At 69.6% G+C, this 112272-nt stretch carries 105 protein-coding genes and 4 pseudogenes (1 of these 109 only partly in view); 45 read left to right on the top strand and 64 right to left on the bottom strand.

Going from position 1 to position 112272, the window contains the following annotated elements; genetic code table 11:
* The 3 genes in view from AB0L53_RS41700 to AB0L53_RS41690 are tightly spaced (each overlapping or abutting the next) and all read right to left on the bottom strand, a layout consistent with a single transcriptional unit that may run on beyond the window.
* Positions 1–1011, bottom strand: the 5' portion of a protein-coding gene (locus tag AB0L53_RS41700) for a S8 family serine peptidase (RefSeq protein WP_364006730.1). It extends 951 nt beyond the left edge of the window; 1011 of the gene's 1962 nt are visible here — the first part of the coding sequence; the start codon lies at positions 1009–1011; its stop codon lies beyond the left edge, outside the window.
* Positions 1008–2948, bottom strand: a complete 1941-nt coding sequence (locus AB0L53_RS41695; protein ID WP_364006727.1) for a S8 family serine peptidase — start codon at positions 2946–2948, stop codon at positions 1008–1010. The genes AB0L53_RS41700 and AB0L53_RS41695 overlap by 4 nt, the downstream gene beginning before the upstream one ends.
* Positions 2945–5014, bottom strand: coding sequence for a S8 family serine peptidase (locus AB0L53_RS41690; protein WP_364006724.1), 2070 nt, complete (start codon positions 5012–5014; stop codon positions 2945–2947). The genes AB0L53_RS41695 and AB0L53_RS41690 overlap by 4 nt, the downstream gene beginning before the upstream one ends.
* Positions 5015–5670: 656 nt before the next feature.
* Between AB0L53_RS41690 and AB0L53_RS41685 the strand changes: the two are divergent.
* Positions 5671–5733 (top strand): annotated as a pseudogene (locus AB0L53_RS41685) (hypothetical protein); the annotation flags it as partial.
* Positions 5734–5931: 198 nt separating this feature from the next.
* On the opposite strand, the gene AB0L53_RS41680 reads toward AB0L53_RS41685, so the two are convergent.
* Together AB0L53_RS41680 and AB0L53_RS41675 are read right to left on the bottom strand one after the other, a co-directional pair.
* The gene (locus AB0L53_RS41680; protein ID WP_364006721.1) at positions 5932–7089 is read right to left on the bottom strand and encodes an SGNH/GDSL hydrolase family protein; all 1158 of its coding nucleotides are present in this window, start codon (positions 7087–7089) and stop codon (positions 5932–5934) included.
* A gap of 288 nt (positions 7090–7377) precedes the next feature.
* Positions 7378–7587 (bottom strand): hypothetical protein, encoded by a 210-nt coding sequence (locus AB0L53_RS41675; RefSeq protein ID WP_364006719.1) that lies wholly within the window; start codon positions 7585–7587, stop codon positions 7378–7380.
* Positions 7588–7831: 244 nt separating this feature from the next.
* On the opposite strand from AB0L53_RS41675, the gene AB0L53_RS41670 reads away from it, so the two are divergent.
* Together AB0L53_RS41670 and AB0L53_RS41665 are read left to right on the top strand one after the other, a co-directional pair.
* A complete protein-coding gene (locus AB0L53_RS41670) occupies positions 7832–7963 on the top strand; it encodes a hypothetical protein (RefSeq protein WP_364006717.1) in 132 nt (43 codons plus the stop codon).
* A 349-nt stretch (positions 7964–8312) separates the two neighbouring features.
* Positions 8313–10097, top strand: a complete 1785-nt coding sequence (locus tag AB0L53_RS41665) for a tannase/feruloyl esterase family alpha/beta hydrolase (RefSeq protein ID WP_364006714.1) — start codon at positions 8313–8315, stop codon at positions 10095–10097.
* A gap of 139 nt (positions 10098–10236) precedes the next feature.
* On the opposite strand, the gene AB0L53_RS41660 is transcribed toward AB0L53_RS41665, so the two are convergent.
* Entirely contained in the window at positions 10237–11196 is a 960-nt protein-coding gene (locus tag AB0L53_RS41660) for a zinc-binding dehydrogenase (protein WP_364006711.1), read from the bottom strand.
* Positions 11193–11441 carry a hypothetical protein gene (locus AB0L53_RS41655; RefSeq protein WP_364006708.1) on the bottom strand — a complete coding sequence of 83 codons (249 nt, stop codon included), beginning with the start codon at positions 11439–11441 and terminating at the stop codon, positions 11193–11195. The genes AB0L53_RS41660 and AB0L53_RS41655 overlap by 4 nt, the downstream gene beginning before the upstream one ends.
* An 81-nt stretch (positions 11442–11522) precedes the next feature.
* Between AB0L53_RS41655 and AB0L53_RS41650 the strand changes: the two genes are divergently transcribed.
* The 4 genes from AB0L53_RS41650 to AB0L53_RS41635 all read left to right on the top strand — a co-directional run bounded on the left by AB0L53_RS41650 (position 11523) and on the right by AB0L53_RS41635 (position 14287).
* The gene (locus AB0L53_RS41650) at positions 11523–12155 is read left to right on the top strand and encodes a TetR/AcrR family transcriptional regulator C-terminal domain-containing protein (protein ID WP_364006705.1); all 633 of its coding nucleotides are present in this window, start codon (positions 11523–11525) and stop codon (positions 12153–12155) included.
* 225 nt (positions 12156–12380) lie between these two features.
* A complete protein-coding gene (locus AB0L53_RS41645) occupies positions 12381–13178 on the top strand; it encodes a thymidylate synthase (RefSeq protein WP_364006702.1) in 798 nt (265 codons plus the stop codon).
* Positions 13175–13636, top strand: coding sequence for a dihydrofolate reductase (locus AB0L53_RS41640; protein ID WP_364006699.1), 462 nt, complete (start codon positions 13175–13177; stop codon positions 13634–13636). The genes AB0L53_RS41645 and AB0L53_RS41640 overlap by 4 nt, the downstream gene beginning before the upstream one ends.
* A 201-nt stretch (positions 13637–13837) precedes the next feature.
* Entirely contained in the window at positions 13838–14287 is a 450-nt protein-coding gene (locus AB0L53_RS41635; RefSeq protein WP_364006696.1) for a hypothetical protein, read from the top strand.
* Between the two features lie 34 nt (positions 14288–14321).
* Here the strand turns inward: AB0L53_RS41635 and AB0L53_RS41630 are convergent, their stop codons facing one another.
* A complete protein-coding gene (locus AB0L53_RS41630) occupies positions 14322–15266 on the bottom strand; it encodes an NADP-dependent oxidoreductase (protein WP_364006693.1) in 945 nt (314 codons plus the stop codon).
* Positions 15267–15369: 103 nt separating this feature from the next.
* Here AB0L53_RS41630 and AB0L53_RS41625 point away from each other — a divergent pair, with 103 nt between their 5' ends.
* On the top strand, positions 15370–15903 hold the full coding sequence (locus AB0L53_RS41625) for a MarR family transcriptional regulator (protein ID WP_364006690.1): 534 nt from the start codon (positions 15370–15372) through the stop codon (positions 15901–15903).
* A 42-nt stretch (positions 15904–15945) separates the two neighbouring features.
* Here the strand turns inward: AB0L53_RS41625 and AB0L53_RS41620 are convergent, their stop codons facing one another.
* A complete protein-coding gene (locus AB0L53_RS41620) occupies positions 15946–16086 on the bottom strand; it encodes a hypothetical protein (RefSeq protein ID WP_364006874.1) in 141 nt (46 codons plus the stop codon).
* A gap of 565 nt (positions 16087–16651) precedes the next feature.
* Between AB0L53_RS41620 and AB0L53_RS41615 the strand changes: the two genes are divergently transcribed.
* Positions 16652–17518, top strand: coding sequence for an NmrA/HSCARG family protein (locus AB0L53_RS41615; RefSeq protein ID WP_364006687.1), 867 nt, complete (start codon positions 16652–16654; stop codon positions 17516–17518).
* A 9-nt stretch (positions 17519–17527) separates the two neighbouring features.
* On the opposite strand, the gene AB0L53_RS41610 is transcribed toward AB0L53_RS41615, so the two are convergent.
* Complete coding sequence (locus AB0L53_RS41610; RefSeq protein WP_364006684.1) at positions 17528–18100, bottom strand: helix-turn-helix domain-containing protein; 573 nt, start codon at positions 18098–18100, stop codon at positions 17528–17530.
* A gap of 32 nt (positions 18101–18132) precedes the next feature.
* A complete protein-coding gene (locus AB0L53_RS41605) occupies positions 18133–19080 on the bottom strand; it encodes an NAD(P)-dependent alcohol dehydrogenase (RefSeq protein ID WP_364006681.1) in 948 nt (315 codons plus the stop codon).
* Positions 19081–19270: 190 nt separating this feature from the next.
* Between AB0L53_RS41605 and AB0L53_RS41600 the strand changes: the two genes are divergently transcribed.
* A complete protein-coding gene (locus AB0L53_RS41600) occupies positions 19271–19873 on the top strand; it encodes a helix-turn-helix domain-containing protein (RefSeq protein ID WP_364006679.1) in 603 nt (200 codons plus the stop codon).
* A 110-nt stretch (positions 19874–19983) separates the two neighbouring features.
* Here AB0L53_RS41600 and AB0L53_RS41595 read toward each other — a convergent pair whose 3' ends face one another.
* Positions 19984–20943: a LysR family transcriptional regulator gene (locus AB0L53_RS41595; protein WP_364006676.1), complete on the bottom strand. Its 960-nt coding sequence runs from the start codon at positions 20941–20943 to the stop codon at positions 19984–19986.
* Positions 20944–21053: 110 nt separating this feature from the next.
* Here AB0L53_RS41595 and AB0L53_RS41590 point away from each other — a divergent pair, with 110 nt between their 5' ends.
* The 7 genes from AB0L53_RS41590 to AB0L53_RS41560 all read left to right on the top strand — a co-directional run bounded on the left by AB0L53_RS41590 (position 21054) and on the right by AB0L53_RS41560 (position 25885).
* Positions 21054–21677 carry a LysE family translocator gene (locus AB0L53_RS41590; RefSeq protein WP_364006673.1) on the top strand — a complete coding sequence of 208 codons (624 nt, stop codon included), beginning with the start codon at positions 21054–21056 and terminating at the stop codon, positions 21675–21677.
* Positions 21678–21817: 140 nt separating this feature from the next.
* Positions 21818–22204, top strand: a complete 387-nt coding sequence (locus AB0L53_RS41585) for a hypothetical protein (protein WP_364006671.1) — start codon at positions 21818–21820, stop codon at positions 22202–22204.
* 9 nt (positions 22205–22213) lie between these two features.
* Positions 22214–23503, top strand: coding sequence for a hypothetical protein (locus AB0L53_RS41580; protein ID WP_364006668.1), 1290 nt, complete (start codon positions 22214–22216; stop codon positions 23501–23503).
* Positions 23401–23625: a LuxR C-terminal-related transcriptional regulator gene (locus tag AB0L53_RS41575; protein WP_364006665.1), complete on the top strand. Its 225-nt coding sequence runs from the start codon at positions 23401–23403 to the stop codon at positions 23623–23625. Before AB0L53_RS41580 ends, AB0L53_RS41575 begins: the two co-directional genes overlap by 103 nt.
* 126 nt (positions 23626–23751) lie before the next feature.
* Positions 23752–24210, top strand: coding sequence for a DUF6294 family protein (locus tag AB0L53_RS41570; protein ID WP_364006662.1), 459 nt, complete (start codon positions 23752–23754; stop codon positions 24208–24210).
* Positions 24211–24238: 28 nt separating this feature from the next.
* Positions 24239–24547: a hypothetical protein gene (locus AB0L53_RS41565; RefSeq protein WP_364006659.1), complete on the top strand. Its 309-nt coding sequence runs from the start codon at positions 24239–24241 to the stop codon at positions 24545–24547.
* A 45-nt stretch (positions 24548–24592) separates the two neighbouring features.
* On the top strand, positions 24593–25885 hold the full coding sequence (locus AB0L53_RS41560) for a cytochrome P450 (RefSeq protein ID WP_364006656.1): 1293 nt from the start codon (positions 24593–24595) through the stop codon (positions 25883–25885).
* A gap of 1034 nt (positions 25886–26919) precedes the next feature.
* Here AB0L53_RS41560 and AB0L53_RS41555 read toward each other — a convergent pair.
* The 3 genes and pseudogenes from AB0L53_RS41555 to AB0L53_RS41545 all read right to left on the bottom strand — a co-directional run bounded on the left by AB0L53_RS41555 (position 26920) and on the right by AB0L53_RS41545 (position 29208).
* Positions 26920–27900 (bottom strand): aldo/keto reductase, encoded by a 981-nt coding sequence (locus AB0L53_RS41555; protein WP_364006653.1) that lies wholly within the window; start codon positions 27898–27900, stop codon positions 26920–26922.
* 157 nt (positions 27901–28057) lie between these two features.
* A pseudogene (locus AB0L53_RS41550) lies at positions 28058–28288 on the bottom strand (nitroreductase/quinone reductase family protein); the annotation flags it as partial.
* 74 nt (positions 28289–28362) lie between these two features.
* Positions 28363–29208, bottom strand: coding sequence for an SDR family oxidoreductase (locus AB0L53_RS41545; RefSeq protein WP_364006650.1), 846 nt, complete (start codon positions 29206–29208; stop codon positions 28363–28365).
* Positions 29209–29446: 238 nt separating this feature from the next.
* Here AB0L53_RS41545 and AB0L53_RS41540 point away from each other — a divergent pair, with 238 nt between their 5' ends.
* A complete protein-coding gene (locus tag AB0L53_RS41540) occupies positions 29447–30397 on the top strand; it encodes a helix-turn-helix transcriptional regulator (RefSeq protein ID WP_364006647.1) in 951 nt (316 codons plus the stop codon).
* 116 nt (positions 30398–30513) lie between these two features.
* On the opposite strand, the gene AB0L53_RS41535 is transcribed toward AB0L53_RS41540, so the two are convergent.
* The 9 genes and pseudogenes from AB0L53_RS41535 to AB0L53_RS41495 all read right to left on the bottom strand — a co-directional run bounded on the left by AB0L53_RS41535 (position 30514) and on the right by AB0L53_RS41495 (position 35009).
* Positions 30514–30786, bottom strand: coding sequence for a helix-turn-helix domain-containing protein (locus AB0L53_RS41535; protein ID WP_364006644.1), 273 nt, complete (start codon positions 30784–30786; stop codon positions 30514–30516).
* Between the two features lie 36 nt (positions 30787–30822).
* A pseudogene (locus AB0L53_RS41530) lies at positions 30823–31140 on the bottom strand (recombinase family protein).
* A gap of 247 nt (positions 31141–31387) precedes the next feature.
* Positions 31388–31942, bottom strand: a complete 555-nt coding sequence (locus AB0L53_RS41525; protein ID WP_364006641.1) for a Tn3 family transposase — start codon at positions 31940–31942, stop codon at positions 31388–31390.
* A complete protein-coding gene (locus AB0L53_RS41520) occupies positions 31939–32076 on the bottom strand; it encodes a hypothetical protein (protein ID WP_364006638.1) in 138 nt (45 codons plus the stop codon). The genes AB0L53_RS41525 and AB0L53_RS41520 overlap by 4 nt, the downstream gene beginning before the upstream one ends.
* 189 nt (positions 32077–32265) lie before the next feature.
* Positions 32266–32958: a TetR/AcrR family transcriptional regulator gene (locus tag AB0L53_RS41515; RefSeq protein WP_358342372.1), complete on the bottom strand. Its 693-nt coding sequence runs from the start codon at positions 32956–32958 to the stop codon at positions 32266–32268.
* A gap of 40 nt (positions 32959–32998) precedes the next feature.
* Positions 32999–33754, bottom strand: a complete 756-nt coding sequence (locus tag AB0L53_RS41510; protein WP_358342374.1) for an SDR family oxidoreductase — start codon at positions 33752–33754, stop codon at positions 32999–33001.
* A gap of 72 nt (positions 33755–33826) precedes the next feature.
* The gene (locus tag AB0L53_RS41505; RefSeq protein WP_364006868.1) at positions 33827–33943 is read right to left on the bottom strand and encodes a hypothetical protein; all 117 of its coding nucleotides are present in this window, start codon (positions 33941–33943) and stop codon (positions 33827–33829) included.
* 305 nt (positions 33944–34248) lie between these two features.
* Positions 34249–34617: an MmcQ/YjbR family DNA-binding protein gene (locus tag AB0L53_RS41500; protein WP_358342375.1), complete on the bottom strand. Its 369-nt coding sequence runs from the start codon at positions 34615–34617 to the stop codon at positions 34249–34251.
* Positions 34614–35009, bottom strand: a complete 396-nt coding sequence (locus tag AB0L53_RS41495) for an MmcQ/YjbR family DNA-binding protein (protein WP_358342377.1) — start codon at positions 35007–35009, stop codon at positions 34614–34616. The genes AB0L53_RS41500 and AB0L53_RS41495 overlap by 4 nt, the downstream gene beginning before the upstream one ends.
* 234 nt (positions 35010–35243) lie before the next feature.
* On the opposite strand from AB0L53_RS41495, the gene AB0L53_RS41490 reads away from it, so the two are divergent.
* The gene (locus tag AB0L53_RS41490) at positions 35244–36074 is read left to right on the top strand and encodes an AraC family transcriptional regulator (RefSeq protein WP_364006633.1); all 831 of its coding nucleotides are present in this window, start codon (positions 35244–35246) and stop codon (positions 36072–36074) included.
* 54 nt (positions 36075–36128) lie between these two features.
* On the opposite strand, the gene AB0L53_RS41485 is transcribed toward AB0L53_RS41490, so the two are convergent.
* From AB0L53_RS41485 to AB0L53_RS41450, 8 genes are all read right to left on the bottom strand, one after another.
* Positions 36129–36695 (bottom strand): aldo/keto reductase, encoded by a 567-nt coding sequence (locus AB0L53_RS41485; RefSeq protein ID WP_364006630.1) that lies wholly within the window; start codon positions 36693–36695, stop codon positions 36129–36131.
* A 134-nt stretch (positions 36696–36829) separates the two neighbouring features.
* Positions 36830–37108, bottom strand: coding sequence for a hypothetical protein (locus AB0L53_RS41480; RefSeq protein ID WP_364006627.1), 279 nt, complete (start codon positions 37106–37108; stop codon positions 36830–36832).
* Positions 37109–37193: 85 nt separating this feature from the next.
* Positions 37194–37736 (bottom strand): S26 family signal peptidase, encoded by a 543-nt coding sequence (locus AB0L53_RS41475; protein ID WP_364006624.1) that lies wholly within the window; start codon positions 37734–37736, stop codon positions 37194–37196.
* Positions 37733–39577 (bottom strand): ABC transporter ATP-binding protein, encoded by a 1845-nt coding sequence (locus tag AB0L53_RS41470; RefSeq protein WP_364006621.1) that lies wholly within the window; start codon positions 39575–39577, stop codon positions 37733–37735. Before AB0L53_RS41470 ends, AB0L53_RS41475 begins: the two co-directional genes overlap by 4 nt.
* The gene (locus AB0L53_RS41465) at positions 39574–40086 is read right to left on the bottom strand and encodes a hypothetical protein (RefSeq protein ID WP_364006618.1); all 513 of its coding nucleotides are present in this window, start codon (positions 40084–40086) and stop codon (positions 39574–39576) included. Before AB0L53_RS41465 ends, AB0L53_RS41470 begins: the two co-directional genes overlap by 4 nt.
* 98 nt (positions 40087–40184) lie before the next feature.
* Entirely contained in the window at positions 40185–40343 is a 159-nt protein-coding gene (locus tag AB0L53_RS41460; protein ID WP_364006615.1) for a hypothetical protein, read from the bottom strand.
* A 294-nt stretch (positions 40344–40637) separates the two neighbouring features.
* The gene (locus AB0L53_RS41455) at positions 40638–43862 is read right to left on the bottom strand and encodes a BTAD domain-containing putative transcriptional regulator (RefSeq protein ID WP_364006612.1); all 3225 of its coding nucleotides are present in this window, start codon (positions 43860–43862) and stop codon (positions 40638–40640) included.
* Positions 43863–44116: 254 nt separating this feature from the next.
* Complete coding sequence (locus AB0L53_RS41450; protein WP_364006609.1) at positions 44117–46972, bottom strand: AAA family ATPase; 2856 nt, start codon at positions 46970–46972, stop codon at positions 44117–44119.
* A 115-nt stretch (positions 46973–47087) separates the two neighbouring features.
* Between AB0L53_RS41450 and AB0L53_RS41445 the strand changes: the two genes are divergently transcribed.
* The 7 genes from AB0L53_RS41445 (at position 47088) to AB0L53_RS41415 (ending at position 58119) form a co-directional block, all read left to right on the top strand.
* Complete coding sequence (locus tag AB0L53_RS41445) at positions 47088–47276, top strand: hypothetical protein (protein ID WP_364006606.1); 189 nt, start codon at positions 47088–47090, stop codon at positions 47274–47276.
* A gap of 79 nt (positions 47277–47355) precedes the next feature.
* A complete protein-coding gene (locus tag AB0L53_RS41440) occupies positions 47356–50865 on the top strand; it encodes a hypothetical protein (RefSeq protein ID WP_364006603.1) in 3510 nt (1169 codons plus the stop codon).
* Positions 50862–53063: a hypothetical protein gene (locus AB0L53_RS41435; RefSeq protein ID WP_364006600.1), complete on the top strand. Its 2202-nt coding sequence runs from the start codon at positions 50862–50864 to the stop codon at positions 53061–53063. The genes AB0L53_RS41440 and AB0L53_RS41435 overlap by 4 nt, the downstream gene beginning before the upstream one ends.
* Positions 53060–54286 (top strand): ferritin-like protein, encoded by a 1227-nt coding sequence (locus AB0L53_RS41430; RefSeq protein WP_364006597.1) that lies wholly within the window; start codon positions 53060–53062, stop codon positions 54284–54286. Before AB0L53_RS41435 ends, AB0L53_RS41430 begins: the two co-directional genes overlap by 4 nt.
* Before the next feature lie 17 nt (positions 54287–54303).
* The gene (locus AB0L53_RS41425; RefSeq protein ID WP_364006594.1) at positions 54304–56037 is read left to right on the top strand and encodes a LodA/GoxA family CTQ-dependent oxidase; all 1734 of its coding nucleotides are present in this window, start codon (positions 54304–54306) and stop codon (positions 56035–56037) included.
* On the top strand, positions 56034–57314 hold the full coding sequence (locus AB0L53_RS41420) for an FAD-dependent monooxygenase (RefSeq protein ID WP_364006591.1): 1281 nt from the start codon (positions 56034–56036) through the stop codon (positions 57312–57314). Before AB0L53_RS41425 ends, AB0L53_RS41420 begins: the two co-directional genes overlap by 4 nt.
* 94 nt (positions 57315–57408) lie before the next feature.
* Positions 57409–58119 (top strand): hypothetical protein, encoded by a 711-nt coding sequence (locus AB0L53_RS41415; protein WP_364006588.1) that lies wholly within the window; start codon positions 57409–57411, stop codon positions 58117–58119.
* Positions 58120–58366: 247 nt separating this feature from the next.
* Here the strand turns inward: AB0L53_RS41415 and AB0L53_RS41410 are convergent, their stop codons facing one another.
* The gene (locus AB0L53_RS41410) at positions 58367–59305 is read right to left on the bottom strand and encodes a winged helix-turn-helix domain-containing protein (RefSeq protein WP_364006585.1); all 939 of its coding nucleotides are present in this window, start codon (positions 59303–59305) and stop codon (positions 58367–58369) included.
* Between the two features lie 252 nt (positions 59306–59557).
* On the opposite strand from AB0L53_RS41410, the gene AB0L53_RS41405 reads away from it, so the two are divergent.
* Positions 59558–60553 (top strand): winged helix-turn-helix domain-containing protein, encoded by a 996-nt coding sequence (locus AB0L53_RS41405; protein WP_364006582.1) that lies wholly within the window; start codon positions 59558–59560, stop codon positions 60551–60553.
* Between the two features lie 122 nt (positions 60554–60675).
* Here the strand turns inward: AB0L53_RS41405 and AB0L53_RS41400 are convergent, their stop codons facing one another.
* The 5 genes from AB0L53_RS41400 to AB0L53_RS41380 form a co-directional block, all read right to left on the bottom strand.
* On the bottom strand, positions 60676–61044 hold the full coding sequence (locus AB0L53_RS41400) for a helix-turn-helix domain-containing protein (protein WP_364006866.1): 369 nt from the start codon (positions 61042–61044) through the stop codon (positions 60676–60678).
* A 6-nt stretch (positions 61045–61050) separates the two neighbouring features.
* Complete coding sequence (locus AB0L53_RS41395) at positions 61051–61512, bottom strand: hypothetical protein (RefSeq protein WP_364006579.1); 462 nt, start codon at positions 61510–61512, stop codon at positions 61051–61053.
* Between the two features lie 422 nt (positions 61513–61934).
* Positions 61935–63359, bottom strand: a complete 1425-nt coding sequence (rox, locus tag AB0L53_RS41390; protein WP_364006863.1) for a rifampin monooxygenase — start codon at positions 63357–63359, stop codon at positions 61935–61937.
* A 290-nt stretch (positions 63360–63649) separates the two neighbouring features.
* Positions 63650–64030, bottom strand: coding sequence for a hypothetical protein (locus AB0L53_RS41385; RefSeq protein WP_364006576.1), 381 nt, complete (start codon positions 64028–64030; stop codon positions 63650–63652).
* 153 nt (positions 64031–64183) lie between these two features.
* On the bottom strand, positions 64184–64717 hold the full coding sequence (locus AB0L53_RS41380; protein ID WP_364006573.1) for an FAD-dependent monooxygenase: 534 nt from the start codon (positions 64715–64717) through the stop codon (positions 64184–64186).
* 110 nt (positions 64718–64827) lie between these two features.
* On the opposite strand from AB0L53_RS41380, the gene AB0L53_RS41375 reads away from it, so the two are divergent.
* The 3 genes from AB0L53_RS41375 (at position 64828) to AB0L53_RS41365 (ending at position 67855) form a co-directional block, all read left to right on the top strand.
* Positions 64828–65043: a hypothetical protein gene (locus AB0L53_RS41375; RefSeq protein WP_364006570.1), complete on the top strand. Its 216-nt coding sequence runs from the start codon at positions 64828–64830 to the stop codon at positions 65041–65043.
* On the top strand, positions 65040–66314 hold the full coding sequence (locus AB0L53_RS41370; protein WP_364006567.1) for an alkyl sulfatase dimerization domain-containing protein: 1275 nt from the start codon (positions 65040–65042) through the stop codon (positions 66312–66314). The genes AB0L53_RS41375 and AB0L53_RS41370 overlap by 4 nt, the downstream gene beginning before the upstream one ends.
* A gap of 644 nt (positions 66315–66958) precedes the next feature.
* Positions 66959–67855 (top strand): FadR/GntR family transcriptional regulator, encoded by an 897-nt coding sequence (locus AB0L53_RS41365; protein WP_364006564.1) that lies wholly within the window; start codon positions 66959–66961, stop codon positions 67853–67855.
* Here the strand turns inward: AB0L53_RS41365 and AB0L53_RS41360 are convergent.
* The 8 genes and pseudogenes from AB0L53_RS41360 to AB0L53_RS41325 all read right to left on the bottom strand — a co-directional run bounded on the left by AB0L53_RS41360 (position 67789) and on the right by AB0L53_RS41325 (position 76510).
* Positions 67789–68313 (bottom strand): hypothetical protein, encoded by a 525-nt coding sequence (locus tag AB0L53_RS41360; protein ID WP_364006561.1) that lies wholly within the window; start codon positions 68311–68313, stop codon positions 67789–67791. The genes AB0L53_RS41365 and AB0L53_RS41360 overlap by 67 nt on opposite strands.
* 516 nt (positions 68314–68829) lie before the next feature.
* Positions 68830–70005: pseudogene (locus tag AB0L53_RS41355) on the bottom strand (4-hydroxybenzoate 3-monooxygenase).
* Between the two features lie 133 nt (positions 70006–70138).
* Positions 70139–70609 (bottom strand): AraC family transcriptional regulator, encoded by a 471-nt coding sequence (locus tag AB0L53_RS41350; protein ID WP_364006558.1) that lies wholly within the window; start codon positions 70607–70609, stop codon positions 70139–70141.
* A 359-nt stretch (positions 70610–70968) separates the two neighbouring features.
* Positions 70969–72057 (bottom strand): mandelate racemase/muconate lactonizing enzyme family protein, encoded by a 1089-nt coding sequence (locus tag AB0L53_RS41345; RefSeq protein ID WP_364006555.1) that lies wholly within the window; start codon positions 72055–72057, stop codon positions 70969–70971.
* 14 nt (positions 72058–72071) lie between these two features.
* Positions 72072–72962: a carbohydrate ABC transporter permease gene (locus tag AB0L53_RS41340; RefSeq protein WP_364006553.1), complete on the bottom strand. Its 891-nt coding sequence runs from the start codon at positions 72960–72962 to the stop codon at positions 72072–72074.
* Entirely contained in the window at positions 72959–73882 is a 924-nt protein-coding gene (locus AB0L53_RS41335; protein ID WP_364006550.1) for a sugar ABC transporter permease, read from the bottom strand. The genes AB0L53_RS41340 and AB0L53_RS41335 overlap by 4 nt, the downstream gene beginning before the upstream one ends.
* Entirely contained in the window at positions 73882–75234 is a 1353-nt protein-coding gene (locus tag AB0L53_RS41330) for an extracellular solute-binding protein (RefSeq protein ID WP_364006547.1), read from the bottom strand. The genes AB0L53_RS41335 and AB0L53_RS41330 overlap by 1 nt, the downstream gene beginning before the upstream one ends.
* Positions 75221–76510 (bottom strand): alpha-L-fucosidase, encoded by a 1290-nt coding sequence (locus tag AB0L53_RS41325; RefSeq protein ID WP_364006544.1) that lies wholly within the window; start codon positions 76508–76510, stop codon positions 75221–75223. Before AB0L53_RS41325 ends, AB0L53_RS41330 begins: the two co-directional genes overlap by 14 nt.
* 120 nt (positions 76511–76630) lie before the next feature.
* Between AB0L53_RS41325 and AB0L53_RS41320 the strand changes: the two genes are divergently transcribed.
* Positions 76631–77332: a GntR family transcriptional regulator gene (locus tag AB0L53_RS41320; RefSeq protein WP_364006541.1), complete on the top strand. Its 702-nt coding sequence runs from the start codon at positions 76631–76633 to the stop codon at positions 77330–77332.
* 36 nt (positions 77333–77368) lie between these two features.
* The gene (locus AB0L53_RS41315) at positions 77369–80080 is read left to right on the top strand and encodes an AAA family ATPase (protein ID WP_364006539.1); all 2712 of its coding nucleotides are present in this window, start codon (positions 77369–77371) and stop codon (positions 80078–80080) included.
* 64 nt (positions 80081–80144) lie between these two features.
* On the opposite strand, the gene AB0L53_RS41310 is transcribed toward AB0L53_RS41315, so the two are convergent.
* The gene (locus tag AB0L53_RS41310; protein ID WP_364006536.1) at positions 80145–81095 is read right to left on the bottom strand and encodes an AraC family transcriptional regulator; all 951 of its coding nucleotides are present in this window, start codon (positions 81093–81095) and stop codon (positions 80145–80147) included.
* 114 nt (positions 81096–81209) lie between these two features.
* On the opposite strand from AB0L53_RS41310, the gene AB0L53_RS41305 reads away from it, so the two are divergent.
* Entirely contained in the window at positions 81210–81851 is a 642-nt protein-coding gene (locus AB0L53_RS41305; protein ID WP_364006533.1) for a TetR/AcrR family transcriptional regulator, read from the top strand.
* On the opposite strand, the gene AB0L53_RS41300 is transcribed toward AB0L53_RS41305, so the two are convergent.
* Positions 81837–82553, bottom strand: coding sequence for a DUF2306 domain-containing protein (locus AB0L53_RS41300; protein ID WP_364006530.1), 717 nt, complete (start codon positions 82551–82553; stop codon positions 81837–81839). The two genes, AB0L53_RS41305 and AB0L53_RS41300, sit on opposite strands and share 15 nt — an antisense overlap.
* A 340-nt stretch (positions 82554–82893) precedes the next feature.
* Here AB0L53_RS41300 and AB0L53_RS41295 point away from each other — a divergent pair, with 340 nt between their 5' ends.
* Entirely contained in the window at positions 82894–83271 is a 378-nt protein-coding gene (locus AB0L53_RS41295; protein ID WP_364006527.1) for a Dabb family protein, read from the top strand.
* Positions 83272–83396: 125 nt separating this feature from the next.
* The gene (locus AB0L53_RS41290) at positions 83397–85436 is read left to right on the top strand and encodes an AAA family ATPase (RefSeq protein WP_364006524.1); all 2040 of its coding nucleotides are present in this window, start codon (positions 83397–83399) and stop codon (positions 85434–85436) included.
* Here AB0L53_RS41290 and AB0L53_RS41285 read toward each other — a convergent pair.
* From AB0L53_RS41285 to AB0L53_RS41275, 3 genes are read right to left on the bottom strand one after another with little or no spacing between them, the layout of a single operon-like run.
* Positions 85433–86128, bottom strand: coding sequence for an aspartate/glutamate racemase family protein (locus AB0L53_RS41285; RefSeq protein WP_364006521.1), 696 nt, complete (start codon positions 86126–86128; stop codon positions 85433–85435). The genes AB0L53_RS41290 and AB0L53_RS41285 overlap by 4 nt on opposite strands.
* A 23-nt stretch (positions 86129–86151) precedes the next feature.
* Complete coding sequence (gene murF / locus AB0L53_RS41280) at positions 86152–87540, bottom strand: UDP-N-acetylmuramoyl-tripeptide--D-alanyl-D-alanine ligase (RefSeq protein ID WP_364006518.1); 1389 nt, start codon at positions 87538–87540, stop codon at positions 86152–86154.
* Positions 87537–88499 carry a D-alanine--D-alanine ligase family protein gene (locus tag AB0L53_RS41275; RefSeq protein ID WP_364006515.1) on the bottom strand — a complete coding sequence of 321 codons (963 nt, stop codon included), beginning with the start codon at positions 88497–88499 and terminating at the stop codon, positions 87537–87539. Before AB0L53_RS41275 ends, murF begins: the two co-directional genes overlap by 4 nt.
* Before the next feature lie 308 nt (positions 88500–88807).
* Here AB0L53_RS41275 and AB0L53_RS41270 point away from each other — a divergent pair, with 308 nt between their 5' ends.
* The gene (locus tag AB0L53_RS41270) at positions 88808–89545 is read left to right on the top strand and encodes a VOC family protein (RefSeq protein ID WP_364006512.1); all 738 of its coding nucleotides are present in this window, start codon (positions 88808–88810) and stop codon (positions 89543–89545) included.
* Between the two features lie 23 nt (positions 89546–89568).
* On the opposite strand, the gene AB0L53_RS41265 is transcribed toward AB0L53_RS41270, so the two are convergent.
* On the bottom strand, positions 89569–90162 hold the full coding sequence (locus AB0L53_RS41265) for a putative glycolipid-binding domain-containing protein (RefSeq protein ID WP_364006509.1): 594 nt from the start codon (positions 90160–90162) through the stop codon (positions 89569–89571).
* Between the two features lie 140 nt (positions 90163–90302).
* Between AB0L53_RS41265 and AB0L53_RS41260 the strand changes: the two genes are divergently transcribed.
* Positions 90303–90800 (top strand): hypothetical protein, encoded by a 498-nt coding sequence (locus AB0L53_RS41260; RefSeq protein ID WP_364006506.1) that lies wholly within the window; start codon positions 90303–90305, stop codon positions 90798–90800.
* A 19-nt stretch (positions 90801–90819) separates the two neighbouring features.
* On the opposite strand, the gene AB0L53_RS41255 is transcribed toward AB0L53_RS41260, so the two are convergent.
* Positions 90820–94911 (bottom strand): glycosyl hydrolase 115 family protein, encoded by a 4092-nt coding sequence (locus AB0L53_RS41255; RefSeq protein ID WP_364006503.1) that lies wholly within the window; start codon positions 94909–94911, stop codon positions 90820–90822.
* Between the two features lie 117 nt (positions 94912–95028).
* Between AB0L53_RS41255 and AB0L53_RS41250 the strand changes: the two genes are divergently transcribed.
* The 4 genes from AB0L53_RS41250 (at position 95029) to AB0L53_RS41235 (ending at position 100618) form a co-directional block, all read left to right on the top strand.
* The gene (locus AB0L53_RS41250) at positions 95029–96027 is read left to right on the top strand and encodes a LacI family DNA-binding transcriptional regulator (RefSeq protein WP_364006500.1); all 999 of its coding nucleotides are present in this window, start codon (positions 95029–95031) and stop codon (positions 96025–96027) included.
* A 7-nt stretch (positions 96028–96034) separates the two neighbouring features.
* Positions 96035–99301, top strand: coding sequence for a glycoside hydrolase family 97 catalytic domain-containing protein (locus AB0L53_RS41245; RefSeq protein ID WP_364006497.1), 3267 nt, complete (start codon positions 96035–96037; stop codon positions 99299–99301).
* 134 nt (positions 99302–99435) lie between these two features.
* Positions 99436–100290, top strand: coding sequence for a metalloregulator ArsR/SmtB family transcription factor (locus AB0L53_RS41240; protein WP_364006494.1), 855 nt, complete (start codon positions 99436–99438; stop codon positions 100288–100290).
* 19 nt (positions 100291–100309) lie between these two features.
* Positions 100310–100618 (top strand): dihydrofolate reductase family protein, encoded by a 309-nt coding sequence (locus AB0L53_RS41235; RefSeq protein ID WP_364006491.1) that lies wholly within the window; start codon positions 100310–100312, stop codon positions 100616–100618.
* Positions 100619–100693: 75 nt separating this feature from the next.
* Here AB0L53_RS41235 and AB0L53_RS41230 read toward each other — a convergent pair whose 3' ends face one another.
* The 6 genes from AB0L53_RS41230 to AB0L53_RS41205 form a co-directional block, all read right to left on the bottom strand.
* Positions 100694–101011 carry a glyoxalase/bleomycin resistance/dioxygenase family protein gene (locus AB0L53_RS41230; RefSeq protein ID WP_364006488.1) on the bottom strand — a complete coding sequence of 106 codons (318 nt, stop codon included), beginning with the start codon at positions 101009–101011 and terminating at the stop codon, positions 100694–100696.
* 46 nt (positions 101012–101057) lie between these two features.
* Entirely contained in the window at positions 101058–101351 is a 294-nt protein-coding gene (locus tag AB0L53_RS41225; RefSeq protein WP_364006485.1) for a hypothetical protein, read from the bottom strand.
* Positions 101352–101391: 40 nt separating this feature from the next.
* Positions 101392–101886: an SRPBCC family protein gene (locus AB0L53_RS41220; protein ID WP_364006482.1), complete on the bottom strand. Its 495-nt coding sequence runs from the start codon at positions 101884–101886 to the stop codon at positions 101392–101394.
* A 183-nt stretch (positions 101887–102069) separates the two neighbouring features.
* Positions 102070–103446: a hypothetical protein gene (locus AB0L53_RS41215; RefSeq protein ID WP_364006479.1), complete on the bottom strand. Its 1377-nt coding sequence runs from the start codon at positions 103444–103446 to the stop codon at positions 102070–102072.
* 123 nt (positions 103447–103569) lie between these two features.
* A complete protein-coding gene (locus AB0L53_RS41210) occupies positions 103570–104403 on the bottom strand; it encodes a hypothetical protein (protein ID WP_364006476.1) in 834 nt (277 codons plus the stop codon).
* A complete protein-coding gene (locus tag AB0L53_RS41205) occupies positions 104403–104957 on the bottom strand; it encodes a sigma-70 family RNA polymerase sigma factor (RefSeq protein WP_364006473.1) in 555 nt (184 codons plus the stop codon). The genes AB0L53_RS41210 and AB0L53_RS41205 overlap by 1 nt, the downstream gene beginning before the upstream one ends.
* 216 nt (positions 104958–105173) lie before the next feature.
* Between AB0L53_RS41205 and AB0L53_RS41200 the strand changes: the two genes are divergently transcribed.
* On the top strand, positions 105174–105872 hold the full coding sequence (locus tag AB0L53_RS41200) for an SDR family oxidoreductase (protein WP_364006470.1): 699 nt from the start codon (positions 105174–105176) through the stop codon (positions 105870–105872).
* A 79-nt stretch (positions 105873–105951) separates the two neighbouring features.
* Here AB0L53_RS41200 and AB0L53_RS41195 read toward each other — a convergent pair whose 3' ends face one another.
* On the bottom strand, positions 105952–106587 hold the full coding sequence (locus tag AB0L53_RS41195) for a hypothetical protein (RefSeq protein WP_364006467.1): 636 nt from the start codon (positions 106585–106587) through the stop codon (positions 105952–105954).
* 121 nt (positions 106588–106708) lie between these two features.
* Here AB0L53_RS41195 and AB0L53_RS41190 point away from each other — a divergent pair, with 121 nt between their 5' ends.
* From AB0L53_RS41190 to AB0L53_RS41180, 3 genes are all read left to right on the top strand, one after another.
* Complete coding sequence (locus tag AB0L53_RS41190) at positions 106709–107824, top strand: sensor histidine kinase (RefSeq protein WP_364006464.1); 1116 nt, start codon at positions 106709–106711, stop codon at positions 107822–107824.
* 4 nt (positions 107825–107828) lie between these two features.
* Positions 107829–108491, top strand: a complete 663-nt coding sequence (locus AB0L53_RS41185; RefSeq protein ID WP_364006461.1) for a response regulator transcription factor — start codon at positions 107829–107831, stop codon at positions 108489–108491.
* 104 nt (positions 108492–108595) lie between these two features.
* Positions 108596–110086: a nitrilase-related carbon-nitrogen hydrolase gene (locus AB0L53_RS41180; RefSeq protein ID WP_364006458.1), complete on the top strand. Its 1491-nt coding sequence runs from the start codon at positions 108596–108598 to the stop codon at positions 110084–110086.
* Here the strand turns inward: AB0L53_RS41180 and AB0L53_RS41175 are convergent.
* The 4 genes from AB0L53_RS41175 to AB0L53_RS41160 all read right to left on the bottom strand — a co-directional run bounded on the left by AB0L53_RS41175 (position 110083) and on the right by AB0L53_RS41160 (position 112104).
* Entirely contained in the window at positions 110083–110214 is a 132-nt protein-coding gene (locus tag AB0L53_RS41175) for a hypothetical protein (protein ID WP_364006455.1), read from the bottom strand. The genes AB0L53_RS41180 and AB0L53_RS41175 overlap by 4 nt on opposite strands.
* 29 nt (positions 110215–110243) lie before the next feature.
* Positions 110244–110882: an ATP-binding protein gene (locus AB0L53_RS41170; RefSeq protein ID WP_364006452.1), complete on the bottom strand. Its 639-nt coding sequence runs from the start codon at positions 110880–110882 to the stop codon at positions 110244–110246.
* 76 nt (positions 110883–110958) lie between these two features.
* Entirely contained in the window at positions 110959–111474 is a 516-nt protein-coding gene (locus AB0L53_RS41165) for a flavodoxin domain-containing protein (RefSeq protein ID WP_364006449.1), read from the bottom strand.
* Positions 111475–111690: 216 nt separating this feature from the next.
* Positions 111691–112104, bottom strand: a complete 414-nt coding sequence (locus AB0L53_RS41160) for an Hsp20/alpha crystallin family protein (protein WP_364006446.1) — start codon at positions 112102–112104, stop codon at positions 111691–111693.
* Positions 112105–112272 lie beyond the last annotated feature (168 nt).

The raw sequence follows: 112272 nt of genomic DNA, 5'->3' as shown, positions 1-112272 counted from the left end.
GGCGGCGACGTCGTAGCGGATATTGGTGCTCCAGCTGATGTTGTGGACGGTCGCCCCAGCGCCCCTCCCGTCCTCCAGCAGCTCCTGCAGGCTGCGCGGGCGGCGGTTCCCGTCCGGCGACGTCTTGTCCGGCGGGGCGAGGATCAGGTTGGCGTCGTGGCCGACGATCTTCGCGGCCCAGGCGCCGCCTCTGTCCTGGTGGTTGCCGGAGTTGCCCAGTTCGTTACCGGCCGCTATGCCGGCGACCTTCATGAAGTGGCCTTGGGGCGTGGCCCCTCTCGGGTTGAACAGCTCGCGGATCTTGCGATGGCCGGGGCCGGGCCTGTTCGGGGCCGCGTCGGCGAAGAAGCGGTGGTTGAGGTCTAGCGTGCCCCGCTCGATGACCTGGATCACCTGGTCCTCGCCGTGCAGGTCGTGCGCCCAGATCGTGCCGCGGGCCGGGTCGCCGGACTGGGTCGTCTGGGCGGACGGCACGTCCGCGTCGACGATCACCGGCACCGGTTCGATCCAGGTGACGTCCTCCAGCGCCGCGACCTGGGCGACCTTGGCCGCGTCGTCCAGCGTGAGCCGCAGGCGCAGCCGCCCGCCGAACGCCCGGCCGTCGACCGTGGCGATGTCGTGCGCGCCGATCGTCGTCAGCGCGGCCGTGACGGCGTCGGCGTCGGCGTCGTCGAACAGCACCGCCACCAGGTCGAGCGGCCCGGTCGCCGGGATGTCCGGGGAGAGCTTGGACGCCTGTGGCAGCGGGGCCACGGCCCGGACCAGGAAGTCCGCGCGCACCCGGTCGGCCGTCGCCGCGTCGAGCCGTTCCAGGTAGGCCAGATTCGGGATGAACCGGTCCAGCCGCAGCCCGTACGCCGCCTTGAGCCGGGCGATGTCCGGCCCGCTCAGCAACGCCGCGAACTGCACGACCGTCGCCTTCGGCCCGGCCGCCGCGGCCGGCTCCACCTGCGTGGGATCGAACGGATCCGGCCCCACCAGCAGCCGGAAGTCCTGTCGCTCACGCCTCATCGCACACCCCCCGTGATCACCAGCGCGAAGCCCTGCGGCGCCCGCGTGAGCACGGGGCGGAGCCGGATCGTCCAGGGGCCGGGAGCGGGGTTGTTCACGACGACCATCTGGACGTTGTTGGCGATGTCGGGCGGCGCTTTCGGGGGCGCCGCCAGCTTCCGCGAGACCCTGTTGGGCACGTCGAAGTCGTTGCCCATGTAGAAGCCCCCGGCGGGGTCCTCCACCTCGAACCGGATGGGGTCCGGGGTGAACGGCGCCACCTCGGTCATCGCCTTGCTCGTCCAGACGAGGGTGATCTTCAGCTGCTCGCCCGCGTTGTCGACGGTGAAGCCGTACGAGCGGGTCGCGGACGTCGCCATGGAGGCGGCGCTCCTGACGTCGTGCACGATCAGCTTGCGCGTGCCGTTCTCGAAGAACAGGGCCCGGTCGAGCTGGATGAGCCCCCAGCCCTCGATGTCGCTCGGGTAGCCGGGGTGGCCGGTCATGTCGACGGTCGCGTTCAGCAGCACCGCCTTGATCAGCGCGCCTGACGGCTCCTTGACGATCTTGTCCTGCTCGGGCTTGCCATTCGGGTAGAAGCCCTGCGTGAAGTACTGGCGTACGAGGGCGGCCGCGGCCGCGGCGTTCGGCGTCGCGAAACTGGTGCCGCACGTCTGGACGGCGGTGTCGCAGTACAGGCCCGTGGACGGCGTGGGCGGCAGGACCGAGGTCCTGATGCCGCAGCCGACGGCCATCACCTCCGGCTTGCGGCGGCTGTCGAGCGACGGCCCGTCCACGCCGCTGCCCCGCGTCATGTGACCGGGGTGGGCCCTGGCCGCCGCGACGCAGATCGCGTTGAGCGCGATGCCGGGCGGCATGTTCCTCGAGTTCGGCCGCGTGTTCGTCGCGGCGGCGACCACCACCTGCTCCTCACGGGCGAAGCAGAACGCGTCCACGTCCCGGGCGGTGCCCTCATAGCGCAAGGTGAGGGTGTTGACCCAGCTGATGTTGTGCACGGTCGCGCCGACGCCTCGCCCGTCCTCCAGGAACTGGTGGACGCTGCGGTGATTCGGGCCCAGGTCCTGCAGCGCGGTGCTGTCGTTGCCGACGATCTTCGCGGCCCAGGCGCCGCCGCGGTCCTGGTGCTGGCCGGAGTTGCCCAACTCGTCGCCGGCGGCGATGCCCGCGACCTTCATGAAGTGGCTGTCGAGCGCGGTGTTCGCCTTTTTGAACAGCGCGCGCACCTTGCGATGGCCCGGGCCTGGCGTGTTCGGGGCGGCGTCGGCGAAGAAGCAGTGGTTGAGGTCGAGCGTGCCCCCTTCGATGATCTGGATCACCTGGTCCTCGCCGTGCAGGTGCCGATCCCACACGGTGCCCCGGGCCGGGTCGCCGGACTGGGTCACCTGGGCGGACGGCACGTCCTGGTTCTCGACCGCGGGCGCCGGTTCGAGCCACGTGACGTCCTCCAGCGCCGCGACCTGGGCGACCTTGGTCACGTCGGCGAGCCCGAAGACCAGGCGCAGCCTGCCGCCGAACTCGCGGGCGTCGCTCGCCGCGACGTCGTGCGCGCCGATCGCCGTCAGGCTCGCCGTGACGGCGGCGGCGTCCGAGTCGTCGAACAACACCGCCGTCAGAGCGAGCGGCCCGGTCACCGGGATGTCGGGCGAGAGCTTGGACGCCTGCGGGAACGGGGTCACAGCCCGGATGAGGAAATCCGCGCGCACCCGGTCGGCCGTCGCCGCGTCCAGCCGTTCGAGATAGGCCAGATTCGGGACGAACCGGTCCAGCCGCAGGCCGTACGCCGCCTTGAGCCGGGCGATGTCCGGCCCGCTCAGCGACGCCGCGACCTGCACGACCGTCGCCTGCGGCCCGGCCGCCGCGCTCTCCTGTACGAGCTCCACGGGATCGAACGGCTCCGGCCCCACCATCAGCCGGAAGTCGGGGCGCCGGCCCGTCACAGCGCGTCCACGACGACGTCACCGGAGACCACGAGCGCGTAGCGCTGTTTCTCCTGGTGGCCGGACTGGCGCAGCCGGATCCTCCAGGTCCCTGGAGTGGGCTGATTCACGATGACCATCTGAACGTTGTTGATCGCGTCCGGCGGGCTGGCCGGGGCCGTCGCCAGCTTCCGCGAGACCCCGTTGACCCCGTCTAGGTCGTTGCCCATGTAGAAGTTGCCTTGGGAGTCCTCCACCTCGAACCTGATGGCGTCCACCCGGGGATGCGGCAGGTTCTGCTCGGACGGCGGCCGGTTGACCCACACCAGGGTGATCTTCAGCGGCTCCGTGTCGCCGTTGACGAAGAACTGGGACGTACGCGTCTCGCCCATCCGCAGGCCGGCGCTCTTCGGGACATCCTTGACGATCAGCCCGCGGCGGCTGGAGTCCTTGAAGAACAGCGTCCGGTCGAGCTGGATGATCCCCCAGCCCGTGATGTCGTTCGGGTAGCCGGGATGATCGGTCATGCGGACGGTCGAGTTGAGCAGCACCGCCTTGATCAGCGCTCCTGACGGCTCCTTGATGACCCTGTCCTTCCGTGGTTCGCCGGCCGGGTAGAAGCCCCTCTGGAAGTACTGGCGCACCAGCGTGGCCGCGGCCGACGTGTTCGCCGTCGCGGCGCTGCAGCCGCACGCGATCGCTTGCACGTCGCAGAACGGGCCTTTGGGAGGGGGCGTAGGGATCACCGAGGTGGTGATGCCACAGCCGACCGCCATGAGGTCCGGCTTGCGGCGGCCGTCGGGCGTCGGCCCGTCCACCCCGTTGCCCCGCGACATGTGGTCGGGGAAGGCTTTCGTAGCCGCGACGCAGAGCGTGTTGAACGCGATCCCGGGCGGCAGGTTCTCCGTCCCCTGCTCCACGTTCTGGCCGGCCGCGACCAGCAGCTGGTCCTCGTGCTCGAAGCTGAACTTGTCCGCGTCCTGGGCGAGCACGTCGTAGGCCGCCGTCTTGCCGATTCCCCAGCTCAGGTTGTGGATGCTCGCGCCTTCTTTTCTCGACGCGTTCAGCAGGGTCTCGAGGCTGAAGACCGCGAAACCCGTATTGATCTTCTCTCGCTTCAGGTCCCCGAGGCTGCGGGTGACAAGCTTGGCGGCCCACGCGCCGCCACGGTTGGGGTGATTGCCGGAGAAGCCGAGCTGGTCACCGGCGATGATGCCGGCCATCTGCATGAAGTGCGGGCCGACGACGCCTTCGTTGAACGCCCGGACCACCTTGCGATGGTTCGGACCGGGCTTGTTCGGCGGGTTGTCGGCGAAGAAGCAGTGGTCCAGGTCGACGCCGCCCTGGTCGATCATCCCGATCACCTGGTCCTCGCCGTGCAGGTTGTGGATCCAGACCGGGCCGCTGGACGGGTCGCCCGACTGGAGCACCCGTGCCGACCCGGCGTCCATGAGGGTGAACTCGGGCTCGGGCTCGATCCAGATGACGTCGTCGATCGCCGCGGCCTGGGCGACCCTCGACGGGTCGTCGAGCGTGAGGTGCAACCGCAGCCGTCCGCCGCTCTCCCGGTCATCGGCCGTCGCCATGTCACGCGCGCCGAGCGCGGTCAGACTCGCCGTGACGGCGACGGGGTCCGAGTCCTCGAACAGCACCATCGTCAGGTCGAGCGGCCCCGTGGCGGGGATCGTGGGCGACAGCTTCGACGCCTGCGGGAACGGGATGACCGCCCTGACCAGGAAGTCCGCGCGTACCCGGTCGGCGGTCGCGGTGTCCAGGCGTTCCAGGTAGGCCAGGTTCGGGATGAACTTGTCCAGGCGCAGGCCGTACGACGCCTTGAGACGGGCGATGTCGGGCTCGCTCAGCAACGCCGCGAACTGCACGACCGTCGCCCGCGCCGCGCCCACCGCAGCGGGCCGCTCGCGGTGGGACGACTCGCGGTGGGACGACTCACTGGGGGGCGGCTCTTGGCGGGCGGGTTCTTGACGGGACAGTTCCTGGTGGGACGGTTCCACTGCCGCAGGGTCGAACGGCTCCGGCGCCACCATCAGCCGGAAGTCCCGCACCCCCGAGACGGGCTCCCCCGTCATCGCTCATCCCGCTCTCCGGCCGCGGACTCGATCCACGAGCCTCGGCCGGACCGGTCTTGGACACGGTCGATCACTGCATCCTCCTTGGAGTGGACGAGCCGGCGCCGACCACGCACCCCGGCGGTCGGCATGAACCCCCAGCGGCTCCGCGATGGCATGTCCCCGAGGCAGAGCCGCCTTACCTAGAAAGGCGTTCCACCGCGTTCCATCGCGTTCGTGGGAGCGCGGCGAGACCAAGCCGCCGGCCGGCGCGGCGCGATGGCCGGACTACGGGCCGGTCGGCAACTCTGCGGCGGACCGGGGCCAGCCGCAGGTTGAGGTTCCTCCCGAGGTGAGGACACCCCTGACAATGGATCTTGTTCTCTAGAGGGGAGCTTCCGGGTGGCACAACCGTCGAAGTTCGGCGATGAGTTCAAGCGAGATGCGGTGAGGCTGGTCCGTACGACGAGTTGGAGTCGAGAAGGAGATCCTGCGTAAGGCCGCCGCCTATTTTGCGAAGGAGATGGATCGTTGATCAGCCGTTTCAGGTTCATCTCCGTCCACGCCGGCTACGGCATCGCGCGGCTGTGCAGGGTGTGAACGTCGGCCGCAGCGCCTTGTACGCCTGGCGCACGCGGGAACCCGCCCGCCAGGTCAGGGCGGCCGAGGTCGCGCGGATGGTGGAGAAGATCCGCTCGTTTCACGCCGACTCCGATGGGACCAGCGGCTCACCCCGGATCACCGCTGACCTGCGCGACGATGGGGAGATCGTCAACCACAAGCGGGTCGCCATGCCGTGCCCGGTGCAGGCAGGGGTCGTGGGCACGGGGAAGAACATGGTGCCGTCGGCGCGGTGTGCGCCGACGGCGAGCACGCCGGGCAGGATCGCCGGCGCGATGCTGCTCATGGCCGTCGTCGTTGCCGGCCGGAGCTGCTGGTTACCTCGATCCCGATGTCAGGCCTGCGCCATCGAATGCCGCATGCATCTGGTTGGCTTGGTTGTTCGCGCCGCGGACGTTGGGGTGGATGAGCGTGCACGCCTCACCCTTGGGGGTGCCGGGCGGGAGTTCATCGCGGAGAGCGCACTGGTATTCGGCCGGGTCGGCGGGCTTGGTCTCGCCCTGCGGGATCACCAGGTTGTCGAACACCCCGTACATCCACTGGTCGGTGCCCGTGGCGCACACTCCGTGGCCCTGGCTGGACTGGTAGGTGTCGACGTAGGTGGCCCACTGCGGGTTGTCTTGCGCCTGCTCCCCTATCACGTCGTTGAGCCGCTGCTCCACGCCGATGAGGAAGTCTCCGTCCACGCCGAGGCGGATGGTGCCCAGCCGCTTGAAGTTCCCCCAGTAGCAGTTGAGCTGGTTGAACGGCCTGGACACGACCGTGGGGTAGCCCAGCAGGAACACCCTCGCGTGCGGAGCACGCTGGTGGATCTGCGCCATCATGCTGGTGTACTCATGGGTCAGGGTGGCGAACTTGTCCGCCAGCCAGTGCCTGCCTTCGCCGTTCTCGTAGTAGCCGCTGCACCCTGGGCCCGGGCTCGGCGAATCTCCCGGCTCCACCCCCATTTCCAGGCATTTGGCCAGGATGGTGGCGAATCCGAGGGTGTTGCCGCCGATCCCGACGGTGACGATGTCCTCGTCGCCGTTGAGCGCGTCGATCTGCGCGGGCTTGGCCGGCCATGCGCAGGCGCCACGGTTGAACGGCGGACCCAGGAGCATGTCACAGGTCTGCGGGTGCAGGACGCCCTTGCCTATCTCGGCGGCACCGCAGGTGACGTCGGTGAGGCGGACCGAGTTGGAGGTCCCGGCGTTCAGCCGCTGCGCCAGCTGTTGTTCCCAGCTGTGATTGGACCGGCCGCAGCCGTCGCTGGGATCCCATCGGGGTATGAGGGCGCCGGCGCTGTAGGAGTCGCCGAGCGCGGTCCACTTCAGTGAGGCGCGGGACTGGTGCTGAGCCGTCGCGGCCGGACCGGCGGAGTTCAGGATCGTGTGCTGGGCTGTGGCCGGGGCGGCCTGGGCGGCGGGGCCGGTCAGCAGGGTCGCGGCGATGCCGCTGACGAGGGTGACGTTCAGGGCGATGGGTGGTAGGCGCATGCCTCTCCTTCGTCGGTCACATGTGGCATTTGCTTGGCCCGGAGCGGCGAGGGGGCATGAGGTCTCTGCCAGGTGGCTGTGCTTCCTGTGGTGGTTCTTCTCGATCTCCGACCGGCGCATACTGAAAGTAATTTTACGATTACACAGAGTAATATAGCGAGAGAGTGAGAGTCCTCTGTCTTCCGCCAGAGAATTTCTATTACCTGTCACACCTGATGCGCGCGGGCCGCGTCCGCCCAGCTCGGCGCTCGCCCCAGCCGGGCCGACTCGGTAGCGTTATCTGTCACATCAGCTCCGCGGGAGGTCCGTCATGCCGGTCGTCGCCTTCCCCGGCACACCCTCCAGCCACCCCGGTAGCGACGGGCCACCGGACAAGCCACCGTCGCCGGCGCCGTCGAGACGTTCCTCGACTCGCTCGGCGCCGCCACCACCCGCACCGGCTACGCCCGCACCGTGGCCGACCCGCACCACCCGGTCGCCGATCTGGACTGCGACCACTACGCCGCGGTGATGGCCACCTGGCAGAGCGCGGCCCCAGCCACCTGGAACCGGCACCTGTCCGCGCTGATCTCCTTCACCACCTGGGCCCAGCGCCACGACCTCCTCGCCACCAACCCCGCCCGCCGCCTGAGCCGGCGAAACGGCCGCCCGAGCCGAAGAGGTCCTCTCCTTCAACGTCGAAGACCTCGACACCGAGTTCCGCCGCGCCCGCCTCACCTCCAAGGACGGCGTCATCGAATACGTGCACTGGGCCAGCGCCACCGCCCGCCTGCTGCCCCGCCTGCTGAACGGCCGCACCGCCGGACCGGTATTCCTGGCCTCCGCCCGCATCACCGCCGAACACGACCCCGCAGCCCGGCGACGCCAACGCTGAAAGCTAGGCGCCTACCGCCAAGGTCACCGAGGTCCTGGCACCCCCGCCGTACTCACTGATCAACACAGTGGCGGCTGGCCGGAGCCGTAGGAATTTCGGGGCATCACGGATCGCTAACAGGCGAAGAATCCGCAGATCGCTACCGCTAATTTCGGCACTCAGCCTCCTCGAAGGCCGAGATCACGATTGCGGTTCTTGATCGTTTCCGAGCGGTGACGGTGGCTGGCTTGATTATCTCTTCGGCATGATCAACCGCGCGCGGATGATGCGGGTCGACAGACCTCGACCTGGAGCGGGCCCGAAAGCCATTGCCGCCGATCCCCGCCTTCCGTCACGATCAAGTATGGCGATGACGCAAGAACTGCTCGCTTGTGTACGGGGTCGGACGCCGGGCCGCGCCGGCCGCACCGCTGGAGTCCGGGCGCTACCGGTTGTACTCGCCGTCCTCACCGTCCTCGTGATGGCCGGCGGTGGCCAGGCCGCGGCCCGTACGGCCGTGGCCGGGGTGCCCGCCGAGGCGCGCGGTTCGTCCTCCGGCCCTCCCGTGGTGCTGCCGAGGATCGACTGTGCGGCCCTCGCCGGGCAGGACCTGTCGGGCACGCCCGGCGCACCGGCGGTCATCGGGTCCGCGACCGCGATGACCTCGCCGGACGGCTGGGCGGCCTGCGAAGTCAAGGGAACCGCGGCGCCGCAGATCCAGTTCGACGTGCTCCTCCCCACCGAGACGTGGCGGCAGCGGTATCTGCAGACCGGGTGCGGGGCGTTCTGCGGGAGCGTCGACATCTACGCCGACGCGACGGACGGGTGCGTGCCGCTGACCCGCGGCGACTTCGCCATAGCCACCGGCAACGGGGGGCACGTCGGCGTCTCCGGCTTCGACGGCACGTTCGGTGCCGATCCGCAGCTCCGGGTCGACTTCGGCTACCGGTCCGACCACGTCGTCGCGCTCGTCGCCAAGCGGCTCATCGCGCTCTACTACGGACAAGGCCCGCGCTACTCCTACTTCGACGGCTGCTCGCAGGGCGGCCACGAGGGGATGACCGAGGCGCAGCGCTACCCGCGTGACTTCGACGGCATCATCGCCGGCGCCCCGGCGTCGTTGCTCACGTCGCTCATCGTGTGGTCCGCGGGCTGGCACGCCACAGCCAACACCGACGCGCGGGGCCGGCCCATCATGACCGCCGCCAAGCTTCCCGCGCTGCACGCCGCCGTCATGCGCGAGTGCGACGCACGGGACGGCCTGGCCGACGGCCAGATCGACGACCCGCGTGCCTGCGCGTTCGATCCGCGGAGCCTGCGCTGCGCGACAGGAACCGACAGCGCGGACTGCCTCACCGACGCGCAGATCGGTGCCGTACGCAAGCTGTACGACGGGCCACGCGACGAGCGGGGCCGGCGGATGTACCCGGGGGGCGAGCCCGTGGGCTCGGAAGCGAACTGGGCCCGCTGGGTCACCCCGACCGCCACCGGCGACCCGGCCGTGGCCGAGGGCAACGCGACGAACGCGTTGAAGTACCTCGCCTACCCGTCTGCCCGGCCGTCGGCGACACTGCGCGACCTGCACTACGACTCGGCGACGTTCCGCGATATCTACCGGCAGGCCGGCGTCTACGACGCGAGCGACCCCGACCTGACAGCCTTCCGCGCCGCGGGCGGGAAGCTCCTCCTCTGGCACGGCTGGGCAGACCAGGCAATCTCGCCGTACGGGACGATCGCCTACTACCACGCCCTCACCGAGCGCATGGGCGGGACGGACGCCACGCAGCAGTTCGCCCGCCTGTTCATGCTGCCGGGCGTCGCCCACTGCGGTGACGGTCAGGGGCCGGACGCGATCGACGCGCTCACCCCCACCCTCGCCTGGGTCGAGAACGGCGTCGCACCCGACCGGCTCGTCGCCACGAAGCGCCAGGACGACACCGTCGTACGGACCCGGCCGGTCTATCCCTATCCGACCGTCGCACGCTACGACGGGAGCGGCAGCGTCGACGACGCGGCGAACTTCGCACCGACTCCGCCGCCCACGCGCTACGAGGACGACATCCCCTGGCTCGGGTCGTTCCGCTCCGGCTACGAGCAGACCTGCGGCTGGCACGACGGCCGCTGGTCCTGCACCCTGGCGCAACGGCCGAGCTAGCTGGGCGGCTTGGCGTCCTACTCCAGAACCGCGGCCAGGGCCAATTGGTCCCGTCACCGCCCCGCTCGCGCTCCACCGTGCCGCATTACCGCAAAGCAGCGCCCTCACGACCGAGGGCGCCAGACTGGCCGCGCGCAAATCATGGCATCACGACGAGTCGCCTGCCTTTGAGGTCGGTTCGCTGCCAAGCGGTCGCGATGTCGCTCAGCGGGACCTTCTCCACGTCGAAGGTGAGCTCGCCGGACCGCGTCCACGTCACGACCTGCTGGTACGCCTCGTCCATGGTCTGCGGGTCGAGGCCCTTGGCCGCGCCGTAGATCTCCACGCCGGAGGTGCGCAGGCTCGACCCGGCGAGGGCGAGCTCGGTGCCGACCGACTCGCCGATCTGGACCACCCGGGTCGGCTTGCCGAACGCGAACGACCGCGGCACCAGCGCGCGCAGCAGGATCTCGCTGGGCCTACCCCACAGGTAGTCCATGACGACGTCGTAGCCGTCCCCCCTGGCGTCGAGGTACGCCTGCGCCAGCGCCTCGTCGGAGACCGCGGTGTTGATCACCGTGTCGGCCCCGATGGCCTGTACCTCGCGCAACCGGTCGTCGTCGCGGCCGGTGGCCACGATCCGGCCGGCGCCCAGCAGCCGGGCCACCTTGACCGCGAGCCGCCCGGCGACCCCGGTGGCGCCCTGCACCAGCACCGTCTCCCCGGGAACGAACCCCGCGGCCGTCTTCATCGACATCGCGGTGACGGCCGAGGCCATCACCGCGACCACGGCCGGGTCGATGCCGTCGGGGATCGGCATGTAGGAGCCCTGGGGCACCACGGCCTTCTCGGCGAGCGCGCCGTAGGGCAGGCGGATGTTGCCGAACCCGACGAGCGTGCCGTCCGGGAGGGCGCCGATGCCGTCGAAGGCAGGGATCACCGGAAGCCGGCCGATGTACTTCTCGCTGGCGTAGTGCGTACCGGCCGCGATCGCCTTGTCGACGTTCTCGACGGCGACCGCTTTGACATCGATGATCACCTCGCCGTCGTCGGCCACCGGATCGGGGAAGTCCTCATAGCGCGGGATGCCGCCGACCTCGTGGAGCACCGCTGCCTTCATCCCAGCTCCTGCCCGAACAAGCGAGCGATCCGCATCTGCCACGCCACCAGGACACGAGGCGGCCGGGCCGAGGAGTGGTTGAACCCGTGGTGGTGCGAACGGTGGTGCGTGAGCGAGTGCCGCCACCCGTGGCCGTGGCGGGCCTGGCCCTGGCGCCCGGCCCGCCGCTCGGTGTGCGCGGGAATCCCCGGAATGCGATGGGTCGCCCAGTGCAGCAGGTCGCGGAGCGAGTGCTGGTGTCTCATCGTTGCCTCCTCAGGCGCGCGAGTCTCTATCACTGATAGAGGATTCTATCAGTGATAGACTCCGGAAGGGAGGTGCCGGAATTGGCTTTGGACAAGCAGCGGATCGTCACCGAGGCCGTCGCGCTACTGGACGCAGAGGGTCTCGACGGCGTGACCACGCGCAAACTGGCCGCCCGGCTCGGCGTACAGTCGCCGACCCTTTACTGGCACATCCCGAACAAGGCGGCGCTGGTCACCGCGATGGCCGAGGCGATTCTTGAGCAGCAGTTCCCCGAGCCGGCGTCGCCCGCGCCGGAGGAGCGCTGGCCGGACTGGCTGATCGGCCTGGCCGTCCGGCTGCGCCGCGCGCTGCTGGCCCACCCGGACGGAGCCCGGATCATCGCGGCCTCCCAGCTGTCCCTCAAGATGGCCGCCATCTCCGAACTGGCAATGAGCACACTGGTCGGGCGGGGCATTCCCCTGAGGCAGGCTCGCCTGATCGTATTGACGGTGTTGCGCTTCACCGTCGGCTACGTCCTGGAGGAACAGGCCGGCCGCCCTGACGCGGACGCCCTGGACGGCTTCGACATGGCCGCGTACGCCACGGCGTACCCCACCGTGATGGCCGGCGTGACAGAGTACTTCCAGGCTGGCCACAGCGTCGACGATCTGTTCCGCGACTGTCTGGAACAGATCATCCATGGTCCTGCGGCGCGGTCCGGCCCCACGTCCTGACCGGTCAGCCCTGGCACAAGCGCCCCGAGTCGCCCAACACAGCAAGGGCCCTCGCATATGAAACACCCGACCGGTACCTCTGGGACGACCAGTCACGCCAACCCGATCCACCCGCGCTTCGAAGCGTACTTTTCATTCGCGTTGTGCTCGCGGACCCCGCGGTCGCGGCATCGCCATCGGGCGCTGATAGACGGCCCGTAGGAACCGCGCTTCTAGACTTGCCGCATGTCGGATACGCAGTATGAAGACCTGCTCCGCCACGTGCTCGACACGGGCGCCCGCAAGGAGGACCGCACCGGGACGGGCACGCGGTCGATCTTCGGCCACCAGTTGCGCTACCGGCTGTCGGACGGCTTCCCGCTGATCACCACGAAGAAGGTCCATTTCCGCTCGATCGCGTACGAATTGCTGTGGTTCCTGCGCGGCGACGCGAACGTCACATGGCTGCGGGAGAACGGCGTCACGATCTGGGACGAGTGGGCGGCGCCGGACGGTGATCTCGGCCCGGTCTACGGCGTGCAGTGGCGGTCATGGCCGACCCCGGACGGCGGGCACATCGACCAGATCAGCGAAGTGCTGCGCACGCTCCGCGAGAACCCCGACTCTCGGCGGATCATCGTGTCCGCGTGGAACGTCGCCGACATCCAGCGGATGGCGCTGCCGCCATGCCACGCGTTCTTCCAGTTCTACGTCTCCGACGGCGAACTGTCCTGCCAGCTGTACCAGCGCAGCGCGGACCTGTTCCTCGGCGTGCCGTTCAACATCGCCAGCTACGCACTGCTGACGCACATGATCGCCGAGCAGGTGGGCCTCGGCGTCGGTGACTTCGTCTGGACCGGAGGCGACTGCCACATCTACGACAACCACCAGGACCAGGTCCACACCCAACTCGCACGCCACGCGCGGCCATTCCCGACCTTGAGTCTGAAGCCGGCCGACAGCCTGTTCGACTACACCTATGCGCACTTCACGCTACACGGCTATGATCCGCACCCCGGCATCAAGGCGCCGGTGGCGGTGTGATCGGGCTCATCTGGGCGCAGTCGGCCAACGGCGTGATCGGCCGCGACGGCACGCTGCCCTGGCACCTGCCGGAAGACCTGAAGCACTTCCGCTCCCTGACCGCGGGCGCGAGCGTGCTCATGGGCCGCCGCACCTGGGAGTCGCTGCCGCCGCGCTTCCGGCCGCTGCCGAACAGACGCAATCTTGTGCTGTCACGTACGCCACAGGAAGGCGTGGAGACCTTCCCCAACCTGCAGCAGGCGCTCGCCACGGCGGCCGGGGACGTGTGGGTGATCGGCGGCGCGACCGTGTACCGGGCGGCGCTGCCGTTCGCAGACCGGATCGTGGTCACCGAGATTCGCGAGTTCTTCGCAGGAGACACGTACGCGCCGGACACGGGGCGCTCGCCGGACTCCGTCGGGCCATGGCAGGAATCGTCGACCGGACTGCACTATCGGTTCGTGACCCGGGACTGCTGAACGACCGGGTCCACACCGAAGCCGCTCACAGCGACCCGACCTTCGGCCTGCTGGAACTCCCGAACATCTCCTCCGAGTCGGGAGGTGGGGATTGGCACTTCGTCGAAGCGGCCTGGGTGAAGAAGCTCACGGACGAGGACCTGACTAGCGCGCCCGGATAAGTTCCCCTTATCCGGGCAAAAACTCCTAAGGTCCTGGGGCATGACCCTTGTTCAACATCACCTGGAAAGTGTTCGAGGCGCCGCCCAGGCGGGAGACTACGAGGCCGCGCGCGAATACGGCAGGCTCCTGAGTCTTCTCCCGGCCGAGATGGAGGAGTCCGATGATGAGTGGCCGTGCGTGTGGTGGTTTCGTGTCGCGCTGGAAGGGCGTCCTGAGGATCACGAGGCTGCTGTCTTGCTGGCCGCCCGCCTTACTGGTGACGCCGATGCCCTCGCCTACGCCTATGGGCTCGACGACGAGGAGGATTTCGACGAGGAGGGCGCGGACGACGAGGGCAACCTGGCCAGGAGGAACTGCGAACGGATGCGAAAGAGGCGCAGCGGCTCTACGAGCAGGTGTTGCGAGCGGACCCCGCGCATCCGGGCGCTCACAGCGGGTTGGCCGCTTTCGAGGGCATGCCCTTTCCGGCGGCTTCGGGATCCAGGATGAGGGACAGGTTCCCTTCCAGTGAGGGATGAGAAGGTCAGGCTGTCGGCGCAAGGACGACGACCTTGCCGGACACGGCACCGGCGGCGACTTCCGCATGGAAGGCCGGGAGGTCCTTGAGCTGGATACGGCGGCTGATGTCGATATGAAGTTCGCCTCGGTCGATCGCCGCCACGAGGCCGGCGAGTTGCTTGGCGTCGCTCCGGACGAAGACGTTGAGCCCGCGCACATGGCGCGTTTCGTCGCTCGGCGCCTGCATCCACACCGTGGTGTTGACGACGGCCCCGCCGGACCGCACGAGAGCGGCCTGGTCGGCGAACTGCGAGGGCTCGATCGGTGCGAGGTTGAGCAAGAGGTCGACCGGCTGGGTCACCGCATCCACCACGTCGGTCGCGGTGTGGTCGAGGACCTCGTCGGCACCGGCGGCCCGGACCCTGTCCGCGCTGCGCGGGCTCGCCGTGGCGATGACGTACGCGCCGATGTTCTTTGCCAACTGCACCGCGTAGGCACCGACAGCGCCTCCGGCGCCGGTGATGAGCACGCGTTGCCCTGCGGTGAGCTCGCCGAGTTCGAACAGCGCCTGCCATGCGGTCAGGCCCACCAGTGGCAGGGCCGCCGCGTCAGCCAGCGGCACGCTCGAAGGCGCGGCCGTCAGGACCTCGGCGGGCGCGGTGACGTACTCAGCGGCTGCGCCATCGCCGATCATTGGGAGGAATCCGACGACCTCGTCACCGACCGCCACCGCATCGACGCCGTCACCGAGCGCGTCGACCGTTCCGGCGACGTCGATGCCAGGCGTGTGCGGGAGCGTCACCGGGAACGGGCCCTGGAGACCACCGCTGCGGATACCGGCGTCGACCGGGTTGAACGACGTCGCCGCGACCCGGATGCGAACCTCACCAGCGCTGGGGACGGGCCGCGCCACGTCCTCGTAGCGCAGGACATCAGCATCGCCGTACTCGTGGAATCGCACTGCCTTCATGACGAACTTCCTTCTTCGCGGGAATCATTATGCTTCGAATTCGAAGCACTTCAGTGAAATGAAGCTAGCACTGCTTCGAACTCGAAGCAAGTACGATTGCGGCATGACCGAAGACGCGTCCCCTCCGCCGCTCGATTCCGCCGAACTCGGCGCGTACTTCGCGCTGATCGAGGTGAGCAGCCTCCTGCGCCACACGGTGGAGCAGCAGCTGCGCGAGGCCGGCGACCTCAGCTACGTCCAGTTCCAGCTCCTGGCCAGACTCGGGGACATGGCAGACGGCAGCCAGCGCATGACCGAACTGGCAGACGGGGTCGTGTACAGCCGCAGCGGCCTGACCTACCAAGTGAGCCTGCTGGAGAAGGCCGGACTCGTCGCCCGCAGCCCGTCCGCGCAGGACGACCGGGGCGTGACGGTGACCATCACCGAGGTGGGACGGGACGTGCTCGCCAGGGTGTTCCCCGGTCACATCGACGTCCTGCGGCAACTCTTCCTCGAACCGCTCGCGCGCGCGGACATCGACAGCCTCGCTCGTGTCCTGACCGTCGTCCGCGATCACATGCGCTCCATCCCGCCTCGATCGGCGAAGCCGCGCCAGAAGAGCGCCGCACGCCAGAGCCTCACTGGCGGCGGAGCCTGATCGCGCCCCGGCCCCATCGCTGGGTCAACGAGCGCCGCGGGATCATCCGAGCAGGCGCGAGCGGCGGATTCGCATCGCGTCGAGCAGCGGAGCCGCCGCGACGGGCCCGGCCGGATCGGCGATCGCGAGGTGAACCGCGACCCTCCCGTGCAGTTCCTCCGGGAACGGGGGCAGAGGCGGCACGTGGAGCACCGCGATGCTGGAGGAAACGCCGCTACCGACTGTCGCGATGGTGCTCGACCATGCTGCGACGAGTTTCGGTAGCGCCTCGGCATGCCACAGCAGTGCTCCGGCATGGAGGTCCGCCGCTGGGACGAGGCCGAACTCCAGCGTGTGAGCGATCCCGACTCGGCGGCGGCGTTCACCGCAGACCAGGTCGCGCCGGCCCCGACCACGGCGACGCGCGACTCGGGGTCGATCGACACGTCGGTGAGCCTCGAGGTGTCGAGGAGGACCGCCCCCTTGTCCACCGGCGCGCCCGGCTCCGTGACCGGTCGCCTGCGGCACGATCTCGAGTGGCGTGCCCGACGACTGCGCGAGCGCAGTCACCTCATCGAGCGTGGGCGCGATGTCCTCCGGACGGGAGACGACTGCGACCCGCGCGGGTCGCTGCTTGATGGAGGAGTTGTGGGGTCGGGTGGCGGCGGCGTAACCGCCTGAGTCCGCGTCAACGAGCATGCGCTCATCGTACGGGAATAGCGGAGGTTTTCCTCCGCTTTAGCTGTCATCTACTCAGATTGGATGACTCATGACTCAGCTTCAGCAGCCCATCGCCGTGATCGGTGCGACCGGACAGCAGGGCGGCAGCGTGGTGGGCGCTCTGCTCGCGCAGAAGCAAGCGGTTCGCGCCCTGGTTCGCGACACCGAAGCCGCGGGCGCACATGCTCTCCGAGCCCGCGGCGTGGAGGTCGTCGCCGCCGACCAGGAGGACAGCGAATCGCTCCAGCGAGCACTCACCGAGGTCGCGGCACTGTTCTTCATGACGACGTTCGAGGGAGCGGACGGCACGGAGGGCGAGGCGCGCCGCGGTGTGGCCGTCGCGGATGCCGCAGCACGCGCGGGCGTGCCGCACGTCGTGTACTCGTCGGTCGGCGGGGCGGAGCGAGCGACAGGGATCCCGCACTTCGAGAGCAAGCACCGGGTCGAACGGCGGCTCAGCGAGGTCGTAGCGACGAAGTTCGTCCGCCCGACGTTCTTCATGGAAAACCTGGCGCCGCAGCTCACCGACGGCGGGAGTGGGGAGCTGGTGCTTCGCCTGCCGGTCGCGGGTGACGTTCCGCTCCAGATGATCGCTGTTCGCGACATCGGCGCCGCCGCCGCGCGTCTCTTGATCGCCCCTGATGTCATCGATGGTGATGCGGTCGAACTCGCCGGCGATGAGCTCACCATGGCTCAGGTGGCCGACCGGGTCGCATCCGAGCTCGGCCGGCCGACGCGGTACGAAGGGCTGCCGATCGATGTGCTCCGTGATGACGAGGACATGCGAGCGATGTTCCAGTGGTTCACCACCATCCCCGCCTACCAGGCCGACTTCGACCTCACGCGCCACCTCGTCCCCGACGCGCGCGACTTCGCGGCATGGGTATCCGACCAGGGTTCCGCGCGGCGGAACTGACGCGTCGAACTAACCGCGATCGGGTGCGATGCCGCGCAGGAACACCGCGCGCAGCTCGGCGGCCGCCTCGGCCCAGCCGGGCACGTTCGACATCGGCTGCGCGAGCATCGCCCCGAAACGCACCACAGTCCCCGCATTCACATCCATGCGGACCGAACCGTCCTGATGGCCGCGCTCAAGGATGGCGCCCATGGTCTGCTGCATGCGCGCGCGCAGCGTCGCGGACTCAGTGCCCTCGGTCATGGGTGCTCCGTGGAGCGGAAGCACCAGTTCGTCGCGATGAGCGAAGGTTTGATGGAGGAAGCGGCTGATCGAGTCATGACCGGTATCGCCGGACGTCAGCGCGTCCTCGGCCTCGGCCAGGATCAGACGATAGGCGCGGACCGCCATCGCCTCAAGCAGCGCCTCCCGGTTCGGGTAGCGACGGTAGAGCGTCCCGATCCCGACTCCCGCCTCAGCGGCGATCTGCTCCAGCGGAACGAACTTACCCTCGGCCAGTCCCGCACGCACAGCTGCGGCGATCAGCCGCTCAGTGTTCTCCGCCGCATCCTTCCGGAGCTTGCGCGGCCGCGTGGAGGTCATGAACAACACATCCTACGTGAGTGTTCGCCCCCTCACCTGATCTGGATGACGTGTTTGCCGCGGACGCCACCGGCTTCCAGGGCCCGGTGGGCATCGGCGAGCCGGTCGAGAGGGTGGACGGTGTCCACGACGGGGACGATGTCGCCGTGCTCCGCGTAACGGGTGATCTGGGCCAGCAGCTCGGTGCCGGGGTTGCCGCTGAACACGCGGATGCGTCTGCTCCCGTGGATGGTCGAGGCGAGGATGGAGGCGAGGCCGGCGAGAGGCCTGTTGAAGTCGAGGGTGATGGCGACCATGCGCCCGCCGGGTGCCAGCAGGCGGCGGAAGCGGGACTGCTGCGTGCCGGCGGTGTCGACGATGACGTCGAAACGGCCCAGCTCAGACAGGCGAGTCGTGCGGTAGTCGAGTGCTTCGTCGGCGCCCAGGCCGCGGACGAAGTCGAGGTTTTTCGCGCCCGCGAGAGCGACGACGTGGGCACCGAAGAGCTTGCCGATCTGCACCACGACGCTGCCCACGCCTCCGCTGCCCCCGCGCACCAGGAGTCGCTCACCGGGTTTGATGGCGGCCTTCTCGCGCAGGGCGGTGACCGCCGTGGCCCCGCCGGCGAGCAGTGAGATGGCCTGCACCGGGGTGAGGTTCTCCGGAGCGGGGGCGATCTGGCGGGGGCGCACGGCGACGTGCTCCGCCATGCTGCCCGTCTTGCGCCCCAGCAGCCCCCACACCCGATCCCCTTCACGTACTCCGGTGACCGACGAACCGACTTCGGCTACCTCCCCGGCGAAGTCGATCCCGCTCGTCTTGGGGAAAGTGCGGCCAGTTACCAGGCGCGTTCTCCCGGCCCGGTCGAGCAGCTCGCCGCCGTTGACGCTGGCGGCGTGCACCCGCACCAGCACCTCCTCGGGCGCGGGGGTCGGCGTCGGCCGCTTGCCCACGTAGAGGACCTCCGGGGGGCCGTATCGGTCGAAGAGGGCTGCGCGCATGTCGCTCATGATCTTGTCCTGTGTCGCATTTCGGAGCTGCGGAGGCGCTGTATGCGCCCGCTGGTACGCTCACGCTAAACCCGTAAGTGGATGATATCGTCCATTTAGCTTGAAGTGAGAGACATTGCCTGCTCAGCCATCTCACAAGCCGTCCGGGCACGTCGGCGATGTGCCCGGCGATGCAGACCCTGTGGGCCTGCGCGCCGATGCCTGGCGCAACCGGGCACGCATCCTCGAAGCTGCGCGCGAGGTGTTCGCGGCCCAGGGCATTGACGCCCCTATGAGCGCCGTCGTCCGCCGCGCCGGCGTAGGCGTGGCCACCCTCTACCGCCGCTTCCCCACCCGCACTGCGCTTGCCGCCGCCGCCTTCGCCGAGCAACTCGCCCTGTGCGCGGCAGCCTTCGAGGAGGCCCTCGCCGACCCTGATCCCGGGCACGGCCTGTACACACTCCTGGAGAAGGTGTGCGCCACACAGGTGACCGACCGCGGCTTCGCCTCCGTATTCCGGGATCAGTTCCCCGACGCCCTTGATCACGATCACGAACGCGACTGTGCCGAAGAGGCTCTGGCGCGGCTGGTCCAGCGTGCCCGCGAGACCGGACAGCTGCGCGACGACTTCGACCCCGCCGATATCACCCTCCTGCTCCTGGCAAACAGCGGCCTCGCCGGACAACCGAGAGAAGCCGCCCTCGCGGCCTCCCGGCGCCTGCTGGCCTATCTCTTCCAGGCTTTCCAGGTACAGCGCCCTGGCTCTCTCCCGCCTCCCGCGGCGATAGGCCCTGCGCTCGCGTAGCTACGGCCGGGTGAAGCGCCGACGCCGAGCCAGCTGCCGGCGTCGATGGTCGGTCGGAGCGGGGCCGGCCGCTCCGGACCAGGCGGTGTCGATTCAGAACCGGGGGCTTTTCAGGCTCCGTGCGGTGAGTTCGATGAGAGGGGAGCCTCCCAGGTGGCGGTGATGTCGCGGGCGACATCACGTAGGAGGTCGATGAGCATGTCTGCGAGTGGTGTGAGGCCGGCGTCGGTTTTGGTCACGGCGTAGAGCTGGCGGTAGGGCCTGGGGTGGGCCAGTTCGCGATGGGTGGTGCCAGGCGCATGGGTCAGGGCCAGGCGCGAGACCAGGGCCACGGCGATGCCTGTGCCGACGAGGGCCTGGGCGACGTCGTAGGACTCGGTCTCGAACCGCACGGTGGGAGTGAAGCCGGCCTGGCGGGCAGCGTCGTGGAACTGTTCGCGGGCGGCATGGCCGGCCAGGATGGAAACCCACGATTCGTCGCGCAGTTGTTCCAGGTGAAGTTCGGTGTCCGCAGGCTGCCCGGTGGCCAGTGGGTGGTCATCGGGGAGAACCACGACCATCGGGTCCAACAGCAGCGAGTGGGCCCGTAGGTGTGGGGGCGGCGTGAGCGGTGTGCCCCAGGACGCGACGATGGCGAGGTCCAGGCGCCCCGCGCTGATCTCGTCCGCTCCGCGTCCGGACACCACGTCCACGACCGAGACGTCGGCGTCCGGATGGCGGTGCCGCAGGGCCGTCAGGGCGGGTGGCAGCAGGTGCAGGGCAGCCGCCTGGAACGTGCCGATCCGCAGACGGAGCGAGAGGTGGCCAAGCAGTGCGGCCAGTTGCGCCTCGGCCTTGTCCGATGCCTCCTCCACGGTTCGACCGTGGGAGGCGAGCAGCGCACCGGCCGCGGTGAGCGTTGCTCCGCGAGGACCACGGATGACCAGGGGCACCTGCCAGTCGCGCTCGGCCTTGGCCACCTGCTGGGTGACCGCCGCGGGCGTGAGTTGGAGCGCGTGAGCCGCCGCCGTCAAGGAGCCGTGCCGCTCGATCAACGCGAGAAGCCGCAGCTGCCCCGGATCCACCAGCATTCACTAATCCTAACGCTGCACCCTTCTCTTTTAACTTCTCTTAGGAGTACGGGAGAGGAAGACTCGTGGGACACCCATCGGCCGCAATCCCCGGAAGGGGTTCTTTCCCCATGCCCACGCATGTGCCCGTTTTCATCGCCACCACCTTGCTGCTGGCGATGCTGCCAGGCGCGAGTCAAGCCCTGATGATCCGGCAGGTTCTGGAAGGCGGGCAACGCACGGTCCGAGGCACCCTCGCGGGTAACGCCACCGGCTTCCTGCTGTGGTCCACGGCCGCCGCGGCCGGGCTGTCCGCCGTCCTGCTGGCCAGCCCCACCGCGTACGCGATGCTTCGGATCGCGGGCGGCATCGTGCTGATGATCCTCGGGGTGAACACGCTACGGACCGCGCTCACCACCGTTTCCACTCCCCCGGTCTTCGAGGGCGGGCGCCGCACCGGCTTCGCGGGCGGATATCTCACCGGCCTGATCACCAACCTCGGCAACCCCAAGGCGGGCGTGTTCGCCGTCTCGGTGCTGCCCCAGTTCGTGACCGCGAATGGCCCGGTGTTCCTGTCGACCGTCGCCCTGGGAGCCCTGTGGGCGCTCGTCAGTGCCTCCTGGTACATGTTGCTCACCTGGGCCGTCAGCCGAGGGCGCGCCCTGGTATCGCAGCCGACCGTCCTGCGGGGACTCAGCGTGACCACCGGCGTCGTCCTGCTGGGGCTGGGCGCCGCGGTGGCGGCGGGTATCTGAGGGCAGGGCCGGTACTTCTTCCAGTGCCCGACCGCCCGACTCGACTTGTGACCCACCGGTCGGCGGGCCGCCATTGGCTCAGTTCGGTCTCGTCCGGCGGGCCGGTGGTTTCGCGGCCGGTTGTCGGTGAGGATGGGGGTTTGTCCGCGCGGCTGTCCTGGTGGGCTTCGGTGCGACGGTCGCGCAGGGTTCCGGACGGGGTCGCGATCGTCCTGGTGGTGCTGGGCGTCGTCGCGACCGCCGTCTCGCTGGACGCGCCGTCCGACGGCAGCATCGTGCGGCTGGGCTGGTCGACGTGGCGTCTCGACGGCGTCGTGGTGGACGTGCCGGCCGCGCACTCGGGGCCTGGGCTGCGGACCGGGGACCTGGTGATCGCCGTCGCGGGCAGGCGCCTGGCCGACGGGCTCGGCGTTGTCTCTCGTCCCGGCCTGGGCGCGAGCGTCCCGTACGGCGTGGCCGGCGAGGACGCGGTCGTGGCGGTGCGCGTCGATCGGCCCGATCCGTACCCGCTGCTCGTGCAGGGCTGAAGCAATCTCGTGTTCGTCCTGGCGCTGGCGGGGCTGGCGGCCGCCCTGTACCTGCGGCGGCCCGAGGCGCCCGCGACGGCCCCGCTGCTCGTGCTCGCTGCCGGGCTGCTGGGCAGCACGCTCACCGTCGCCGTCGGACTGCCCGTACTCGCGCTGGCCACCGGCGGCCCTCAGCTCTGGCTGTTCCACATCAACGCGATCGTGTCGTACTCCATCGGCTGGGGAGCGTTCCTGGCCTTCGTGCTCGCGTTCACGGCTCGCCAGCCTCTGTCGCCCCGTACCCGGAAGACGATCGCCGTCGCGTACGCCGCGCCCCTGGCCGCGATGGTCGCGTGGAGCGGGGTCGCGGCGCTGATGGCGCCTGACGCGCTGCGGTGGCTCGGCCTGCTGCACAGCGGTCAGACGGCGGTGGTGGCGCTGGTACTGGCGGCCGGGACGGTCTGGGGCGCGATCAGCTATCGCGGCAACCCGGATCCGCTGATGCGCGGGCGGACGCGCTGGATGCTGGGCGGCGGCGCGGCCGCGGCCGTACTCCGCATCGCGGGCTGGCACCTGCCGGAACTGATCACCGGAACGCAGCCGCTGCCGTGGGGCGCGCTCGGCCTGTCGGGACTGCCGTTCGTGGCCGGGATCGGGGTCGCGCTGCGCCGCCACCGCCTGTTCAACGTCGAGAGGCTGGCCAACCGCTCGCTGGTGTACGCCACCATGGTCGCGATCCTGGTCGCCGGGTACGCGGCCGTGGTCGCGCTCCTGGTCAGCGTGCTGCGGCTGTCGGGCACCGTGGCCGCCGCGCTCGCCGCGGCCAGTGCGGCGCTCGCGCTGGCACCGCTGCGCAACGCGGCGCAGAGCACCGTCAACCGGGTGATGTACGGCGACCGCCACGACCCGGAGGGCGCGCTGACCCGCCTCAGGACACGGCTGCAGGCGGTGCTGCTGCCCGCCGAGATGCTACCGGCGATCGTGGAGACCGTGGCCCGGTCGTTACGCGTGCCGTACGTCGCGATCGACCTGGTGGACGGCGCGGGCGAGCGCCACCCGGCGGCCTGGCCGCCCTGCGGGCCGGCGCCCACGGCTACGCGCTCAAGGGCGCCGGCCCTGAGGAGATCACGGCCACGGTCCGCGCGGTCGCCCGCGGCGAGGCCGTCTTCGGCGCCGGTGTGGCGACGCGGCTGCTCGCGCACTTCTCCAAGGCCGTCGTGGCCTCCCCGTTCCCGCAGCTCACCGAGCGGGAACATGAGGTGCTCGGGCTGGTCGCGCGGGGCCTGGACAACACGGCGATCGCGCGGCGCCTCGGCGTGAGCGGCAAGACCGTGCGCAACCACGTCTCCAACGTACTGACCAAGTTGCAGCTGGCCGACCGGCCCGCGGCGATCGTACGGGCCCGCGAGGCGGGACTCGGCGGAGCACCCGAATCCTCCTGAAGGCCTCTTTCGCCCGGGAACAACCTCCCGGATCGACCGGGACCCGGGACCCATGACGACGGGACACGGTACCGCGCACCCTGAGGGTGACTGATCGACGAGCCACCTTCAGGAAAGGACGACCCCATGCGCGGTACCCGAAGGACGCTGGGCGCCATATCGACCGCTGCGGCCCTGCTCGCGGGGCTGACCTTCGCCACCACCGGAACCGCCCACGCGCAGGGCACCACCGCCCTGGCCACCAAGACCTTCTACTTCGGAACGATGCGGGCGGGCGACTGCACGATGTTCTCGGGTGCCCGATGGACCTTGACCTCCACCGGCAAGGCCTCCTTCGACGGCACGGTCACCAGCAGTGATGACGGCGACGCCTGGCTGATGTGGGCGAAGATCAAGGACGAGAACGGCGCCGTGCTCGGCTGGCTGCGACACACCCGCTCCAACCCCACGAACCTGACGAAGTTCGTCATGAACATGCCCAGCCACACCGAGCCGTACCGGTGGCAGATCAAGGACACCGAGGCGGAGTTCGACCCCGGCCTGTTCCCGCTCATCAAGCACATGTCGCTGAGCAAGCACTGCTGAGCCCGCACCGCCGGCCCTGACGACGAACATGAGAGCGCGGGCGCTCGGCGGGCTGGGGCTGCTGGCCTCGGCGATGCTCTGCCTCGCCGCGACCCTGACCGCATCCGCCGAGGTGATGTGGGGGGCCGGCGCATGGGCCGGGGTGGGCCAGCAGAACGCCAACCAGAACGCGGCCAGGGCGGCCCAGTGGGCGCGCCGATCCACTCAGGACTCGGCGCGGCTGGCGCGCCGCTCCGGCCGGTCGAGCTTCGTCGGCAACGTGATCGCGCTGCTGATCGTCATCGCCGTCCTCGTCGTCGCCGCGCCGTTCGTGCTGGAGATCATCGCCCGCGTCTAGCACCGCGGCCTCGCGCCGCCCCACCCGCGCTCCCCCGAGGTTGGTATGACCGAGACCGGAATCCCAGGCCCTCGCGGACAGTGGCTGGTCGGCCAACTCCCCGCCTACGAGCGCGACCGCATGTCCTGGCTGCGTACCAACCAGGCGGACTACGGCGACATCATCCGCCTGGCTCCCCACGCCGTCGTCGTCCTCGACCCTGATGCCGCCCAGCAGATCTTCACGCAGACCAACGACACGTACATGCTCGACAACGCGATCGTGGTCAGCCGCCGGGCGCGAGCCGCGCAGGAGGCCCGCCTGCCTGTGTTGATGCGCCGCCGCCGACTGGCCAGCCGCGCGATGGTCAACCATCTCACGCCGGAGCGCATCGACCGCCAGGTGGCCGAGCTGAGCGACCAGCTCCGCGCCCACGCGGGCCGCTCCACCGACCTGTTCACCACCACCACCGCGATCTGCGGCACGGCCACGGCCTGGTTCTGCTTCGGCGGCGGCACTCGAGACTCCCGCGTCACCGAGATCGCGGACGCCTCCCTCGCGGCCTTCTACGGAATTCTGAAGATCCTGGAGATCGGCGAGGTCCGCGTCCGCTGGCTCCCACGCCCGGCCGCCAAGAAGGCCATCCAGGCCAACGAGGCCCTGCGCGCCCTGATCAAGGAGGAGATCGCCGGCCGCCGCGCCGCCACCCCGCCGCCCCACTCGCGCGACCTGCTCGACGAGCTGCTCCGCATCAGCGACAACGACACCGACGTCGCGGCGGCGGTGCGCCTGGTGGTCTTCACCGCGCCCGGCGTCCCCGGCGCCGCCTCCTCCTGGCTCACCCTCCGGCTGGCCGAGCACCCGGAACTCGCAGCGGAGATCGCCGACGAGGCGGCCGGGCCCCTCTCGATCGGCCAGGCCGTCGGCGCGCGCGCACTCCCGCTCGCCGACGGCTTCCTGCGCGAGGTGCTGCGCCTCCATCCGCCCCAGTGGATGCTCAGCCGTACGGCGTTGCGACCCACGCGGCTGGGGCCGTACGCCCTGGACACCGGCCAGCAGGTGATGGTCTGCACCTACCTCATCCATCGCGATCCCCGCTGGTGGGACGACCCGGAGGCGTTCTCACCGCAACGCTGGCACCAGACGCCCAAACGCGGCCGCTACCTCCCGTTCGGCGCGGGCCCGCGCGGCTGTCCCGGCTCCCCGCTGGCCAAGATCCAGCTCATGGCGCTGACGTCGCTGCTGGCGCGCGACTACCGTCTCCAGGTACGACACGGCGCCCCGGAGTTCGGCGGGCTGCTCAAGCCGGCGGGCGCGCTGACCCTCATGGAACCGGCTGAAGATCGGTCGCTTGGCTGAGCCGCCATGGACACGTGGCCGATCCCCCACGCCCCCGCCGGCCACTGCCTGTACGCATTGCGCCGCGATTCCCGCCAAATATTATCTAATTTATGAGCTGAATCGGCGCGCGAATGCCGTCGTCTACGAACTGTCAATTTTCCGCCAAGCCGCGGTCCGGCATACTTATCGACGTTAACGGGATGCGCCGAAATCCTCAGCGTCCTGCCCCCAAGGCATGGAGGTCTTTATGCCGCTCCACTCGATGAAACAAGCCGCCGGGCGGGTCCTGACCGCTCTGGCGATGACCGCTGGACTGTCCGGACTTCTCGCCGCCGGACCAGCCACGTCAGCGACGGCGGACTCGCAGTCGACTCTCTCCAACGGGGTAATCCCTCACTGTGTGCGTTGAGAAAGGGCACTATGACATCAGGTCCGCCACAATCAACGGCATAAACCAGAACCGCGATTATGTCTCCTCGCCCGACCTCTACCTCGACGGTGACAGGCGCGAACAGCGCTGCCGAAAGCTGAACGACTGGTGGTGGGGAGGTTATGTCGTTGTGCACTTCAGGGCCGACAGCGGGGCTTATTTGGGCGCCCGCGCGTGCGACGTGCCGTAGGACAAACCCTTCCCTGTTCACACTTGCTATTTCGATTAACCTCGGGCTTTCACCGGTAGGCGGCCAGGGCGGTCGCGTTGGGGGGCGACCGCCTGGCCGATGTCGTGGCGCTGCGGGACTCGCCGGAGGGGTGCTCCAGCCCAGAGCGGCAGGCATGCCGCTCTGGCCAGTCGTTCGTGAAGTGCGTGCTTTGGTCAGATTCCGTCGATCAGCCGTACGGCAAGGTCCGGCCTGAACGTTCCGGCGGGCACGTTCGGCGCGATGCCGCAGTTGCCGTCCGAGCCACCGGGACCTTGACCCAGAGCAGCATCTCGGCGCCGCCGCCGGTCTGCGTGGTGGCGCCGAGCTTGCGGCCCGACGGGTTGCATCATTCGCCGTTGGAGCCGTTGCCGTTGCGGCTGGTGTCGATCACGAACTTGGCGGCGCCGACGGTCACCGATCGATGCTGGCCATGTTCGCCTCGTCATGGCGCTCGCCCTCGGCCGGCGTGAGGTTGTTCAAACGGTCGAGCTGAGCGGCGCTGAGTTCGATGCCGTCGGCGGCGGTGTTTTCCTCGACGCGCGAGACCCGCCGGGTTCCGGGGATCGGGGCGATGTCGTCGCCGCGGGTCAGCAGCCACGCCAGCGCGGTCTGTGCCGGGGTGGCTCCGATCTCGGCGCCGATGGCCTGCACTTCGTCGACGATGCGCAGGTTGCGCTGGAAGTTCTCGCCGGTGAACCGCGGGTTGGTCTTGCGCCAGTCGTCATCGGTGAAGTCCTCGACGGTGCGGATCTGCCCGGTCAGCAGGCCGTGGCCGAGCGGGGAGTAGGGCACGAACCCGATGCCGAGCTCGCGCAGCAGGGGGAGGATCTCGGCCTCGACGTCGCGGGTCCACAGAGAGTATTCCGTCTGGAGCGCGGCCACCGGATGCACGGCGTGTGCCCGGCGGATCGTCTCGGGGCTGGCCTCGGAGAGTCCGATGTGGCGCACCTTGCCTTCGGCGACCAGCTCGGCCAGCGCGCCGATGGTCTCCTCAATGGGCGTGTTCGGGTCGACGCGGTGCTGGAAGTAGAGGTCGATGTGATCGGTGCCGAGCCGCTTGAGCGAGCCTTCGACCGCGACCTTCACGTTGTCGGCGCTGCTGTCGATCACGCCGGGGCCACCGCCGGAGTGGGAGACCAGGCCGAACTTCGTCGCCACAACAACGTCGTCGCGTCGGCCTTTGATGGCTTTGCCGACGATTTCCTCGCTGTGGAAGGGGCCGTAGATCTCGGCGGTGTCGATGTGGGTCACCCCCAGTTCCAGCGCCCGGTGGATGGTGCGGATCGACTCGGCGTCATCGAGCCCTCCGCCCGTGGTGTAGGTCCCGGCCATGGTCATGGCTCCCAGGCCGATGCGGGAGACATCAAGCCCGCCCAGTGATACGTGCTTCATCAGGTACTCCTTGTCGTAGCGGTAATCAGGCCCGGTCGGTGGTCATGGCCTGTGCGCGCCATGACCAGTGCGGTGTCCGCCCGCTAAAGGGCCGTGCTTCGGTGGCCCGCGCCGCTGGCGCCGGTGGGGGATTTCGAACTGGCCGCTGTCAGCTGGGTCAGTGCTCCTCGGCCGTCGGCTCCAAAACGAAGACCGGGATCTGGCGGTCGGTGTTCTTCTGGTATTCGGCATAGTCCGGGAACGCGTCGACGGCTCGAGCCCACCACTATGTGGGGGCTCCTCCCGCGGAGGCGACCACGGCGTAGGAGCCGTCGTGCTCCACCCGCATGAGCGGGGACTTGCGGATCTTGCCGCTTTTGGCGCCCAGGTTGGTCAGGATGACGACAGGTGGCATGTTGCCTACCTCCATGCTGTCGAAGATGCACCCGGTTTCCGCCTCGGCCGGGGTGTGGGGCGTGTTGCTCAGGCCTGGGTATCGTCGTAGGCCAGGCTGCCGCCCAGCTCGCGGGAGGCCTCGGCCTGGGCGAGGAGTTCCTTCGCTTTGGCCTGGGCGGCCTCGATGGCGTCCGCGCCGGCGACGAAGCGCTGCAGGGGCTTGTCTTGGTTGGCGATGGTGAGCAGGGCGCGGGCGAGTTTGGCGGGGTCGCCGGGCTGCCGGCCGTTCATGCTCCTCATGCCCTCGATCCTCGGGGCGGTGCGCGGGGTGTAGTCGTCGATGGACAGCTCGGGCCAGGTGGTGGAGCCGTCCCCGAGGAGTTCGGTGCGGAAGTAGCCGGGTTCCACGACCGTGGTATGGATGTTGTACGGCTCGACGTCGTAGCGAAGGGACTCCATCCAGCCCTCTTCTGCGAACTTCGAGGCGGCGTAGGCGGCGGTGAATTCCATGCCGACCAGGCCGGCGGTCGAGGTGATGGTGACGACGTGGCCGGCGCGCTGCCGGCGCATGAGCGGCAGGACGGCGCGGGTGACGTTCATGGGTCCGAAGAGGTTGGTCTCGAACTGCTGGCGCATCTGCGCGGGCGAGATCTCCTCGAAGTAGCCGGTGAAGAGGTTCCCGGCGTTGTTGACCAGGACGTCGATGCGGCCGAATCGGTCGACGGCGGCGTGCGCGGCGGCCTGCGCGTCCTCGAGGCTGGTGACGTCCAGCTTGGTGACCAGCAGGTTGTCCTGCGGCCCGCCCAGGGTCTTCTCGACCTCTTCGGGGCGGCGGCCGGTGGCGACGACCTGGTGGCCCGCGGCGAGGGCCTCGCGGGCGATGTCCGTGCCGAGACCGCGTCCGGCACCCGTGACAAAAATAACCTTGCTCATGAGATTTCCTTTCAGGCGCCCTGATCGGGCACCTGGGTGATTTCGATGATCACAGCGGCCGACGGCGCCGCAGAAGGCTGGAAACCAGCGGCACAAGCGCCGTATTCGGCCCATTCCCACCGCCGCGGGGCGGCGCACTACCAACAAAACCCGTTGTCACGGGAGTGTGGGAGTCCTTGATGAGGGGGTCACTGAGAGGGACCCCCGGGCAGAATGATGCGCTCGTAGAGTGGAGCACATGGCGAGCAGAAACAACCCTTATGGCACTAATCGCGACTTTCGTGGTGATTTCCGGGCGGAGATCCGGGAATTCCTGGGCACGCGACGGGCCAAGGTCACCCCCGAGCAGGCCGGACTGCCCGTGTACGGCGGAGAGCGCCGGCGGGTCACCGGGTTGCGCCGCGAGGAAGTGGCCCTGCTCGCGGGCATCTCCAGCGAGTACTACACCCGGCTGGAACGCGGCGACGCCACCGGTGTCTCCGAGACCATCATCGAGGGCATCGCCCAAGCGCTACAGCTCGACGAGGCCGAACGAATCCACCTGCTCGACCTCCTGCGCGGTGCCGGCACGACCCGCCCACCACGCCGCCGCCCGGTCCAGCAACGCGTCCGCCCCCCGGTGCAGCGCGTCCTGGACTCCATGACCGGCACACCCGCGTTCATCCTCAACGGACGCGGGGACATCCTGGCCACTAACCTTCTCGGGCGCGCCCTGTTCTCCCCGGTCTACGCCGACCCGGTACGGCCGCCCAACAACGCCAGGTTCGTCTTCCTCGACCCGCAGGCGACTGAGTTCTTCCGCGACTGGGACAAGGTCGCCAACGACACCGTCGCCATGCTCCGCGCCGAAGCTGGCCGCGACCTGTACGACAGGCGACTCACAGACCTGATCGGCGAGCTGTCCACCCGCAGCGAGCATTTCCGTCGCCGCTGGGCAGCCCACAACGTCCGGATCCACACCACTGGCGTGAAGCTCCTCCACCACCCGGTCGTCGGCGACCTCGACCTGCCGTTCGAGACCTTCCCTCTGGGCGCCGAGCCCAGCCAGTTCCTCCTCACCTACACCGCCGAACCCGCCTCACCCACCCAGGACGCCCTGCATCTCCTGGCCAGCTGGGCCGCAACCCACGACTCCATCGACAAGCACGCCCCGACCAACGACCCCGAATCGGCCGAGACAACCGACTGATCGCCGACACTGCGCACCGCACTCCGCACCTGGCGCCGGCCGACCTCGTGGACCTTGCCGATGTCGAGGTGCCCAAGGCGACCATGACCTCACGGGCGGCCAGGTGCGCTCAATCATCACCCACCAGGGGCTTCCAGCTCGACCCGTGCAAGCGGGATCTCGATGGCCTTTGGACCGTCGGGCCTGAGCTCGGGCAGATACTTGTAGATCGTGGAGCGGCTGACGCCGAGTAGCCGAGCGATCGAGGAGACGGTTGCGTCGGGCTGGGTGAGCATGGCGCGGGCGTGCCCGACCTGCTCAGGCGTCATCGCTGGCGGCCGTCCGAGACCCTGCCTGCGGGCCTTCGCGGCGGCCAGGCCCTCGTTTGGTGCCCTCGATGATAAGCTCACGGATGAACTCCGCCAGGGCGGCGAACACGTGGAAGATCAGGCCGGCCGCCCCGGGGTGGTGGTGTCGAGGGCCTCTTTGAGGGACCGGAACCCGACGCCGCGCTTGCGCAGGCCGGCGACGATCGCGATCAGGTCCTGAAGGGACCGGCCGAGCCGGTCCAGGGACGGGACGACCAGGATGTCGCCGGGACGCAGGTAGTCCAATGCCTTCCAGAGTTACTCACGCTCCACGTTCTTGCCGGACTTCTTGTCGGCAAAAATCCGGATACAGCCGGCCGCGGTGAGGGCCAGGGCCTGCCGGTCCAGAAGCTGGTCCTTGGTCGAGACCCGGGCGTACCCGATCAACGCACCCATGAGAACGTCCGGTTCGGCGGCGAACAGGTCTTCGGCGACCTGGCGGTGGTCCCGGACGCCGAGTGGATCTTCCGGAAGGGGCGCCACAACGAGAAGTGCAGGTAAAAGGGTCCTGCCGAAGTTGGTGAACACTCCGACTTCTCAACACGTTTTCCGACAGATTTCGGGATGCTCGGCGATTTAAGCAGAGGCCTTCGGGCCAGTGTTGAGAATCGATCGATTCTCAACATGATCAACAAGGTGCCCGTCATGCGCCGCCGAGAGAGCCAAGAGCACCGATGCTCAACCTGGCGCTCAGATCGAGGCGCACCCCGCCGTAGGGGCGGATGTGCAGCCAGAACAGTGGGGTCAGGCCGCGCTGGTCGACCGGGGTGAGCAGGGCGGTCCACTCGGGGTCGGCGAGGACGTCTTGAAGCATGAGGACATTCACCATGACGAGCGAGGCCTGCAAGATCCTAAGACACAGGGCCGTCATCTCTACCTCGTCGCGCCGGTTGGTGGAGATCTCGCCGCCGCGGCCGTAGCAGATTACCGAGTCGGCGCGGTTCCACGCCTCGACCACGTTCAGCCCTTCCTCGATCTCCCGCTGCAGGTCGCGGTCATATAAGTAGCGGGCGACGAACGTGGTGCGCGCCGCCCGGCCGATCTCCAGCATCGCCTGGTAGGCCGGGTGCGGGGCGGTGTGGGTGAAGCGCGACAAGATGGCCTCGGTGGAGGCGGTGCGGGTGCGGATCGCGGTGGCGTACTTGACGACCTCGTCATAGTTCTTGGCGATGATGTCCCCGCGGATCGACCTGGTCATCGCCGGCGCCAGGTTCGCGTACCGGCCAGATCTCCGTAGTCGGCCTGGTGGAGCTTGACCCGGTTGATCTGCTTGATGCGCGGCAGCAGGTCCACGTTCAGCAACCGGGTGATGCCGAAGCCAGGTTCGATCATGATGCGCGTGTGGGCCGGCGCCTACTACCGACGTGCGCGCACGCCAGCAGTACCGGGAGGCCACGGTCCCAGCTCAGCTGTCGGCCGCTGTCGGTTGCTGAAGGACCGGTCGCGCTCGCCCGTATTCGTTGTCGGTCCCGGTAGGGCGACGTATCGGGGTCCTGGCAGCGTGAACTGGTAGTCCGGGGTTCAGGATCCGGTGCGATAGCGGGTGAGCATGAGGGCGACGGCTTCGTCCACGATCGTGGTGTCGGTGGGGTCGGGCGGGACGAAGTCGGTCCGTACGAGTTGAGGCCACAGGAGCTGGCCGCAGATCATGCCGAGGAACTGTTCGGCCACTGCGGATGCCGGCTGTGTCTGTCCGTCGGCCGAACGGAAGTCGAGTGTGCCGGCCTGTGCTTCGGCGTCCAGGTAGTCGCGGAGCCGGTCGAAGAAGGGTCCGCGGTCGATGGCGAAGCCGGTGCCGACGATGTCGGCGAGTTCCGGCATCTGGGGAAGTTCGGTGATGATGAGGCGGCACAGCGCCGCTGTGCCGGGCCGCGAGACCAAGCAAGCGTAGTCGCGGCCGATGTGGTCCAGACCGTACCGGGGATCACCGGGCGGGGGCGGTTCGGCGTACTGCACGTCCAGCTGCCACTGTTCGGAGGTGACGGCCGCGAACAGCGCAGCCTTGGAGGGGTACCGCTTGAAGAGGGTGCCGGTGGAGACGCGGGCCTCCCTGGCGATCTGGGCCAGGGAGGTCTTGTCGTATCCCCGGGCGAGGAAGAGGTCGCGGGCGGCGCGGATGATGCGCGCGCGGTTCTCCGCTTTGATCTGCGCGTGATACCCGGCCTGGCACGTATCGCCACCGGTTTCCGCTCGGTCACGGTCCGCCACCGACATACCCACGCCCCTCGCCCGTCTCCCAGCCGCATCCTCGCTGTCAGAGGACGGTCTGGCCGCCGTCCAGGATAAGGTCCTGGCCCACAGCGAAGGCGGAGACATCGGAGGCCAGGTACACGACGGCTTCCGCGACCTCCTCGGGCATACCCATGCGACCCAGCGGGATGCCGGAGCTGATCGCCTCCAGAACCGCCGTCTGCTGCGCGGGGTCCTCGATCCCGAGCTTGGAGTACAGCGGGGTGTCCACCGGGCCGGGACTGACCGCGTTGAACCGGATGCCGTGCGACCTGAGCAGGTCCGCGTTCCACGACCGCATCAGGGAGCCGACAGCCGCCTTCGTCGCGGCGTAGGCGTTCGACTGACCATAGCCGCCGTGCGCGCTGCTGGACGCGTTGAGGATGACCGAGGACGGGTTGGCCAGCACGGGCACCAGGGCCTGTGTGAGAAAGAAGACGCTCTTGACGTTGATGTCGAAGAGCCGGTCGAAACTGTCCTCCGTGTGGTCCTCGAACGGCCGCCAGTCCGAGACGCCGGCGTTCAGGAACGCCACGTCCAGTTCCCCGAAATGCTCACGCACCCGCTCCGCCAGGCCGCGCTGCGCATCGAGATCGCGCGCATCGGCCTGCACCACCGGCACCTTGTCCCCGAGGATCTGCCGCGCCTTGTCGATGCTGGCCGGGGTGACGCCTGTGACCAGCACGTCGGCCCCCTCCGCGATAAAACGCTGCGCGGTCTCCAGACCGATCCCACTCGTGCCGCCGGTGATGAGGGCGCGCTTGCCCGCAAGACGATTCATGTTCATTGTTCCTTGCCGAGTCGTAAGGTAAGTCGATGGACTCACCACCTGAAGGTAACTCCCTCACCATCCTTAAGGCAAGTCGATCAACTTACCATCGGTGGCCTGGAGCGGTTCGGCCACGCCGGAGAAGGTGGCCGACACCGGCTCGAAGGCCATGTCGCTGCCGTCCGCGAGGAGCCGGGCGATGGTGGTCTTCCCGACGCCGGGCGGCCCCGCAGGATGGTGGAGCTGAGCCGCTGCTGGGCGACCATGGGGGCCCAGCAGCGGCGTCCGCGGCCAGGAGGTGGTCCTGCCCGGCGACGTCTTCCAGCTTTGCGGGGCGCAGGCGGTCGGCGACTGGCCGGGAGGGCTCCTCGTCGAAGAGCGGCAGGATCACTGCGGTCGGTTCCATCGGTCTCTCGGGTCGCAGGCGGGCGTGTGCGGACGGGGCGTGCCCTTGCACGGGACGCTGACGAGCGAGGGCTCGCCGTTCGCGGGGAAGCTCGCGGCGCTCATCGGGCACTGGGGCGGTCGCGTCGCGGCAGCCGCCCGGCGACCAGGTCGTAGGAATCCTCGATCGCGTCGGTGATCAGCCGCTCGGTGATGCCGGGTCCCGGCCCCAGTGAGATCCAGTGGCGTTTGTCGAGATAGCGGCCCGGTGTGATCGAGGCGTAGCCGCGTTCTTGCGCGCGGGCGTGTTCGGGTTCGCACTTGACCGTGATGATCTGTTCGTCCGGGTCGTCGGTGACGATCAGGAACACCTTGCCCGCGACCTTGTACACGTCGAGTCCCGGGGTGAAGGGGTATCCGTGGCTGACGTCGGGGAGGGCCAGGGCCGCCTGACGGGCGGTGTCCTGGAGCCGGTCACCGGCCGCGTTCACCGGGCCGCCCGTGCGCCGATGCCGTAGGTGTGCGGGTCGACGGGCTGCTCGGCCTTGGGCAGGTGGGCGACGACGAGCCGGTAGGAGTCGGTGACGAGCTCCCTGACGAGCTCATTGTCGACGCCTTCTCCGCTCTCCAGGGTGATCCAGTGCTTCTTGTTCATGTGGTAGCCGGGGGTGATGTGGCTGTACTGCTCCCGCAGGGCGTGGGCCTCGCCGGGGTCCGCCTTGAGGATCACGACGGGCCGCCCCGGGACTTCGGTCATCAGCATGAACACCTTGCCGCGTACCTTGTAGACCTCCCAGGCGGGGCCGAAGGGGTGCTCCAGCTGGGCTCCGGGGAGTTCCTCCGCGCAGTCGGCGGCGGTCTTGTGCAGGGCCGATCCGTTCATGGGTGGTGAGCCTTCTCAGGTGGTGACGGACTGTGGCATCGAAGGAGGCGGAGGGCGCGCCGCGCGGGCGCGGTGGCACGTCCCATCCTTCCGCCGAAGCCGACCGGAAGGGCGGTAGGCTGCGGACACGTGATGGTCGACAAGCGACACTCCGGGCCGAGCGGGCAGGCCGGACCAGCCGCGGTTCCGCTGTACGGTTTCCAGCCCCCGGTCGGTACTCCCTACGGCCTTGAGGTGAGTACCATCGAGGACTTCTTCGCCCAGCACGACGACTGGCCGTGGAACCCGCCCCGTCCGGGCCGTGCCACCTTCCACTACCTCATCGCGATCACCGAGGGTGAGCTGCGGCACGACGTCGACCACGTCACGCGGACCGTCGCCCCCGGCCAGTGGCTGTGGGTGCGTCCCGGGCACGCGCAGCGCTGGCATCCGCCCGGCGCGGCCCGCGGCCCGTTCATCCTGTTCGAACCGGACGTGCTGCGGCCCGACCTCGCCCGTCTCCTGGCCCCGCTCACCGCGCACGAGGCCCCTGCCGTGCTCAGCCCGCACCCCGACGACGCCGCCTGGCTCCAGCAGACGGCACTCCAGCTCCTGGACGAACATCGCGCACTGGGGCGGCGCCCCCTCGACATCCACCACGCCCTGCGGCGCAGCCTGCTCGAGTCGCTGCTGCTGCGCCTGGCCAACTCCCCGGGCATCGCCCCCATCGGCACGGCCACGGCCGGCACCGGCCGCGCCCACAGGTACGGGCGCTTCCTGGACGCCTTGGAGCTGCACTTTCGCGAGCTGCACCAAGCCGCGGACTACGCCGAGTTGCTCGGCTGCTCGGTCCGCACCCTCAGCCGCGCCGCCCGGGACGTCACCGGCAAGGGAGTACGCGAGCTCATCGACGAGCGGCGCCTCCTGGAAGCCCGGCGCCTGCTGGGAGCTGCCCGGTGGGATGCCCGGGCCGTGGCCGTCCACCTCGGCTTCACCGATCCCGCGAACTTCGGCCGCTTCTTCCGCGACCGCACCGGCCTCACCCCGGCCGCCTTCGCGGCCCGCGCAGTGAGGACCGACGCGTGACGGAAACGCGGCGGAGGCCCCTTGCCCGTCGGGAGGCGATGACTCCCGGCGCGGTCAGTCTGTGGTGAAGCTGGACAGCATCGCAGCGGGGTAGCGGCTGCCTGCCGAGCCGTGAGGAAGGATCTCAGTGATGCGGGCCAGATCGGCGGCCGAGAGCTGGACGTCGACGGCGCCGGCGTTCTCCTCAAGGCGCTTGGTGCTGCGGGTGCCGGGAATGGGCGCGATGTCCTCGCCCTGGGCGAGCAACCAGGCCAGCGCGAGCTGGGCGGTAGTGATGCCCCTGGTGTCGGCCAGATTCTTGAGCTGTTCGATGGCGTGCACGTTGTACGTGTAGTTCTCGCCCTGCCAACGCTCGTCCCAGCTGCGCATGTCGTCCGCGGCGTACTCGCTCGCGGGCTTGACCTGGCCGGCGAGGAAGCCGCGGCCGAGCGGGGAGTAGGGCACCAGGCCGATGCCGAGTTCCCGCAGAACGGGAGGGATCTTCTCCTCCACCTCCCGCTCGAAGAGCGAGTACTCGTACTGGAGCACGGAGACCGGGGTGACGGCGTGGGCGCGGCGAATGTACTGGGGGCCGACGTTGCTCAGGCCGAAGTACTTCACCTTGCCCTCGGCGATCGACATCGCCCGACTCTCCCCCTTGGGCTTTGAGCATTTCAACATGCTCGGCCGCTACAGTTTCTCCTTGCCCGACCTGGTCCGCGACGGACAGCTGAGGCCGCTGCGCACACCCCCGCCTGCCGAGTAGCCCCTCGCGTTCAGCGCGCCGGATGCTCCCGAACCGGAAAGCCCTCGGCGAGCATCCGGCGCACCTGCTCATGCGAGATCCCGGCACTCGTGCCGATCTTGCGCAGGCCCCATCCCTCACCCCGCGCGTCCGCCATCGCCGCGATCAATGCCGCGCCGGTCACCTGCTCCAGCATCGCGCGCAGCTCCGACAGCCGCCGCAGCCGCAGCGCGGGCGCGAGATCAACGATCTCCCAGCAAAAACGATCGATATCAGCACGCAGGAACGCCACACCCTCAGAATCCGCCATCGGGCAAGCCTGCCCTGGTCAGGCCCATGGCGTCAAAACATGTGACACTAAGCCCGGTTGGCCGTTCCGCTCCTACTGGCAGGCCTTACTCGAGCGGCGCCACTCGGCTCGGGTTCGCGCCGGTGCTCCGAGGCTGTGCCAGGCGGCGCACCATCACACCGACGAACTCCTCGCCTCGCACGAAGCCGAAGTCCCGGGAGTCCCAGCTGGTGTCCGGATTGTCGCCCCGCACGATCAGGGCATGCCGCGGCACGATGGTCTCGGGTGCGTCGCGAAAGGCCGGAAAGCCCTGTCTCGGTACGGGATCTCCGGCAACCGCGACCGCCCGTTTCACAAGCAACCGCCAACCGGGATGATCCGGCTTCTCCGGCAACTCCTCCTCGCCACCCGGTTCGAGACCCGGTGGCAGCCCGTCGATGGGCGGTGGATCGTCGATCCGGATGACCACGATCTGACCCGCGTGGACCCGCCTCGTCCTGCGGACGAGCAGCATGTCCCCGGAACGCAGGGTGGGTTCCATGCTCGGCCCGTCAACGGTGGCCACCAGGTAGCGTCGGCGGATCCACCACAGCCAGGCTCCCAGCGCCAGCACGCCGCCTGCCAAAGAGAACAACCCGCTCCCCGTCATCGAGCCTCCTGGTATCCCGCCGCCTGGAGCCGAAACAGGCGAGCGTAGTGACCGTCCGCGGACAGCAGCGCCTCGTGCGGTCCCCACTCGGCGATCCGCCCATCGTGGAGTACGGCGATGAGGTCGGCATCGCGAACGGCACTGAGCCGGTGGGAGATCAGCAGGCTCGTACGGCCCTGCCGGTACTCCCGAATACGGGTGTGGACCTCGTGCTCGGCCTCCGGGTCGAGGCCGGAGCTGGGCTCGTCGAGGATCATCAGATCCCTGCCATCGCGGACAAGAGCCCTGGCCAGCGCCAAGCGCTGCCACTGCCCGCCCGAAAGCACCACCCCCGTTTCCGGATCGCCCTTGTCCGCCTCGGAGAAGAACATGCGCGTGAGCAGCGTGTCGTAGCCGCGCGGCAGCCCCGAGAGTGTCTCGTGCACTCCCGCGCGAACGGCCGCGTCTCTGATTCGGGCCGGCTCGTCCAGGGCGGGCAGGTCGCCGAGCCCGATGTTCTCGGCGGCGGACATGTCGAAGTTCATGTGGTCCTGGAACACGGCGCTGATCCGCTCGCGGAGCGCGGGAGGCGGGATGTCCCGCAGATCCACGCCGTCCCACAGGATCTGGCCGCGCGTCGGATCGTACATCCTGCACACGAGCTTGATGAGGGTGCTCTTGCCCGCGCCGTTCAACCCGACGAGGGCGACCGAACGGCCGTGGGGAATCGTCAGATCGACGCCGCGCAGCACCCACGGGTGATCGTCGTCGTAGCGAAACCAGACATCTCGCAGCTCCAGGCCCCGGCGCAGCACGGGAGCCGTTCCCTGCGTCACGCTCGGCAGATCAGGCTCGGCCCTGATCACCGCGAGGTAATGAGAGAAGGTGAGGAGCTGCTGGTGGAAGGACGCGATCGAGGAGACCAGCGTGTCCAGCGCGGCCTGCACACCGCCGACGGCCGCGACGAACATGGCGACGTCGCCGACGCTGAGCGAGCCCTGACGGGCGGCCATGATCGCCCACCACAGCCCGGCGCCCGCGACGGCCGCGCTCAGTACGGTCAGCCCGCCCTGAGTGAGCAGTTCCCGGCGGTCCATCTGGCTCTCCGCGGCGTCGGCCTCGCGCCGCTCGCTCATCATCCGTGCGCGAAGGAAGGCGCCGATGCCGAACAGCCGGATCTCCACGGCGGCCTGCACGCCGGTGAGCAGCCGGCTGTAGAAGAACTCGCGGCGGTGTATCTGCTCCGTCTCCCACTGCATGGCGGCCCGCCTGCGTGACAGGAGCAGTTCGGCGACCAGCGCCGGGATGGCGGCCAGCAGCACCAGCGCGGTCATGACGGGACTGAGGATCAGCAGGGACCCCACGAACCCGATGAGGGACAAGGCGCCGTGCAGGCTTCCGCACAATCCGCTGACGAGATCGGCCGTGCTCCCGGCGCCCTCCTGCGCCAGCCGCAGCCGGTCGAGGAACACCGGATCCTCGAAACGCCTTAGACCGACTTGCCGCTCGGCCGCCTCGAAGAGCCGGTCGGTCGCGGCGGCTCCCGCGCGGCGGCCGGTCTGAGCGCGCAGGTAGCGCCCGATTCCCGGAAGCGCGGCGGCCGACAGACCCGCGGCCGCGAGCCCGAGCGCGAGCCCCGCGACCGCGCCGTCGGAGGTGGCCAGCCGGTCGATGACCGATTTGGTGAGCCATGCGGTGGCGATCGGGGCCGCCGCCCCGGCGAGCGTCACGACGGCATAGCCGGCCACCCCTGCTGAGGCTGACCGCCAGGCCAGCGACACGGCCTCCACCGCTGCCGAGACCAGGTCCCGCAGTCCGGCCCGGCTGCGCGCGCCCGGCACGTCGGCCTGGCCGCCGCTCATGCCGGCGACGCGACAGGCAGGTCCTCCAGGCGGCCGCCCGCGGCGACGACGCGGTGATCGGAGCCGAGAAGATAGACCGCCGGCGTCCATGTGTTCTGGAACGCGCCGGCCACCGGGCCGTCGAAGTCCTCCTCGAGCACCCGGGCCACCGGCGTGAGTGCTGCCACCATGTCGGCCTCGTCCCCGGCGACCGCCGCCAGCACGTTCTGCCGTCCCAGGGCGCGGGCGTGCGCCACGAACTGGGGGATGAGCTTGTGGCAGGGTTCGCATCCGGCGGAGAAGAACCCGACCAGTCCGGCGACCGAGTCGTGGGACACCGGCTCGCCGTCGACGGTGACGGCGGCGAACTCGCCGATGGGTGAGCCGGGACCCAGCGCGATGGGGGGTCCGGCATGCTGGACGTTTCCCTCGCCCAGCTGTCGTATGCGGCGGACAAGGCTCAGGGTGAGCAGCAGGTTCAACACGCACAGCACGCCGATGAGCACGACAGCGGCGGTCAGGTAGGGCATCAGGGGTTCCTCACGAAGAGATCGACGATGTCGTCGAAGGAGGCGATCGGTGAGCGGGCGGCGGCCGGCCGCCGCCCGCGGACGCTATGCCGACCGCGTCAGCAGGTGCCGACCTTGATCGTCTGGCACCCCTGGTCGAGGCAGCAAGCACGGAGGTACTTGACCCCGTTCTTGCAGTAGTAGGTGTTGGTGCAGGCGGCTTCCACGCTCACCTTGTGGGCGAGGCGTGCAAGCAGACGATCTACGAGACCCATCATGATGTCGTCTCCTCTCCGGCCTTGCGGCCGAAACGATGATGATCACGATGATCTGGACTTCCGAATTACGGCGCAACGGTCGAAATTAAATTCCCGCCCGCCGATAAAGGGGGCCAGGTTACTGATATTTCGGATGGAAAGCAGTGTTCTATGTATGGACCGGAAAGGGGGTTCCATGCGGATCGGGAGCATGATCGGGGCAACCTTCCACGGCGATGGACGGGACCTTGCGCTGCCGATAATGACCAGGTCAAGCCCCTGCGAGGGCTTCGCGTGGCGTACGCGAGTTCCTCTTCAGAGGGCCTCGGGCGCTTGACCCAGCAGTGCCGCGGACGTCGACCGCTCCGGTGCGCCGATGGCCGTGAACAACGCATGGGCCTGTCCCCAATGGCGATGAGACTCCTCGCGCGCCGTGCCTTTCACGGCATGGCCGAGCGTCATCAGGGCGCGTGCGTACTCCAGCCGCTGCCCGGATCGCCGCGCGTGTTCCAGGGCTTGCTCGCACGCCTGCACGCACTGCTCGACCTCGCCCGCCGCCAGGTTGATGGCGGCGAGCAGGCCGTGCAGCCGTGGCAGATTCAAAAGATTGGACGTGAGCGACAGCTTCAGCGACCGCTCCGCCTCCTCCCGCGCGGCCGCGTACCTGCCTTGGCGGCAATGGAACTCCGCGCGGCCGAGCAACACCTCGTCCAGGTCGATGCCCGTGTGCTCGGCGAGGTCCAGCGCGGCATCGAGGCGGGCCAGCGCGCTGTCGGCCCTGCCGAGCTCCACCTCCGCCGCCGCCATGCCGGTCAGCGAGGCGATCTGGCACCGGCGGTTCCCGACTTCTTCGGCGATGGCCAGACTCCGGCCGAAGACGTCGATCGCCCGCTCGTAGTGGCCGGCCTCACGGTGCACCGAGCCGAACGTCTCGTACGTCACCGCCTCGGCGTACCGCAATCCGTCGGCCTGGGCCAGAGCCAGCGCTTCCTCCAGGGACTCCAGCGCCTCAGGGAAGCGGGCCTGCCTCCCGCGCACGAGGGCCTGATTGACCAGCGTCAGCGTCTGGAGATGCCGATCGCCGGCCTGCCTGGCCAGAGGCAGGCAGGCCCGCAGGCATTCCTCCGCACGGTCCAGCCGGGCGAGTCTGAGGTAGGCCGAGGCCAGGTTGTTCAGCCCGCGTGTCTCGCCGCGCACCGACCCGAGCACGTGATGGATCTCCACCGACCGCCGATACCGCGCGATGGCCTGGTGCGGCTCTCCCTGCTGTTTGAGCACCACGCCGCAGCCTTGCAGCGCCCTGGCCTCGCCCAGCGGCCAGCCCGCCCGGCGCGACAACGCCAGCGCGCGCTCGTAGTGATCCATGGCATTGTTGAGGTCGGCCATGCGCCATCGGGCCAGTCCGAGCGAGTAATGCATCGCGGCCTGCCCTCCAAGGTGCTGCTCCTCCTCGGCGGCGGCCAGCGCCATCCGCGCCAGACGCAGCCACTCCCCCTGGGTCCGCCGGTGATGCAGGATGTCGGTCAGGGCCTCGACCAGCAGCCACGCGTACGGCCGTGGCCCGTGCGCGGCCGCGTACGACACGGCTGCCGCCAGGTTGTCCCACTCGATGTCGAGCCAGTCGAGGGCGTCCGCGGCGGCGTCGAAGGCCGTCGGAACGACATCCGGCTGAGCCTCGTCATAGGCGAGCTCCGCGGCTGCGAAACCGGCCACCGCGGTGGCGCCGACGACCGTGCGCAGGTAGTAGTCGAGCAGCCGCTGGACGGCGGCCCACCGCTCGCTCGCGGAGTCCTCGGCGAGGCTGCGCTGCGCGGCGTACTCCAGCACCAGGTCATGAGCGGCGAAACGGTGCGGCCCCGTTTCCTTGATCAGGTGAATCCGCGCCACCGTAGCGAGAAGATCCTCCGCGCGGTCCTGGCCGGTCCCCGTCAGGGCGGCTGCCGCCGCGGGTGAGATGCCGCCGCCCCGTGCCAGGCTGAGCAGGCGGAACATTCGCTGCGCCGCCGGCGGCAGCGCCTTGTGCGACAGGTCGAGAGCCGCCTGTACAGCCACGCTCTCATCGCCCTCCACACGCAACCTCACCAGCCGCCCCCGGTCCGCGAGCTGATGGACGTAATGGCCGATCAGCCGGTGCCCATGGTCGCCGATCCAGGACACGGCTATGGACAGGGCCAGTGGCAGCCGGCCACAGAGCGCCACGAGCTCTTCGGCGGCCTCCGGCTCCCGGAGCAGGCGGTCCTCTCCGATGCCTTGGGCGAGCAGTTGGCGCGCCTCCCCGCGCTGCAGCACGTCCAGTGTGAGGCGCTCGATCCCGTCCACGGCCACCAGGCCGCCCAGCCGGTTGCGGCTCGTGATGACGGCCCGGCATCCAGGATCCCCGGGCAGCAACGCGCGTACCTGCTCCGGGTCGGCCACATCGTCCAGGACCACCAGCACGCGCCGTCCCGCCAGGAGCGAGCGGTAGAGCGCGATCTGAGCGTCCAGCTCGACCGGTATGTCCTTCGCCGCCGCGCCGAGCCCCTGCAAGAGCAGCTGCAGCGCCTCGGGTAAGGACATCGGCTCGCGCTGGTCGAAGCCCCGCATGTCGAGGAACAACTGCCCGTCGGGGAAGAGATCGCTCGAGCGATGTGCCCACCGGATCGCCAGCGCGCTCTTCCCCACCCCCGCGGGGCCGACCACGAGCGTCACCCGGCCGGCGTCCATGCGCTGGAACTCCGAAGAGCGGCCCACGAAACGGCTGGTGACGTGCGGGAGCTGGCGCGGCACGGGCGCCGACCTGGCCGTCTCGGCCGCCGGCGCCTCCTCCAGCAGGCTCTGGTGAAGCCGCTGCAGCTCTCCGCTCGGTTCCACCCCGACCTCGCCCACGAGCCTCGCCCGGAAGTCCCGGTAGAGCGCCAGAGCGTCGGGGAGCCGTCCGTCGTCGCGCAGTGCCCGCATGAACAGCGCGTGGGGCCGCTCCCGAAGCGGCTGTTCGGTGAGAAGCCGCGTCAGCCCGGGGATGGCCGCCCGGCTCCGCCCCATCCCGAGCAGCGCCGCGGCGTGGCCCTCGGCCGCCTCGCACCTGAGCTCCTCAAGCCGGAAGCGCTCCGCATGAGCGACAGGGTCGGTCAGATCGGCGAAGGGGCCGCCACGCCACAGCGCGAGAGCCCGGTCGTACAGATCCAGCGCGGCCTGGTGCCGGTCGTCCCCGGCGGCGTGCCGCGCGCTGTCCACCAGGCAGGCGAACTCCTCGGCGTCCACCGCGGCCGCTCCGGCGGCGATCATGTATCCCGGGCTGCGGGTGAGAACGACATCCCGTCCATGGGGACCGAGCGCCCGCCGGAGCTCGGCGATCAGCGCGCGCAGCCGCGCCGGGGCGGAGGGCGGCAGATCATCGCCCCAAACGCGGTCGGCCAGCCGTTCCACGGACACCACACCACCGGCGTCCAGCAGCAGGGCCGACAGCAGCGCCCGCTGCCGGCCGGTCAGATGGACAGCCCGGCCCTCGACCGTGATCTCCAGAGGACCAAGCAGGAGGAATCGGACACCGGACAAGATCACGGTCCGAGGCTAGTCCACCCCTCCGACAGGGGCAATTTGCCTGCGTGCCAGATCCATGCGGCGTCCATGCGCGCGGCTGCTGCTGAGCGCAGGCGAGAGGGCATCCAGCCGTATGGACGTCAGTCCTGCGACGTTACACAGGGCTACTCTGGGACTCAGGTCACGTTCGGGAGACCCCCCCGAGCATGGCCATGCTGTTCTTGCCCGGCCGAAATGCGATAACGGCCAGGTCGTGATCTGCACACCGACCGGAATCACGCCCGTGCGAGGGGGCCGAGCGCGTCGTGGAGCTGCCGCCGGTTGGTGATGCCGAGTTTGCGGTAAGCGTGGGCCAGATGGGTCTCCACGGTCTTGATGGTGACGAACAAGGCTTGGGCGATCTGGCCGTTGCTGTGGCCGTGCAGGGCGAGGAGGGCGACGCGGCGTTCGGCCGGGGTGAGGGCGTCGATGCCGGCGGTGGCGGCGCGGCGCGGCCGTACGCCGGCGGCGTGCAGTTCGGCCCGGGCTCGCTCGGCGAGCGGATGGGCGCGCATCCGCTCGGCGAGTTCCAGGCCCTGGCGGAGCGGTTGCCGGCACTCCTTCCGGCGGCCGGCCCGGCGCAGGGCCGCGCCGAGGTCGACGAGGGCGTGTGCGTGTTCGAGCGCCGCGGGGGTCTCCTGGAGGATGTGGGAAGCCTCGGTGAGGAGGTCGAGGTCGGGGCGCGGGCGGGCGACCAGGCCGGCGACGCGCAGCGCGGCCCCCACGGCCTGTGGCACGCCGACGGCGCGGGCGCGTTCGGCCTCCTGCGCGGCGAGCAGCATCGCGGTGCGGTGGTCGCCGAGGTGATGCGCGGCGAGGGCGGCCGTGGCGCGCCATGGAAGCAGGCCGGGGTGGTCTATCTCGTAGATCTGCTCAAGGTGGCGGCCGACGGCCCGGGCGTGTTCGAGCGCGGCCGCGGGCTCGCCGCGGAGCAGGGCGATCCGGGCGCGGGAGTCGAGTACGAGGGCGATGTCCATGCTGTCGGGCGGGCGCTTGTCGGCCAGGTGCAGCGCCTGCTCGGCGGCGGCCGCGTCGCCCTGTTCGAGGTGTATGCGGGCGAGGAGGGAGCCGATCCAGCCGCCCGCTGAGATCCAGCCCTCGTCGTACGGTATCCGCGCCGCCTCCAGATCGGCCAGCGCCGCGGTGAGCGCCCCCAGGTGGTAGCGGGCGAGCGCGCGGTGGTAGCTGGCCGAGGCGTAGGCGAGGAAGTCTCCCCGGCGGCCGGCGGCGGACAGTGCCGCGTCGGCGGCGGCCTCCGCGGCGGTCAGCTCGCCCGCGATGACGAGGGAGTGGACGACGACGCCCAGCAGGCCTCCGTGTCCGCTCCGGCCCACCAAAGGGTCGCGGGCCAGCGCGAGCGCGGCCATCCGCCGCACGTCCGCCGAGGGGTCTCCGGCCAGCGCGAACCTGAGTGTGACGTGGGCCAGCAGACCCGGTTGGTCGGGCGGCCGTCCCCGCCGGGCCTCGGCGAGCACCGGGGCCAGCAGCAGCTCGCCGTCGCGCCGCAGCGGCGGGTGAAACGTCGAGACCATGAGGTAGCCGGCCAGCGCGTTCTGCCACTTCGCGCTGCCCGGCTCGAGTAACGCCAGTGCCTCGTGATGGGCCGCGGCGGCCCCGGCGAAGTCGTCGCGGGCGTGACGGACCTGCGTGAGAAGGTTCAGCGCGCGCAACTTGATGTGCGGGGATGCCTCGCCGAGCAGGGCGAGCCCCTCGGTCACCGAGGCGAGCGCGCCGATGTCGCCGGCGACCATCTGCGCATGCGCCAACTCGACCAAGAGCTCGCCGCGCCGCTCCCCGGGGGTCTCATCTGGCCGGGCGCGGCGCAGCAACCGGACGGCGGCGGCCGGGTCGCCGCGGCGCACCGCCTGGCCGGCCGCCTCGCGCAGCACCCGCGCCACGCCGGGGTCACCCTCGGGGCGGGTGGCCAGCAGGTGACCGGCGATCTTCTCGATGCCCTCATCGTCAGCGGCGAGCAGGTCGGCGGCCCGGCGATGGGCGCGGGCACGGGCGAAGGCGGGCAGGTCGGCGTGGACGGCGGCGGCGATGAGCGGGTGGACGAACTCCAGCGGGTCGCCGGGGCGGAGCAGGTGCGCCGCCGCGAGGACGTCGGCGGCCCGCTCGGCCGGCGCCAGCTCGAGTCCCGCGTGGACGGCGGCGCGGCGCAGCGGCGTGCCGTCGCCGAGCACGGCGGCCGAGGCGGCGAGCCTGCCCGCGTCGGCGGGTAGCCGGGCCAGCCGCGCCAGCACCGAGCGGAGCACCGTGTCGGGCACGATATTCGCGACCGCGTCCGCCGCCGGAACACCTCCGTCGGCCTGGAGCGAGCGCAGCAGTTCGCCGACCAGGAACGGGTTCCCACCGCTGGCGTGCGCCACCGCGGCGGCCAGGCCGTCCTCGGCGCCCGGGAAGGCGTCGGCCACCAGCCGGTCGACCGCCACCGCGCTCAACGGCGCAGGGGTCAGCAGGCGGTGCGGCGGACGCGCCGCCAGCGCGCGCAGGGCGGAGACGTCGGACCCGGCCTCGCCGTCCCGCACCGCCACCACCATGGCGACGGGCAGCCTGCCGACTCGGTCGGCCAGCATCGCCAGGAAGCGCAGCGACGCCTCGTCCGCCCATTGCGCGTCGTCGACGACGACCAGTATGGGGCGCCTGGCATCGGCCCGATCCCAGGCGGTCATGTTCGCGGCCAGCCAGCACATACCGTGCAGCATCACGTTCGTGTCGGGACGGGCGGCCAAACCGGCCCCGGGGAGGATCTCGGGGAACAGCGGGGCGGCCGGCGCGGCCATGCCGTGCACCAGCCGGGCGCGCTCGTCCGGGGCGGTGGCGACCAGCGGTGGCGTCAGCAGTTCGAGCGCGACGCCGAGCGCGATCTCACGCTCCAGTTCGCGCCCGCGCCCCTCCAGCACCCGCAGTCCGGCCGCCCGGCCGCAGTCGGCCGCCGCTGCCAGCAGACTCGTCTTCCCCGCTCCGGGCGGTCCCTGCACCACGGCCAAACAGCCGTCGCCGGCGCGGGCGGCATCCACCCCCGCCCGCAGGGCGCCGATCTCCTCGGCCCGCTCCAGCATGGACCACTCGCCCACCCGCACCGCCACGCCACAACCGTATGCCGACCGGCCCGCTCCGTTGAAATCTCTCTGAGGGCAGGGCGGCAAATGTCAGGGTGGCGACCCTGACGCGGCTGATCCGCAGCCGCATGAGACTGCGCTGGTGAGCGAATCTGGGCAGCGCGCCCGGCTGACCGTGGACGTCGATCTGTCAGCCGACCCGATCGAGGGCGTCCTGGGTCACCGGCACGGGGCCGACAAACCGTTCGTCGGCTGGGTGGCGCTCATCCGCGCGCTGGAACTCGCCCTCGACGCCGAGCGCGTCCATCCCGATTCCCCGCCGACCAGCTGACCGCCGGACAGCCGTCCCCGGGAGACCGGGACCGAGCGCCGGATACGGCGTCCAGCACGATGAGACCTCTGGAGTTCCCATGCCGATCGACCATGCCCTCCCCTTGCGGGTCGACGCCGACTCGCGCCTGTCCGAGGACGTCCTGCTGATCGAGCCGCTCAGCGTTGATCCGGAGGCGGCCAACCACACCTCGATCGCGGTGGACTCCGACGGCAACCGGCTGCTCCTCGCCATCACGCCGGGCGCGGGCGCCGCGGAACTGCGTGCGTCGGCGGATTCGGCGTCGGGCTACTCGCTGCGACCGCTGCCGCGGGGGTCGGGGGCGCGGGAGATCGTGTCGCTGGCGGACGGAGACGGCCTCGTCAACGCCTTCCTCGCGACCGACTCCGCCTTGCTGCGCTTGGTTCGGGGCCGCGCCGGGGAGTGGAGCGACCCGCAGGAGCTGCCGCCGGCCACCGGGCTGAGCGTCACTGAGATCCCGCTGACCGGGGAGTACGCGGTGAGCGGGATAACCCCGGACGGCAACCTGACGATCTGCGCGGCAGACGGCGGGAAGTGGGCCGCGGTCAAAGTCGACGTGCGCCGCGAGCTGCTCGGCGGGGAGGCCCGGCTGGCGTACACCTCGCCGGACGCATGGGTGCTGTTCGGCGCGGCCGGGGGCGCGCTGCGGGTCTGGCCCGGCGTCGAGGGGCGCGTGGCGGCGGATCCGGCGGTGGTCAAGACGAAGGCGCCGGTCGCGCGGTTGCTGGCGGCGTACTCGCACGCCGACTCCGCCATGGCGGTGTTCACCGACACCGGGCACAACCTGTACACCTCGGTGAACTTCAGTGACACGGCGGCCCGGATCCCGCTCGGCGAGATCGTCCGGGGTTCGGCCGTGGTGGACGACGGCGGGCTGGTGCATTGCTACGGGTGCGCCCCGGACGGCAGGCTGTGGCAGCTGCGGCAGACCGCGTGGGCGGCGGACGGCTCGCCCGTGTGGGCGCCCATCTTCCCGCTGGACACCGACGCGATCCAGGTGCGGACCCCCGCGGCGGGCTTCGGCGCGCTCGTCGTGACCCGGGTGGACGGCACAGTCGACCTGCTCAGCCGGGACGGCCCGCGCGGCGGGTGGGCCCGGGTGCCGGTGCACTGCCAGGCCGCCGCCGCGCCGATGCGGGTGTCGCGCTACCGGACCCGGCTGACGGTCACCGATGCGAACGGCCTGCCGTGCCGGGAAATCAAGGTGGAGCTGACGCCGTCACGGCTGGTGGGCCTGGAGAGCGGGGGGCGGGCCGCGGTCGCGCGGCCGGGCCTGCCCGCCGTGCTCACCACGGACAAGACAGGCGCCGTCGAGTTCACCCAACCCGCCGTGGGCCTCGACGCGGTCACCTTCACCGCGCGCGCCGGCGGCGCCCCGGATCCGCTGACGATCGTCCCGCACGGCTACGTGCACGAGGCGCTGGCGGGGGCCTCGCCGGTGTTCACCGGTTCGGCGTCGGTCCCTCCGATGAGCAAGCAGACGCTGCTGGCCGCACGGGTGAACGGCCGGCCGCTGGCCCCGGATCTGACGCCGGAGCTGGCCGGGGTCGCCGCGGAGGCCATCGTCGAGGTCGCCAAGCTCGGCGGCGCCGGCGCGAAGCCGGCCGCGGGACTCAAAACCGCCGCAAGGGCCGGAGCCCTCGTGGACGCACCCGCTCTCGCCGGATTCGAAGTGGACTTTCGCGACCCCGCCGCGCCGCGATTCATCAGATATGAGACGCACGCCGCGTTCGCGGCGAGGCTGGCGGAATTCCATGCCGCGCCCGGGAAGGCACCGGATGGGAGGATCCTTCCCGGACAGGTCGTGGCGAGGAAGGTTCCCCCCGGGGAGGTCGTCGCGAGCGAGATCTTCACGGCGAGCGTCGGGGACTGGCTCCATGACCTCTGGAACTCGATCAAGTCGGGCGCTGTCAAGCTGCTCAACTTCATCGTCGATCCGAACGGCCAGACCGCCTCGGCGCTGGTGAAGTCCGCCGAGGGGATCTGGACTCAGGTGAAGGGCCTGGCCCTGGCGGGCGCGGCCGAGGCCGCCTCGTTCATTCAGGGCGTGCTCAACACGGTCGGGGCCGCCTTCGACACCTTCAAGGACTGGATGCAGGACGCCTTCCACTGGCGTTCGATCTGGCGCACCATGGACGCCTTCTACGGGTATGTCACCGACGGGCTCTCCTCGGTCTCCGGCTGGCTCGGGGAGGCCGCCCCGGTGGCGGCCGGACGCTTCTTCAGGGATCTGAAGTCGGAGCTGAACACCGGGCTCGACACGGTCGCGGCCCTGCTGGGCGACACCACGATCGGCGAGATCACACACGGGCGGCTGCGCCTGCTGCCCGCACCTGGGACCAAGCGCTCGCCCGCCTTGACGGCGGCGCTGTCGGGCAGCCCCGCGCAGCACAACTACGTGCTGTCGAAGATGCTGTCGAACCTGCCCGACCAGCCCTCCCCGGTGATCCCGGGGCTTCCCGACGGCTTCGCGGAGAAGATCGCCAAGGCGATCGACGACATGGGCGCCGTTCAGGATGGCGAGCAGACGGTGCGGGACCTGACGGCGCTGTGCGGCACGCTGTTCCGAGACCCGTCCCGGGCGGGCGACATCCGTGTCGCGGATCTGCTGGCGGCCTTCCGCGACCTGATCGACCTGGCCTTGGACTGCGCCGACATCCTCGCCGTGGTGCTGCTGGAGTTCGCGGCGGCGATCATCCGCGGGCTGCTCGACGTGCTCACCACGCCGATGACCGACGTGCCGGTGCTCAGCTGGCTCTGGGAGCACGTGGTGCGGCCGGACGAGAGCGACGACCCGATGACGCTGGGGCGGATCCTGTGCCTCGTGCTCGCCGCCCCCGTGACCCTCGCCTGCCTGCTGGACACCGGCCGCGGGCCGTATGACGCCTCGAGGACGGCGAGCGTACAGGCCGCGCGCGGCGTCTCGGCACTGGACGACGCGAAGTGGTACACCTCCGATCTGCTGATCATCATCGACATGTTGGCCGACACGATCAACATGGAGGACGCCGCCGCCGACATGGCCAACCCCGGAGGTGCGGGCGTCAGCCTGAAATCGGTGTTCTTCAACGCGCTGGATGTGGTGGCGAACGGGGTCGTCCAGGTCCTTTTCAGCCCCGCGTTCCCCTGGAAGTGGGACTGGTCGTCCATGACCAGAGGCGCGCGGTTCACCAACGCGACGTGGATCGGCCTGTGGGCGCCCATCCTCTCCGACGGGGCGTTCGTCCTGGTGGACATCATCACGGGCTGCCTAGACGTGGCACGCAAGCCGGTGCCCGCGGCGCTGACGAAGCTGAACTTCCGGCTGAACGCGAGCATCGACTACGTCCTGGCCGCCGTCCTCACCGGCACGGGCGTGGCCGGGGCCGCCTACCAGCTCTCCGACCACGACCCCGGAGTGTCCGGCCTGGACGTCTTCGAGGCCATCGCGCAACCGCTCCCCTGGCTGGGCCAGATCCTCCTGCTGCCCCAAGTCGTCGCGGAGACCGAGGGGCTCTCCTCGTTCGTGCAGATATGCCTCTGGGACCCGATCGGCGACTTCGACTACGACAGGGTGGCGACATCATGACCGCAGGACCAAGCCGCGACGACATCCTCGCCCGGCTGCGGGGCAAGGGCGTGACGCAAGGCTGGGACGTGGTGTACGCCCTGTCCGCGCACAAGGTGAACGAGCTGTTCCAGCGCCAGTTCGTGCTGGACCTGAGCACCGGGAGCCACCTGCCCCCGGTGACGGGCAGCGTCCCGGTCATCGGGGACTACGCGGTCGAGTTCGACGACGTCGTACTCGGCCACCCGCTGATCGCCTTCGACCCCGAACGGGACCCGCAGGCGGCGCTGCTCACGATTCCGGTCGTCGCCGGGATCGTCCGCGTCGTCGTCGCCGACGCCGCCACGGCCAACGTCGTCTCCACCCAGTGGATCACCGAGGGCCACGGCTACACGATCACCGGCATGGTGCCCCTCGCCAAAGTGAAAGGGGAGGTCGGTGAGCAGACCCACGTCGTCCTGCGGATCGAGGACGGCAGGGACTTCTTCGCCGGGCTCGGCATGCCGGACGCGGCAGCCACCCTGCTCGGCACGTATTTCCTCGGCTTCCTGCGCGACCACGCCACCGGCTATCGGTACGCCTTGGGCACTCTCGACTACACCCCCAACAGCACCGACCTCACCCCCGTCGGCGACTTCGAGCTGGCCACCCAGCGCGACCAGAGCGACCCGGACGACGCCGGACGGGTGCTGCTGTTCGTCCCCACGAAGTATTACCAGCGGGGCGGCAGCCAGACGACGCTCCCGCTGGCCAACCCGGTTCCCGCGGGGATGGACGCGGCGCTGCTGGTGTCGAGCCGGGTGTTCTTCGGCGAGATCATGCCGATCGCCCTGTACGACGCCCTGGCGCGGGGCGGTGAAGGCGTCACCGTCGCGGCGGCCGGCGACCGGGATGACGCGTGGTCGGTGTCGACCACCGGCGGGCGCGCCTACATGCAGGCGCGGTTGTCGCTGCCCATCGGATCCATCCAGCCCGGATGGTGCGGCGGTCTGGAGCCGGTGATGGTCACCCTGAGAGACATCACCTTCTCCGCCCAGTCCGGCCGGCTCACCGGCAAGTGGAAGCACGACTGGCCGCAGCCGTGGAGCGTGGAGGTCTCCACCCCGTTCACGTACTGCCAGGACGGCCAGGTCACGATGACGGTCGAGCTGGACATTTCCTACCTGCCATCGGTCGACCCGGTCACCGCGGTGATCTCCTTTCAGCCCGACGGCGGGGTCAAGGTGAGCTACACCGCACCGGACGTGGGGTTCGACCTGTTCGACAAGAAGGAGACACAGCAAGGGGTCTCCGAATGGATCTCCGCCCAGGTCTGCCACAAGCTCGGCAACCTGCTGCTCGGCTTCGACATCCCGCACGTCGGGGCCTTCGCCGTGACCAACCTCCTGTTCCCCGGCCGGCAGACGTCCCGGCTGGAGAGCGCGCACGTGCCCGGCGACCTGGTCGCGTTCGGAACGCTGCGGACATCCGACCTGACCGTGACGCCACCGGTGGCCGCCGTGGCGACCGGGGAGACGCTGCGGCTGTCGGCCGACCGGCCGGTCTCCTGGTCCGTGCCGCGCGGCGGCGGGAAGATCGACGCGACCGGCCTCTACACGCCCCCTACCGCGGTGACGGGGTCCAAGGTGGTCGTGGTCACCGCCACCACAGACGGCAAGGACAAGGCGCAGGCGTACGCGGCGGTCGTGGTAAGCCCGGCGGACGTGCGGATCGCGCCGGTCATCTCCGTCCTCCCGGCCCGCTCCCAGCCGCAGGCCTTCACCGCGGTCCTGCCCGGGGCCGCCGGCAAGGCCCTCTGGTCGCTCTCCCCCGACCTCGGCTCGGTGGACGCCAACGGCGTGTACACCCCGCCCAAAAAGATCGACAAGCCCACCGCCGTGACGATCAGCGCACGGATCGGCGACCGTACCGGCCGGGCGCAGATCGTCGTCCTCCCGTCGATGCCCGCCGCCATGCAGGTCACGCCGTACGCCCCCGCGCCGCTCGGACCGGGCGGCACGCTGTCCTTCGCCGCGACGCTCGGCGGCGACCCGGCCGAGGCCAAGTGGAGCGTCCTGCCGCAGGTGGGCGCGATCGACCAGAAGGGCGTCTACGCCGCGCCCGAGCGGATCGAGACGCCGCAGGCCGTCCTGGTGATGGCCGCCGACCCCCGCACCCCCGCCCTCGGCGGCACCGCCGTCGTGCTCCTCACCCCCGAGAGCTCGGAGGACATGTCATGACCGCGCCCGCGCCACTGATCCACCGGCCGATCCAATCCCTCCAGGAGCTCGGCGACCACCTCCAGCTGGCGCTGGGCGTCGAGCTGTCCACGATCCCGCCGTACCTCTGCGCCCTCTACTCGATCAGCGACCCGGCCTCGGAGGCGTCCCGCCTCATCCGCGGGGTGGTGATCGAGGAGATGCTGCACATGATGCAGGTCGCCAACCTCATGAACGCGATCGGCCGCATCCCCTCGCTAGAGCCGAAATACGTGCCCAGCTACCCCTCGAACCTGCTGGGCCACGCGGCCGGCGGGCCGTTCATCCAGCTCCAGCCGCTCTCCCCGGCGCTCGCGCGCACGGTGTTCATGCGGATCGAGAAGCCGGAGCCGAGCCCGGACGCGCCCGCCGAGGACGAGCCGTACGACACCATCGGACAGTTCTACAAGGCGATCGAACTGGGCTTCGTCACCTGCGTCGACAAGCTCGGCGAGAAGGGGGTGTTCGGGCAGGACACCGGGTTCCAGCGGGACGACACCTACATCGGGCCGGGTGGCGGCGAGCTGCACATCGTGCACGATCTGGACACGGTGACGGCCGCCATCATGGAGATCGTCCAGCAGGGCGAGGGGGCGCTGATCCAGCAGCCGCCCGTACCGTACGAGGAGCCGTACGGCGGCTACGACCACTACGGCGAGCGGTTCGACGGCACCTACGGCCCGATCATCGGCACCCCCTGGGAGCTGTCCCACTACCGCAGGTTTCAGCGGATCGCCGAGGGCCAGGTGAGCCTGCCGCCGATCTACCCGATGCAGGCGAACCCGTCCGACGCCGACCTCGACGGCGACTTCCGCCGCCTGTCCCATCTGTTCGACAACTGCTACACGCTGGTGCTGACCGCGCTCGGCGAGGCGTTCGGCAGGACGACCGCGCCGCGCCCGTTCTTCCAGACGGCCTTTCCCGTCATGCAGGCGGCCCTGCCCGCCCTGGCGACGCTGCTGATGCGTACCCCGCTGAATCCGGCCGCCGATCCCGAACTGGGGCCGACCGCCGGGCCGGCGTTCATCTACCGGCCGCTACCGGTGGCGGACATCGCGGCGGAGGCCGCCGGCCTGCTCGCCCGGCCGCCGGCCGGCCTGGGCGGCGACTACCGCCTGATCTGGCGCCACAACCTCGGCGTCGTCCACCGGACGCTGTCGGGCGTCCTCGCCGACGACGGCTCCTTCAGTTCGCTGCACGGATGACAGGGAGATCCACCGTGATGTCGTATCGCATCCATCCGGCCGTCGGCGTCGTCAGGGTCGGCGACAGCCCCGAGTTCTACCTCGCCCCGGAAAAGCGCGGCAGCCTGCCGATCCTGCCCGACGGCGGCGCGTTCACCCCCGCCGACTTCCGCGACAAGGACGGCAATCTGCGCAGGCAGGGCGAGCGATTCGAGGTCTACTCCTACCGCGACGAGAGCGACCCCGGCCGCCCGGTGCGTCCCGGGCAGGACGGGGTGGAGCGGATCGAATGGACCGTCCATCTCGCGAACAAGAAGGCGATCTGGTACGAGTTCATGGTCAACGCCGGAGAGTCGGGCTACGCCCCCGATCACCCCCTGCGCAACGCCGGGGTGAGCGACCCGGCCGACCGGGAGAAGATGATCATCGATCCGGGGCCACGTACGCTGAAGGACGCGGGCGAGTCAGTCGCCTTCTCCCGGACCGACAACCCCGACGGCTACCCGATGACGTTCCCGCCGCAGCGGCTCCAACCGGCGTCCGTGAACAGCCTCGGCGAGCTGCACACCGACCGGGAGGGGCGGCTCATCGTGCTCGGCGGCTTCGGCGCCTCGGGCAGCTCCGCCGCCGAGCCGGTGGCCGACGACTACGCCAACAACGACACCTGGTGGGACGACACCTCCGACGGCCCGGTGACCGCACGGGTCATCATGACGGACGGGCGGGCCGTGGACGTCGACGCGTCCGCCTGGGTGATCTGCGCCCCGCCCCGCTTCGCCCCCGAGCTGACCAATCTCGTCACGCTGTACGACACGATCTTCGACGTGGCGGTGCGGAATCTCGGCCTGCGGCCCGCGATCTTCCACGACGGCCTCTGGCGGCGCGACTACCTGCCCGACTGGGAGGGCGACATCAAACCGATCCTGGAGCGAGCCCACCACTACGGCTGGGTCGTCGCGATCCCCTCCCATCCGCACGACCCCGACTTCGAGAAGCTGGGCGACCCCTCACCCGTCTACAACGGAATGCGGCGGTTCTACCTCGACCTCATCCGGCCGCCCGACACACCCGACCTGTTCACCTCCCCCGACAGCGGACTGCCCATGATGCCCTTCCTGTGCGGGGACAACTGCTTCAAACCGGGACCGCTGGCCTCGCGATACCTCACCCTGACCAGGACACAGTTCTTCTTCCTGCAGCAGTGGGCCGCCGGCGACTTCACCATCAAGGGCGCACCCGAGCCGCCGCCCGGCGAACTGCGGGACCAGGTCGCGTTGGACGCCTGCGTCGGCGGGGCCTTCTCCCCCGGCATCGAGATGACCTGGATCTGCCGCAACCCGGAGTTGTACGCCGAACCGTTCCGCATCCGCCGCAAGCCAGACGTGCGGCCACCGCTCTCCCTGGGCGGCGACCCGAGCCTGGGGCTGGAGCCCGGCGACCTGTCCAAGTACATGGCGCTGCCCTGGCAGGCCGACTTCAACGAATGCTCCCAGCAACGGATCGGCGACCGTTTCGTCTGGTGGTGGCCGGTGCAGCGGCCCGACTTCGTCTACGTCGAAGACGCGAACGGCCTGCGGCAGGTGCCCTGGGTGGGCACCGACGGAGACCAGAACGCCGACGACTACGTCGGGTTCGCCGACGACCTCGACATGGTCAAACTCTGGTCCCGCCTCGGCTTCGTGGTCAACCGCGGCACCCTCGACGCCCCCCTGTTCGTCGAGGTCGAACGCACCATGCCGCGAGACGGCCCCGCACCCGGGACCGACTCGTGAGGGATGGCACCGCGCCAGGGAACGGCGCGGCCGTATGGCGTGGCGCGGGCGCGCGGGTCGAGGTGGCACCGCGAGATGGGGTGGCCCCGCGGGATCGTGTGGCCGTGATCGGTGCCGGACCCGCCGGATGCGCGGCAGCCTTCAGGCTCCAGGCCAACGGTGTGCGGGTCGTCCTTCTCGGCGAAGGCCGCCGAAAGCGACTCCGGATGAGCGAGTCGCTCCCGGCGGCGGCCCGCCCGCTGCTGCGGCGGCTAGGCGCGTGGGAAGAATTCGAGCGGGACAGGCATCCGGCCTCGCCGGGCATCGCGTCCGCCTGGGCGGCGGCCGACCTGGCCGGCGAGGACCCCTTCACTGCTCCGCTCGGCCGGGGCTGGCTCGTCGACCGCGACCGCCTCGACGCAAGCCTGGCCGCGGCCGCCCGCTCGGCCGGGGTCCCCGTACTTCAAGGCGTACGGGTGACCGAGACGCGGCGGGACGGGGACGGGTGGCGGCTGTCGGTCCTGCACACCGGGATCACGGACGACAGTGACTCACGCCCGGGCACTCGCATCGAGTCGAGGGGCGGGCGGGGCGAGGTGCGGGCGAGATTCGTGGTGGACGCTTCGGGGCGGGCTGGGGTGCTCGCGCGCAGGCTCGGGGAGCCGGTGCAGGCGGATCGGTTGATGTGCGCGTATGCCCATCTCGACCGGCCGCCCGAGGCCGCGCGCCGGACGTTGCTCGAATCGGCCGAGGACGGCTGGTGGTACGCGGCCGCGATCAGTGCCGGCCCCGATGCCACACCGCCCGGCCGGCTCCAGACCGCTGTGGGCTTCTTCAGCGACCCCGACGTGATCCGGCGGGCGTCGGCGGCCACGCCGGGCGGCTGGCACGCTCTCCTGCGGCGTACCCGCCATGTCTACGGCCTGCTCGGAGCTCCCGGCCCGCCATCCGCCGTTCGTAGCGTCCTCGCCGCCTCCCACTGCCTGACCCGCCTGTACGGCGAGGGCTGGGCGGCGGCGGGGGACGCGGGGAGCGCGCTCGACCCGCTCTCCTCAGCCGGCGTCGTGACGGCGCTGCGCTCCGGCTTCGAGGTGGCGGACGGGGTCCAGGCGGCACTCGGCGGCGATTACGGCGCACTCGCCGCCCTCCAGCGCCGCACCCGCTCCCGCTACACCTCCTACCTGCTAGACCGCAACGGCTACTACGGCATCGAGACCCGATGGCCGGACGCCCCGTTCTGGCTGAGGCGCGCGAACAGCCGCTTCCAGCCCGGCATACTGGCCTCCCCCTACGCGTGAGCACCCGATGCCCTGCCGACCAGGTCAGATCTCTCCACTCCGACGACGCGCCGTCGGCTTCCTCAGGGCTCGCCTCGCCGAGAGCGACGAGGGGATGCTGCTCGGCGCCTGCGCCGGCCAGAGTGGCGGGCAGGCCGGCACTCTCCAGGCCGGTCAGCAACCCGCCTCCCCCGGCACCGGCCTGGACCGCTTCTACGGGCAGAAGCCGGCGTTCAAACCCTGCGATCCGCACATGCCGCCTGGCGTGCCGACTGTCAAAGCCGAGTGCGCGCGGCTCAAGGTACCGCTCGACTACCAGAATCCGAAGGGTAAGCAGGCGGAGATCGCGCTGCTGAGGGTGCCCGCGCGCGCAAAGAATCCGATCGGGTCGCTCCTGCTGAACCCCGGCGGTCCAGGCTTCCCCGGCACGGAGCACGCGGCCATAACCGCCGCCGTGTGGGCGAAATCGCCGATCACCGAGCGCTTCGACCTGGTCGGGTTCGACCCGCGCGGCGTCGGCGCCTCCCAACCGGCGCTCGACTGCTACACCGACGCCGAGCGCGACCGCGACGCCAAGCTCTCCTCGATCCCCGCCGGCATCACCAGCTCTCCCCGTGACTCTCCGTGCCCTTGCTTTCAAATGAGGGTATTTATTCGATTATATGTTTGGGTTTTTGCTCCGCCCGAGCGCCTTTACAAAGTAGATTTCTTGGAGAAGGTGGACGGCGGCACGCTCCGGGTAGTACCGGCCGGGGCCCGGCTGCAGCGCATCGGCGGTGGCCGCCCGTACCGCGGCGGCCGGGGACGCGCCCGCCAGACCGGATAATGCGAGGGCACGGGATAAGAGCCACCGTACGCCTCCTCGCTGCAGCACACGATCCCGGCGCACCGAGCCCGCGCGAGCACACCTGGAGGGCAGTGTGCCGCGAACCGCCAACGCTCTCCGACACTTGCACCCGAGTGCGAAGGCCCTGGTCAACGGCGCGGGAGAGGGTGCCGGCCCATGGGCTCGGGCTCTTCGGGTCGTTGTGGGCCGGTCTCCCGCGCACTCCCCCAGGACGCCGATCGGCGGGTCAGTTCTGCCGTGTGCCGTCCGGACCGTTCAACAGGGCGATGCCTAGCGTGGTGGCGGTGTGGTGTGCGGTGTTGCGGTAGCGGGTCGTATGGATGAGCCCGGCCTCCCGCAAAACGGTGGCGTGCTGGCTCGCACCTGGAGGCGTGGTGCCGCTCAACCCGGCCAGTTCCGTGGTGGTGCAGCCGGGGTGTTCGGCGATGGCGTTCAGTACGGCGGCGCGGGTGTTCCCGAGCAGCGCGGCCAAAGCGGCTGTGGAGCCCGGGACCTCCTGCTCAGGGACCAGGGCGGTCAACCGGTCGAGAGACAGATCGCCGGGGAGGGGATAGGTGACCTGCGGTTGGCTCTCGTCGTCATCGACGATGGAGCGCGATGCGAAGGCCGACGGCACCAGCACGATGCCCTGCCCTTGAAGATACAGATCGTGGTCGAGCCCATTCGCCATCCGCACTTCCAGCACCGGTGGGTTCCAACGCATCCAGAGCGGGTTGGCCAGAGTGAGCAACCGCTCGACGCCTCCGGTGAGCAGATGCTGGGTCCGGACAGCGCGATCAGCCGCGAAACAGCCGGTGAGCCGCTGCCAATAGGGGCCCAGTAGCTGCTCGTACAGCTGCTCGAGCGCCTCCCACAGCTGTCCGCGCAGCGTTTCGTCGTCGCCGAGATGGCGAGCCCATGTGGGGACGCTCTGCAGCTCCGCCATCGCGGCGAGTTCGTTGTTCATCACGTCGGGCGGGGTCGCTCTGACTTCCTCGACCAGTTCTGGCAGGGTGCCGGCCTTACCCGGGCCGAGAAAGGTCGGTGCCCACCCGACCGCGGGAACCAGGGATAACACCATGCGCGCGTGCTGCGGCAGCCGGGGCATGACCCGTCGGCGCCAGCCGTCCAACCACGCCGCTTCACGGTCTTGCAACATCCGTATCGCCAGCTGCAGCTCCGCCAAGGGCATTGGCGCCTCGGCCACTCGCGTACGAGCAAGATCCTGACTGGTGAAGTGAACGCGATAAACCATCGACGCCCCCGTATTTGGCATCCCCTGAGGTGATTCTTCCCGGACGTCATTATTCAGGCCACCCTGAATCTCCTGGAGATTCCGTCCCCGAAGCCACACCCTGGACCTCGGACCCGGTTTCAGGCCTGACCACCGACCAGCTCATTCAGGCGTACTTGGTCTCTCCCGGAAGGATTGAAGAGCATGCTGCGCATCCACTTCACCGGCGCCGATCTGGCGCGGACCCGGATCGCCCGGGAACCCGACACGATGTGGGAGCTGATGCTCAGCCTGAACCGGCTGCGTCGCCGCGAGCACAGCGTGGTCTACGGCGAGTGGAAGCGACACGCCCTCCGCCGCGTGCCGTCGCTCACCGGGCGGCTGACCACCCTCGCGCCGCCCCGCGGCTACACCGTCGACTTCCTCACCCCTCGAACGGAGTCCGGCTCGCTGGAGGCCGGTATGGAGGGCCTGCGCCGCACGCCCCGTCACCGGTTGCGCGCCGACTTGGCGGAGCTGTCGCACAGGCACTCCACCACCCGGCTGCCCTCCTGGACCCACGGCCTGGCGGCCGGCGGTACGCAGGAGGTGGAAGCCGTCGCGACGGCGGCCGGCGCCTACTTCCAAGCGTGCCTGTCGCCGTACTGGTCCCAGATCCGGGTGGAGGTCGGCAAGGACCGGACGCGCCGCTCCCGCCTGCTGTCGGAGGGCGGCTGGGAGGCGGTGTTCGCCACGTTGCACCCGTCGGCGCGCTGGTCGTACCCCGTGCTGGAATTGGCCTACCCGGCCGAGCACGACATCCATTTGGAGGGACGCGGGCTGATCCTGCAGCCGTCCTTCTTCTGCCGCCAGGCCCCCGTCACCTTGCGCGATCCGGAGCTCCCGCCGGTTCTGGTCTATCCCATCGAGCATGACCCGGCGTGGGCGCACGGCGGGGACGGCGATCCGCCGCGAACCTTGGCCGGCCTGCTCGGACTCACCCGCGCCCGGGTGCTGGAGGTCGTCGCTCTCGGCGCGTGCACGACGTCCGAGCTGGCGCGGCAACTGCGCGTCCCGCCCTCCACCGCCAGCCGCCAGGTCACGACCCTGCGCGAAGCCGGGCTGGCGACGAGCCAGCGTCACGGTCAGACGGTGCTCCACTCCGCCACCCATCTGGGCACCGCCCTCCTCAACGGCCACCACCACGACCTGACCGAGTAGGGTGCGTCACTGCTCAGGCCTCTCTGAGGTCAGTTCAGCTGGTCCGCCGTGTGGTGGTCTGCTCACAGTTGGACTTGTCGGCGATGACGGGGGCGAGCAAGTAGGACGGGACGACCTTGGCGTCATTGAGCGGACAAGGGTGAGCATGTCTTCCACTGAGCCGGCCGGGTCGCTGATCGGAAACTGCACCTCGCGGATGATCGCATTGGGGTCGGCCAGCAAGGTGAGGCTCTTGAAGCGGTCGACGCCGGCAGCAGGCCCGCACCCTTCGCGATCAGCAGGTAGTCGTAACGCGGCGGGTGATCGGAGTAGGGCCGCTTCTCCAGTACCCCGTGTTCGACGAGCCCGGCCAGGCGCTCGGCCAGGGCTCGGCGGCTGACACCGAGCTCACGCTGAAGGCCGTCGAAGCGGGTGGTGCCGCCGGCGACGTCGCGCACCACCAGAAAGGCCGTCCGTTCCCCGGTAAGGGAGACGGACGGCCTCGGGTTCAGCGGTGGCTAGAACTTGTGCCAGCCTCCGAAGTCGCCGCCCCGGCTCTCGCTCCCGTAGAGCCCGATGCGGAGATTGCGGTAGTCGTCCCGGTCGAACCGGTAGGAGTAACGGCGCCCCTCGAAGGCCTTGACCCAGCGGTAGTGCACGTCGCCGTCATCGTCCTGCCACTTGAAGCGGACCCAGTTGTAGTCGTCGTCCCCGTCCACGATCACAATGGCGAAGACGAAGACGACGTCACCGGACCGATCGCGGTGCCACTCCCCCTTGATGTAGCTGCGGTCGCCCCGGTCCTCGCCCCGGCCGTAGCCCGAGTACCACCGGAAGCCGTTCGAACTGGCAGCTGTCGCGGTCGCCGTGGTCGCCGCCGCCCCGGTCGTCGCGGCGTTCGCGGCCGGCGCGAGGGCCAGGCCCGCTGCCAGGGAGCCGACGACGGCGCCCCCGGCGAGAATGCTGCGAATCTTTCGCATTCCGTCCTCCTGATTAGTCGTGATGCCCAGTAGTCGTTCCGGACGGACATGAACGTAGGAGGTTTCCTGCCGCTGTTCTGCGTAAAAATCCACACTCGCTGCAACTGTGCTGTTTTACCACCTCAGGGGCCATATGAATGGTGGCAGGCCCGTCTATTCGGCGTCTACAAAATGTCTACGGAATGTCTGCCTCTCCGGCTCCTACGGATTCCGAACAATGCGAAAGAGCTGGTCCCGCTGATGAACTCCTGGAACCCCCTCGCGCTACTCGCGCGCGCCGATGGCCTCGGCCGGACGCGGGGCCAGGCCGAGACAGCAGGAAGCACGGTGGCGAACGGAGCAAGGGCCCCCGCCACCACGACGATCACCAGGGAGGACCTGGCGTCGTTCCGAGTGAGCTCCGGAGCCGACACCAGGCGAAATCAGTTGGCGGGCTTGCCGAACCAGCGGGAGAGGTGGTCGTCCAGGGCCTGCTGATCGTCGCCGATCCAGGCGACGTGGCCGTCGGGGCGTAGCAGGACGCACGGGACATCCAGTACCGCAGTGGGATCCGCGAGGTAGTCGACCCGATCTGACCAGCCGCCGACGGTCAGGCGTTCGGTGCGGTCCAGCAGCAGGCCGCGGCCGCGGTGCAGCAGATCGTAGAGGTGGCCCTGTTTCACGGCGATGTCGCGCAGGCGGCGGCCGAGCAGGTCGGGGCCCGCACCGAAGTCGTAGCGGATGCCGATCGCGGTGATCTTCTCGATCAGATGGCGGTTCACCTCGTCGAAGTCCATGAGTTCGGTGAGCAGCCTGCGCACGGCCTGCGGGCCCGGTTCGGTGGAAAGCAGTTCCATCTGGGCGCGGGTGTTGTCCAGTACGTCCTCGGCGACCGGATGACGTTCGGCCTGGTAGGTGTCCAGCAGTGTTTCCGGCGCCCAGCCGCGGATCTGCGCGGCCAGTTTCCAGCCGAGGTTGAATGCGTCCTGGATGCCCAGGTTGAGACCCTGTCCGCCGATGGGTGGATGGATGTGTGCCGCGTCACCGGCCAGGAGCACCCGCCCGACCCGATAGCGTTCGGCCAGCCGGGTGGCATCTCCGAAGCGGGACATCCAGCGCGGGGAGTGCACGCCGAAATCGGTTCCGGCGATGGTGCGCAGCTGCTGCTGGAAATCGTCGAGGGTGGGCGGTTTCGCGCGGTCGCTGACTCCCGCGGCGGGGACGACGACGCTGTAGACGCCTTGGCCGAAGGGCCTGAGCCAGAATTGCTTATGGGTGTCGTGGAGTTGGGCCACCTTGGCGGTGATCTCCTCCTGCGGCACACCCACTTCCATCTCGCCCATCAGCGTCTCGGTCCGTGAGGGCTCGCCGGGGAAGCCGACGCCGAGCAGTTTGCGCACCGTGCTGCGCCCGCCGTCACAGCCGATGAGATAGCGCGAACGCAGCCGTTCGCCGTCGGCCAGCTCGACAGTCACGCCCTCGTCGTCCTGCTCGAGATCGGCCACCGCGCAACCGCGCCGGACCTGCGCACCCAGTTCGATCGCGCGTTCTTCAAGCAGGCCTTCGATGACCGGCTGCGGGATGCCCAGCAGGTAGGCGTGCGCGGAATCCAGGTCCTTGGGCGCGGGTTTGGGGATGGCGGCGAAGAATCCGCCGGCCGGACGCTGTCTTCCGTGTTCGAGCATGCGATCCAGCAGTCCGCGCATCGCCATCAGCTCGAGACTGCGAATATGCAGACCGACTATGCGGACGAACGACTTGGGCTCGGTCTCCTTCTCCAGAACGAGTACCCGCACGTTGTGCAGCCGAAGTTCGGCGGCCAGCATCGCGCCGGTCGGGCCGCACCCGGCAATGATCACGTCGAACATGGGCGCGCGATCGAAGGCCGGCGACCGGAGTCCGGAGATGTCGCGCTCGACCGTATCGTTCGACGGCGGCTCGGCGGGGAACTGCGGAGAGTGCATAGGTGTTGCCTTTCGGGAGTGCCTTGTTGGCGAGGCGCTCCCGGCGACACCTACGTCAATCGCCGGCCGTGACGGGAAGGGGGAGCACCCACATCGATACAGCGTTCATGGGTCTCACCTCCTGGGGCGGTGTCACGGTCGACTGCAAGCTACAAGCCCGAGCATCATCCCGTCCAACCCTTTTCCAGCGGCTCTCAGATCGACCCGGGCGGAGGCTCGTCTGCCGGGAGCGGCAGTGCCACAATGCGGCGGGCCTCCGACTCTGCCATGCCGAACATCCGCAAGACGTTGAGCACGGTCTGGTCGGCGACGTCGTCGACCGAGGCCTTCGGGTCGGTGGCGCAGAGGTGCATCGTGGCGATCAGGCACCCCGCGGTGCAGGCGAGCGCGACCCCGACGTCGTCAATGACGAAGCGGCCGGCGGAGATGGCCGCCTCGATGTCGTGTCGGGCATGCGGAGCGTGGCCGTACGGCACTTCCAGCAGCGCACCCCTGCTGTTCATCATCACCTGCGCCAGCCGGGGGCGGGTGCGGACGAGCCGGCCGGTGAGCCGCATCGACGTCGCGAAGACCACAGCGGGGTCGTCGACGTCGGCGAGCAGCCTCTCCAGCCAGGCGGCGTGGGTCTCGAGCGCCTCGGCGATCGCCGCGTCGAGTAGTTCCGCCTTGGACGCGAAGTGGTTGTAACGTTACTCACCGCAGTACCCCGGACGGTCCCGCGGCCTTGATCACGCGGTCGGGTCGACGCTGACCCAGGCGACGCCGGCGTTCCGCAGCCAGCGTGCGAGGAACCGTTCGCCGTCGCCGCCTTCCGGATCGACGGTCAGCCAGGCCGATGGCAGGGCGTCGGGGACGGCCGCGAGGTCGGTGCCGGGGAGCGCGACGACCGCTGTGCGGTCGCCGAGCACCGGTCTACCAGTACGGATTCGCCGTCCGGGCCCGGCGGCGGACGAGCGGGAGGAGCGCGCCTCGTACGCTGCGGGGGGTGCGCCGCTGGACTCGGGGCCGGGTGTGAGCGGCGGGCTGCCGGTGTCCAGCACGATCCGCCGGGCTGTCCGGGAGTGGGCGAGGGCGGGCAGGAGACGTCCGCGCAGCCGCGCGGCCAGCTTCCAGGCGAGGTTGTGCGCATCGCGGAGCCCGGCGCACAGGCCCTGGCCGATGAACGGCGGTGTGACGTGGGCGGCGTCGCCGACGATGAAGACCGGGCCCGCGCGCCAGCGGCGGGCGACGCGGGCGCGGAAGATGTATTCCCGGCACTTCACCACTTCCAGGCGGTCGTCCGGGATGCCGCGGACCCACGGGTCGATGAGCCGGCGATCCGGCCGCCCGGCGCCGCCACGTCCGCCTGACCGCGGGCTGGGCCGTGCTGTGGGTGAGTCACCTCGTGCCGCTCGGCTACCTCTACGCGGCGAACTCACTCGTCGGACTCACGCTGGTGAGCGCGCTGTTCAGCAAGCCGTCACTGCTGGCGATGACCGCCTTCACCGTCGTGGTCGTACGCCGGGTCTGTACGCCACTGGCACCGCACCGCGATCATCAAGTGGTGACTGTCACGCCCGAAAGCCGCTGTAGAAAGGACCCGTCATGACCTCCTCGATTCTCAAGCTGGCCGATGAGATGTGGGCCGGCCGGCGCGAGCCGACCTCCATAGCGGAACCCGTCATGGCTGACGCCGAGGAGGTCGCCGACGGGGTGCTGATGGTGCCCGGTTTCGGGCACGCTTTCGCCCTCCGGCACGAGCACGGAGTCGTACTCTTCGACACCGGCGTCAAGCTGCTCGCCGACAAGCTGCACGAGCGGGTGACCGCGTGGGAATCCGGGCCGGTCACCCACGCCGTCTACTCCCACGGTCACGTCGACCACGTCGGCGGACTCGGCCCCTTCGACGCCGCCGCCGATGCTCGCGGTGTGCCTCGCCCGCAGGTGATCGCGCACGACAACGTACTCGCGCGCTTCCGGCGCTACGCCGACACGCAGGGCTACAACACGATCATCAACCGCCGCCAGTTCCGCATCCCCGACCTCGTCTGGCCGGCCGAATACCGGGAACCGGACGTCACCTTCTCTGACACCCATGTGGTCGAGACCGGTGGCCTGCGCCTCGAACTCACCCACCACCGGGGCGAGACCGACGACCACGTGGTCGGCTGGCTCCCCCAGCAGCGGATCCTCTTCCCCGGCGACCTGTTCCTCGGCGTCTCCCCGAACGCCGGCAACCCGCAGAAGGTGCAGCGCTACCCCGTCGACTGGGCCGCCGCCCTCCGCTGGATGGCCTCGCTCGACGCCGACCTGATGCTCGGCAGCCACGGCATCCCCGTCGTCGGCGCCGATCACGTACGCGAGGCCCTGGAGAACACCGCCCGCTACCTGGAGACCCTCGTCGGCCAGACGCTCGCTTGCCTCAACGACGGCGCGACACTGGTCGAGACCCTGCACCGGGTGCGGGTGCCGGACGATCTGGCCGCGCTGCATTACCTCCAGCCGCTCTACGACGAGCCGGAATTCATCGTCCGCAACGTATGGCGCCAGTTCGCCGGCTGGTACGACGGCAACCCCGCCCACCTCAAGCCCGCCACCGACGCCGCCCTCGCCGCCGAACTCGCCGCGCTCGCCGGCGGCGCCCAGGTCCTCGCCGACCGCGCGCTGGAGCTGTCCCGCGCCGGCGAGCACCGGCTGGCCTGCCACCTCGCCCAGCTCGCCGGCGACGCCGCCCCGGAGGACAAGGCCGTCCACACCGCCCGCGCCGAGGTCTACGCGCTCCGCGCCGCCCAGGAGCGCAGCACCATGTCGATCGGCATCTTCAGCTGGGCCGAGGCCGAATCGCGGGACATCCTGAACGGCCCTGGTGCGATTACCTAGCTCGGGAGCGGCTGGCCGCGGCGCCGCGCGACAACTACGAGAATTGCCGCTTCATCATCGAGTCGCTCGACGATCAGCGCGCCGTGTTTACGAGAAGGAGGGCCGCCTCCGCGAGTGCTTCCGCCATGATGGAAAGTGGCACGACATGATCCTCGAAGGCGAACTCCGCGGCTGATCCCTATCACCAATCCGCGCTCGCGCATCGCCACATTCACGCCAAAAGATTGTACCTTTCAGCTAAAGACGCCACCTTTCCCGGCAATCGCAAGGAATGGGGAGTACGGATCGATGGCTGTGAGCCGGGGACCTGACCGGCCGAACGTGGTGATCTTCGTCGGAGACGACCACGGCTATGGCGACCTTTCGAGACCAACTTCCGCCGGTCGCTGGTCCTCTCCGACGGCGGCTTCGGCATCTTCGCCTCCTCGCCGACGGCCGTCGTGCTGCTCGCCCTGACGATACTTGTCCTCATCAGTACGGCGCTGCCCTTGGTCCGTCAGCGCCGCAGGACCCTCGAAGCGGAGAACTGACCAGTGACCGAACCCGCTCCGCTCGGCACGCGTCCCTGGCGCGACGTCGTCCGAACGGCCCGGCCCCAAGGCGGGACGGCGAACGGCCGTCCTGGTGACGAGTAGGGTGATCGTATGTCGGCTGCGACTCTCCATTCGGCGGTTCTCGACGCACTGGGTTCGGACATCGTCAGCGGAGAACTGCCCGCCGGATCCGTCCTCACCCTGGAGAGCCTGCAACAGCGCTATTCCGTCTCGCGAGGGGTGGCGCGCGAGTGCATGCGCATCCTGGAATCGCTGCGCATGGTCACCTCACAGCGCCGCACCGGCATCTGCATCTCGCCTGAACAGCAGTGGAACGTCTACGACACCCGGATGATCCGCTGGCGCCTGGACAGCAAGCACCGCGCCGCCGAGCTTCGCTCTCTCACGGAGCTGCGCCTTGGCATCGAGCCGATCGCGGCGCACCTGGCCACCCTGCGGGCCTCCGCCGACGAGCGCGCCGCACTCCGTGCCGCGGCGCAGGACATGCGCCGCTACGGCACGACGCACCGCCCGATGCGCTACCTCGCCGCGGACATCGAGTTCCACCGGATCATCCTCGGCGCCTCCGGCAACGGGATGTACACCGCCCTCGCCGATCCGATCGCGGAAGTCCTCAGGGAGTCACCGACGCACGGCCGCTCCGACTATCCCGTCCCCGAGACCATCGGCTATCACGAGGCCGTCATGGAAGCCATCTGCGCCGGAGACCCGGACGCCGCCGAGCGGGCGATGACGACCCTCCTCAGCGATGTCCGCAGCGCATTGAGACTGCTGCAGAGAGCCTCGGCGCATCTCTCGAGCGCGACGCGAGCAGCAGGCGCAGTTCCAGGAGTGGAGGTAGGCGCCGGCATGCAACTGCTGGATGATCCGAGCCTGACACCTCCTGGGCTGGGGTGTCAGGCTCGGTTACCGCGTGGGGCTCAGAGCTTGCGGATCGATACGGCGTTGTCGCCGATTCCGCCGCCTCGGGGATACACGCACAGGTAGGTCTGTACGACGGCGACGACGGTCCAGCCGGGCGGCGCCGATTGGACGCCGCAGATGATGAGTGTGCGGCCGGAGGGCAGACCGTTGATATTGGTGAGGGTCTGCTGGTTATTGAGGACGCCGTTGGGCGTCTTGCTGATTTCACAGTTGAAGGAGTAGGACAGCGCCGTGGCATAGAACCCGGCCGGGGGCGGAGGCGTGATACAGGTGGTCACCGTGCCGCCCGCGGCGGTGTCGCTGATGACCTGGATGGTTTTCGCGTTGTAGTAGATGGTGCCGGGCTGGCCACACTGGTACCAGTCGAAGTAGGCCGTCGGCATCGAGCCGGTGGGGATGGGGGCGTTCGCGCAGACGTTCGAGCTGGGGCCGAGCATCCGCGCCGATCCTTCTGCCGGGGAGGGAGAAAGACACATGACGGCGGCCGCCGCGACGACGATGGCGGTCAGCAGTCTTCTCATCGGCGCTCCTGTCGAATCGATGTTGGGGGACACCACGGCTCATCATTACTGGGCATCTGCCTCCGAGAAATGCTTATTGTTGCCTAAAAGCGCGAATGTCATTTTTTGTCACGCATATTGCGCGCCTCGCCGGAAACTGCGACACTCCTGCCATAAATAGGATATGCGAATCACCCATTTAAGGTAGAAACCTTAATATCGCCGCTCCGCTGGCCGGCGGCAGCGACCGCGGGACAGAGGGATCAACGTCTCCGGTGTCCTGCGCGGGCTCCAAGCCCGAGACCTTGTCGAACCCCGTTACGAGGACGGCCGGCCGCGCTCCGCGGTTCCAGCACTCCGGCGTGAGGTTCTTCGGGCGCCGCGGCAGGCAGCACCCTGGCCATCACCGCCGAAGCGCACCCCGCCGGCCTCGATTCCGACCTCGTCGTCTCCAGCGTGGACAACGAGATGTTCGGCGGTGCCGGGCCTCTGCACACTGCTCACCGGCGACTTCGACACCGCGATCACGACTGTTGCCTAATACTCTCCGGCGGTGAGTTCGCCGAAGAGGCGGTTCGCCGTCGGAGAGGTGAACTGGCGTTCCAGTTCCGCTCGGGCGATCCGCTTGCGAAACTCTCCCTCGTAGGAGGCGTCGCCGGCGTTGTGCATGGTCTCGGTAATCCATGTGGCGAATGCTTGATAGTTCCAGATGTGGCGCAGACAGGTCGAGGAGTAGCTGTCGAGCAGGCTCGAATCGTCTTTCTGGATCTGACTGATGAGGGCACGGGCGAATACCTCGGCGTCGTAGAGGGCGAGGTGTATTCCTTTCGCGCTCATCGGAGGAACGATGTGTGCCGCGTCCCCGAGCAGGTACAGCCAGCCGTAGCTCATCGGGCTGTGCACCACGCTCCGCAGCGGCACGAGCCGTTTGTCGATGATCCGGCCGGTCGCCACGAGTGTGCCGAAACGGGCTTCCAGTTCGCTCCAGACGCGCTCGTCCGGCCACTGCGCAAGGGTGTCGTTGAGCCGGCACTGGAGATAGAGACGACTGGCGTTCGCGCCGCGCGGGATCAGTCCGGCAAGGCCACGCGAGTGTATCGCCATGCCTGAAGGATGCGCCGGCACCTCGGCCAGAACGCTCAGCCAGGCATACCCGTACTCATGGGAGTGGCGAGTGAGGGCGCCGGCGGGGATGGCCGCCCTGCTGACGCCACGGTCGCCGTCGCAGCCGGCGACGAAGTCGCAGCTGACGACCTTCGTCGAGCCGGCGGCGTCTCGATAACGCACAAGGGGACGCTCGCCGCCGACGTCTTCCAGGCGAACGTCGGCGGCCTCGAAGCGGAGGTCTCAGCCGTCGCGGCGGAAAACATCTGTGAGGTTCCGTACGAGTACCTGCTGAGGGCAGAAGAGACTGGCGTTGTCGTCATCCTCCTCGAACTCGATCGGCAGTTCTTCCCCATCGATCCAGAAGCCGCCCTCAGCCTGCGAGATGGGGTCACCCTCCAGCACCTCGTCGAGCCCCCATTCACGGAACATTCGAACCCCGCGGCTGTCGATGGTCCCCGCTCGTTGCCGCCGCTCGACGTATTCAGGGCTGTGCTTCTCCAGAACGACACAGTCGATGCCGTTGCGCAGCAGGAAATTGCCGAGCGTAAGTCCGGCGACCCCGGCCCCTACGATGACTACGGCGGTGTCCTCGCCTGTTTCCACCATGTATTTCCGGACCTCCTTGAAGAGTGCGGCGTGCCGACCACCACTCTGGGACCCGACGGTGGTCGCCGACCACCGATAAATGGCCACTGAATACCGAAAACCCGTCAATTTGGTGCACGCGGGGCCAGCGTGGTTACTTCGCGCCGCCGCGCAGATCCGCTTGGTAGCGGCCCGGGGTCTGGCCGACGACCTCGGTGAACGCCTCGATGAAGCTCGAGGGGTTGGACCACCCGCACTCCGTCGCGGTCTCGGTGACGGACCGGCCGTCGGTGAGATGGACCAAGGCGTGGTGGACACGCAGGATGGTGCGCCAGCGGTGGAAGCTCATGCCCAGCTCGGTGTGGAACAGGCGGCTCAAGGTGCGCTCGCTCGCTCCCACGGTCCGGCCCAGCTCGGCCAGGGTCGCGGTGCGGCCGGGATCGGCGTGCAGGAGATCGGTGACGGCACGCAGCCGGTCGTCGCGTGGTTCGGGCAGGTGCAGGGACTGCTCCGGGGTCTCGGCGAGCTCGTCGATCACCACCGCCCGCAGCCGTTCGTAGGCGCCGGGGCGCGGCTCCCGCCGATCGGTCAGCGCCAGGAGGGCCTCTCGCAGCAGGGGGCTCACCGCGAACACGCTGGGGTGTGCCACGAGCGCGTCGCACTAGGCCGGCCGGGATGGTGACGAGGCGGATGTCGGTCCTGCCGTAGAAGCGGTCGGAGTGATCGAAGCCGGGCGGCGTCCAGGTCGCCCGGTTGGCCGGGGCGACCCAGGTCCCGCGTGCGGTCGTGGTGGCCAGGGCGCCGGCGGCCGCGTACACCAGCTGGCCTTCGGCGTGAGAGTGGGTGCCGAGGTGGTAGCCGTGCGGTAGCCAGCCCCCACCACTGGGCGGTGATGTCACCGGTGGCGTCGAGGGCGGCGGGAAAGGCTGGCGGGTTTCCGGCATCGATCGCCAGCCTATGTCGTCGGCGAGCTCGCGGCGGGGCTCAGGCGACGCGATGGTCGTCGAGGGCATCGGGATCCCAGTCGATCCCGATGCCGGGTATGTCGGGCGGTGTCATCTGGCCGTCCTCGATCACCGGAGAGCTGCGGGTGATCGCCCGCAACTGCGGAATGTACTCGACGTACATCCCGTTCGGCACCGCGGCGGCCAGGCTGACATGCAGTTCCATGAGGAAGTGCGGGCTCACCGCGACGTTGAACGCCTCGGCGGCGTGGGCGACCTTCAGCCACGGGGTGATCCCGCCGATGCGGGCCACGTCGACCTGCACGATGCCGACCGCGCCCGCGGCCAGGTAGTCGCCGAACCGCTGGACGGAGTAGAGGGATTCGCCGACCGCCACCGGCACCGAGGTGGAGGCGGCCAGTCTCCGGTGTCCGTGGAGGTCGTCGGCCGGCAGCGGCTCCTCGAACCAGGCGATGCCGAGCGGCTCGTAGGTCCGGGCGCGCCGGATCGCCTCCGCGGAGGTGAACGCCTGGTTGGCGTCGACCATGACCTCGAAGCCCGGTCCCACCGCCTCGCGGACGGCCGCGAGCCGCTCGGCGTCTTCGGCGAGCGACGGCCTGCCCACCTTGACCTTCACCCCGCGCAGCCCGGCTGTGGCCGCCCGCTTCGCGCCGTCCACCAGTTCCTCCACGGGCAGGTGCAGCCAGCCGCCCTCTGTGTCGTAGACGGGTAGCCGCTCGTGCGCGCCGCCTGCCATCCGCCACAGCGACTCACCGGTACGGCGGCCGCGCAGGTCCCAGAGCGCGGTGTCGACGGCGGCGAACGCCAGTGAGGTGATGGCCCCGACGGTGGTCGCGCGGGTCTGGTCGAGCATGTGCCGCCACAGCGCCTCGACCGGCCGGGCGTCCCGGCCCAGAAGTGCCGGGACCAGATGGTCGGTGATGAGTGATATGACGGCCCGCCCGCCGGTCCCGATCGTGTAGGAGTACCCGGTGCCGGACAGCCCGTCGGAGGTGTGCACGGTGACCAGCACCGTCTCCTGCTTGACGAAGGACTGCATCGCGTCGACGCGGACGGCCGCCGGTTGCAGGTCGACCAGCTGGACGTCGATTCGTGTGATTCGGGGCATGTCATGTGCTTTCTTCACTTGAGCGCACCCAGGGTGATGCCGCTCGTGACGTAGCGCTGGAAGATCAGGAAGAGGATGACGATCGGGAACGTCGCGATGACGAGGCCGGCGAAGAAGGCCCCTTGGTCGCTGACGAACTGGCCCTGGAAGGAGAGCAGACCGACCGACAGTGTGCGGTCCTGCGGGCGGGTCAGCAGGACGACTCCGAACTGGACCTCACTCCACACGAAGATGAGCCCGAGCAGCGTGACCGAGACGAAACCGCCCTTGCTGATGGGCAGGACCACGCGGAGCAGCGCGGTCAGCTCTCCGTAACCGTCGATCTTGGCTGCTTCGAGCAGTTCCCGCGGCACGGCGGCGAACACCGACCGCATGATGAGGGCGATGGTGGGCGTCATGAACGCCGCGTACACCAGCGAGATGCCCGCCACACTGTTGAGCAGCTGATATCTGCCCAGCAACTCGAACGTCGGGATCAGCGCGACGACCAGCGGGACGCTCAGGGCGAGGACCATGACGCGGCTGACCGCGTTCGACAGGCCCCTGGTCGCGCGGGCCAGGCCGTAGCCGGCGAGGCTGCCGCAGGTCACGCCGATGGCCAGGCTGCACAGTGCCACCAGCACGCTGTTGATGATGTACGTCGACAGCGGCGCGCCACCGACCACGCCCCGCCAGGCGTCGGCGTAGTTCGACAGCACCCACTGGCCGCCCAGCCCCAGCGGGTGGGCGTAGATGTCGCTGGTCGGGTGCAGCGACAGCAGCAGCATCGACACGAACGGCACGACCGTGATCGCCGTCCAGACCAGCAGGAGCGCATAACCGACGTACCAGAGCGGGCCGTGTCGCCACACCGAGCGCCGCCGTACGGCCGGCCGCGATCGGCTCGGAGTCCGCGGCGCGGTCATCGCGCGTCCAGGGTCTGCTGGCGGAAGATCCGCATGACCATGATCCCGATGACGGCGACGATCAGCGTGGTGATGACCGCGGTGGCCGAGCCGTAGCCGTAGTCCTGGTCGACGAAGGACTGCTTGTAGACCAGCACCGGGAGGATGCTCGTGGAGTTACCCGGGCCGCCTCGGGTCATCGCGTAGATGATGCCGAAGGCGTTGAAGGAGAACACCGAGGTCAGCGTCGTGATCGTGCCCAGCATCGGCACGATGTTCGGCAGGGTGATCCGGAACAGCCGGCCGGCCGCTCCGACGCCGTCGAGCGTCGCCGCCTCGTGCACCTCCTCGGGGATGGCCTCCATCGCGCCCAGCAGGATCAGCATCGCGTACCCGGTCTGCGTCCACACCGCGACGAAGATCGCCGCGTACAGTGCCGCCGAGGACGACGCCAGCCAGGCGTGCCCGTCTCCGAGCCCGATCAGGCCGAGCAGTGAGTTCACCACACCGGTCGTGGGCTGGAAGGCGTTCGACCAGAAGATGCCCGCGATGCTGACCGGGATGATCACCGGCAGGAACCAGACGACCTTGAAGATCCGGGCGCCGGGGACCTTACGGCTGATCGCGTTGGCCAGGAGAGTGCCGAAGGTCACCGTGAGCACCACGGTCCCGACGAAGAACTGCAGGCTGGTCCCGATGGATTGCCAGACCAGCGAATCGCGCAGCAGCCGCCGGTAGTTGTCCAGGCCGTGGTAGGCGACCGCGCCGATGCCGTCCCAGGTACCGAGGCTGATGCGCACGGATCCGGTGATCGGGTAGGCGACGAGCACGAGCAGCAGCACCAAGGCCGGGACCATCATCGCGATCGGGAAGATCCGTGCCCTCCGGCGCGGCGGCCGCGCCGTGGCGGTCGTCGCCAGGACGACTTTGTCGGCGATCATCAGTCCGACGCTCCCGACACCTTGCCGGACTGCAGGTCCTCCAGCGCCGACTGGTACTGCTGGGCCGCCTGCTGCGGGGTCAGCTTGCCGGCCACGAGCTTCTGCAGCACCGGCACGGAGAACGCCTGCCCGAGGGTGGAGGGCACGGTGGAGTCCCAGATGTTGACCAATCCGACGGACCGCGACAGCTCGAACTGCTGCTGCACCAGGTCGCCGAGGTTCGACAGGCTCGACGCGGGGATCGAGGTGAACACCGGGAGCGAACCGGTGGCGGCGATGACGCTGACCTGGTACTTGTCGGTCATGAAGAACTGAAGGAACTTCTTGGCCAGATCCGGGTTCGCCGCCTTGGCCGGGACCACAAGGGTGTCACCGTTGAAGGCGTCGAAGGGCGTCTTGCGGCCCGGGGTGAGCGGGGGCAGCAGGAACCAGCCCATCTCGAACGACGGCTTGGCCTCCTTCAGGCTCGAGTAGGTGTAGTTGCCGCCCTGCAGCATCGCGAGTTTTCCGCTGGTGAACAGCCCCTGGGCCTGGTCGGTGTCCATGCCGAGCATCCCGTTCTGGTAGATGCCCTTCTTCTGCCAGTCCTGGATCGTCTGAAGCACCTTCACGAAGCCAGGGTCGGTGTACTTGACGTCCGTGGGTGAACCGGGCTTGAAGTTGGTGAGCATGGCGTCGTAGTCCTCGGCCGGCACCGCGGTGGGCAGCAGCGCGTCCAGCGTGTGCCCCAGGTCGTACGGGCTCGAACCGCCCACCCCGAATCCCTCGTAACCGGCGGCCTTGACCTTGCCCACCATGGACTCGAAGTCGGCGACGGAGGCGACCTGGTGGTCGGGCGGGTCAGGGAGGCCGGCCTTCGCGAAGGCCGCCTTGTTGTAGTAGACGGGGTTGATCAGCAGTTGCTCGTAGAGGACGCCGTAGTGGTGCCCGTCGGTCGTGTAGTAGTCGGCCTGGCTCTTGGAGTACTTGTCCGCCAGACCCGCGGCCTTCCACACGTCGTCCAGCGGGGTCAGCTGCTTGTTCTTCAACAGCGCCGACCAGACGCCCGTGCTGCGCTGGAGGTAACCGATGTCCGGGGTGCCGGTCGAGCTGAGCAGTGCCACGTTGGGGCCGCGGGAGCTGCCGGAGTCGACGCCCTCGAAGGTGACCACCGTGCCCGGGTTGGCCTTCTCGAAGTCCTTGCCGACCTGCTGCATGGCGCTGGCCAGCGGTCCGGTGGGGATCTGGATCCGGAGCGACTTGCCGTCGCCGCCCCCCGGTCCGGTGCCGGTGCCGCACGCGATGCCGACGGCCGCGAGCAGGACGCCCGCGAGAACGGGCCTGGCTACCTTGAGAGTTCTAGACAGTGGCATGTGAGCCGTCCTTCCAGGGAGCTGACAGCTCTATGGCGATGACGTCGATGAGCGCGCCGGTCGGTGGCGGCACGGTGATGAACAGTTCGCCGAGCGGCTCGTCGTCCGCGCCGTTCGCCTTGTGCACTTCCTCGTTGAGGCTGTACTCCAGCGGTTGCTCGGTGCCGAGCAGGCGAACGCCGACGACCGAGCTGATGGGAACGTTCCTGACGACGAGCACGTCCTGTGGTCGCAGCAGCAGGTGGAGGTAGATGGTGTTGCCGCGTCGCGTGGCCGGGCCGTGGAAGTCGAGGCGCTGCGGCGCGGGCGCGGCCCCGACGATGCTCTCGCCGTGGCCGGCGAGCCAGCCGCCGAGCTGCTTGAGCGTGGCGACCTCGGCCGGCACGAGCGACCCGTCGCCCCGCGGCCCGATGTTGAGCAGGAGGTTGCCGCCTCGGGAGACGACCTCGCTCAGGTAGGAGGCGAGCAGCCGGGGGCTCTTGTAGTCGAGGTCGTCGGGCCGGTAGGCCCAGCTCTCGCTCATGGTGAGGCACAGCTCCCACGGTCCGCCCGGTGGCCGGCGCGGCATGCCCTGCTCGGGTGTCGCGTAGTCGCCCTGGCCCGGCAGCCGGTCATTGATGATCACGTCCGGCTGCAGGGATTTGATCAGCTCGCGGAGCTCGGCGGCGTGCCACTCCTCCCCGGTGCGTTCCCACTCCCCGTCGAACCACAGCAGGTCGATCGGCCCGTACTCGGTGAGCAGTTCGGTGAGCTGGCCCTTGACGTAGTCGAGGTATCGCGCCCACTGCTCCGGTGCGGGCCGCCGGTAACGCTCGTGCGGGTAGGGACGATCGGCGTCGGTGAACGCCGGGTAGTCGGGATGGTTCCAGTCGAGCAGCGAGTAGTAGACGCCGACACGCAGGCCCTCGGCGCGCAACGCGTCGAAGAACTCCCGGGTGATGTCACGCCCGTACGGCGAGGCCGCGATGGAGAACTCCGACTGCCTCGTGTGGTACATCGAGTACCCGGCGTGATGGCGGACGGTGAAGACCACGTAGCGGGCACCCGCGTCGCGGGCGAGCCGCGCGACGCCGCGCGGATCCCAGCGCCGCGGGTCGAACGTGGCCGCGCTCGACTGATATTGCGCGATGGTCATGTCGGCTTCGGGTTCTGTCCGGTCCGGCAGGATCGAGTGGCCGACCAGGGGCCAGCCGATCTCCACGCCTTGCTGACTCGCATGGTCCCAGTGCACGAACAGGCCGAAACCCGCCTCGCCGAACCAGTCGGGAATGGTCACGAGCTCATCCTTCTGCGTTGGGCAGGCTTGCCCAGATCGGATACGATACGATTTGCATGAGGATGCAGGGCGTTTCGGGCATGTGTCAACCATGAATACGGAAGTTCATTTGGAGGGGAGATGAGCGACTCGACGCCGGTGACGGGCGCGTCCGGCGGCTCGGGTTCCGACGAGCCGGCCAAGGTCAGCGTCCGTGAATCGGTCTTCCAGGCACTGAAGGCCCGGCTCATGGATCACGATTTGGAGCCTGGGGCGAAACTGTCGATCGACGGGCTCGCCCGCGAACTCGACGTGTCGCAGACGCCGGTCCGCGAAGCGCTCGCGCGTTGCGAGTCGGAGGGGCTCGTCGTCCGCCGGCCGAACACGGGCTATCTGGTGGCTCCCCTGCTCGACCGGGCCGCCCTTGACGACTTGTACGACGTTCGCCTGCTCCTCGAACCGTCCGCCGCCGCGCGTGCCGCACGGTACGCCACGGCCGCCGAGGTGAGCGCCATGCGGAGGTCGCTGGAGCAGATGATGTCACCGCTGGTCGGCGACACCTACGAGGCGTATCGCGGCTTCGCGGAGCTGGACGCCCTGTTTCACAACGCGATCGCCGAGGCCAGTCGCAGCCCGCTCATCGCCGACACGCTGCGCAGATTCCGCGCGCACACCCATGGTTACCGTCTCTACTTCCGCCACGGGATCGCCAGTCGCGCCGCCGATGAGCACCGCGCGGTGTTCGACGCCATCTGCCGCAATGATCCGGAGGCGGCGGCGAGCGCCATGACCGCCCACCTGGAGGCGTCGCGGTCACGCCTGACGAGCGCCTACGAAACCTGACCCGGCCAGGTCCGCGATCCCCTACCGTTTCCCGTTATGCGGACTCCTGCGCTCACCACCGATCCGCTCGTCGGCCGGCACGGCTTAAAGCAACGCGTCGACGAGCTGACCGGCGCCGCGCGTACGGAACAGGGCGGCGCGCTGGTGCTGGAAGGCGAGGCGGGCATCGGCAAAAGTGCTCTGCTGGAGTACGCCCGCAACGCGGCGCCCGGCTTCCGGGTGGTCCGGACGTCCGGGTCGGAGTTCGAGCAGGAACTGCCGTACTCCGCGCTGCACCAGCTGTGCGTGCCGATGCTGAAGCAGCTCGACGAGCTGCCGGACCGGCATCGCGACGCTCTGCGGGTGGCCTTCGGGCTGGCCGAGGGCACACCCGACCCGTTCCGTATCGGCCTGGCGGCCCTGGGACTGGTGACAACGGCGGCCCGGGAGCGGCCCCTGATGTGCCTGATCGATGACGCGCAGTGGGTCGACAGCGCGTCCGCGAGGGCGATGGTCTTCCTCGCCCGCCGGATCGCCGCCGACCCGGTAGCGATGATCTTCGCGGTGCGGCCGACGGACGTGGCGGACGGGTTCGGCGAGCTGCCGAAGCTGGCCGTCGGCGGCCTGAGCGACGAGGACGCCAAGGTGCTGCTGGCGACGCGGAGCCCGTTCCCCCTCGATGACCAGGTCCGGGACCGGCTCGTCGCCGAGGCCCAGGGGAACCCGTTGGCGCTGCTGGAGCTGCCCCGCGCCGGTGGCTTCGTCCCGCCTGACGGGTCCTCGGTGCCGGCCCGGATCGAGTACGGCTTCCGCGCCAGGCTGGCCGGTCTGTCGTCCGAGGCCCGGCTGCTGCTGATCGTGGCGAGCGCCGACCCGACCGGCGACCCCGGCCTGCTCTGGCCGGCCGCGCGCCAACTGGACCTCGATGTGACATCGTCCAGCGCGGAGGCGGATGCGACGGGGCTGGTGGAGTTCGGGACCCGCATCCGCTTCTGCCATCCGTTGGCACGTTCGGCGGTCTACCGGGCCGCCGGCGCCGGCGAACGCCGCGCGGTGCACGAGGCGCTGGCGGCGGTCACCGACCCGATCACGGCTCCGGACCGCCGGGCCTGGCACCGCGCCCAAGCCGGTTCCGGCCCCGATGACGACGTCGCCGATGAGCTGGAGCGGTGCGCGACGCGTGCTCAGGCGCGCGGGGGCGTGGCGGCCGCGGCGGTCTTCCTCGAGCGCTCGGTGGCGCTGTCGCTGGATCCCGCGCGCCGGATCGACCGAACTCTGCGCGCCGCCCAGGCCGGCTTCGACGCGGGGGCGTCCGGCAAGGCGACGGACCTGCTCGCGCTCCTCGAAACCGCCGCGCTGGATGAGTTCCAGCGTGCTGACGTCGACTTACTAAGGGGCCGGATCGCCTTCACCAGGCACGCCGACGGCTCCGGACCGATGCTGATGGCGCGCGCCGCCCAACGGCTGGCGAGCCTGGATCCGGACCGGGCACGTGAGTGTTTCCTCGATGCCGTCGAGATGAGCCTGTCCGTCGGCCGCGGCGGTGCCGTCATCGATCGGGTCCTCACCGCGGCCCGGTCCACGGCGCCGGCACCGAGCTCGCCGGACGCCCTCGACGCGCTGATCGTGCTGACCACCGACGGGTACGATGCCGCTGTTCCGCTGCTTCGCCACGCCCTCTACGGCATCGGCGACCCGTTCTGGACGCGGCGTCCCGCGCTCGCCACGATGATCGCCGTCGAGCTGTGGGACACGGACACCCTGGCCGCCATCGCCACCTGGCTGGTGAAGGCGGGCCGCGCGTCGGGCTCGCCGCTGCCGCTCAGGCTCGGCCTCGCGCAGAAGGCGGTCGAGGCCACCCTGATCGGCGACCTCGGGCAGGCGATCGCCGCCACCGCCGAGGAGGCGGCGATCGCCGACGCGACCGGCGCTCCCCCGCTGCTCCACCACCGGCTGCACCTCGCCGCGCAGCGCGGCCGCCGCGACGAGGCCCTTGAGCTGTGTGAGGCGGCCACCGCGGCACCGGCGGCTGGATGGCCGGGACAGGTCACGAACCTGCACTGGACGACGGCCATGCTCTACAACGGGCTGGCCGAATACCCGGCCGCGCTGGCCGCGGCCCGTAAGGCCACCGAGCACGATGATCTGTTCCTCACCGGAGCGGCCCTGCCGGAGCTGATCGAAGCCGCGGTCCATTGTGACGACCACATCACCGCGGCGCGGGCACTGGACTCCCTCACCGAGCGCACCCGGGCCGGCGGAACCACCGCCGGCCAGGGAGTCGCGGCCTACTCACGAGGGCTTGTGACCGGCATCGAGGATCACTACCGGGAGGCCGTCGACCTGCTCGCCGAGGGCCCGCTACTCCCCTATCTGGCTCGGGCGCACCTGTTGTACGGCGAATGGCTGCGGCGCGAAGGCCGCCGGCGTGACTGCCGCGAGCACCTGCGCACCGCCCACGAGCTGCTGTCCAGGGCCGGGGCGGAGGGCTTCGCCCGGCGGGCCGCCAACAAGCTGCGCGCCACCGGCGAGACGGTCCAGGCCCGGTCCGAGCAGACGTACGGGAAGCTGTCCATGCAGGAGGTCGCCGTCGCCCGCCTCGTGGCCTCGGGCGCCACCTCCAACGAGGTCGCCGTCCACCTCTACATCAGCAAACGCACCGTGGACGCCCACCTGCGCAACATCTTCCGCAAGCTCGGCATCACCTCACGCAGGCAGCTCAAAGATCACGCCGACCTCGTCCTCCAGGACAGGCTCGACGGCGGGTGACAGGACTTGCCGCATGGCGTCGGCGATACCGTGGGGGGCGGACAGGAACCGTTAGGGCGCCGTGCTACTTGGCCGGCACGGCTGAGGGCCGTACACCGGTCTCCCGCAGAAAAGCGGACGACAGGTGCCCTGAACTGCTGAAACCGCAACGCCGAGCCACCTGGCTCACCGTCATCCCGTTCTCCAGAAGGCGCGTCGCCTGCGCGATACGCAGCCGAGTGAGGTAGCGGACCGGTGTCTCCCCCGTCGCCCGCTTGAAAACCCGCAGGAAGTGATAAGGGCTTAACCGCACTTCCTCGGCCAGCTCCGCCAGGCGCACCGGCTCACTCAACCGGTCGCGCATGTACGCGATGGCCTTCCGCACTCGAACGTCCTCACGCCGCGTCGGGTCCGCTGAGCCTCGCCGGCCTTCGCGGATCGCCAGATGCACCACCAGAAACCGCGCGGCCGCATCCGCGTAGAGTTCGTCCGCACCCGCCGCGGTGGCGGCGGCCAGCGACTTGAGCACCGCGCCGATCAGCTCGCCGCTGTCCGGCGCCGGATCTCCGGCCGGGAGTGCCGGGCCACCGAGCTCGGCGACCACCCGCTCGACCACGGCGGCGGGGAGATGGACATCGAGGGGGAGATGGACGTGGATGGAGTGCATCGGCGCCGTGGTCTCGTAGCGCAGGCGAGTCGGTACGCCCGGTGTGGCCATCCCGATCTCGCCCGGCGTGATGGGCGTGGTCCGCCAGCCTTCGCCGGTGTCGATGTGCAGCTGCCCCGCGCCGCCGGTGATCAGCCACAGGTGCGCGTCCGCCGAGGGCGGCATGACCATCTCACCGGCGGCCTCGACGTGCTCGAACTTCTGGAGGAGCAGCGAGCGCCATCCGGGCCGTTCCCAGCTGCACAACGATCGGCGGACGAACCGGTCCAGGTCCAGGCCGGCGTAGCCGGCCATGTCGAAGCGCGGTTCCCTCTGCATCAGCGAGACCACTTCTCCGGTACGGGTGACGAGCGGCGCACGCGCGTTCATCGCATTACGCCAGCTCACTTCTGTTACACCCTATAACCAGCCATCGCTTCCGTCAATCGCGATGGTGATAGCCTCTAACTCGCGGTGGCGCACGGGAACCGGAGAGGCCGACCCATGGACAGCGATGTGGTGAGCCCGCGCGAGCGCTACCGGGCGCAGGTGCGAGACGAGATCAAGCGACACGCCTGGCAGCAGATCGCCACGGCGGGCGTGTCAGCGTTGTCCCTCAAGGCGATCGCCAAGCAGCTGGGCATGAGCGGCCCGGCCCTCTACCGCTACTTCGCCAGTCGCGACGATCTGATCACGGCGCTCATCAGGGACGCCTATCGCAGCCTCGCCGACCCCGTTCGCGAGGCGTACGACTCCGGTGCCGACATCGTCGCGCTGGCGCACGTCGTACGCGCGTGGGCCCTGAGCGATCCGCACCGATACCTGCTGATCTACGGCACACCCGTGCCGGGCTATGAGGCGCCCGCCGACACCGTCGCGATGTCGCAGGAGATCATGGCTGTGCTGATCGGCGCTTACCGCAAGGCCGACATCCCGTCGCCGGAAACCCCTTTCGGCGCTCACCTCAACAGCCACCGGCACTGGGCGCCTGATCCCACCGCGCCGGCGGCCATCCTGCGCCAGGCCCTGACGTTCTGGACCCGGCTGCACGGTGTGCTGTCCCTCGAGCTCGCCGGCCACTTCACCGGCATGGACATCGACGTCGGGCTGCTGTACGCCGACGAAGTCGACTCACTGCTGAGATAGGGCCTCGGCCTGCCGCGGCAGAGCCTCGTCCGGTTCCGCTGACCGCCGCCGCGCCAGCGGTGCCAGCGTGCGCTGAACGATGAAGTACTCCGCGACCAGCACGTTTCCCAGCAGGGACAGCCATGCGCTCGACGCGTAGACATCGCGGTACTCCAGCGACGGCATGACGCCCATCAGCTGCAGCCCGGCCAGCTGGTAGAGCCGCAGAGTCACGGCGGCGAACGTGAACGCGTAGTTGCGGACCATCCAGATCCGGTGCAACTGCACCTCGCGGCGGCGGATCGTCCGATACGCCTTGGCCGCCGTGTACAACCACGCCACGATCAGCCCGAAGAACGCCACCTGCAAGGTCGGGCCGCTCGGCGTCACCGCGGAGGAGTAGGCCGCCGCCATCGCGGCGGCCACGACCGAGATCAGGTACACCCGCCCCGTGATCCGAAGCGCGCGGGGGAAACGGGCCCGCAACCGCGGCACGAACTGCCACGGCCCGACGAGAAGTGCCGTGCCGGCGGGCACCGCGTGGAACACGAGACTCACGTAATACCCCGGGATGCTCATGTCGAGACCCGGAACGGTCGTGCCGCCGACCAGATACGGCGGCACGAAGTAGGCCGTGATGCCGGTCGCCAGCACGGCGAGAAGACTCCACAGGGTCCACCACCAGCGGCGGCGAACGGCCCGTGACATGGTCACAGCGGACATGCGAACTCCAATACCTGCGCGGGAACGAGAAGGAAGGGGCGCAATGCGCGAGGTCGGCGGCAGCGGGCCTTCGCCTCGCCGCAAACAACGCCGATCAAGCGGCAACCGTAGGCGCGGGTGAGTGATGAAGTCGATGCGGGAGATTGCTGAAGAACGGGCTTGAATTGCGGTCGGCCGAGGGGCGTGCTCGCCCGCCTCGGGGGTGCCTACGCGCCGTTGCCGTCGAATAGGCAACACGTGCCGACGCGGCGGCACACCGGGCTCGTTCACAGTGGGCGCGCCATCGTCAAGCGCTGGACCTCTTGGTCAACAGCGTTCACCACCTACGAAGAGGAGCACGATGATCTTCCACAGCATCCGTATGAAGGCCAAGGCCGGCGTGACGCAGGAGCAGATAGAGCAGGCCCTGGAGAGCATGCGCAACCAGGGCCGGGTCATCTCGGCGGTGAAGTCGTTCGTCGTCGGCCGGGACTACGGAGGCGATTTCGACTGGGGTGGTGTGTTCGTCATCGAGGACCTCGACGGCTACTGGGAGTACCTGACACATCCGGCGCACGCGCGCACCGACCAGCTCGGTATGCCGCTGGTCGAGAAGTATGACTCGTACGACATCACCGACGACGACGACCCGCAGATGGGAGCGAAGATCGCCGACCTGCACCGGCGACGGTACGAAGGCGACCCCGAGCTGGCCGCGCTGGTGGGCATGCTGCCCTAGCCCGTGCGGTCGCGGCGATCAGGTGGCCTTGGTCGTGTCGCGGTCGCGCCTACGGTCGCCGCCGTCGAGAAACGGTGACATGCGGCGGACAACTCGCGCACATTCGGCACCGATCGTGGTTCGTCATGGACGACGGATCTGGATTGCTGGGATGGCACCTGCAAGCGGCGCGTGAGAGGGCGTTCGCAGGGCGGGAGGAAGAGCTCGCGGTTTTCCAGGCGGCGTTGTACGGCGGCGGCTGCAGCGTGCTGTTCGTGCACGGTCCCGGCGGCATCGGGAAGTCGGCCTTGTTGCGGCGGTTCGCTCACGAGGCCGCGGTGACGGGGCGGCCGGTGTCCATGGTGGACGGGCGCATGTCGGAGCCGTCGCCGGGGGCGTTCGAGGCTGAGGCGGAGCCGGTCTTTCGTGATGCGGGGGCGGTGCTGCTGATCGACTCCTTCGAATGCGTTCAGGGCTTGGAGGGATGGCTGCGTGAGCGGTTCCTGCCGCGGATGCCCGTGGGGGCGCTGGTGGTGATCGCGGGGCGCTACCCGCCGGATCCGCGCTGGCAGGCGGACCCGGGATGGGCGGGGGCGCTGGAGGTGCTGCCGCTGCGCGACCTGCGGGCCGGAGACGCGCAGTCCCTGATGGACTCCTGCGGGGTGCCGGCCGAGTCGCGTGAGCCGCTGTCGGCCTTCGCCGGTGGTCATCCGCTGGCGCTGCTGCTGGGGGCGGCCGTGGCGGTGAAGGACGGCGAGGCCGGCCGGCGGTGGACGCCGAGCCAGGACGTGGTGGCCACGCTGCTGGATCAGCTGGTGGGTGAGGTGCCTTCGGCGGCCCATCGGCATGCTCTGGAGATCTGCGCGCACGCGTACACGACCACGGAGGACCTGCTGCGGGCGGCTCTGCCGCAGGACGCCGGGACGTTGTTCCGGTGGTTGCGGCGGTTGCCGTTCGTGGCGTCGAGCGGTCTCGGGTTGTTTCCGCACGATGTGGTGCGGGAGGTGGTGGAGGCGGACCTGCGATGGCGGGATCCGGAGGGGTACGCGGTGATGCGCGAGCGCGTTCATGCGCATCTGGCGGACAAGGTGCGTACGGCGAGCGACGCGGACGTGCCCGGCGCCGTGGCGGCACTGCTCTACCTGCACAACGGAGCGCCGGCCGATTTCCACGGCCGCCACGACGAGGGCGAGTTCCAGGAAGAGGTGCTGCGCCAAGAGGACGCCGACGCGTTGCTCCGGGTGGCGGCGGCGGCGGAGGGCGCGGCGTCCGCGCGCTGCGCCGCCTTCTGGGCGGAACGTCAGCCGGAGGCGTTCCGGCTGTATCGACGGACCGAAACCGGCGAGCCCGTGGCCTTCTCCGCGTGGTTGCGGTTGGCGCAATTCGATGAGGAGGAGCTGACGGCCGATCCCATCGTGGCCATGGCGTGGGCGCACACCCGTGCCACGACGCCGTTGCGCACCGGTGAACATATGGCGGTCAGCCGGGTATGGACGCTGCCGACGTATCGCGGAAACTCGCCTCTGATGGAGGTGATCCAGTGGCGAGTGATCGGCGATTGTCTGCGGGCCGAGCGGATGGCCTGGTCATATATCGCGGCACGGCAGCCGAACCAAGCGTGGGCGGAGCGGTTACGGCATTACGGGATGCGTGACATCTCCGAGCAGCCGCGGCTGGGGGATGACGTGTACACCCTGTTCGTCCATGACTGGCGCGCGGTGCCGGCGCGGGCGTGGCTGGAGCGGATGAACCGGCCGCTCGTCGCGGGGCCCGCCGGCGGCCCGGGTGCCGCGACGGCGGAGCTGGCGGTGTTGTCGCGGGCGGAGTTCGCCAAGGCGGTCCGCGAGGCGTTGCGCCAGTTGTCGCGGCCGGACACGCTGGCCACTTCCCCGCTGGCGCGCACCAGGCTGATCGCCGAGCGGGCCGGGCAGGATCCGGCCGCGGCGCTGGGTGACCTGCTGCGCCAGGTGATCGACGGCCTGCGTGCGGATCCGCGCTCGGTCAAGTTCCATCAGGCGCTGTCGGTCACGTTCCTGCGCGGCACGCCCACCCAGGAGCTGGCCGCGGAACGGCTCGGCCTGCCGTTCAGCACCTACCGCCGCCATCTGGCGGCCGGCATCGAACGCCTCTGCGCCGACCTGTGGCACCGGGAGCTGTACGGCGCACCGGCGTACCGATCCACCTAAGAGTCGGCCAGCGCGAAGCCGGCCGCCGCCTCCGCGTGCAGTCGAGCGCTCGGCAGCACCGGGATGGCGCTGTCCTTCTCACTGATCAGCAACTCGATCTCCGTGCAGCCGAGGACGACGCCTTCAGCGCCGTCGGCCGCGAGATCATCGATGATCCGGGCGTAGGCGTCCCTGGACGCTTCCCGGAGCACCCCGCGCACCAGTTCGTCGAATATCACGTGATGGACCAGTTCCCGCTGCTCACGCCGCGGGACGACCACGTCGAAGCCGTGGGCGGCCAGCCGATCCCGGTAGAAGGGCTCCTCCATGGTGAATCGGGTGCCCAGCAGGCCGACCTTGCGCATGCCCCTGGCGCGGATCTCGGTGCCCACGGTGTCGGCGATGTGCAGCACGGGCACGCTCACTGCCCGCTCCACGTCGTCGCTCACCCGGCTGAAGGTGTTGCTGCAGATGAGCAGGACCTCGGCGCCCAGATCCGCCAGTTTCCCGCCCGCCCCGGTCAGCAGCGTACTCACCTCGTCCCAGCGGTCGGCGAAGATGAGGTCCTCGACACGCGTGTAGTCGACCGACCAGATGAGGCTGTCGGCGGAATGGCTGCCGCCGAGTCGCTCGCGTACCCGCTGGTTGATGATCTGGTAGTAGATCACCGTCGATTCCCAGCTCAACCCGCCGATAAGCCCGATAGTGCGCATGGAACTCCGTTTCATTTGGACAGTCATTGGGTCAGCGACTGGGCCAGCGCACGGGCACAGGCGCTGAGCCCGATCTCGCTGGAGGCCTTGACGAGCACCACGTCTCCCGGTTCGAGGAGCGAGGTGGCCAGCTTGATGGCCTCGGCCACGTCCTCGACGGTATGGACGGCCACGCCCTGGTTCGAGGTCTCCGCTGCCCATGCCATCGCGAGCGGGTCTCCGGCTCCGACCGTGATCAGCACGTCGAAGCGGAGGTCGGCGACGAGCCGGCCCATCTCCGCGTGCCGGGCGCGGGAGGCGTCGGCCTGCTGGCCCATCGCGCCGAGTATGGCGACGGTACGACGGGTGCCGGCCAGGGCCTTGACCGCCCGCAGCCCGGCCCGCATGGACTCGGGGTTGGCGTTGTAGGCGTCGTTGACGATGGTGATGCCGTCAGGTCGTTCGACGATCTCCAGCCGCCCCCCGGAGCGCCGCCGTGCGGCGGTCAGCCCATCGGCGATCTCGGCGACGCCCAGGCCGAGTGCGCTGGCGACGGCGGCGGCGCCCAGGGCGTTGCTCACCTGGTGCTCGCCTATGAGGTCGAGCTCGACCGGGGCCCGGCCGGAGGGCGTCACCAACTCGAACGCGGTTCGCGCCCGGTCGGCCATCCGTACGCCTTCGGCTCGCACCCGCGCCCGCGCCGACCTGCCGTACAACAGGATCTGGGCCTTGGTGCGGCCGGCCATGCCCATGACGTACGGGTCGTCGGCGTTGAGCAGCGCGAACCCGTCCGCCGGCAGCGCCTCGACCAGCTCGCCCTTGGCCTCGGCCACGTCGGCCAGCCCGGCTCCCATACGCTCCAGATGCGCGGTGCCGACATTGAGCACCAGCCCGACCTGGGGAGGCGCGAGCCCGGTCAGGTACGTCAGGTCGCCCTTCCGGCCCGCGCCCATCTCCAGCACCAGGTATCGGGTGGTGGCGTCGGCACGCAGCACGGTGAGCGGCAGCCCGAGCTCGTTGTTGAACGACCTGTCGGTGGCGACCGTCGCGGCGCGCCGTTCGAGCACCTGGGCCAGCAGGTCCTTGGTCGTGGTCTTGCCCACCGAGCCGGTCAGGCCGATCACGATCGGGCTGACGCGTTCGAGTAGGTGCCTGGCCAGCAGGCCGATCGCGAGCTGGACGTCCTCGACCACCAGGGCGGGCACGCCGACGGGCCGTGCGGCCAGCACGGCGACGGCGCCGTCCGCGATGGCACCGGCCGCGTAGTCGTGACCGTCGACGCGGGCGCCGACCGTCGCGGCGAACAGGCCGCCGGGCACCACCTCGCGGGAGTCGACCGCCGCGGGCGCCGTCACCAGCGCCCGCGGGTCGGGCACGTCATGCGGGCTCGCGCCGACGACCTGCGCGATCTCGTTCAGCGTCATGGGGATCATGAGCCGCTCCTGGCGAACGCGAGGTCGATCAGGCGGCGCAGCAGGTCCGGGTACGGGACACCGCTCGCGGCCCAGGACCTGGCGTAGACGGAACGGGAGGTGAAGCCGGGCATGGTGTTGATCTCCAGGACGTACAGGCGTCTCATGTCCTCCTCATAGAGGAAGTCGACCCGGGACAGGCCGTAGCCACCGATCGCCCGGAAGGCGCGCAGGGACAGCTCGCGCGCCTCCTCGGCCACCCGTTCCGGCAGCACGGCCGGGATGGTGGCGATCTCGGCCTGGCTGAGGTATTTGGCCTCATAGTCGAGCCAGTCGCCGGGCACGATGAGCTCGCCGCACACCGAAGCGTCCGGCGTGTCATAGCCACCGAGCACGCCGCAGATGACCTCGCGCGCGGTCACGCCCTGCTCGACGATGACCACCCGGTCGTAGGTCAGCGCCAGCTCTACTCCCGCGCGCAGCTCCTCGATGGAGGTGACACGTGAGATGCCGATGGAGGAGCCCATGTTGGCCGGTTTGACGTACATCGGCCAGTCGAGCGACTTGACCAGCCCCCAGTAGTCGGTGGTGGTGCGCCATTCGTGCTCGGTGAACCACACATGCGGGGTGGTGGGAATGTCCTCCGCCAGGAACACGCGCCGCATCGCGACCTTGTTCATGGCCACGGCGGAGGCCATGACGCCGCAGCCCACGTACGGGATGCCCAGGGTCTCCAGGTGACCCTGGACGACGCCGTCCTCGCCGAACGGCCCGTGCAGCACGGGGAAGACCACGTCCGCCAGATCGCGTCGCAGCTCCACCGGCCATCTGCCCTGCCGGTCGATGATGACGGCGACGGGCTCGTACAGATCCCTCGGCAGAGCATCGAGCACAGCCTGCGCCGACTGCAGCGACACCTCGTGCTCGGCGGACGGCCCACCCGCCAGCACAGCCACGCGTACGCGTTCGGTCAAGATCACTCAGCCTTTCCTCAGCGGCACGGCGACAGCACGGTGTCCGCCGTCGTAGAACCAGCCCGCCGAGTGTCGGCTCTTCGCCTGATCACTTCCCAGGCCATTCGCTGCCCAGTTCCTGACCAAAGCGCGCCCGCGGTGTACCGCTACGCCCTCGCCGCCGCCACCACCGCCACCGCCTCCGCACTCGCCCAATCCGCACCCGCCCAAAGCCATCGGCCGCTCGGCGCAGTCTCCGACCTGCCCGTTACCGCCGGTTGAGCCGAAGGTGCGTGGTTTATCCTGGTTAATGGGTGGGGCATAGGATCGGCGGCATGGCGCTGCGACTTGTTCAGGTGAATTTCAAGGCTCGGGATGACTCGGCGCTCGGCCGGTTCTGGGCGGAGGCGCTCGGCTGGGGTCTTTCCAGCGAGGGACCCGGCGTGACCAACCTCGAACCCGAGGGCTTCTCCTGGCCGGACCCCGATGCCTTCTACATCGATCTCGTCACCGTGCCGGACCCCGAAACGGTGAAGTACCGCGTGCACCTCGACCTCGCCACCACCTCCGCCGCCCATCAGGCGGAGCTGGTCGCGCGCCTGAAGGAGCTCGGCGCGACACCCGCCGACGTGGGCCAGGGCGACGTCCCGTGGACGGTTCTGGCCGACCCGGAGGGCAACGTGTTCTGCGTGCTGGAGCCTCGGGAGATCTACCGGGACACCGGGCCGATCGCCGCGATGGTGGTCGAGTGCGCCGATCCGCGGGCCATGGCCCGGTTCTGGGGCGAGGCCACGGACTGGACCGTGCACGAGGTGACCGACGATCACGCGACGCTGCGCTCCGCCAAGGGCGTCGGCCCGTATCTTGAGTTCCTCCGCAGGCCCGGCGTGCAGACCGTGTGGAGCCGCATCCATATCGACCTGCTGCCCGACCCCATTGACGAGCAAGCGGCGGAGGTGGCCCGGCTGCGGACCCTCGGCGCGACGCCCGCCGATGTCGGCCAGGGCGACGTCCCGTGGAAGGTCCTGGCCGACCCGGAAGGCAACGAGTTCTGCGTCCTTGGCCGGGCCTGACACAGCGCCCGCGCCCGCCACGGTCAGCGAGGTTGGAGGTCCACTCGCGAGGCCAGGCCGGGATAATCGAGGACGAATCCGGACTCGTCGTAGATCAGGCGGCAGGCGACGTCGAACACCGGTGCGGCGTAGCCATAGCGCTGACGACGGCCCTCATCGGGGATCCGGGTGTAGCGCTGGTCGAGGCGTTCGACGGTCAGGTCCACGGCCCGCACGAAGGCGGCCGGGGTGTCCTGGCCGGCGCCCACGGCCAAGCGCAGCCGGTGCACGGGGAACGCGTTCGTCATGGCCGATGACTCCAGATCCACGTCCAGGCAGCCGTCGAGGTGGGGCGCCGGCACGCCGTCGACGCGCCAGCTCCCCGGGTCGCCGGACTCCAGGACCGTTTCCCTCACGCCTGCCACGGAACGGCTGGTGAGCCGGGCCCGCCGGGTCCTCCAGCCGGCGTCCACCTCGATGGTGTAGCCGACGGCCCAGGTCTGGCCCTCCTCGACGGCCGTGGTGCGGCCCTCGATGAGATGGCCGTCCTGCGTGGGTTGGAAGTAGACGACCTCGAAGCCCGTTCGGGCGGTGTGGTGCCGCCAGGCCGCGGTTTCCGGCGGAGAGGTGAAGATCACCGGGTAATTGTCCCGCAGCTGACCGGCTCCCCGGTGGCGAACGACTCGTTGGCGGCCAGTCCGATCGCAGGGCGCGGGCGCCGTCCCGCTCGTCCGCGAGCGCCACCGGGGAGGCCGCGCCGTCGAACATCGCGGCCAGCATGCGCTCGTCGGCGCCGCCGTGCCCCTCGTGGACCACCGTCACCGGGACCTCGCGCGGGGGCGCCCACAGAGGACGCACGCGGATCCGCGCCCTGCCGGAGTTGAGCGGGGCGACGGCGGTGTTCGCGCTGGCCGTCCGCGCCGGCGCCGGCACGCCGCCCGGGCGGCCACGGGAGCTGGCCGCCGAGTCCGCCGAGCGGTCGGAGCACCGGCTGGCCCGGGCCCTGGCGCGCGTGCCGCGGCTGTCCAGCGACATCCCCGGGCTGGCCGCGTACTGGCGCGGGTCCCTGGCCAGCGGGCTGGTCTGCCTCTGGGACAACCCGGGCTTCATCACCTCGCCCTTCGTGGCCACGTCCGGCGTGGACGGCGGGGCGCTCTGCGCCTACGCGTGGGACACCGGCGGGTACGCCCCCCACCTGCTCACCCTCATGCTCGGCGAGTCCACAGGCACCGTCACCGTCGACGGCCGCCGGAAGACCGGCGAGGTCATCGAGTGACTCCGGCCACGTCAGGGTGTCATGAAGCGCTCGCTTTCCGGCCGCTGGAGGTCTGGAAGCCGGTGAGGCCGGGTGTGTCGTCCGTGGTCAAGACGATCTGGTTGAGCACCAGCCCGGCCTCACGAGGTGCCAGCGAGATCGTGTGCTCGCCCGGCCCGAGCGCCAGCGCGGCCGCGGCGACGCTCGTGCTGCCGTACCAGGTCTCGAACCCGGTCTCCGGCCCGGACTTGTTCGACTGGTATCTCCACTGCCCGTCGACGACCACGTGGTAGGAGTCGGCGTCGGCGTTCGGGTTGCTCGTGTTGACGAACAGGTAGTACGTGCCACCGGTCTGGATGTCGACGGTGAAGTCGAGCCGTGGTGGTGCTCCCGCCGCGGAGCTCCCGTTGACCTTCTGTGTCGGGCCGGCCTTGAACAACGCCTCGGCCTGGGCCGCCGAGGTCGCCAGCCACTGCGCCTTCGCGCTGGCGTCGGCCGGCGGGACGACCTGGAGACCGTTGCGGGCCAGCGCCCAGCCGTGCGTGCCGTTGTTGCTGTCGACCGCGTTGGCGGAAGTGCTCTTCTCCAGCGCGTCGGCCGCGTCGAAGACGACCGAACCGTTCCGCTCCAGATAGGCGCCGACCGGTGCCCCAGTGGCTCTGCCCACCGTTACAGGCGCCACCCATGCCTCACCACCGGCGGCGGTGATGGACAGCTCGGCCTTCCCGGCCCGGTGTCCGGTGACCCGTACCTGACCGTCCTTCACCGCGACCGACACGGCGGTCTCGTTGTCGGACTCCGCGGCCGCCACATCCCGTACACCCGTGATCGTGCTCGTCTCGCCCACCGACGTCTGGATGGCGGGCAGCCGCCGGAGCTTCGGCATCTCGTCAGGAACAGGCGCCACGGTGGCCTTCTGGGGTGCGGCGATGTTGTTCGGGCTCTCGGGCGGGCCGACCAGGCCGTCACCGGCCGCGCCGGCGCGGGTCTCGATGATGATGCGGTCGAAGAGGATGGCCGCGTCCGAGCGGTAGACCACGAGGTCGTGCCAGCCCGGTGTGGTCACGTCGATGGTGAAGTTCAGGGGTTCGATTTGACGCATGATGTTGAAGCCCCAGGGGCTGGTGCTCGTACCGGCGACAGAGTTGCCGCGCAGCAGGCCGGGCGCCTGGTCGTCGAGCCCGATCATCGTACGCGCGGTTCGCGGCGTGCCGTTGTCCTCTGTGCCTTCGTTCAGCGTCGGAATGCGGTAGAAGGCCCCGGTGAACTTCCCGGTGGAGGTGAAGTAGACGCGGTATCTCAGGCGGGCGGTCGTCTCGAAGCCGGAGTCGACCCGGGGCGCGATCTCCGGGAAGCCGCCCATCGACGCCCCGCGCTGACCCACGCCCTCAAGGGGGGCCCACCGGCTCCCGTCGGCGCCGGGCACGTTCTCGGCGAAGTGCTCGGCCTCGAGGGCCACGTATCCGTTGGCCTCCAGGTGCCCGCGCTCGGCACGGCGCAGGTCCACGGCCGCCCGCGCCGCGTCGACCGTGAACGTCGCGACCGGGTCGCCGACCTTGGCTCTGTTGACGGCGTTGAAGACTCGGATCGTCCCCGTCGCGGCCGGGTGGTTCTTGGCGACCGTCACCGTGACCCGTTGCTCTGTCGCGGTCGTGCCCGAGCGCTGCGAAAGGGCGATCCACCGAGCGTCCGCCTCGGCGACCCACTCCTGCGGTCTGGCCACGTCGTCCCGGGAGAACACGTCGAAGAACCGCTTGTCGTCGGGCGCGGCCGAGTTGAACGTCAGCGTGCCGCGGCCAGGCTCCTTGCTCCCCTCGGCAGCGGCGCCCACCGCGTCGGCCGGTGTGGCCACCCGGGCATACCGGTCGTTGGTCAGCATGACGGTGCCCTCGTTCGGGAAGCCTTCGGGATGGCTGTGGCCGATGGCGTGGTCCCACTTGCCGCCGCTGATCGTGTTCCAGTAGTCCTCGTCGGTGAAAACGCGCTCACGGGCCTGCTTCGAGAGCAGCTCGTAGCTTCCCGCGCTGGCGTAGCGGCCTTGGGCGGCGGCGAGCTGGTTCTTCCAGTAGTAGCCGATCTGCTCGGCCATGTTGCGGTAGGACCGGACCCGGTGGAGCACTTGCTGATAGAACGCCGAGCGATAGCGCGGGTCGAGCTTCGCGGAAACACCCTCGAGAATCGCCACCAGCTTGTTGGACTCGTTGATGTAGCGCTGGAGCTCATCCCCGTCCGAGGTGGCGCTGAACGGGAAGACCTGGCCGTTGTGGATCCTTCCCGAGCTCGCGTTGGAGGAGTTGATCTCCCCCCAGAACTCGGCGCGTTTGGTGCTCTCGAGCGCGTCGAACCTCTCCAGCGCGTCGGTGACCACGGCGGCGTCGTCGCCCTTCAGCCGGAAGTCTCGCCGCACCTGCTCGGTGAGGAACTTGCTCCCGATGTTCGTGTCGTCATAGCCCTTGACGTCCCACGCGAGCTTGGCGAACAGGTCGAGCTTGATCTCGCCGGGCTTGATGTCCCCGACGTTGAGGATCCAGTAGCGCCCCGCGCCGGAGTTCCACGCCCGGTGCAGCTGCTGCACCATCAAGGACATCGGCGTGGAGTTCAGCCACAGGTAGCTCTTCGGCTCGCCCCAGTAGGAGATGTGGTAGTAGACGCCGTTCCCGCCGGACCGGGCGGCTTCGGTCCGCGTGGGCACCTGGCGCAGGTAGCCCTGGTTGTCCTCGGCCCACATCAGGGTCACGTCGCCGGGGATGTAGTTCTTCAGCCCGGCGTTGTAGAGATCGTTCATCTCCTTGTAGGGGATGAACACCTGCGGCACGGCGTCGGCGCTGCCGTAGACCGCCGCGATCAGCTTGCGCTGCTCGCTGATGACGTCGGCCAGCATCTCGATCTTGTCCTTGAACCCGTACGGGTTGCCGGGTGTGAACACCGGATCGCTGTCATGCACCCCGCGGATGCCCAGGGCGAGGATGTTCTCGAAGCCGGAGTTGGCGACCACCCGCTGGCGCCAGTACTCCAGGATCGCGGGCTTGTTGATCGAATAGTCGTAGGCCGCCACGGCGTCCGCGCCCTTGATGTCGAGCGCGTCCTTGTTGCGGTCGTACCACTGCCGCCACTCCCCCTCGTTGTTGCGCAGCATCAGCTCCGCGTGAGAGGAGGAGGCGACCACGCCGAAGGCCGACGCCTCGCGAGCGTTGATCGGGGTTCCGTTGTCGTACATCCCGGTGTCGGTGACCGCGTTGAACGCCCTCGATGCCAGGTGCATCGCCGGCCATAACGTGTTCAGCTTGAGCCGCAGCATCAGCTCATAGACGTGCCGGTAGTAGTTGACATCAGGTGTGCCGTTGCCGGTGGGGAACTTCTTCTTCGCCCACGCGACGGTGCGTTCTTCATCGTTGATGAAGATTCCCCGGTACTTGACATCCGGCCCGTCGTCGACCCGAGTCTTGCCATCGACCTCGATGTCGTCGCGCCACTTGACCGGCATGTCGCTGTACCAGTACCAAGGCGAGACGCCGATCTCCTCGGAGATCGAGTAGATCCCGTAGATCGTCCCGCGAGCGTCGCTGCCCGCGATCACCAGTGCGTTGCCGACCCCGGGGACCGGGTTCTTGATGGTCTTGGTCGCGTACGCCTCCCACTTGCCCTTGATCCCGGCGGCCTCGTCGAACTTGCCGGCCGCGACGATCGCGTCGATCAGCCGGCTCTGACCGATCTGGCCGACGATGATCGCGGTCTTCTGGCCCGCGGCCTTGGTCTGCAGGGCCGGCAGCTTGCGTTGGTCGGCCTTCGCCAGCCGCGCTTCCCTGGCGGGCGTGTCGTCGATGAACAGGCTCCGCACCTCGCCGGGATCGATCGCCCCGGTCACCATGGCGACATCCTGACGCAGGTCTTGGACCGCGCGGCGCACCTGCGTGTAGTCCCGATCGGCGTGATCGCCGCCATAGGACGGGTCGATCAGGATCGGAGCGGTCGTACGCCCGTCGAAGATGGTGAAGTCGGTCGATGACGCCTGCGCCGGCGTCACCCCCACCCAGGTCAGCGACGCGGCCAGCAGGGCGCCGATCGTCACAGCCACGAACCATCGCCTGGCCCGACCCGCGATGTGCTGCAGTCTCTGTCCGGGCTGCGACATCCCTCGCTCCTCTCGCCCGACACGGCCCGACGTGGCCGGCATGATCGGAAGGTAGGTACCACACGACAATTTCTGCAAGGTGTTGCCAGAATTTCCATCGCGTGACTAGATGCGTTCGTGGAGCCCACGATCTTTGACGTCGCGCGAGCCGCCGGCGTGGCCGCGTCGACAGTGTCCCGGGCGTTCAACAAACCCGGCCGGGTCAACGAAGCGACGCGACAGCGGATCATCGCTACCGCCGCGCAGCTCGGCTACCAGCACAGACCACAGAACCGCGCTCTCGCGGGTGTCCGCCACCGCACCGTCGCCATGGTGCTCTCCGACATCACCAATCCCCACTTCTTCGAACTCATCCGCGGCGCGGAGCAGCGCGCGAAGGCATCCGATGTCACGCTGGTGATCGTCAACGCCGAGGAATCCCGGCGCATCGAGGAGAACCAGATTCGCGGCCTGGCCGCCGGCGTGGACGGGTTCGTGCTGGCCTCCAGCCGACTCGACGACGAGGTCCTGCGCGACCTCGCCAAACTGCACCGGATCGTGCTGTTCAACCGAGAGCTGCCCGGGTTGACCAGCGTGACGTTCGACACCGGCGCCGGCTGTCAGCAGATCCTGGAACACCTGGCCTCGCTCGGACACCAGGGCATCACCTACTGCGCCGGGCCACCCAGCTCCTGGATAGGTGCGGCGCGCTGGGCCGCACTGAGCGCCGGGGCCGAAGCGCACGGTCTGACGGCGCACCGGATCGGTCCGTACGCCCCCAACGTCGCCAACGGCGGGGCCGCCGCCGACGGAGCACTGCGTACCGGTGTGACGGCGGTCGTGGCTCACAACGACCTCCTGGCGATCGGTATCATCCGACGTCTCGCCCAGCGCGGGGTTCGAGTCCCGGCCGACATCAGCGTGATCGGGTTCGACGACATCTTCGCCGCCGACTTCGTCCACCCCTCCTTGACCACCCTGGCCGGGCCCGGCTCGCACGCTGGTCGGCTCGCAGTAGAGCTCTTGATCGAGCAGCTCGCCGCACGATCACAACGCGAGGGCGAGGCGATCCGCCTGCCCACCGAGCTGGTACTTCGCGACTCGTCCGGCCCAGCGAAGTGCCTTCCCAGCAAATGAGGTGTGCATGAAGCGAGCGGACGCGGCGCGGGGAAGACTCCTCGCGATGACGGTGGCCGTCCTCATCCTTGGAGGCACCGCGGCGGTCCCCGCCCAGGCCGCGGAGCCCACCCCTGGCGCCCTGGCCGAGGTCGCCGAAGCGGGTGCTCAGGTCGTGTCGTCGCCGGACGGCGATCTGCGGGTCGCGGTCACCACCGTGGACGGGCGCCTCACCTACAGCGTGAACAGCTACGGCAAGGCTCTCGTCGGCGCGTCAGGGCTCGGCCTGGATCTCGCCGGACGCCCCAGCCTCACGCAGGGCATGAGCATCGCGTCCGTCGAACGGCGCACGATCAACGAGACGTGGAAGCCGCTCTGGGGGACATCGAGCAAGGTCAGGAACCACGCGAGCGAGCTCACCGTCCACGCGGTCCAGGCCGGCACGGGGTTCAAGCTCGATCTGGTGTTCCGGGTCTTCGACGACGGGGTCGGCTTCCGCTACCACTTCCCCGGCCAGAGCGGTCTGGACGCCTACACCGTCACCGCCGAACAGACCGAGTTCGCCCTCGACCCCGCCGCGCGGAGCTGGTCGATCGCCGCGGGCAAGACCTGGTCCGCCGACGAGCAGCACTACCGCGACCTGCCCCTGTCCGGTGTCTCCACCGCCCAGACCCCCATCACCGCCGCGCCCGCCGCCGACTCGTACGTGGTGGTGCACGAGGCCGACCTGACCGACTACCCCAGCATGACGCTGAAGGCGGTGCCCGGCCGGCCCGGCGTGTTCTCCAGCGACCTGATCGCCCTGCCCGACGGTGCCAAGGCCAGGCTGAACGGCGAGTTCTCCACGCCCTGGCGCACCCTGACCGTGGGTGAGCGGCCCGGCGACCTGGGCGAGTCCCATCTGATCGAGAACCTCAACGACGCGTGCGCGATCTGCGGCGACACCTCCTGGATCAAGCCCGCGACGTACGTGGGCGTCTGGTGGGAGCTCCAGCGCAGGCAGACCACCTGGACCGCCGGGCCCAAGCACGGCGCGACCACCGCACGGGTCAAGCAGTACATCGACCTGGCCAAGCAGGCGGGCGCGAAGTTCGTGCTGGCCGAGGGCTGGAACACCAACTCCGGCGGCTCCTGGTCGGGCCAGGACTTCCTCACCCCGCAGGCCGACTTCGACCTGCCCGAGGTGCTCCGGTACGCCGCCGCCAACGGCATCGGGTACATCGCCCACAACGAGACCCGCGGCGACATCGACTACTACGACCAGAACCTGGAGAAGATCTTCTCCCGGTACGAGGAACTCGGCATCCACTCGGTCAAGACGGGCTACGCCACGAAATTCCTGCTCGGCGGCGTCAACCGCAGCCACTACGACCAGGAGGCCGTCCGCCACTACCAGCGGGTGATCGACGCGGCGGCCCGGCACCGCATCACGATCGACGCACATGAGGCGATCAAACCCACCGGCCTGGCGCGCACCTACCCGAACATGATGACGGGCGAGGGCGTCGCGGGCATGGAGCAGCAGAACTACATGGGCGTCAACGGCAACCCGCCGGCACAGGCCACGATCCTGCCCTTCACCCGATTCATCGGAGGACCCGCCGACTACACGCCCGGCGTCCTGAACGTCACCTGGGACCCGGCCCGGCTCGGCACCCGCGTCCAGACCACCTCGGCCGCGCAGCTCGCGCTGTACCCGACGTTCTTCAGCCCGATGCAGATGCTCGCCGACACCCCCGAGAACTACGCCGCCCACCCCGAATTCGCCTTCCTCAAGAACATGCCCGCCACGTGGGACGAGACCCGCGTCCTGAACAGCGTCATCGGGGACTACGCCGTGACGGCCCGTCGCGACGGCGGCACCTGGTACCTCGGCGCGATCACCGACGAGAACGACCGGACCCTCCAGGTCCCGCTGTCGTTCCTCCCCCAAGGCACCTTCGTGGCGGAGACCTACGCCGACGCCCAGGAGACCACTTGGAAGGGCGACCCGCTGCCCGTCGAGATCCGCAAGACGCTGGTGCGATCGTCCACCCGGTTATCCATGTCGCTGGTCGCCGCCGGCGGGCAAGCCGTCAGGATCAGACCCGCGACCGGCCGGGACCTCGACCAACTCCCCTGGTACGCCGACCCCCATGCGGGCTACGGCACCCCCGAAGCCGTGCTGGACCCGGCCACCCAGCAGCTCACCGTGAAGGCTCCCCTGACCAACAAGGGCAGCACCGTGGCCGAATTCCAGGCCCGGCTGTTCATCGACGGCCGCGCCGCGGGCCAGGTGCGGAGCGTCCGCGTCGCGGGCGGCGGAACCCGGACCGTCGAGTTCGTCCTGCCCGCCCCCGAGGTTCCCGACCAGGACTTCCGCGTCGCCATCGGCGCACCCGGCGGCGAAGCGGTTCTGGTGGCGCAGCCGCGTTCGCTGCTCGACCTCGTCCGGAAGCTACGGAAGTCCGGCGGGATGACGTCGTCCGCGATGGCGCTCCTCCAGCCGACGATCACCAGCGCCGAGACCGCGCTCCGTCAGGGCGACGTGATCGGCCGTCTCCTGAAGCTCCAGGAAGTACGGCTGGCACTGTACGGTCTTCCTCTCGCCGAGGTGAGCGCGCAAGCCCGTACCGCCATCGACGACCGGCTCGCCGCCCCGCTCGGCCCACCGCAGGCACTGTTCTCTCTCGCGCTGAAGGTGCGGCTCGCGACTGACGCGGGGGCCCTCGACCCGGTCCTGTCCGGCAGGCTCGGCACCGAGGTCAAAACCTCGATCACCGCCGCTGCCGCTGACGACCCGGCGAGGATGAGGGAAGCGCTCACCCGGTTCATGGCCCTGGTCACGGCCGCGCCGATCCCGGCGGACGTCGCGGCCGACCTGCTGGCCGTGAGCGGAGTGCTCGCCGCCGGGCCCCGCAGGATCGAAGCGGAATCCGCGCAACTCCTCACCGGTGCGTGCCTGCGTACCGACCACACCGGCTACACCGGCACCGGCTTCGTGGCCTGTATGAAGACCAAGGAAAGCGGCGTACGGTTCAACGCCCCGGTCACCGTCGGCGGCCTCTACACCCTCCGCCTCCGCTACGCCAACGCCATGGGCACTACCCAGACCATGACGCTGAGCAGCGGTACCCAGTCCAGCCAGCTCAAGCTCCCCACCCTGGCCAACTGGGACACCTGGTCGGAGCACCAGCTCAGCCTCCCTCTCACCCCGGCCACCCCGCTGATCTTCGCCTTCGGCCCCAACGACAACGGCAACGTCAACCTGGACTCCATCACCCTCGACCCGGACCCCGGAGTCATCCACCGATGAGAGGAACAGCCGCTGGTCGGGCTCGCCGGGCACGGGGAAGGTCTCGTACTCGATTTGAATGCGGCCGGACGAGCGGCTGCCCGAGGAAAGATATTCCTTGACACGAATATTCTCTGCCATGAATGCTTCTCTCCATGGACGCAGTGGACACACTTCTCACCGCGCTGGCCGACCCGGCCCGCTGGCGGCTCGTGAGCCTGCTGGCCGGGCGGCCCCGCCCGGTCGGCGTCCTCGCCCAACTCGCCCAGGCGCGCCAGCCGCAGACGACCAAGCACCTGCAGGCCCTGGAGCGCGCCGGTGTCGTCACCTCACGGCGCACCGGTCAGCGCCGCATCTACGCGCTGCGGCCTGCCCCTCTGCGGGACCTGGCGGCCCTGCTCAACGGGCTCGCCGACACCGCGGACCAGGCCGGCGGACCGCGTGAGACCTACAACCGCTACGGGCTCAGCCTCGACGTAGAGCGGCTCGCCGCGGAGGAGCCGGGATGGGCCGACGGTCGCTCGTTCAGCTTTCTCCGGTCATCGACGGCAGGCCCCGAGCAGGTCTGGCGCCACCTCACCGAACCCCCTTTGCTCGCCCGCTGGTGGGCACCCGACGACCTGCGCGTCTCCGAGCTCGTCTTCGAGGCGCGACCGGGCGGACAGATCATCCTGGAATACCGGGATGCCGAAGACACCGACGGTTCCGACCAGGTCGCCTGGCGCACGGAGGGAATCGTCGACGACGTACGCCCCGGCGAGCGCCTCGCCTACCGATCCTCCCCGCTGCTTCCCGACGGCGACCTCGCCTTCACCGCCCACGTCGATCTCGGCCTCCGCCCAACCAGCACCGGCACCGACCTCGACGTCCATGTCCGGATCACCGACAGCACCGTCGAGTCCGCGGACTTCATCGCAGGCATCGAGATCGGCTTCGGCCAGAGTCTCGACAAGCTCGTGGCAACCCTCGCCACAGGGGCGCACGACACCGATACAAGGAGCACGAGATGACCAACCAGAAAAGGTGGTCTTGTCGACCACCTTGACCGAAGCACCGTGGGAACGCACCCGCGTGGTGAACGCCCCCGCCGCGAACGTCGTCACCGACCTCAAGACCACCGGTGAAGGCGACATCCTCGTCAACAGCAGCGCCGGCGTCATCAAGCCGCTCCTGTCGGCCGACCTGCTCGACCGGCTGTATCTCATGATCTTCCCCGAGATCGCCGGAGGCGGGCAGCGACTGTTCGACGACGGACTGCCGGCTTCGAAATGGACGCTCACACACCAGGAGACCGGCAAGTTGGGCGAGCTCGCCATGGTCTACGACCGAGTCCGCTGAGCCATCGATCGGCGCACGAACGAGACATGGAGCTGTGCCAGGCGGGCAGCCCGCGCGCATGGCTTGCCAGGCGCTCTACGCGTTGATGTTCGTCTCCTCGGTGATCTCCAGGTCCACCATGCGGCCGTCTGGGTCGGTGAGAAGGTGCCTGCCGGTCGGGAGCTCGCGGACGACCGCGTGCGCGGGGACGCGGAAACCCAGACGCAGGCTGCCTGTGGGGGGTCGGCGGTCGGAGGCCGGGTATACCTCGAAGACCGTCGCGCCAAGCTCGACGGCGTAATGCTCGGGGCCGTTGCCGTGCTGTTCGACCTGTAACGGCAGACCAAGGCCGATGTAGAAGTCGGCGCACTCCCGCAGGCGGTCGGTGTACAGGACGATCAAGCTGGTGTGCATGGTGCTCCATGGCTGGTGGTGTGAACGAAGGAACGCTCCGTCTGCGCTACGACATGGCGGGTCCTCTCAGCGTGGTCGACACCACGGTTGCGGGCAGGTTCCTCATCCGGGTGACCCATGGGTCACGGACATCGGACTCCTCGGTGCTCGAGGCCAGCATCCGCGCGAACGCCCGATACGTGTTGGCCCCGAAGACCATCCGCTGCTCCTCGCCGTACACCGCGAGGCGGTGCTCCAGCAGCTCGGGGCCTTGCTTGCCCCAGTAGCCGGCCCAGTCGCCGCCGGCGGCGCCGAAGCCGTCGAGGCTCATAAAGACGTCGAAGGTGTAGGTAGCGGTCATGGTGCTCTCCTCGAACGCGGGGTCGGGTGTGTGGAGCGGGTCACGAGGTCCGGTCGGGTGACGTCGGTGCGGCGAGCTCGGCCAGGTGGCGCAGCGAGTTGATGAGATGCTCGGGGCCGAAGGGCGGGAACTGGATGTACTCCCGCCTGAACCGCGGCACCGCCGACCAGTCGTAGGTGAGCGTGACCTCGGTCTCGGACGGACCGAGCGGCGTAAGGTCGTAACGCCAGATCCAGCCGCCGAGCTCCAGGCGACCGTCCTCCTCCTCTGTCCCCGTCAGCCAGCCGATGGCGCGCGGCGGGTCGAGCACCGCGACCTTGTTGGCCACCCGGTAGTCACCGTCTGGGTGTTTCGCGTGATACATGGCCATCCGGAAAACCTGCCCCACCTCGGTCAGCGGCGCCCGGTCGGCAGGCTCCTGAACCCAGCCGGTGCCATCGATCGCGGCATGGGCCGCCGGGTCCGCCAGCACCGCGAACACCCTCGCGGCGGGCGCGGCGACGGTCAGTGTGGCGCTCACGTTCTCCTGGTCCATAGTGTGCACGCTCCTTGCCTTCTCATCTCGGCGAGTGCCGGCCCGTCGCCGGTCTCTCATCTTGGCTACGAACGGGCTCGACGCCATCCGACACCCACCGCGGAAAAAATCAGAAGACGTACTCGGGGCATGACGGGCATCCGACGGAAAACCCATGCCACCCCCTGCCGTGTTGACCAGACCTCAGCTCCGAGTGTGTCGCGCGGGCCAGGGGCGACGGTGGAAAGCGAAGGCGGCGGCCAGGCAGGCGACGGGTATGACGGGCAGCACGTACCGGTGATCGAAGTCCAGGACCGCGACCGGGCCGATCAGCAGGCCCATCGCCACGGCCCACGGCAGCAGCGCCACGCGGGGCCGCCGCACCGCGGCGACCGCGCCGAGCAGGAGGATCAGGCCCAGGAACGGGCCGCGCAGGTAGGCGGCGTACTGGTAGGCGATGAGGAAGTCCGCGTACGGAGAAACCGACGACAGACCGCGGATGGCCGGGTCGTACTCCCGTTTGACCTTGTCGATCAGCGGCTGGTCGGGCAGTTCCCAATGCCCGCCGCTGAAGCCGAAGGCCGGGGTGGTGCGGTCGGGGTGCGGGATCGGGGTCCAGGAGAAGGCGATGGCGGTGTCGCGTACGACGTCGGCCAGGTAGTCCAGCGGCTGGGCGAGGATCGCGTCGATCGCGAACGAGCGGGCGAGGTCGTTGTGCGTGAACCGGTCGCCGGGCAGCGAGTTGAGCGAGGCCCCGGGGGCCCACACGTACTCGGAGGCCGCGTCCACCTTCGTCCCGTTGGGGCACAGGCGGGCCACATCGGGCGGCGGCTGGATGCGGGCGCAGTCGGCGAAGGTCATCGTGCGGGCCCACAGGGCGACGCCGTCGGCGCCGCTGATGGCGAAACGGCCGTGGTGCTGGGCGTACCAGGCGGCGTAGCCGGCCAGAGGTAGGGAACCGGCCAGGACCAGCGCGGCCAGAGGCCGCCATCCCACGCGCCGCACGGCCAGCACGAGCACGATGAGCAGCAGCAGCGGCAGCGCGATCGTCCTGGTCAGCGCGGCCGTGGCGGACAGCAGGCCCGCTCCGGCGGCGGCGCGCACGGATAACCGGGGCGACCACATCAGCATGGCCAGCCCGGCCACGACAAGGAAGATGAACTGCGTGTCAGACAGGACAGCATGCTCCAGCCGCAGGAAGGAGGCGTCGAACAGCAGCGGCACCGTCGCCGACGCCGCCACCCAGCCGGGCGCCGACCTGCGGCGCAGCACCGCGTACAGCAGTATCCCGGTGCTCAGGCCGATGACGTGCTGGACGGCCGCGACCAGCTCCACGCTGTGGAACGGCAGCAGCGCCCTCAGCAGCAGCGGGTAGCCGATCGGATGGAACGTCGCCGACGGAGCCGGGTGCACGGCGGTATCGAGGTAGGTGAAGGAGTCGTACCAGTAGAGCGTGACGGGGCGATAGCCGAGCATTGTCACCACCCGCAGCGCGGCGGCCAGGAGCAGCAACGCGGCGAAGAATCGGTGGTCGGCGAGGCGGCGCTGCGAGGGCAGCGCCACGCGGGTGTCGGTGAGCACGCGAAATCCGATCGTGGCGGCATGACAGGGGTCCGCGCATGCCGAGGACAACGCATGGCGGTGATGAGGGCGCGCGCTCAGCCGCGCGCGCCCCGGGTGGAAGCTCTCAGTGCCGGGCCGGGATCAGCAGCGGGACGGCGGCATCGGGCTCGGCTGGGTGCTGGGCTCAGCGCCGACCAGCAGGAGGGCCTGGCCGTCGGCGCTCATGACGCCGTCGTGCACGTACCAGCCGTCGGGGGCGGCGGGGGCCGCGCGCTTGCCGTACTGGATGTACGACGGCGTGACGCCCCGCTCGCGCAGCAGGGCCGAGATCTCGGCGACGCTCTTGTTGACGTAGTCCACGCAGTGGAGCGGCTCGCCGGGCAGAGCGATGCCGGGCGGCATCTTGTACCTCTCGCCGGGCAGGGCCCGCCTGCCGAGAATGATCTCGGCCTTCTTGTCGAAGCCGACCGGCACCTTCAGGCCGACAGGGCAGGCGAACCGCTCGCACCGTCCCGGGGCGTCGATCGTGGTGATCGGGCCGTCGTCGGGCACCGGTTTGCCGGATCTCAACCGGTCCACGTCGTTGATCACGATCATCTGGCCCGTCTGGCTCGCGGAGGTCGGCACCAGGTTGAGCGTGATGTCCAGGCCCCTGGCCCTGAGCTCGCGCTGGTACACCTCGCGCTCGGCCAGCAGGTCCTTCACCGTGATCACGTAGTGGTCGTCCACCAGTTCGATGTCGAGCGCGGCGGAGGCGGGCGCCTGAGCGACGCCGAAGGACAGCAGAGCCGCCAGCGCGGCCAGGACCGGCCCGGCCGCCCACCTGCGCGGCCGGGGAAGGGCGAGCCAACTGCGGCGGCGCCGCTCGGGGACAGAGACGGAGGTGATCTCCTCCAGCAGTTCCCTGGCGATCGGCGTCGTGCCAGGGCCGGGATCGGGCGCGATGCCGGCCACCAGGCGGTCGATCTCGTGCATCACATAACCCCCTTCGTCATCGCGACGGCGCGCAAGCCGATGCGGGCCATGTCGACGCCGGCCGTGTCCAGGTGCTTGGCCAGGCGTTTGCGGGCCCGGTGCAGCCGCAGCCGGGAGTTGGCGCGCGAGCAGCCCAGGACGGTGGCGATCTCGTCTGAGCCCAGGCCCTCCCAGCCGGCCAGCGCGAGGATCTCCCGGTCGTCGGGGCTCAACCGCGCGAACGCCTCCTGGACGCCCGCCAGGCTTTCGCCGTCCTCGGTGTGCTCCGCCCACACGGCGAGCTGGTGACCGAGCCGCTCCACCAGCTCGCTGCGGCGCGACTCGGCGCGACGGCCGTTGGCCAGCATGCGGCGGGCCACGCCGAACAGCCACAGGCGCGCGTCCCGCCCTTCGGGGATGTCGTCCAGGCGGCGCCAGGCCGTGGCGAACGTCTCAGCGAGGGCATCGGCGGCGTCCTCGTGGGAGTCGGTACGCCGCCGGATATAGGCAAGGATGTCGGCATAGTTGGCAACGTAGATCACCTCGAAGCGCTGCTTGCGGCCATGGTAGGTCACGCTGCCTTCTCTCATCCGATAGATCCGACACCCCGTACCTGTCCGGACCCGCCAGATAGTTTCACCCCTATTTCGGCGAAATTTGGATGTCCCGCACGTCCGGCCTCCCGCCCGACGTCCCGAACGGCAGCAGCATGCTTTACGCTACTTATAATGAATATAGATGGCGTCAGAACCTTGGCGTCATCCACGTAAAGCGCATGAGAGGCCACGTACGTGAAGCTCGTGATCTTCGGGGCCAACGGCCCGACAGGACGGCTCACCACCGCCCAAGCCCTCGCCGAGGGCCACACCGTCACCGCTGTCACCCGGCATCCGGAAACCTTCCCCCTCGGCGCCCCCGCGCTGAAGGTCGCGAAAGCGGACGCCCTGGACCCCGAGGCGGTGCGTCGGGTGGTGGCCGGGCACGACGCGGTGCTCTCGACGCTCGGCGTCCCCTACGGCTCCGCGGCCACCACCACGTTCTCCGAGTCCGCCAGGCACATCATCGCGGCCATGAGCGCGCACGGCATCCGGCGCCTGGTCTGCGTGACCTCTACCGGCGTGCCGATGAAACCCCCGCCCAGCGAGACCCTCATCTATCGCAAGGTGATCGTGCCGACGCTCATCAAGATGGGGCGTCCGCTGTACGAGGACGCCGCCCGCATGGAGCAGATCGTGGCCCGGACCGATCTCGACTGGACCGTCATCCGCCCGTCGGGACTGTTCGACGGCAGCGCGATCACCGGATACACCGTCGGCCCACCGCAGATGGTCGGCCGGTTCACCTCACGTCGTGACCTCGCGGACGCGCTCATCCGCGCGGCCGTCGACGATCGCGACGTCCGCTCCATCGTCGAGGTCATCACCACCGAGGGGACGCCCAGCGTCTACCGCGTGTTCCTGAAAGAAGCGCTCCGCATCGGCAGCGCGTGAGGACACGCGGTCACGCGATATGACCGCACAAGGACACGCGGCCACTATCGGGTCCCGCCGAGATACAAGGTCGACCGCTTCAGAATCCCAAGCCGAACAGCACCGTGTGGGCGTTCTCCGGGCCGTGGACGTGTTTTCCCAGCTTCGCCATGGAGGCCACTTTCTCCGTCTTGAGAATGTCGATGAGGTGTCGCGCCAGCCGGTCTCCATCCACCTCGCCGGGGCCGCCCGCGTCGAGCGTCCACGATCGGACGGTCCGTTCGAGCCGCTGCGACCAGCCTTGATCCTCGCCCGGCGAGAAATATTTGAACCAGCCCTCGACGGTGAGCCGCTCGCCGGAGCGGAGGACGAGCACGGAACGATTTCCGCCGAACACGGTGACCCCCACCTTCCTGCCGGTCGCGTACGTCTCGGCGGGCAGCGTCCGGACGAACTCCGCCAGCAGGGGCAGCATCGCGGCCCACCGGCTACCCGGCGTGCTGAGTCCCTCATTCGCGGCATCCAGATATTCGGCGGCCGGTTCGCCTGCCAAGGAGACGGGGACGGTCAAACCGCGATATTCCCGCTCGCCCGCGTACCGCCGCTCGTGTTCCGCCACCGGGACCAGCCGGCCGCGTCCCTCAGCCGGCGGCCGCAGCACCTCACCGGACCAGTCGCCGGGATCCACCTCATGCCACAGCCACCTGGCGAGGGCGGCGGTCTCGTCCTTGTTCATACGCGTGATCTTAGGAAGACGCCCCGACAGCCGCGTGAGAGCCGGTCACTCCTGAGAGTGAACGGCGCTATCCGTCGTGGGAGGGATGCGCCAGGCGGCCTGGATCCCGATACTGGGCGAGATGTTCGGACTTACTGAGCGGCTGCGCACCCGGTTGACGGACGTGCCGCCACAAGTGGTCGACGTCGCGATCACGGTCGCCGTGTCGGCGGCCACCGTCGGTCCCGCGCTCGTCCCCTCCTCACAGCCGTGGTGGGTGGTGGCGCTGGCCGTGCTGGCCTCGGTGCCCGTGCTGTGGCGGCGCAGGGCACCGCTCGTGGTGACCTGCGTGGTCGGGCTGGCGATGACGGCGCTGGTGATGTGGGAGAAGCCGATGCTGCCGTACGGGCCGCTGGTGGGCACCTACACCATCGCCGCGCTGAGCCCGCCGCTGCTGCGGCTGGCGGCCGTTCCGGTCATCGGCGCGGGGGTGTACGTCTCGCTCGCCCTGCCGCAGGAAGGACTGGACTCCTATCGCGTGGTCGGTACGGCGTTCGTCGCCGCGTACGCGCTGGGCACCAGCACCCGCGCCCGCCGCGCCCGGGCCGCGGAGCTGGCCGAACGGGCTCTGCGGCTGGAGCGGGAGCGAGCCATCGCCGCGGCTGACGAGCGGGCGCGCATCGCCCGGGACATGCATGACATCCTCACTCACTCGGTCGGCCTCATCGTGGTCCAGGCCGAGGCCGGGCCGCTGATGCTCCAGTCCGATCCGGTACGCGCGCAGGCCGTCTTCGACACGATCGCCGACACCGGCCGGGGCGCGATCGCCCAGCTTCGGACCCTGCTCGGCACGATGCGTTCGGGCCAGACCGATCACCGGGAGCCGCAACCGGGGCTCGCGGCCCTGCCGGAACTCATCGAGCGGACCGGCCGTTCCGGGCTGCGGGTGACCTTGACCAGCGACGGCGTGCCGCGGCCGATCCCCGTCGAGGTCGACGTCGCGGCGTACCGGATCGTGCAGGAGGCACTGACGAACGTGCTGCGCCACGCGGACGCGCGCACCGCGCAGGTGCGACTGCGTTGGACGCCGGGCGTTCTGGCGGTCGAAGTGGCCGACGACGGCAAGGGCGCGGACGGCGGCGCCGAGGGGCATGGCCTGATCGGCATGCGCGAACGGGCCGCCGCCTGCGGCGGGACGCTGCGCGCCGGTCGGGGAGAGAAAGGCTTCGTCGTGGCGGCCTCGCTCCCGGTTGGATAGGCACATGCTCCGTGTGCTCGTGGCCGACGATCAGGATCTGTTCCGCGGCGGCTTCGCCATGATCCTCGACGCCCAGGCCGACATCGCCGTCGTCGGCGAGGCGGCCGACGGCGCGCAGGCGGTTCGGGCAGCCACCGAGCTGCGCCCGGACGTCGTACTGATGGACGTCCGGATGCCCGGTATGGGCGGGATCGAGGCGACCGAGCTGATCTGCGCGACGACGTCCGCCAAGGTGCTGGTGCTGACCATGTTCGATCTGGACGAGTACGTCTACGACGCGCTACGCGCGGGGGCCAGCGGTTTCCTGCTGAAGGACATCCGTCGCGACGAACTGGCCGCGGCGGTGCGCGTGGTGGCGGCCGGAGAGTCGCTGCTGGCGCCCACGGTGACCAAACGCCTGATCGAGGATCTGATCCTCCGGCCTGGCCATGGGGTGGCGCCCCGGCTGGCCGCCCGCCTCGCCGAGCTGACCGGCCGTGAGGCCGAGACGCTGCGGCTGGTGGCCCGGGGGCTGTCCAACGCGGAGATCGCCGGCGAGATGGTCGTCAGCGAGCACACCGTGAAGAGCCATGTCAGCAGGATCCTGACGAAGCTGGGGCTGCGCGACCGGGTGCAGGCGGTCGTGTTCGCCTACGAATCGGGACTGATCATCGCCGGCGACGCCTGAGCGGTCCGTGAGAGGGAGTGCGGAGTTCACTCTCACCGCCGATGTGGGCGCGAGGCGCCGGTGTGGAGTATCGAGGCAGTTTCCCTGGCGAAGGAGTCTGCTCGATGAGATCGCAACGATGGTGGTTGATCGGTGCGGCGGTGCTGTCGGCCACGCTGTTCCTCTTCGGTACCGGCTTACGGCCGGTGCCCTGGTGTACCTGGATCGCACCGATCCCGGTCCTTGTCCTGGCGCCGCGCTGCTCGGCGCGTGCGGCGTTGGCCGCCGCGTCCCTCGCATGGCTCGGCGGCCAGACCCCTATGTGGGGATATTTCCTGAACACGGTGCAGATCCCGCCGACGATGGTCGTGCTCCTGCTCGTCGGCTCGGCGCTGCTGTTCGGTCTGGTAGTAAGCGTCTACCGGAGCCTGACCCTGCGCGGGCACCCGCTGATGGCCGTCGGCGTCGTCCCGGCCGCGTGGGTCGTCATCGAGTACGCGCTGTCGCTGATCACACCGAACGGCGCCTGGTGGAGCCTGGCCTATACCCAGGCCGACGTCCTTCCCGTCATCCAGATCGCCTCGGCCACCGGACACTGGGGCGTGACGTTCGTGCTGATGGGCGTCGCGGCCACGGCCGCCGCCCTGCTGAGGCCCGGCGCGGCCGGCCGAGTGAGGGTCGCCGTGGCCGCCGCGACGGTCGCGGCCCTGGTGGCGGGCTATGGGTGGTGGCAGCCGCGACCGGCCGAGGCCGGGGCGGCGGTCAAGGTGGCGCTGCTGGCCACCGATCGGTCGATCGACCCGGTGGCGGTGACCGATCCCGAGGGGCGCGACCTGCTGGCCGGCTACGTGAGCCGCATCCCGGCCCTGGCCGAGCGCGGGGCCGACGTCGTCGTCCTTCCCGAGAAGACGTTCCGGGTGGATGAGGCGGACCTGCCGTCGCTCGCCGGACCGCTGTCCCGGCTCGCCGCCGGCCACCACATCGACATCGTCGCAGGGCTGATCCTCACGAGGGACGGGCGCGAGTACAACGCGGCCATCGACTTCCCCGCCGATGGCGGACGACCCGCCGAGTACGTCAAACGCCACCTCGTCCCCGGGCTGGAGAGCGATTTCACGGCCGGTCAGGCGGAGGCGTTCGTGCCCGCATCCAGCCGGCGATGGGCGATCGCGATCTGCTTCGATCTCGACTTCCCCGACCTGGTCCGCGACTATCGGCGCGACGGGGCGAGCGCGCTGTTCGTACCCGCCTGGGACTTCGGCGACGACGCGTGGCTGCACAGCCGGATGGCGATCACGCGCGGCATCGAGAACGGCCTCTCGGTGGCACGGGCGGCCCGGCAGGGCGCCTTGACCGTGAGCGACCCGCACGGCCGCCTCCTGGCCGAGGCACGCACCACCGGCACGTCCTTCGTGTCGGTGACCGCGGACCTGCCGGATCGAGCGGTGCCGACTCTGTACACCAGGCTCGGCGACTGGTTCGCATGGATCTGCGCCCTCCTGCTGGTCGCGATATTCGCGCTGCGCTTCGTTTCCGGTCGGGGGCCGAAGCCCGAGGCCGAAGGCGGGGCGGCCCGGCCCGGGGGCGCTAGGAGACGGACGGCGCCGGTCTTCTAAGCGGAGACGGAGACGGACAGCTCGGCCTCGGCGACGCGACCCTCAACGGACGTGAGCTCGCCGCGGCCGCGCACCCGTACGAGCCGTCCTACCTGCCGCTCAACCGGCTCCAGGACGGCACCGTCCACGACTGGTGAGGCCTACCCGCTCAGAGCCTTCATGGCCGCCGACCCCACAACAGGTAGGCGAGGGGGCCGACCGGCTGAACGAAGATCGCCATCCACCACAGGCCCTTGCGCCCCCGCACATCGCCGGCGGGCCGTAAGCAGAGATCCACCGCGGCCGCCGCGGTGAGCGCGACCTCCACGGACGCCAACGCCATCAATGTGCCCTGTTGCCTCTTCGACATCTCGTTCCAGCGCATCAGCGCGCTCCCTTCACTGGTCTGGCGCTCTCGACGGCGTTCGCGGGCTTCTGGACGCTTCACGCGCATGCTCAAGCGCACGGTGGTACCCGCGGGACCCGTGAGGAAGGAGACCTGGTCGGCCAGCCGGCGCGTCAGCCAGATTCCTCTCCCGCCGGGAGCGCCCGGTGGCGGAAGCGGGCCCTCGGTGAGCGCCCGAGCAGGGATGCCCGGCCCGGTGTCGGTGATCTCGCACAGCAGGCCGCCGTTCGTCCGCCACAGGCTGAGGCTGCCCCGACCGCCACCGTGCGCCAGCGCGTTGGTCACGCACTCGTTGACCGCGATGAGGAAGTCGGTGAGCGGCTCGCCCGCGAGCCCTTGGTCCGACGCCGCGTGGAAGACGGCGGTGCGAGTGCTCGCCAGACACCTCTCGTCGAAGTGCCTGGCGAGCACGGCGGTGGTATCCAGAGGCGTCGGTCCCCCATGCGGTGGGACCTTCGGCCTCCCTGGGCCGCGGGGCGGGTCCGAGTCAGGACGCGGGGACCGGAAATGACGCGGCGAGGCTCTCACCCCATTGCCGGGCCCGCTCCAGCTCCCCCTCCACCAGCGGTCCCTCCCCGCCGATGACATAGAAGCTGTGTGCCGGGGCCACCGCTCTGACCCCGAGCCGACGCAGCCGCTTGGCGATGCCACGAGCCGCCGAACCGGGCATGCGCGGCTTGGCGATACGGGTGTCGAAGGCGGCCGACTCCAGAGCGGCGGACGGCGTACGCAAGGTGGTCAGCCATTCCCGTACCCCGATCCCGCGCGAGACGAGCGGCTTGCCGGCCTTGGCGGCGGACTCTCGGGTGGAGGCCCTGCTCATGGAGAAGGCGTGCGTCGGCCCGCCTGCCACGATCAATCCGATTTCCGGCCCCACTCGCGAAGGTGCGGAGCCGACCTCGACCACCCGCACCCGTAGCCGTCCGGCCAGCCCTTCGGCCACCGCCTCGGCGATCTGCTTGGTGTTGCCGTACATGGACTCGTAGACGACCAGCGCATCCATCACACGCCTCCTATCGGTTTCTTCTAGCCCCCACCATCACGGCGGCGAGTGCGCCAAGCATGGGGACGAAGTCCCGAACATGGCCGCCATTGGTCCCTGATCTCCTCGGGCCGGGGGACGCAAGGCGCCGGTGATCGTTGTCAGGAGCTTCCCGCCACACGACAGGCAGGCGCGGGCGGGAGCCCCGTGTCTCTCCCGTCCGCGCCCGGCCAGGCGTCAGTTCTCGACGGCTATCCGCCGGCCTTCCGCCTTCTTCCCTTCGGCCAGCCCCACACTGACCTCCAGGACACCGCCCTTGTACGTGGCCTTGACGTCGTCCGTGTCGGCCGTCGCGGGCAGCGTCACCGACCGGGACAGCGACCCGTAGGCGAACTCCGAGCGGTGCGGCTCGTCCACCTTGCGGGTCTTCTCCGCCCGGATGTGCAGCACCCCGTCGCCCATGGTGACCTCGACGTCTTTGTCGGGGTCGAGCCCGGGCAACTCGGCGCGCAGCACGTACCGGCCCTCCTTGATGTAGTCCTCGACCCGGATGATCTGTCCGAACGGCCGGAACCCGAACATCGGGTGCTCGGCCCACTCGAACAGCTCCGGGAACGGGAACCTCATCTCCCTGCGCTCTGGCAGGCTCATGGTGGCCTCCTTTCGTGGCCCTGCGTCTTCCAGGACACACCTGAGGCGGTGTCACCGGCAGAGCCGGCACTGAACCGTTCGCGGCGCTGGGCCCCCCAGCCGGTCACCGTCGCATTCCCCGCCACGACCGACCGCGACCAGCCAGACCAGGGCTTCCCCCAGCCCCAG

The organism is Nonomuraea sp. NPDC052129 (assembly GCF_040680095.1).
In the GTDB taxonomy this organism is placed as follows: domain Bacteria; phylum Actinomycetota; class Actinomycetes; order Streptosporangiales; family Streptosporangiaceae; genus Nonomuraea.
The sequence above is the reverse complement of the archived record's forward strand: the minus strand, read 5'-3'. Positions and strand labels throughout refer to the sequence as shown.

Excerpts from the sequence above, each read along its gene's own strand:
- AB0L53_RS41465 (WP_364006618.1), bottom strand. The coding sequence starts at position 40,086 with ATGCCCTACCTGACCGCCGCTGTCGTGCTCATCGGCGTGCTGTGCGTG.
- AB0L53_RS41335 (WP_364006550.1), bottom strand. The coding sequence starts at position 73,882 with ATGATCGCCGACAAAGTCGTCCTGGCGACGACCGCCACGGCGCGGCCG.
- AB0L53_RS41415 (WP_364006588.1), top strand. The coding sequence starts at position 57,409 with ATGCTGCTCGGCGCCTGCGCCGGCCAGAGTGGCGGGCAGGCCGGCACT.
- AB0L53_RS41460 (WP_364006615.1), bottom strand. The coding sequence starts at position 40,343 with ATGATGGGTCTCGTAGATCGTCTGCTTGCACGCCTCGCCCACAAGGTG.
- AB0L53_RS41330 (WP_364006547.1), bottom strand. The coding sequence starts at position 75,234 with ATGCCACTGTCTAGAACTCTCAAGGTAGCCAGGCCCGTTCTCGCGGGC.
- AB0L53_RS41315 (WP_364006539.1), top strand. The coding sequence starts at position 77,369 with ATGCGGACTCCTGCGCTCACCACCGATCCGCTCGTCGGCCGGCACGGC.
- AB0L53_RS41630 (WP_364006693.1), bottom strand. The coding sequence starts at position 15,266 with ATGAAGGCAGTGCGATTCCACGAGTACGGCGATGCTGATGTCCTGCGC.
- AB0L53_RS41180 (WP_364006458.1), top strand. The coding sequence starts at position 108,596 with ATGAGATCGCAACGATGGTGGTTGATCGGTGCGGCGGTGCTGTCGGCC.
- AB0L53_RS41190 (WP_364006464.1), top strand. The coding sequence starts at position 106,709 with ATGTTCGGACTTACTGAGCGGCTGCGCACCCGGTTGACGGACGTGCCG.
- AB0L53_RS41560 (WP_364006656.1), top strand. The coding sequence starts at position 24,593 with ATGACCGAGACCGGAATCCCAGGCCCTCGCGGACAGTGGCTGGTCGGC.
- AB0L53_RS41260 (WP_364006506.1), top strand. The coding sequence starts at position 90,303 with ATGCGCTCGTCGGCGCCGCCGTGCCCCTCGTGGACCACCGTCACCGGG.
- AB0L53_RS41510 (WP_358342374.1), bottom strand. The coding sequence starts at position 33,754 with ATGAATCGTCTTGCGGGCAAGCGCGCCCTCATCACCGGCGGCACGAGT.
- AB0L53_RS41525 (WP_364006641.1), bottom strand. The coding sequence starts at position 31,942 with ATGACCAGGTCGATCCGCGGGGACATCATCGCCAAGAACTATGACGAG.
- AB0L53_RS41495 (WP_358342377.1), bottom strand. The coding sequence starts at position 35,009 with ATGAACGGATCGGCCCTGCACAAGACCGCCGCCGACTGCGCGGAGGAA.
- AB0L53_RS41220 (WP_364006482.1), bottom strand. The coding sequence starts at position 101,886 with ATGGACCAGGAGAACGTGAGCGCCACACTGACCGTCGCCGCGCCCGCC.
- AB0L53_RS41425 (WP_364006594.1), top strand. The coding sequence starts at position 54,304 with ATGTCGTATCGCATCCATCCGGCCGTCGGCGTCGTCAGGGTCGGCGAC.
- AB0L53_RS41225 (WP_364006485.1), bottom strand. The coding sequence starts at position 101,351 with ATGACCGCTACCTACACCTTCGACGTCTTTATGAGCCTCGACGGCTTC.
- AB0L53_RS41255 (WP_364006503.1), bottom strand. The coding sequence starts at position 94,911 with ATGTCGCAGCCCGGACAGAGACTGCAGCACATCGCGGGTCGGGCCAGG.
- AB0L53_RS41485 (WP_364006630.1), bottom strand. The coding sequence starts at position 36,695 with ATGTCGATCGCCGAGGGCAAGGTGAAGTACTTCGGCCTGAGCAACGTC.
- AB0L53_RS41305 (WP_364006533.1), top strand. The coding sequence starts at position 81,210 with ATGGACAGCGATGTGGTGAGCCCGCGCGAGCGCTACCGGGCGCAGGTG.
- AB0L53_RS41590 (WP_364006673.1), top strand. The coding sequence starts at position 21,054 with ATGCCCACGCATGTGCCCGTTTTCATCGCCACCACCTTGCTGCTGGCG.
- AB0L53_RS41345 (WP_364006555.1), bottom strand. The coding sequence starts at position 72,057 with ATGCCCCGAATCACACGAATCGACGTCCAGCTGGTCGACCTGCAACCG.
- AB0L53_RS41665 (WP_364006714.1), top strand. The coding sequence starts at position 8,313 with ATGACGCAAGAACTGCTCGCTTGTGTACGGGGTCGGACGCCGGGCCGC.
- AB0L53_RS41295 (WP_364006527.1), top strand. The coding sequence starts at position 82,894 with ATGATCTTCCACAGCATCCGTATGAAGGCCAAGGCCGGCGTGACGCAG.
- AB0L53_RS41565 (WP_364006659.1), top strand. The coding sequence starts at position 24,239 with ATGAGAGCGCGGGCGCTCGGCGGGCTGGGGCTGCTGGCCTCGGCGATG.
- AB0L53_RS41365 (WP_364006564.1), top strand. The coding sequence starts at position 66,959 with ATGTCGGCTGCGACTCTCCATTCGGCGGTTCTCGACGCACTGGGTTCG.
- AB0L53_RS41405 (WP_364006582.1), top strand. The coding sequence starts at position 59,558 with ATGCTGCGCATCCACTTCACCGGCGCCGATCTGGCGCGGACCCGGATC.
- AB0L53_RS41210 (WP_364006476.1), bottom strand. The coding sequence starts at position 104,403 with ATGCACGAGATCGACCGCCTGGTGGCCGGCATCGCGCCCGATCCCGGC.
- AB0L53_RS41470 (WP_364006621.1), bottom strand. The coding sequence starts at position 39,577 with ATGAGCGGCGGCCAGGCCGACGTGCCGGGCGCGCGCAGCCGGGCCGGA.
- AB0L53_RS41605 (WP_364006681.1), bottom strand. The coding sequence starts at position 19,080 with ATGCGCGCAGCCCTCTTCGACCGATACGGCCCCCCGGAGGTCCTCTAC.
- AB0L53_RS41300 (WP_364006530.1), bottom strand. The coding sequence starts at position 82,553 with ATGTCCGCTGTGACCATGTCACGGGCCGTTCGCCGCCGCTGGTGGTGG.
- AB0L53_RS41185 (WP_364006461.1), top strand. The coding sequence starts at position 107,829 with ATGCTCCGTGTGCTCGTGGCCGACGATCAGGATCTGTTCCGCGGCGGC.
- AB0L53_RS41545 (WP_364006650.1), bottom strand. The coding sequence starts at position 29,208 with ATGAGCAAGGTTATTTTTGTCACGGGTGCCGGACGCGGTCTCGGCACG.
- AB0L53_RS41290 (WP_364006524.1), top strand. The coding sequence starts at position 83,397 with ATGGACGACGGATCTGGATTGCTGGGATGGCACCTGCAAGCGGCGCGT.
- AB0L53_RS41615 (WP_364006687.1), top strand. The coding sequence starts at position 16,652 with ATGACTCAGCTTCAGCAGCCCATCGCCGTGATCGGTGCGACCGGACAG.
- AB0L53_RS41270 (WP_364006512.1), top strand. The coding sequence starts at position 88,808 with ATGGCGCTGCGACTTGTTCAGGTGAATTTCAAGGCTCGGGATGACTCG.
- AB0L53_RS41230 (WP_364006488.1), bottom strand. The coding sequence starts at position 101,011 with ATGCACACCAGCTTGATCGTCCTGTACACCGACCGCCTGCGGGAGTGC.
- AB0L53_RS41660 (WP_364006711.1), bottom strand. The coding sequence starts at position 11,196 with ATGAAGGCAGCGGTGCTCCACGAGGTCGGCGGCATCCCGCGCTATGAG.
- AB0L53_RS41430 (WP_364006597.1), top strand. The coding sequence starts at position 53,060 with ATGACCGCGCCCGCGCCACTGATCCACCGGCCGATCCAATCCCTCCAG.
- AB0L53_RS41680 (WP_364006721.1), bottom strand. The coding sequence starts at position 7,089 with ATGCGCCTACCACCCATCGCCCTGAACGTCACCCTCGTCAGCGGCATC.
- AB0L53_RS41160 (WP_364006446.1), bottom strand. The coding sequence starts at position 112,104 with ATGAGCCTGCCAGAGCGCAGGGAGATGAGGTTCCCGTTCCCGGAGCTG.
- murF (WP_364006518.1), bottom strand. The coding sequence starts at position 87,540 with ATGATCCCCATGACGCTGAACGAGATCGCGCAGGTCGTCGGCGCGAGC.
- AB0L53_RS41570 (WP_364006662.1), top strand. The coding sequence starts at position 23,752 with ATGCGCGGTACCCGAAGGACGCTGGGCGCCATATCGACCGCTGCGGCC.
- AB0L53_RS41655 (WP_364006708.1), bottom strand. The coding sequence starts at position 11,441 with ATGAGACACCAGCACTCGCTCCGCGACCTGCTGCACTGGGCGACCCAT.
- AB0L53_RS41310 (WP_364006536.1), bottom strand. The coding sequence starts at position 81,095 with ATGAACGCGCGTGCGCCGCTCGTCACCCGTACCGGAGAAGTGGTCTCG.
- AB0L53_RS41440 (WP_364006603.1), top strand. The coding sequence starts at position 47,356 with ATGCCGATCGACCATGCCCTCCCCTTGCGGGTCGACGCCGACTCGCGC.
- AB0L53_RS41435 (WP_364006600.1), top strand. The coding sequence starts at position 50,862 with ATGACCGCAGGACCAAGCCGCGACGACATCCTCGCCCGGCTGCGGGGC.
- rox (WP_364006863.1), bottom strand. The coding sequence starts at position 63,359 with ATGTTCGACGTGATCATTGCCGGGTGCGGCCCGACCGGCGCGATGCTG.
- AB0L53_RS41690 (WP_364006724.1), bottom strand. The coding sequence starts at position 5,014 with ATGACGGGGGAGCCCGTCTCGGGGGTGCGGGACTTCCGGCTGATGGTG.
- AB0L53_RS41285 (WP_364006521.1), bottom strand. The coding sequence starts at position 86,128 with ATGCGCACTATCGGGCTTATCGGCGGGTTGAGCTGGGAATCGACGGTG.
- AB0L53_RS41635 (WP_364006696.1), top strand. The coding sequence starts at position 13,838 with ATGACCCTTGTTCAACATCACCTGGAAAGTGTTCGAGGCGCCGCCCAG.
- AB0L53_RS41240 (WP_364006494.1), top strand. The coding sequence starts at position 99,436 with ATGGACGCAGTGGACACACTTCTCACCGCGCTGGCCGACCCGGCCCGC.
- AB0L53_RS41320 (WP_364006541.1), top strand. The coding sequence starts at position 76,631 with ATGAGCGACTCGACGCCGGTGACGGGCGCGTCCGGCGGCTCGGGTTCC.
- AB0L53_RS41515 (WP_358342372.1), bottom strand. The coding sequence starts at position 32,958 with ATGTCGGTGGCGGACCGTGACCGAGCGGAAACCGGTGGCGATACGTGC.
- AB0L53_RS41555 (WP_364006653.1), bottom strand. The coding sequence starts at position 27,900 with ATGAAGCACGTATCACTGGGCGGGCTTGATGTCTCCCGCATCGGCCTG.
- AB0L53_RS41360 (WP_364006561.1), bottom strand. The coding sequence starts at position 68,313 with ATGAGAAGACTGCTGACCGCCATCGTCGTCGCGGCGGCCGCCGTCATG.
- AB0L53_RS41395 (WP_364006579.1), bottom strand. The coding sequence starts at position 61,512 with ATGCGAAAGATTCGCAGCATTCTCGCCGGGGGCGCCGTCGTCGGCTCC.
- AB0L53_RS41610 (WP_364006684.1), bottom strand. The coding sequence starts at position 18,100 with ATGACCTCCACGCGGCCGCGCAAGCTCCGGAAGGATGCGGCGGAGAAC.
- AB0L53_RS41480 (WP_364006627.1), bottom strand. The coding sequence starts at position 37,108 with ATGGCGGATTCTGAGGGTGTGGCGTTCCTGCGTGCTGATATCGATCGT.
- AB0L53_RS41520 (WP_364006638.1), bottom strand. The coding sequence starts at position 32,076 with ATGATCGAACCTGGCTTCGGCATCACCCGGTTGCTGAACGTGGACCTG.
- AB0L53_RS41370 (WP_364006567.1), top strand. The coding sequence starts at position 65,040 with ATGACCTCCTCGATTCTCAAGCTGGCCGATGAGATGTGGGCCGGCCGG.
- AB0L53_RS41245 (WP_364006497.1), top strand. The coding sequence starts at position 96,035 with ATGAAGCGAGCGGACGCGGCGCGGGGAAGACTCCTCGCGATGACGGTG.
- AB0L53_RS41165 (WP_364006449.1), bottom strand. The coding sequence starts at position 111,474 with ATGGATGCGCTGGTCGTCTACGAGTCCATGTACGGCAACACCAAGCAG.
- AB0L53_RS41340 (WP_364006553.1), bottom strand. The coding sequence starts at position 72,962 with ATGACCGCGCCGCGGACTCCGAGCCGATCGCGGCCGGCCGTACGGCGG.
- AB0L53_RS41195 (WP_364006467.1), bottom strand. The coding sequence starts at position 106,587 with ATGAACAAGGACGAGACCGCCGCCCTCGCCAGGTGGCTGTGGCATGAG.
- AB0L53_RS41625 (WP_364006690.1), top strand. The coding sequence starts at position 15,370 with ATGACCGAAGACGCGTCCCCTCCGCCGCTCGATTCCGCCGAACTCGGC.
- AB0L53_RS41645 (WP_364006702.1), top strand. The coding sequence starts at position 12,381 with ATGTCGGATACGCAGTATGAAGACCTGCTCCGCCACGTGCTCGACACG.
- AB0L53_RS41595 (WP_364006676.1), bottom strand. The coding sequence starts at position 20,943 with ATGCTGGTGGATCCGGGGCAGCTGCGGCTTCTCGCGTTGATCGAGCGG.
- AB0L53_RS41475 (WP_364006624.1), bottom strand. The coding sequence starts at position 37,736 with ATGACGGGGAGCGGGTTGTTCTCTTTGGCAGGCGGCGTGCTGGCGCTG.
- AB0L53_RS41540 (WP_364006647.1), top strand. The coding sequence starts at position 29,447 with ATGGCGAGCAGAAACAACCCTTATGGCACTAATCGCGACTTTCGTGGT.